Origin of the sequence: Selenomonas dianae (assembly GCF_030644225.1) — a bacterium.
GTDB classification, from domain to species: Bacteria; Bacillota; Negativicutes; order Selenomonadales; family Selenomonadaceae; genus Centipeda; species Centipeda dianae.
In genome coordinates this window covers 1,654,886-1,770,228 of sequence record NZ_CP128650.1, presented here as the reverse complement: position 1 = coordinate 1,770,228, position 115,343 = coordinate 1,654,886, and the positions used below count along the sequence as shown (strand labels likewise).

The 115,343-nt window shown below is 57.1% G+C and carries 100 protein-coding genes, 1 tRNA gene and 2 pseudogenes (2 of these 103 running past the window's edge); 89 read left to right on the top strand and 14 right to left on the bottom strand.

Annotated elements, in window-relative coordinates; all coding sequences use genetic code 11:
• The 68 genes and pseudogenes from QU667_RS08635 to QU667_RS08300 all read left to right on the top strand — a co-directional run.
• Nucleotides 1–190 carry the 3' portion of a FliO/MopB family protein gene (locus QU667_RS08635; RefSeq protein ID WP_304986791.1) on the top strand. It extends 323 nt beyond the left edge of the window, so 190 of the gene's 513 nt are visible here — the last part of the coding sequence; the start codon falls outside the window, past its left edge; the stop codon is at nucleotides 188–190.
• Between the two features lie 29 nt (nucleotides 191–219).
• Complete coding sequence (gene fliP, locus QU667_RS08630; protein ID WP_304986790.1) at nucleotides 220–972, top strand: flagellar type III secretion system pore protein FliP; 753 nt, start codon at nucleotides 220–222, stop codon at nucleotides 970–972.
• Nucleotides 973–987: 15 nt separating this feature from the next.
• Nucleotides 988–1,257: a flagellar biosynthesis protein FliQ gene (gene fliQ, locus QU667_RS08625; protein ID WP_304986789.1), complete on the top strand. Its 270-nt coding sequence runs from the start codon at nucleotides 988–990 to the stop codon at nucleotides 1,255–1,257.
• 14 nt (nucleotides 1,258–1,271) lie between these two features.
• Entirely contained in the window at nucleotides 1,272–2,054 is a 783-nt protein-coding gene (gene fliR / locus QU667_RS08620) for a flagellar biosynthetic protein FliR (RefSeq protein WP_304986788.1), read from the top strand.
• The gene (gene flhB / locus QU667_RS08615) at nucleotides 2,017–3,141 is read left to right on the top strand and encodes a flagellar biosynthesis protein FlhB (RefSeq protein ID WP_304988440.1); all 1,125 of its coding nucleotides are present in this window, start codon (nucleotides 2,017–2,019) and stop codon (nucleotides 3,139–3,141) included. The genes fliR and flhB overlap by 38 nt, the downstream gene beginning before the upstream one ends.
• 149 nt (nucleotides 3,142–3,290) lie before the next feature.
• The gene (flhA, locus tag QU667_RS08610) at nucleotides 3,291–5,375 is read left to right on the top strand and encodes a flagellar biosynthesis protein FlhA (protein WP_304986787.1); all 2,085 of its coding nucleotides are present in this window, start codon (nucleotides 3,291–3,293) and stop codon (nucleotides 5,373–5,375) included.
• Nucleotides 5,376–6,782, top strand: coding sequence for a flagellar biosynthesis GTPase FlhF (gene flhF, locus QU667_RS08605; protein WP_304986786.1), 1,407 nt, complete (start codon nucleotides 5,376–5,378; stop codon nucleotides 6,780–6,782).
• Nucleotide 6,783: 1 nt separating this feature from the next.
• Entirely contained in the window at nucleotides 6,784–7,668 is an 885-nt protein-coding gene (locus QU667_RS08600) for a MinD/ParA family protein (RefSeq protein WP_304986785.1), read from the top strand.
• 24 nt (nucleotides 7,669–7,692) lie between these two features.
• Nucleotides 7,693–8,385 (top strand): flagellar brake protein, encoded by a 693-nt coding sequence (locus QU667_RS08595; RefSeq protein WP_304986784.1) that lies wholly within the window; start codon nucleotides 7,693–7,695, stop codon nucleotides 8,383–8,385.
• Complete coding sequence (locus tag QU667_RS08590) at nucleotides 8,378–8,998, top strand: CheB methylesterase domain-containing protein (protein ID WP_304986783.1); 621 nt, start codon at nucleotides 8,378–8,380, stop codon at nucleotides 8,996–8,998. The genes QU667_RS08595 and QU667_RS08590 overlap by 8 nt, the downstream gene beginning before the upstream one ends.
• Nucleotides 8,999–9,016: 18 nt before the next feature.
• On the top strand, nucleotides 9,017–11,062 hold the full coding sequence (locus QU667_RS08585; protein WP_304986782.1) for a chemotaxis protein CheA: 2,046 nt from the start codon (nucleotides 9,017–9,019) through the stop codon (nucleotides 11,060–11,062).
• Between the two features lie 18 nt (nucleotides 11,063–11,080).
• Nucleotides 11,081–11,548: a chemotaxis protein CheW gene (locus QU667_RS08580; protein WP_304986781.1), complete on the top strand. Its 468-nt coding sequence runs from the start codon at nucleotides 11,081–11,083 to the stop codon at nucleotides 11,546–11,548.
• A 48-nt stretch (nucleotides 11,549–11,596) separates the two neighbouring features.
• The gene (locus QU667_RS08575) at nucleotides 11,597–12,220 is read left to right on the top strand and encodes a chemotaxis protein CheC (RefSeq protein ID WP_304986780.1); all 624 of its coding nucleotides are present in this window, start codon (nucleotides 11,597–11,599) and stop codon (nucleotides 12,218–12,220) included.
• A 1-nt stretch (nucleotide 12,221) separates the two neighbouring features.
• Nucleotides 12,222–12,706 (top strand): annotated as a pseudogene (locus tag QU667_RS08570) (chemotaxis protein CheD).
• 14 nt (nucleotides 12,707–12,720) lie between these two features.
• Nucleotides 12,721–13,104: a hypothetical protein gene (locus QU667_RS08565; protein ID WP_304986779.1), complete on the top strand. Its 384-nt coding sequence runs from the start codon at nucleotides 12,721–12,723 to the stop codon at nucleotides 13,102–13,104.
• A gap of 20 nt (nucleotides 13,105–13,124) precedes the next feature.
• Entirely contained in the window at nucleotides 13,125–13,877 is a 753-nt protein-coding gene (locus tag QU667_RS08560) for a FliA/WhiG family RNA polymerase sigma factor (protein WP_425541885.1), read from the top strand.
• An 82-nt stretch (nucleotides 13,878–13,959) separates the two neighbouring features.
• Nucleotides 13,960–15,558 (top strand): flagellar assembly protein A, encoded by a 1,599-nt coding sequence (locus QU667_RS08555; RefSeq protein ID WP_304986777.1) that lies wholly within the window; start codon nucleotides 13,960–13,962, stop codon nucleotides 15,556–15,558.
• 17 nt (nucleotides 15,559–15,575) lie between these two features.
• Complete coding sequence (locus tag QU667_RS08550; protein WP_314807062.1) at nucleotides 15,576–15,911, top strand: hypothetical protein; 336 nt, start codon at nucleotides 15,576–15,578, stop codon at nucleotides 15,909–15,911.
• A gap of 85 nt (nucleotides 15,912–15,996) precedes the next feature.
• The gene (locus tag QU667_RS08545) at nucleotides 15,997–16,749 is read left to right on the top strand and encodes a hypothetical protein (protein WP_425541890.1); all 753 of its coding nucleotides are present in this window, start codon (nucleotides 15,997–15,999) and stop codon (nucleotides 16,747–16,749) included.
• A gap of 35 nt (nucleotides 16,750–16,784) precedes the next feature.
• A tRNA-Pro gene (locus QU667_RS08540) sits at nucleotides 16,785–16,861 on the top strand.
• A gap of 613 nt (nucleotides 16,862–17,474) precedes the next feature.
• Nucleotides 17,475–17,726 carry a type II toxin-antitoxin system RelB/DinJ family antitoxin gene (locus QU667_RS08535; RefSeq protein WP_304986774.1) on the top strand — a complete coding sequence of 84 codons (252 nt, stop codon included), beginning with the start codon at nucleotides 17,475–17,477 and terminating at the stop codon, nucleotides 17,724–17,726.
• 1 nt (nucleotide 17,727) lies between these two features.
• Complete coding sequence (locus QU667_RS08530; RefSeq protein ID WP_304986773.1) at nucleotides 17,728–17,991, top strand: Txe/YoeB family addiction module toxin; 264 nt, start codon at nucleotides 17,728–17,730, stop codon at nucleotides 17,989–17,991.
• Between the two features lie 250 nt (nucleotides 17,992–18,241).
• Nucleotides 18,242–18,874 carry an NfeD family protein gene (locus tag QU667_RS08525; protein WP_304986772.1) on the top strand — a complete coding sequence of 211 codons (633 nt, stop codon included), beginning with the start codon at nucleotides 18,242–18,244 and terminating at the stop codon, nucleotides 18,872–18,874.
• Nucleotides 18,875–18,902: 28 nt separating this feature from the next.
• Nucleotides 18,903–19,901 carry a flotillin-like protein FloA gene (gene floA, locus QU667_RS08520; RefSeq protein WP_304986771.1) on the top strand — a complete coding sequence of 333 codons (999 nt, stop codon included), beginning with the start codon at nucleotides 18,903–18,905 and terminating at the stop codon, nucleotides 19,899–19,901.
• Between the two features lie 10 nt (nucleotides 19,902–19,911).
• Nucleotides 19,912–20,364 carry a hypothetical protein gene (locus tag QU667_RS08515; RefSeq protein ID WP_304986770.1) on the top strand — a complete coding sequence of 151 codons (453 nt, stop codon included), beginning with the start codon at nucleotides 19,912–19,914 and terminating at the stop codon, nucleotides 20,362–20,364.
• 182 nt (nucleotides 20,365–20,546) lie between these two features.
• On the top strand, nucleotides 20,547–22,064 hold the full coding sequence (gene rny, locus QU667_RS08510) for a ribonuclease Y (RefSeq protein ID WP_425541884.1): 1,518 nt from the start codon (nucleotides 20,547–20,549) through the stop codon (nucleotides 22,062–22,064).
• 167 nt (nucleotides 22,065–22,231) lie between these two features.
• Nucleotides 22,232–24,007 (top strand): sensor domain-containing diguanylate cyclase, encoded by a 1,776-nt coding sequence (locus QU667_RS08505; RefSeq protein ID WP_304986768.1) that lies wholly within the window; start codon nucleotides 22,232–22,234, stop codon nucleotides 24,005–24,007.
• Nucleotides 24,008–24,027: 20 nt separating this feature from the next.
• On the top strand, nucleotides 24,028–24,582 hold the full coding sequence (locus tag QU667_RS08500; RefSeq protein ID WP_304986767.1) for a hypothetical protein: 555 nt from the start codon (nucleotides 24,028–24,030) through the stop codon (nucleotides 24,580–24,582).
• A gap of 20 nt (nucleotides 24,583–24,602) precedes the next feature.
• Nucleotides 24,603–25,385, top strand: coding sequence for a TIGR00282 family metallophosphoesterase (locus QU667_RS08495; protein WP_304986766.1), 783 nt, complete (start codon nucleotides 24,603–24,605; stop codon nucleotides 25,383–25,385).
• A gap of 14 nt (nucleotides 25,386–25,399) precedes the next feature.
• Nucleotides 25,400–26,230: a PHP domain-containing protein gene (locus QU667_RS08490; RefSeq protein ID WP_304986765.1), complete on the top strand. Its 831-nt coding sequence runs from the start codon at nucleotides 25,400–25,402 to the stop codon at nucleotides 26,228–26,230.
• A gap of 19 nt (nucleotides 26,231–26,249) precedes the next feature.
• The gene (locus QU667_RS08485; protein ID WP_304986764.1) at nucleotides 26,250–27,125 is read left to right on the top strand and encodes an Asp23/Gls24 family envelope stress response protein; all 876 of its coding nucleotides are present in this window, start codon (nucleotides 26,250–26,252) and stop codon (nucleotides 27,123–27,125) included.
• 175 nt (nucleotides 27,126–27,300) lie between these two features.
• Nucleotides 27,301–27,723 carry a flagellar basal body rod protein FlgB gene (gene flgB, locus QU667_RS08480; RefSeq protein WP_304986763.1) on the top strand — a complete coding sequence of 141 codons (423 nt, stop codon included), beginning with the start codon at nucleotides 27,301–27,303 and terminating at the stop codon, nucleotides 27,721–27,723.
• A gap of 17 nt (nucleotides 27,724–27,740) precedes the next feature.
• Nucleotides 27,741–28,196, top strand: coding sequence for a flagellar basal body rod protein FlgC (flgC, locus tag QU667_RS08475; RefSeq protein WP_304986762.1), 456 nt, complete (start codon nucleotides 27,741–27,743; stop codon nucleotides 28,194–28,196).
• 33 nt (nucleotides 28,197–28,229) lie between these two features.
• Nucleotides 28,230–28,532 carry a flagellar hook-basal body complex protein FliE gene (fliE, locus tag QU667_RS08470; protein WP_304986761.1) on the top strand — a complete coding sequence of 101 codons (303 nt, stop codon included), beginning with the start codon at nucleotides 28,230–28,232 and terminating at the stop codon, nucleotides 28,530–28,532.
• Between the two features lie 70 nt (nucleotides 28,533–28,602).
• Nucleotides 28,603–30,183 carry a flagellar basal-body MS-ring/collar protein FliF gene (fliF, locus tag QU667_RS08465; protein ID WP_304986760.1) on the top strand — a complete coding sequence of 527 codons (1,581 nt, stop codon included), beginning with the start codon at nucleotides 28,603–28,605 and terminating at the stop codon, nucleotides 30,181–30,183.
• A gap of 2 nt (nucleotides 30,184–30,185) precedes the next feature.
• Nucleotides 30,186–31,205: a flagellar motor switch protein FliG gene (fliG, locus tag QU667_RS08460; protein ID WP_304986759.1), complete on the top strand. Its 1,020-nt coding sequence runs from the start codon at nucleotides 30,186–30,188 to the stop codon at nucleotides 31,203–31,205.
• Entirely contained in the window at nucleotides 31,198–31,989 is a 792-nt protein-coding gene (locus tag QU667_RS08455; protein WP_304986758.1) for a FliH/SctL family protein, read from the top strand. Before fliG ends, QU667_RS08455 begins: the two co-directional genes overlap by 8 nt.
• Nucleotides 31,986–33,383, top strand: coding sequence for a flagellar protein export ATPase FliI (fliI, locus tag QU667_RS08450; RefSeq protein ID WP_304986757.1), 1,398 nt, complete (start codon nucleotides 31,986–31,988; stop codon nucleotides 33,381–33,383). Before QU667_RS08455 ends, fliI begins: the two co-directional genes overlap by 4 nt.
• The gene (gene fliJ, locus QU667_RS08445) at nucleotides 33,380–33,847 is read left to right on the top strand and encodes a flagellar export protein FliJ (RefSeq protein WP_304986756.1); all 468 of its coding nucleotides are present in this window, start codon (nucleotides 33,380–33,382) and stop codon (nucleotides 33,845–33,847) included. Before fliI ends, fliJ begins: the two co-directional genes overlap by 4 nt.
• Entirely contained in the window at nucleotides 33,844–34,440 is a 597-nt protein-coding gene (locus QU667_RS08440; RefSeq protein WP_304986755.1) for a lytic transglycosylase domain-containing protein, read from the top strand. Before fliJ ends, QU667_RS08440 begins: the two co-directional genes overlap by 4 nt.
• 50 nt (nucleotides 34,441–34,490) lie before the next feature.
• Nucleotides 34,491–35,105 (top strand): MotE family protein, encoded by a 615-nt coding sequence (locus tag QU667_RS08435; protein ID WP_304986754.1) that lies wholly within the window; start codon nucleotides 34,491–34,493, stop codon nucleotides 35,103–35,105.
• A 92-nt stretch (nucleotides 35,106–35,197) separates the two neighbouring features.
• Nucleotides 35,198–36,340, top strand: a complete 1,143-nt coding sequence (locus QU667_RS08430; protein ID WP_304986753.1) for an N-acetylmuramoyl-L-alanine amidase — start codon at nucleotides 35,198–35,200, stop codon at nucleotides 36,338–36,340.
• A gap of 21 nt (nucleotides 36,341–36,361) precedes the next feature.
• Nucleotides 36,362–37,732 carry an MATE family efflux transporter gene (locus QU667_RS08425; RefSeq protein ID WP_304986752.1) on the top strand — a complete coding sequence of 457 codons (1,371 nt, stop codon included), beginning with the start codon at nucleotides 36,362–36,364 and terminating at the stop codon, nucleotides 37,730–37,732.
• Between the two features lie 187 nt (nucleotides 37,733–37,919).
• Nucleotides 37,920–39,206: an NAD(P)/FAD-dependent oxidoreductase gene (locus QU667_RS08420; protein WP_304986751.1), complete on the top strand. Its 1,287-nt coding sequence runs from the start codon at nucleotides 37,920–37,922 to the stop codon at nucleotides 39,204–39,206.
• Nucleotides 39,207–39,356: 150 nt separating this feature from the next.
• Nucleotides 39,357–39,557 (top strand): 50S ribosomal protein L31, encoded by a 201-nt coding sequence (rpmE, locus tag QU667_RS08415; protein ID WP_304986750.1) that lies wholly within the window; start codon nucleotides 39,357–39,359, stop codon nucleotides 39,555–39,557.
• 112 nt (nucleotides 39,558–39,669) lie between these two features.
• Nucleotides 39,670–40,584, top strand: coding sequence for a DUF1385 domain-containing protein (locus tag QU667_RS08410; RefSeq protein WP_304986749.1), 915 nt, complete (start codon nucleotides 39,670–39,672; stop codon nucleotides 40,582–40,584).
• Nucleotides 40,578–41,642 carry a peptide chain release factor 1 gene (prfA, locus tag QU667_RS08405; RefSeq protein WP_304986748.1) on the top strand — a complete coding sequence of 355 codons (1,065 nt, stop codon included), beginning with the start codon at nucleotides 40,578–40,580 and terminating at the stop codon, nucleotides 41,640–41,642. The genes QU667_RS08410 and prfA overlap by 7 nt, the downstream gene beginning before the upstream one ends.
• Nucleotides 41,642–42,520 carry a peptide chain release factor N(5)-glutamine methyltransferase gene (prmC, locus tag QU667_RS08400; protein ID WP_304986747.1) on the top strand — a complete coding sequence of 293 codons (879 nt, stop codon included), beginning with the start codon at nucleotides 41,642–41,644 and terminating at the stop codon, nucleotides 42,518–42,520. Before prfA ends, prmC begins: the two co-directional genes overlap by 1 nt.
• 10 nt (nucleotides 42,521–42,530) lie before the next feature.
• A complete protein-coding gene (locus tag QU667_RS08395; protein WP_304986746.1) occupies nucleotides 42,531–43,583 on the top strand; it encodes an L-threonylcarbamoyladenylate synthase in 1,053 nt (350 codons plus the stop codon).
• A 539-nt stretch (nucleotides 43,584–44,122) separates the two neighbouring features.
• On the top strand, nucleotides 44,123–44,773 hold the full coding sequence (locus tag QU667_RS08390) for a ComF family protein (protein ID WP_304986745.1): 651 nt from the start codon (nucleotides 44,123–44,125) through the stop codon (nucleotides 44,771–44,773).
• A gap of 101 nt (nucleotides 44,774–44,874) precedes the next feature.
• Nucleotides 44,875–46,557: a biosynthetic-type acetolactate synthase large subunit gene (gene ilvB, locus QU667_RS08385; RefSeq protein WP_304988439.1), complete on the top strand. Its 1,683-nt coding sequence runs from the start codon at nucleotides 44,875–44,877 to the stop codon at nucleotides 46,555–46,557.
• On the top strand, nucleotides 46,558–47,058 hold the full coding sequence (ilvN, locus tag QU667_RS08380) for an acetolactate synthase small subunit (protein WP_304986744.1): 501 nt from the start codon (nucleotides 46,558–46,560) through the stop codon (nucleotides 47,056–47,058). It begins immediately after the preceding gene.
• A gap of 21 nt (nucleotides 47,059–47,079) precedes the next feature.
• The gene (locus QU667_RS08375; RefSeq protein ID WP_304986743.1) at nucleotides 47,080–48,000 is read left to right on the top strand and encodes a sugar ABC transporter substrate-binding protein; all 921 of its coding nucleotides are present in this window, start codon (nucleotides 47,080–47,082) and stop codon (nucleotides 47,998–48,000) included.
• A 10-nt stretch (nucleotides 48,001–48,010) separates the two neighbouring features.
• Nucleotides 48,011–49,735 (top strand): methyl-accepting chemotaxis protein, encoded by a 1,725-nt coding sequence (locus tag QU667_RS08370; protein ID WP_304986742.1) that lies wholly within the window; start codon nucleotides 48,011–48,013, stop codon nucleotides 49,733–49,735.
• A 381-nt stretch (nucleotides 49,736–50,116) separates the two neighbouring features.
• Nucleotides 50,117–50,398 carry a co-chaperone GroES gene (gene groES / locus QU667_RS08365; RefSeq protein ID WP_304986741.1) on the top strand — a complete coding sequence of 94 codons (282 nt, stop codon included), beginning with the start codon at nucleotides 50,117–50,119 and terminating at the stop codon, nucleotides 50,396–50,398.
• Nucleotides 50,399–50,424: 26 nt separating this feature from the next.
• The gene (groL, locus tag QU667_RS08360) at nucleotides 50,425–52,053 is read left to right on the top strand and encodes a chaperonin GroEL (protein ID WP_304986740.1); all 1,629 of its coding nucleotides are present in this window, start codon (nucleotides 50,425–50,427) and stop codon (nucleotides 52,051–52,053) included.
• Between the two features lie 182 nt (nucleotides 52,054–52,235).
• Nucleotides 52,236–53,558, top strand: coding sequence for an NAD(P)H-dependent oxidoreductase (locus tag QU667_RS08355; RefSeq protein WP_304986739.1), 1,323 nt, complete (start codon nucleotides 52,236–52,238; stop codon nucleotides 53,556–53,558).
• Between the two features lie 186 nt (nucleotides 53,559–53,744).
• A complete protein-coding gene (locus tag QU667_RS08350; protein ID WP_304986738.1) occupies nucleotides 53,745–54,116 on the top strand; it encodes a PTS glucitol/sorbitol transporter subunit IIA in 372 nt (123 codons plus the stop codon).
• Nucleotides 54,117–54,201: 85 nt separating this feature from the next.
• Entirely contained in the window at nucleotides 54,202–55,788 is a 1,587-nt protein-coding gene (locus QU667_RS08345; protein WP_304986737.1) for an ArnT family glycosyltransferase, read from the top strand.
• Complete coding sequence (locus QU667_RS08340; RefSeq protein WP_304986736.1) at nucleotides 55,785–56,753, top strand: glycosyltransferase family 2 protein; 969 nt, start codon at nucleotides 55,785–55,787, stop codon at nucleotides 56,751–56,753. The genes QU667_RS08345 and QU667_RS08340 overlap by 4 nt, the downstream gene beginning before the upstream one ends.
• A 197-nt stretch (nucleotides 56,754–56,950) precedes the next feature.
• Nucleotides 56,951–57,331, top strand: coding sequence for a desulfoferrodoxin family protein (locus QU667_RS08335; protein WP_304986735.1), 381 nt, complete (start codon nucleotides 56,951–56,953; stop codon nucleotides 57,329–57,331).
• 176 nt (nucleotides 57,332–57,507) lie between these two features.
• Complete coding sequence (gene prmA / locus QU667_RS08330) at nucleotides 57,508–58,458, top strand: 50S ribosomal protein L11 methyltransferase (protein WP_304986734.1); 951 nt, start codon at nucleotides 57,508–57,510, stop codon at nucleotides 58,456–58,458.
• Entirely contained in the window at nucleotides 58,458–59,198 is a 741-nt protein-coding gene (locus QU667_RS08325; RefSeq protein WP_304986733.1) for a 16S rRNA (uracil(1498)-N(3))-methyltransferase, read from the top strand. The genes prmA and QU667_RS08325 overlap by 1 nt, the downstream gene beginning before the upstream one ends.
• An 11-nt stretch (nucleotides 59,199–59,209) precedes the next feature.
• Nucleotides 59,210–59,752: a TlpA disulfide reductase family protein gene (locus QU667_RS08320; protein ID WP_304986732.1), complete on the top strand. Its 543-nt coding sequence runs from the start codon at nucleotides 59,210–59,212 to the stop codon at nucleotides 59,750–59,752.
• 27 nt (nucleotides 59,753–59,779) lie between these two features.
• The gene (locus QU667_RS08315) at nucleotides 59,780–60,463 is read left to right on the top strand and encodes a cytochrome c biogenesis CcdA family protein (RefSeq protein ID WP_304986731.1); all 684 of its coding nucleotides are present in this window, start codon (nucleotides 59,780–59,782) and stop codon (nucleotides 60,461–60,463) included.
• Between the two features lie 118 nt (nucleotides 60,464–60,581).
• Complete coding sequence (locus QU667_RS08310) at nucleotides 60,582–61,097, top strand: ECF transporter S component (protein ID WP_304986730.1); 516 nt, start codon at nucleotides 60,582–60,584, stop codon at nucleotides 61,095–61,097.
• A 175-nt stretch (nucleotides 61,098–61,272) separates the two neighbouring features.
• Nucleotides 61,273–62,934, top strand: a complete 1,662-nt coding sequence (hcp, locus tag QU667_RS08305; RefSeq protein ID WP_304986729.1) for a hydroxylamine reductase — start codon at nucleotides 61,273–61,275, stop codon at nucleotides 62,932–62,934.
• A gap of 127 nt (nucleotides 62,935–63,061) precedes the next feature.
• A complete protein-coding gene (locus tag QU667_RS08300; RefSeq protein WP_304988438.1) occupies nucleotides 63,062–63,190 on the top strand; it encodes a secretion protein HlyD in 129 nt (42 codons plus the stop codon).
• Here the strand turns inward: QU667_RS08300 and QU667_RS08295 are convergent.
• The 5 genes from QU667_RS08295 to QU667_RS08275 all read right to left on the bottom strand — a co-directional run bounded on the left by QU667_RS08295 (nucleotide 63,185) and on the right by QU667_RS08275 (nucleotide 68,531).
• Nucleotides 63,185–64,801, bottom strand: coding sequence for a dipeptide ABC transporter ATP-binding protein (locus QU667_RS08295; RefSeq protein ID WP_304986728.1), 1,617 nt, complete (start codon nucleotides 64,799–64,801; stop codon nucleotides 63,185–63,187). The genes QU667_RS08300 and QU667_RS08295 overlap by 6 nt on opposite strands.
• 34 nt (nucleotides 64,802–64,835) lie before the next feature.
• A complete protein-coding gene (locus QU667_RS08290; protein WP_304986727.1) occupies nucleotides 64,836–66,359 on the bottom strand; it encodes an ABC transporter substrate-binding protein in 1,524 nt (507 codons plus the stop codon).
• A 185-nt stretch (nucleotides 66,360–66,544) separates the two neighbouring features.
• The gene (locus QU667_RS08285) at nucleotides 66,545–66,670 is read right to left on the bottom strand and encodes a secretion protein HlyD (RefSeq protein WP_304988437.1); all 126 of its coding nucleotides are present in this window, start codon (nucleotides 66,668–66,670) and stop codon (nucleotides 66,545–66,547) included.
• A gap of 94 nt (nucleotides 66,671–66,764) precedes the next feature.
• Complete coding sequence (locus QU667_RS08280; RefSeq protein ID WP_304986726.1) at nucleotides 66,765–67,598, bottom strand: ABC transporter permease; 834 nt, start codon at nucleotides 67,596–67,598, stop codon at nucleotides 66,765–66,767.
• Nucleotides 67,599–68,531, bottom strand: coding sequence for an ABC transporter permease (locus QU667_RS08275; protein ID WP_304986725.1), 933 nt, complete (start codon nucleotides 68,529–68,531; stop codon nucleotides 67,599–67,601). It abuts the gene before it with no gap.
• 244 nt (nucleotides 68,532–68,775) lie between these two features.
• Between QU667_RS08275 and serA the strand changes: the two genes are divergently transcribed.
• From serA to QU667_RS08210, 13 genes are all read left to right on the top strand, one after another.
• Nucleotides 68,776–70,371 carry a phosphoglycerate dehydrogenase gene (gene serA, locus QU667_RS08270; RefSeq protein WP_304986724.1) on the top strand — a complete coding sequence of 532 codons (1,596 nt, stop codon included), beginning with the start codon at nucleotides 68,776–68,778 and terminating at the stop codon, nucleotides 70,369–70,371.
• 83 nt (nucleotides 70,372–70,454) lie between these two features.
• Complete coding sequence (gene htpX, locus QU667_RS08265; protein ID WP_304986723.1) at nucleotides 70,455–71,324, top strand: zinc metalloprotease HtpX; 870 nt, start codon at nucleotides 70,455–70,457, stop codon at nucleotides 71,322–71,324.
• Nucleotides 71,325–71,355: 31 nt separating this feature from the next.
• Nucleotides 71,356–72,063 (top strand): purine-nucleoside phosphorylase, encoded by a 708-nt coding sequence (gene deoD, locus QU667_RS08260; RefSeq protein WP_304986722.1) that lies wholly within the window; start codon nucleotides 71,356–71,358, stop codon nucleotides 72,061–72,063.
• Nucleotides 72,064–72,358: 295 nt separating this feature from the next.
• Entirely contained in the window at nucleotides 72,359–73,804 is a 1,446-nt protein-coding gene (locus QU667_RS08255) for a ShlB/FhaC/HecB family hemolysin secretion/activation protein (RefSeq protein ID WP_304986721.1), read from the top strand.
• Nucleotides 73,805–73,825: 21 nt separating this feature from the next.
• A complete protein-coding gene (locus QU667_RS08250) occupies nucleotides 73,826–76,375 on the top strand; it encodes a two-partner secretion domain-containing protein (protein ID WP_304986720.1) in 2,550 nt (849 codons plus the stop codon).
• A 226-nt stretch (nucleotides 76,376–76,601) separates the two neighbouring features.
• Nucleotides 76,602–77,207 carry a cytidylate kinase-like family protein gene (locus QU667_RS08245; protein ID WP_185980429.1) on the top strand — a complete coding sequence of 202 codons (606 nt, stop codon included), beginning with the start codon at nucleotides 76,602–76,604 and terminating at the stop codon, nucleotides 77,205–77,207.
• A 12-nt stretch (nucleotides 77,208–77,219) separates the two neighbouring features.
• Nucleotides 77,220–78,641, top strand: a complete 1,422-nt coding sequence (locus tag QU667_RS08240) for a glycoside-pentoside-hexuronide (GPH):cation symporter (RefSeq protein ID WP_006305824.1) — start codon at nucleotides 77,220–77,222, stop codon at nucleotides 78,639–78,641.
• A gap of 67 nt (nucleotides 78,642–78,708) precedes the next feature.
• Nucleotides 78,709–81,822: a beta-galactosidase, LacZ type gene (gene lacZ / locus QU667_RS08235; protein WP_304986719.1), complete on the top strand. Its 3,114-nt coding sequence runs from the start codon at nucleotides 78,709–78,711 to the stop codon at nucleotides 81,820–81,822.
• A 362-nt stretch (nucleotides 81,823–82,184) separates the two neighbouring features.
• A complete protein-coding gene (locus QU667_RS08230) occupies nucleotides 82,185–83,351 on the top strand; it encodes a galactokinase (protein ID WP_304986718.1) in 1,167 nt (388 codons plus the stop codon).
• Nucleotides 83,352–83,369: 18 nt separating this feature from the next.
• Nucleotides 83,370–84,359: a UDP-glucose 4-epimerase GalE gene (gene galE / locus QU667_RS08225; RefSeq protein ID WP_304986717.1), complete on the top strand. Its 990-nt coding sequence runs from the start codon at nucleotides 83,370–83,372 to the stop codon at nucleotides 84,357–84,359.
• A 12-nt stretch (nucleotides 84,360–84,371) separates the two neighbouring features.
• Nucleotides 84,372–85,877, top strand: coding sequence for a UDP-glucose--hexose-1-phosphate uridylyltransferase (locus QU667_RS08220; protein WP_304986716.1), 1,506 nt, complete (start codon nucleotides 84,372–84,374; stop codon nucleotides 85,875–85,877).
• Nucleotides 85,878–86,073: 196 nt separating this feature from the next.
• Nucleotides 86,074–87,093 carry a LacI family DNA-binding transcriptional regulator gene (locus tag QU667_RS08215; protein ID WP_304986715.1) on the top strand — a complete coding sequence of 340 codons (1,020 nt, stop codon included), beginning with the start codon at nucleotides 86,074–86,076 and terminating at the stop codon, nucleotides 87,091–87,093.
• Nucleotides 87,094–87,145: 52 nt separating this feature from the next.
• Entirely contained in the window at nucleotides 87,146–89,371 is a 2,226-nt protein-coding gene (locus QU667_RS08210; RefSeq protein WP_304986714.1) for an alpha-galactosidase, read from the top strand.
• A gap of 43 nt (nucleotides 89,372–89,414) precedes the next feature.
• On the opposite strand, the gene QU667_RS08205 is transcribed toward QU667_RS08210, so the two are convergent.
• Nucleotides 89,415–89,564, bottom strand: coding sequence for a secretion protein HlyD (locus QU667_RS08205; protein WP_304986713.1), 150 nt, complete (start codon nucleotides 89,562–89,564; stop codon nucleotides 89,415–89,417).
• Between the two features lie 99 nt (nucleotides 89,565–89,663).
• On the opposite strand from QU667_RS08205, the gene QU667_RS08200 reads away from it, so the two are divergent.
• The 3 genes from QU667_RS08200 (at nucleotide 89,664) to QU667_RS08190 (ending at nucleotide 98,193) form a co-directional block, all read left to right on the top strand.
• Nucleotides 89,664–93,452 carry a phosphoribosylformylglycinamidine synthase gene (locus QU667_RS08200; RefSeq protein WP_304986712.1) on the top strand — a complete coding sequence of 1,263 codons (3,789 nt, stop codon included), beginning with the start codon at nucleotides 89,664–89,666 and terminating at the stop codon, nucleotides 93,450–93,452.
• A 277-nt stretch (nucleotides 93,453–93,729) separates the two neighbouring features.
• Nucleotides 93,730–95,175 carry a ShlB/FhaC/HecB family hemolysin secretion/activation protein gene (locus QU667_RS08195; protein ID WP_304986711.1) on the top strand — a complete coding sequence of 482 codons (1,446 nt, stop codon included), beginning with the start codon at nucleotides 93,730–93,732 and terminating at the stop codon, nucleotides 95,173–95,175.
• A 21-nt stretch (nucleotides 95,176–95,196) separates the two neighbouring features.
• Complete coding sequence (locus QU667_RS08190; protein ID WP_304986710.1) at nucleotides 95,197–98,193, top strand: two-partner secretion domain-containing protein; 2,997 nt, start codon at nucleotides 95,197–95,199, stop codon at nucleotides 98,191–98,193.
• A gap of 100 nt (nucleotides 98,194–98,293) precedes the next feature.
• Here QU667_RS08190 and QU667_RS08185 read toward each other — a convergent pair whose 3' ends face one another.
• The 5 genes from QU667_RS08185 to nadE all read right to left on the bottom strand — a co-directional run bounded on the left by QU667_RS08185 (nucleotide 98,294) and on the right by nadE (nucleotide 104,016).
• Nucleotides 98,294–99,418, bottom strand: a complete 1,125-nt coding sequence (locus tag QU667_RS08185; RefSeq protein WP_304986709.1) for a metal ABC transporter permease — start codon at nucleotides 99,416–99,418, stop codon at nucleotides 98,294–98,296.
• A complete protein-coding gene (locus QU667_RS08180) occupies nucleotides 99,411–100,286 on the bottom strand; it encodes a metal ABC transporter permease (RefSeq protein ID WP_304986708.1) in 876 nt (291 codons plus the stop codon). The genes QU667_RS08185 and QU667_RS08180 overlap by 8 nt, the downstream gene beginning before the upstream one ends.
• A 5-nt stretch (nucleotides 100,287–100,291) precedes the next feature.
• A complete protein-coding gene (locus QU667_RS08175) occupies nucleotides 100,292–101,014 on the bottom strand; it encodes a metal ABC transporter ATP-binding protein (RefSeq protein ID WP_304986707.1) in 723 nt (240 codons plus the stop codon).
• Nucleotides 101,015–101,258: 244 nt separating this feature from the next.
• Nucleotides 101,259–102,209, bottom strand: a complete 951-nt coding sequence (locus QU667_RS08170; protein WP_304986706.1) for a metal ABC transporter solute-binding protein, Zn/Mn family — start codon at nucleotides 102,207–102,209, stop codon at nucleotides 101,259–101,261.
• 142 nt (nucleotides 102,210–102,351) lie between these two features.
• Nucleotides 102,352–104,016: an NAD(+) synthase gene (gene nadE, locus QU667_RS08165; protein ID WP_304986705.1), complete on the bottom strand. Its 1,665-nt coding sequence runs from the start codon at nucleotides 104,014–104,016 to the stop codon at nucleotides 102,352–102,354.
• 96 nt (nucleotides 104,017–104,112) lie between these two features.
• Here nadE and thrC point away from each other — a divergent pair, with 96 nt between their 5' ends.
• From thrC to QU667_RS08140, 5 genes are all read left to right on the top strand, one after another.
• Nucleotides 104,113–105,603, top strand: coding sequence for a threonine synthase (thrC, locus tag QU667_RS08160; RefSeq protein ID WP_304986704.1), 1,491 nt, complete (start codon nucleotides 104,113–104,115; stop codon nucleotides 105,601–105,603).
• Nucleotides 105,604–105,756: 153 nt separating this feature from the next.
• Nucleotides 105,757–107,376, top strand: a complete 1,620-nt coding sequence (gene pckA, locus QU667_RS08155) for a phosphoenolpyruvate carboxykinase (ATP) (RefSeq protein ID WP_304986703.1) — start codon at nucleotides 105,757–105,759, stop codon at nucleotides 107,374–107,376.
• 66 nt (nucleotides 107,377–107,442) lie between these two features.
• Entirely contained in the window at nucleotides 107,443–109,509 is a 2,067-nt protein-coding gene (gene recG, locus QU667_RS08150; RefSeq protein ID WP_304988436.1) for an ATP-dependent DNA helicase RecG, read from the top strand.
• An 82-nt stretch (nucleotides 109,510–109,591) separates the two neighbouring features.
• Nucleotides 109,592–110,380: a 4-hydroxy-tetrahydrodipicolinate reductase gene (gene dapB, locus QU667_RS08145; protein ID WP_304986702.1), complete on the top strand. Its 789-nt coding sequence runs from the start codon at nucleotides 109,592–109,594 to the stop codon at nucleotides 110,378–110,380.
• A gap of 21 nt (nucleotides 110,381–110,401) precedes the next feature.
• Entirely contained in the window at nucleotides 110,402–111,433 is a 1,032-nt protein-coding gene (locus QU667_RS08140) for an aspartate-semialdehyde dehydrogenase (protein WP_304986701.1), read from the top strand.
• 77 nt (nucleotides 111,434–111,510) lie between these two features.
• On the opposite strand, the gene alr is transcribed toward QU667_RS08140, so the two are convergent.
• From alr to ald, 3 genes and pseudogenes are all read right to left on the bottom strand, one after another.
• Nucleotides 111,511–112,617, bottom strand: coding sequence for an alanine racemase (gene alr / locus QU667_RS08135; protein ID WP_304986700.1), 1,107 nt, complete (start codon nucleotides 112,615–112,617; stop codon nucleotides 111,511–111,513).
• Nucleotides 112,618–112,777: 160 nt separating this feature from the next.
• The gene (locus QU667_RS08130) at nucleotides 112,778–114,157 is read right to left on the bottom strand and encodes an amino acid permease (protein WP_304986699.1); all 1,380 of its coding nucleotides are present in this window, start codon (nucleotides 114,155–114,157) and stop codon (nucleotides 112,778–112,780) included.
• A gap of 112 nt (nucleotides 114,158–114,269) precedes the next feature.
• Nucleotides 114,270–115,343, bottom strand: a pseudogene (gene ald / locus QU667_RS08125) (alanine dehydrogenase) (it continues 50 nt past the right edge of the window).

The following is a 115,343-nucleotide window of genomic DNA, read 5'->3' as shown; positions in this document are numbered from 1 at the left end:
GGAGCTTTTTGGTCGTGTGCTTGTGCTCGGGGTGACGGATGCGAATGTCCGACTGATTACGGAGATTGATGATCCGGAGACACTGGAGGAGATTCGCAGTGCCGCTCCGATGGAGGCCGGCGTGTTCCGGGAACAGTTCGGCTCTCTGTCAGATTTTGTTCAGAAAATACCGCCGCTGTTCCGAAAGTGATGGCGGCGGAGAGAAATGGGGGGACGGGAGTGGAGCGCAAAATGCTTGTTTTGGGGAGTGCGGCGCTCCTCCTGCTCTTGGGGATGGGTCATGCGGGGGCAGCTCCGCTCATTCCGACGGTCAGTCTTGACGTAGGGACATCGGAGAATCCGCAGCAGGTCGCAACGAGTATGCAGCTCCTGGCGGTGCTGACGATTGTTTCTCTGGCTCCTGCGATTCTTGTCATGACGACATCCTTTGTGCGGATTGTCGTCGTCATCGGTTTTTTGCGGAATGCACTTTCGACACAGAATGTGCCGCCGAATCAGGTCGTCATTGCACTTTCTCTTTTCTTGTCGTTCTACATTATGGCACCCTACTGGGGGCAGGCGAATGAGAACGGCATACAGCCCTACCTTGCGGGACAGATCTCTCAGGAGCAGGCGTTGGAGCGTGTTGTTGACCCTATGCGTGAGTTCATGTTCCGCCAGACGCGGGAGGCGGATCTCGCGCTCTTTGTCAATCTCTCGGAAGCACCGCGTCCCGACGGCCCGGAGGATGTGTCAACGTTTACCCTCATCCCGGCGTTTATCATCAGTGAACTAAAGACGGCGTTTCAGATCGGCTTCATGATCTATATCCCGTTCATTGTCATTGATATGATCGTCGCGAGCACCCTCATGTCCATGGGTATGATGATGCTGCCGCCGGTCATGATCTCGCTGCCGTTTAAGATTCTCCTGTTCGTCATGGTCGATGGGTGGCATCTCCTGATCCAGTCGCTCATCATGAGTTTCCGGTAGCAGGGAGGCGGAGCGATGTCCGGAGATGTGGTCATCCAGCTTGCCCAGGAAGCACTTATGATTGTGCTTCTGGTGTCTGCTCCCATGCTGGGACTTGGACTGATTGTAGGACTTCTGGTGGCTGTTTTTCAGGCTACCACGTCGATTCAGGAGCAGACCCTTGCGTTCATTCCGAAGATTATTGCAGTCTTTGTTGCCATTCTGATCTTTGGTCCGTGGATGCTGCGCATTATGGTCGAATATGTGACCAATGTGTTTGTCAATCTTCCGCTGTATCTGCGCTGAAAGGGGTTCGGCGCATGGATTTGTATGAACTCCTGCAAGGGCATATCGCCGTGTTTCTGCTCGCGCTCACGCGCATCAGCGGAATCTTTCTTGTGTCCCCGTTTTTCGGCAGTATGAACATTCCCTCGTATTTTCGCGTGGGTCTGGCTCTTGCGATGACCGTTGTGCTCTTTCCTGCGATTGATGTGACCGGGACACCCGCAGCACCTGAGACGATTATCATGTTCGCCGCCGCTGCGGTCGGTGAACTCTTTATCGGCTGGCTGATCGGCTTCGTGGCGTACATCTCCTTTGCTGCCATTACGATGGCGGGAAAGGTTATGGATATGCAGGTGGGATTTGCCATCGTCAATGTTGTCGATCCGACTTCCGGTCAGCAGATACCGCTCATCGGAAGTTTTCTTTATAATTTGGCGATCATTGTCCTGCTCGTCACCAATGGGCACCATATGATCATTGCCGCTCTTGTGGAGAGCTTTCGTGCCGTTCCGCCGGCAGGGCTTGAGCCGAATATCTCGATGGCGCTTCTCATTGCGAATTTCACAAACGGCATTTTTTTGACGGGGATGAAGATCGCCATGCCGATCACCTTTGCTCTGCTGCTGACAAATGTGGGGCTGGGGATTCTTGCACGGACGATGCCGCAGATGAACATCTTTGTCGTCGGCATCCCCATGCAGCTGATGATCGGCATCACGGTGCTGTCGATGGTGATTCCGTTCTATGTCCTGTTTTTGGATGTGCTCTTTCATGAAATGTATGGAAATATATCGCTTGCGATCCGCGCCCTCCAATAGAGCGCCGTTCGTCTTTGACCTCCAGCGTTTCGCGGGCGGGGAAAAGACGGAAGAACCGACGGCGAAAAAACGTGCCGACGCACGCAAGAAGGGGCAGGTCGGACGCAGTCAGGAGATCAACAGTGCGTTCGTTCTGCTGGTTGGATTCTTTGGGCTGAAACTGCTGTGGGACTCGATCTACTTTTCCATCGCGTCCTATGCGACGTATGTCTTCAGCAATCTGAATCAGACGATTGATACGGAGAACATTCTCCGCATCTTTATCGGTATTGTCATTGTGCTTGCAAAGACCGCGTTTCCCATCATGATCTTCATTATGCTGATCGGACTTGCGGTCAACTTCTTCCAAGTGGGGCTGAACTTCAATACGGAGTCCATTGAGTTCAAACTGGACAAGCTGAATCCGATCAACGGATTCGGGCGCATTTTTTCAAAACGTGCGCTTGTGGAGCTGGTGAAGTCCTTCTTCAAAATACTTGTCATTGGGTTCTTTCTCTATCGGTTTATTCACGAACAGATTCTTGCGATGCCGCAGTTCATGTTCTTTGACCTCACAACAAGCCTGACGCTCGTAGCGGAGATCATCTTTCAGATGGCGTTTATCGTCATCGGTGTCATTATGATTATGGCATTTATGGATTACGGATACCAGAAATGGCAGACGACGCAGGATCTCAAGATGACCAAGCAGGAAGTCAAGGATGAAATGAAGCAGACGGAGGGCGACCCGCAGATCAAGGGCAAGATTCGCCAGAAACAGCGGCAGATGGCAATGGCGCGCATGATGAAGGAAGTCCCCAAGGCGGATGTCATCATCACGAACCCGACCCACTACGCTATCGCGCTTGCCTATGAGCAGGGAATGATTGCGCCGACGGTCATCGCCAAGGGGCAGGATCTTGTCGCACAGCGCATCAAGGAGATCGGGCGTGAGGCGCGTGTGCCGATCGTTGAGAACAAGCCGCTTGCGCGGACGCTGTATGCCGCCGTTGAGATCGGCGGCAGCGTGCCGCAGGAACTCTATCAGGCGGTCGCCGAGGTGCTCGCCTATGTCTATCGCTTGAAGCATGGGCGGCGCGGTGCGTGATGTCCGCACGCCATTTTATCCGGATGCTTCAAAAAATTTCAGTCCATGACGAAAGTCTTATTTAATATTTGACGTACCTGCATTATTTGATATAATATTTAGGAGAGCGAAAAATGTTCGTGCTCCGAGGGGAACGAGGGAGTGAGCGTATGGCAGCACCGCAGACAAGCAGTGTAAATCCTCTTGCATCCGGCAATCTCATACAACGGTACAGTGACGTGTTGATCGCCGTTGCCATCGTGACAATCGTCATTATGATGATTATCCCGTTGCCGACGATCGTGCTTGATATATTGATCTGCCTGAATATTACGATTGCACTGCTCGTTGTGATGTCGGCGATCTACAATGTGGAGGCTCTGGATCTGTCGGTCTTTCCTTCACTGCTGCTCATAACGACGCTGTTCCGGCTTGCGCTGAACATTTCATCGACGCGCCTTATCCTCCTCAACGGCTACGCCGGTGAGGTTATTACTGCGTTCGGCAACTTTGTTGTCGGTGGTAATGCGGTGGTCGGATTCATCGTGTTCGTGATCCTTGTTATTGTCAACTTCATTGTTATCACGAAGGGCTCGGAGCGTGTGGCGGAGGTTTCGGCTCGATTTACCCTCGACGCGATGCCCGGCAAGCAGATGGCGATTGATGCGGATCTCAATCAGGGGGCGATCACGGATGCGGAGGCAAAGCGCCGCCGCGAGAAGGTGCAGCGAGAGTCGGACTTCTTTGGCGCAATGGACGGTGCTTCGAAGTTTGTCAAGGGCGATGCGATTGCCGCGATTGTCATTATGATCATCAACATTGGCGGCGGCTTTGTCATCGGTATGTTACAGCGCGATATGGATGCGTCGCAGGCACTTCAGACCTATACCCTTCTGACGGTCGGCGAGGGACTTGTGGCGCAGATCCCTGCGCTCCTCATCTCGACGGCGACGGGCATTATCGTCACGCGTTCGGCGGCGGAGGGGAATCTCGGCGGCGATCTCGTGAAGCAGCTCTTCCGCAACGCCCGCATCTTTATGATCCTCACGGGAGTTCTGCTCTTCCTCGCCGTCATGCCGGGACTGCCGGGCGTTCCGTTCACGGTGCTCGCCGTGATCTGCGGGCTCATCGCATGGAATCTTCGGCGTGGTCAGGTGGTGGAGCAGGAGGTGCAGCAGGTCGAACAGAAGGCGAAGGCGAAAAAGGAAGCGACGACACCCGAGAATATCGTGTCACTCCTGCAGGTTGACCCGATGGAACTCGAAATCGGATACAGTCTGATCCCCCTTGTCGATACGGGGCAGGGCGGCGATCTGCTCGACCGCATCGTGATGATCCGTCGGCAATGCGCCTTGGAACTCGGTCTGGTCGTGCCGACCATTCGTATCCGCGATAACATCCAGATCAAGCCGAATGCGTATATCATCAAGCTCAAGGGCATTGAGATCGCACGCGGTGAGCTGATGCTCGATCACTACCTTGCAATGAATTCGGGGACGGTGTTTGAGGAAGTTCCGGGGATCGAGACGACAGAGCCGGCATTTGGGCTGCCCGCGCTCTGGATTTCGGAGAACGAGCGCGAGCAGGCGGAGCTGAACGGCTATACGGTTGTCGATGCCGTGTCCGTCCTTGCAACCCATCTTACGGAGATCATCAAACAGCACGCCGATGAGATTCTCGGCCGTCAGGAAACGCAGAACCTGCTCGACAATCTGCGCAAGACCAACGGCGCTCTGGTGGACGAAGTGGTTCCGAATCTCCTCAGTGTGGGCGAGGTACAGAAGGTACTTGCGAATCTCCTGCACGAACGCATTTCCATCCGCGATATGAGTACGATCCTTGAGGTGCTTGCCGACTACGCCACGGCGACGAAGGATACGGACATCCTGACGGAGTATGTGCGTCATGCAATGGCACGCCACATTACGCAGCAGAATGTCCAAAATGGTGTTCTGCCGTGCATTACGCTCGATCCCGCAATTGAGAACAAGATTGCGGGCGGTGTGCAGCGGACGGAGCACGGCTCCTACGTCAGCCTCGATCCGGATTCGATGCAGAAACTGCTGCTGGCATTGCAGGAGGAACTGAAGAAGCTGACCGATCAGGGCTATCAGCCCATTGTGCTCACGAGCCCGACGGTACGTCCCTATTTCCGCAATTTGGTCGAACGGTCCATTGCAGGGATTATCGTCCTTTCACACGCGGAAATCGAACAAAATGTTGAAATTCAAATCCTCGGGGTGGTGAGAATCTAAGTGCAGGTGCGAACGGTGCGTGCGTCCTCGGTGAAGGAAGCCATGGAACAGATCAAGGATGAGCTCGGCAGTGATGCCGTGCTGCTTCATACAAAGAAATATCGGGAGGGCGGAGTCCTCGGCGGTGCTGAGATGATCGAGGTGACGGCTGCCGTGGATGAAACACAGGCGCGTGTGCCTCATGCACCGTCGGCATATGTACCACCGGCTGCGCCGATCCTCCCGTCCAATGTACTCAATCAATATCGCATGAACGAACAGGTACCGTATGATACGGCGATGCCGGCACGGAGTGCTATGCCCGCGTATGACAGCTATGCCGGCGAGCCTCCTGCCTATTCGGCGCATGAGATGCCGGCGTATGCGGCGGATGGGTATGTGCCGACCGCTCCGTCCGTTCCCCCGCAGACGGCAGCGATTCCACCCGTCCCCCCGTCTGCGCCGCAGGTGCAGGAAACGCCCGCCGCATCCCTGTATGCATCTGAGCCTGTGTCTCCTGTGGTGCAGGGATTGGACGAGCCGGTGGAAGATGTGCCGACGGATGGTTCGGCAGAGCGTATACGCCTCCTTGAGGATGAGCTGGCGCAGATGAAGACGATGCTTGCCTCCATGATGGCAGCCAATCAGCCGAAGGAGATCGTTTCCATACAGGACACGCTGCGGCGGCAGGATGTTCGTGCGGAACTCTGCGAGGATCTTGCGAGCAAAGTTCCGGTCGCGGATGTGAATCTCGACAGTCTTGACCCGCGTGCAGCGAGCGTCCTCTCCGGCTACCTCGCACAGGTGATGAAATTCACCGACGGACTGCACGTCGGCGCACATGGCTCGCGTGTGGTTGCCTTTATCGGAACGACAGGGGTTGGCAAGACCACAACACTTGCCAAGGTGGCGGCGCATTTCGTTCTCGAACAGAACCTCAAGGGGGCTCTCATCACTGCAGATACCTATCGTATTTCGGCGGTGGAACAGCTGAAAAAATATGCGGAGATCCTCGGGCTTCCCGTTGAGGTCGTTTACTCTGCCGCCGATCTCAGAAAGGCGATTGCGCGCCACAGGAGCAAGGATTTCATTCTTGTGGATACGGCGGGGCGCAGTCAGTACAACGAGTTCCAGATGGACGAGCTCAAGGAACTGCTTGCCGCACATCCGCGCATGGAGAAACACCTTGTCGTCAGTGCCACCACAAAGGAAGAGGATGTGGGGGAGATTATGGCGCGGTTCTCTGCGTGCAAGCCCGACCGCATCATCTTTACCAAGACGGATGAAACACGAACGGTCGGCATGGTGGTCAACCTTCTCGCGGGCGGGTCGCTGCCGCTTTCCTTCCTCTCCAACGGACAGAGCGTACCGGATGACATCATCCCTGCGACGGCGGAGCGGTTGGCAGAGCTGCTATTGAGGAAATGATATGACAGATCAGGCAACGCGGCTGCGTCAGATGGTCGGGTCTGAGAGCGCGGCACCACCGATCACACCCGCACAGGCGGAGGCTTGGACGAATGTCCGCGTCATCGCAATCACGAGCGGCAAAGGAGGCGTTGGAAAGACGAACCTCGCCGTCAATCTCGCGCTTGCACTGCAAAAACGAGGGCGGCGGGTGCTTATCATTGATGCCGATCTCGGCATGGCGAACGTCGATATTCTGCTCGGTGCAGCCTCCCGCAAGCATCTGCTTGACCTTCTGCGTCCGGAGGTCAAGCTGGACGATGTCATCGCCCAAACCCCGCACGGGATACAGTATATCTCTGGCGGATCCGGTATTGAGAAGGCACTCGAATACGATCATGCGGAAAAACTGCTCCTGCAGCAGAAGCTCGCCGATTGTGCGGCGCGTGCCGATTTGATCCTCGTGGATACAGGTGCGGGACTTGGACGCAATGTCATGGACTTTATTCTCGCAGCAGATGAGGTGCTCCTCGTGACGACACCGGAGCCGACCTCGCTCACCGATGCCTATGCCGTGATGAAGGCATACAGCATCTATGCCGCACAGAAGAATCTGCGCCTCATCATCAATCGGGTCTATGAGGTGAAGGAAAGTCATGAGGTGGCACAGAAACTCCGGCGCGCTGCCGACAAGTTCCTGCATATGCCGGTGGACTGCCTTGGCTATGTGTTCGAGGATACAGCAGTGACCAAGGCGGTGCGCAGACAGATGCCGCTTCTTCGGGCAGAGCCGGGGGCGGCTGCGGCACGGTGCATTGATGCGTTGGCGGAATCTCTGCTCACGGGCGGGGAAATGAACGTCAAACGTGGCTGGAAAGGTTTTTTACAGCAAATTTTCAAGTTTTGAGCATTACCAAGGAGGATATTTCAGATGGCGGGCGAATTGGTACAGGCAAGGAGTGTTTTAGCGATCGGGCAGAGGCTGGAAATATTCTTTGAAAACAACGAGGAGGGAACCTCCGGCTATACGAGCCGTGTGGAGGATATTATCAAGGACGAACTCGTTGTCGCTATGCCGCTTGATGAACGACGCGTTCCGGTCATCCCGCGCGTCGGAGAGAACCTCTATGTACTTGCCGGCGGAGAAGGCTGTCATTTTCGCTTTTTCAGCGTACATCGCAGTCACGGTATGCACGAAGGTCGGATTCCCGTGCTGCACATCTCCATTCCGGAGGTTGCGGAGCGTTTCCAAAAGCGCGGGCTCTTTCGCATCAAGGTGAATCTCACCGCGACGGTACGCCTCGTTGACAACGAAGGGAAGATCGATGCCCCCAAGCGGACTCCTGTCGTGGATCTGAGCGGAAGCGGTCTCGCCTTTGCGTGGCCGAAGAAGGTGGCGCTGGATTCGGACGCAGCACTTGAGATCAATGACATTCCGGGGATTGGAACAATCGAGCTGATGACACGTGTCATGCGCTGCACGCGTGTCGAGCGTGAGGGCAGTCCGACGATCTATCACATCGGCGTTCAGTTTCAGGCAATTTCGCGCAGCATGAGGGATAAGATCATCCGCTATCTGTTCCAGGTGCAGCGTGCCCAGGTGGAGCGCGTGAAACATGACTGAGCCAAGGAAAACTGCATTAGCCTCAGGCGGCAGGGGATCGCCCCGCTCGCGGCTTGTCGTTATCGGTTCCTCAACCGGGGGGCCGCAGGCACTGCAAACCGTTATTACGGGGCTCTCCGAGCACTTTCCTTGCCCGGTCGTCATTGTCCAGCATATGCCGGCAGGCTTTACCAACGCCCTCGCCACGCGTCTGCACAACATCGCCAAGGTGGATGTGCGTGAGGCAAAGGATGGTGAACTGCTTGCGCCCGGCTGCGTCTACATAGCACCGGGAAATTATCATTTGCGGATTCTGAATGAAGCAGGTGTACGCCGCATTGCCCTCAGCAATGAACCGCCCGTTGGCAATCACCGTCCTGCCGTCAATGTGATGTACGATTCCGTCGCGCATCTGGGAAAGGATGTCGTCGCCGTGATTCTCACGGGGATGGGCAGTGACGGACGTGAAGGAATGCGCAAAATCAAGGAAAATGGCGGCTACTGCATTGCGCAGGATGAAGCGACCTGTGTCGTCTACGGAATGCCAAAGTCCGTGATCGACGCAGGGCTGGCCGATGAGATATGCCCATTGTCGCAGATCGCAGATGCGATTGAGGCGGCTGTGAGAAGATAGGAAATAGGGGGAATATCAATGGATAACCAGTATATGGACATGTTCCTGGATGAGTCGCATGAGCATTTGCAGTCACTCAACGAGGGGCTTCTGCGCCTTGAGGAGAACATGGAGGAGATCAGCGCCGTCAACGACATCTTCCGCAATGCACACACCCTCAAGGGCATGTCGGCAACCATGGGATTTGCCAAGATCGCCGAACTCACACATGAGATGGAGGACGTTCTGGATCTCGTCCGCAAAGAGCAGATCAAGCTCAATGAGGACATCATGGATACACTGTTCAAATGTCTGGATTCATTGGAACAGATGGTGGACAGTGTCGGCAACGGCGAGGCGGAAGATGTTGTCGATGTTTCGGATCTTGTCGCAAAGCTCAGTTCCATCTCCAAGGGAACTCCTGCACCTGCGGCAGCGGGAGCTACTCCTGCTCCTGCAGCAGCTCCCGCCGCTGCCCCTGCCGCTGAAGGATCGAGCCTTGATCTTGATGACATTGATCTCGATGTCATGAAAAAGGCAAAAGAAGCCGGCATGAATCTGTTCCATATCAAGGTTACCTTGATGGAGACCTGTGTCCTCAAGGCGGCGCGTTCGGTCATGGTCATGAATGCGCTCGATGAGATTGGCGATGTCATCAAGAGTATCCCTCCCGCTGAAGATCTTGAGCAGGAGAAGTTTGAGCGCAGCTTTGATGTACTTATCGCCACGTCCGGCGATGCCGAGGCGGTACAGAATGCCGTGGATACGGTCTCCGAGATCGAAGATATCGCCGTACAGGCGGTTGATCCCGACAAGGTCGGCAAGGAGGCTGCTCCCGCTGCTGCGGCAGCTCCCGCAGCAGCTGCACCTGCGGCAAAGGCGGAACCCGCACACAAGAAAGAGGCGGCAAAGTCGGCTCCTGCGAAAAAGCAGCACCAGAGCCAGAGCGTCCGCGTGGACATCGAAAAACTCGATACGCTCATGAACCTCATGGGCGAGCTTGTCATCAACAAGGTGCGTCTGGAGCAGATCGGTCAGACGCATCGCATGAGCGACCTCATGGAGACACTGGAGCAGATGGATCGTGTGACGGGCGATCTGCAGAACATCGTTATGAAGGTGCGCATGGTTCCGGTCAGTGCCGTGTTCAACCGCTTCCCACGCATGGTACGCGATGTGTCGAAGGAACTCGGCAAGGACATCAACCTCACGATCGAGGGCGAGGAGACCGAGCTCGACCGTACCGTTATCGACGAGATCGGCGATCCGATCATGCACCTGCTGCGCAACTCGCTCGATCACGGTGTTGAAAGCCCCGACAAGCGCGAAGCAAAGGGCAAGCCACGCGTGGGCGAGGTCGGACTCATCGCACGTCACGAGGGCAACAATGTCGTCATTATGATCACAGATGACGGCGCGGGGATCGACGCAGATAAGATTCGCCGCAAGGCGGTTGAAAAGGGCATGATTTCGCAGGACGAGGCAGATCGTCTTGACGATGCGGATGCCGTGCGCCTGATCTTCCTTCCCGGTTTCTCGACGGCGGAGAAGATCACGGACATCTCCGGCCGCGGCGTCGGTATGGACGTTGTGCGCAGCAAGATCGAGGCGCTTTCGGGACACGTCGATGTCGAGACACATATCGACGAGGGCTCTATTTTCAAGATCAAGCTGCCGCTTACGCTTGCCATCATTCAGGCGATGCTCGTGCAGGTGCAGGACGAGATGTACGCTATTCCACTCGGCTCCATTGACAGCACGATCAACATTGAACCAACCGATATTCAGACTGTCCAGAACAAGGAAGTCATCGTCCTGCGCGGAGAGATCATCCCGATCATCCGCATGGAGGAGGCGCTTCAGGTTCCTCACACGAAGGACTCCGACGAGCTCTTCGTCGTCGTTGTTCATGCGGGCGAAGCGAAGGCGGGCATTGTCGTCGACAATCTGATCGGACAGCAGGAAATCGTTATCAAGACACTCGGCAATCTCTTCGCCGGGCTCAAACTCTTTGGCGGGGCAACTGTGCTTGGCGACGGCAAGGTTGCACTGATTCTTGACGTAGCGACGATGTTGCAGCAGTAAAAGGGGAGGGCAAAGAAGATGGCAGATGATATGAATCAGGGAAATGTGCCGCAGAACTCGCAGTATGTGGCATTCAATCTTCGCGATGAGGAATACGGTGTCAGCATTTTGAACGTGCAGGAAATCCGCAATCTCACGGACATCACACGCGTCCCGTTTGCGGCAGACTTTATCAAGGGCGTCATCAATCTGCGGGGCTCGGTGCTTCCCGTCATTGATCTCAAGAAACGTCTTGGGCTTGCAGAGACGCCGTATACGGATCGCACGCGTATTGTCACGGTTTCCGTTGAAGACGTTCACGTTGGAATGCTGGTCGATGCCGTGACCGAGGTGCTGAGCCTTGAAAATGCGCCCGTCGATACGAAGAAGGCGACGAATGCCCGCGAGAGCAGCAAGTTCCTCAGCGGCATCGGCAACATCAACGGCAGACTCATTGTCCTTCTCAATCTGGAGGAGATCGTCGGACTGCCGAAAGAGGCAAAATAAGGTGCAGATGGTTTTTGCTTCGTCGCACTGGGATATGAGGTAGGGTCTATGACCGAAGATGAGAATCTGACTGAGCTGTCAGAACTGCAGATGGACGTGCTCAAGGAGATCGGAAATGTCGGCGCAGGAAACTCCGCAACGGCACTTTCCCGTCTCATTCAGCGCCGCATCGAGATGAATGTGCCGCATGTGGCACTTGTTCCAATCGAGGATGTACCTGAATTTGTCGGTGGACCGGAGCTGGTGGTCGTCGGTATTTTTCTGCGCGTCTATGGCAAGGCTCCGAGCAACATCCTCTTTCTCATTCCGCGTGAAAGCGCTTTTGCACTCGTAGACACACTCCTTGGACGCGAACGCGGAGCAACGGATGAACTGGATGCCATGGATGAATCTGCTCTGATGGAAATCGGCAATATTCTTGCCGGTTCCTATTTGAATGCGTTTTACACATTCACGGGCATGAGTATGCTTCCCTCCATTCCGGCACTTGCCGTGGATATGGCGGGTGCCATCCTCAACGTCGTTTTGGTTCAGCTTGGTGAGATGGGGGATCATGCGCTCCTCATCGAAACGAATTTTGTCGCGGAGGATCGGAGCATCAACGGACATTTCTTCCTCGTCCCGGATCCCGGTTCTCTCAGCAGCATCATGAATGCGGTAGGAGTTGGATGATATGCCGGATTTGATAAAAGTCGGTATGGCCGACTACAAAGTCGGCACAGCTCCGTCCACACTCATCAGCTATGGACTGGGTTCGTGTATCGGACTTTCACTCTATGACCCCAAAGCTCAGGTGGGGGGGCTTCTTCACTATATGCTGCCGGACAGCAAACAGGCACGCCCCTCGGATACACCGGCGAAGTTTATTGACACGGGATTTCCGCTGATGCTTGCAGATGTTCTGCGGCTTGGTGCGCTCAAATCCAGACTTGTGGCAAAGATCGCGGGCGGAGCGCAGATGTTTGCGTTCTCCAACACGACAAGTGTCATGCGCGTGGGGGAACGCAATGCACAGGCGGCAAAGAACTGCTCGCCCAGCACGGCATCCGCCTCATCGCAGAGGACACGGGTCTCAACTACGGGCGCACGGTTTCGATTGATCTCAATAACGGCGTTTATACCGTAAAAACGGTCAGCAAGGGAGATAAAACAATATAGAGAGGGGGAGGAAAATGTTCAAACTCGGTATGTCCCTTGTGTTTTCCGTGGTTGCCGCACTCGTCGTATTTCTTACGGGGATGCTTAGTGACGCACGTGTGGGAACGGCATTTCTACGCAGCTGTATCGCATTTTTGTGTGCGGGAGCATTCACATATCTCGTTGTCTTTATCCTGGATGCAAAGGGGTGGACTGCCTTTGATACCGGACTCGATGAGCGGATGCGGGATATGCAGGCACAGCTTTATGCCCCCGACGATATTGATTTTGACGCAGTGGAGACGGGAGACCATGCGGCGGAGGAATTTGCTGCACCGACGAATTTTCAGCCCCTATCGGAGGACTCCTTTATCCATATGAGATCGCCGGAGGGAGAACAGACCCCCGCTGCGGTCTGAGCGCGAGGAAATGAGAGGAGATGGGTGCGATGGCGACACAGCCGGCGGAGGACATTGATGCTCTGTGGCGTGCATACGAGATGGAAAAAACCGTAGACGTACGCAACCGTATCGCCGAGCACTATCTTCCGCTCGTCCGCCTCATTGCAGGACGCATTGCGATCAGCCTGCCGCAGCATGTTGACCGCGAGGATCTCCTGAGCAGCGGTTTTTTTGGACTGCTCGATGCGATTGAGCGCTATGAACTGACACGCGGCAATAAATTCGAAACCTATGCAGGAGTGCGTGTACGCGGTGCGATGCTAGATCATCTGCGTGCGAAGGACTGGATTCCTGTCAGCGTACGTCAGAATATTAAAAAATACGAGAAAGTGGTTGCGCGCCTTGAGGGGGAACTTGGGCGTACTGCGACGGATGAAGAACTCGCCGCAGCATTGGATCTGTCGATCGAGGGGCTCCACCATCTGGAAGGACAGGTCAGTGCGGCGACCATCATTCCATTGGAAGAATATCTGCGTACGGATGCCCCCGTATCCATGGAGGACGGTCCGGTTGAGCACGCAGAATGGACGGAGGTCAAGGAGACCCTTGCGGCTGCAATTGAAAAACTGCCCGAAAAGGAGCGCACAGTTGTCGCGCTCTACTACTATGACGAAATGACACTCAAGGAGATCGCTGCGATTCTGCATCTTTCGGAGGCGCGCATTTCTCAGCTCCACACGAAGGCAATTTTCCGTATGCGCGGCTCCCTTTCGCGCATGAATGAGGAATAAAGGAATCGCTGAATTTATCAGTGCTTCCTAAGAAAAGGGACAGACCCAATGGTGGGAATTGTGACGGATCGGGAGTGATATTGTGGATCGAACCGTTGGGGGGATGCGCGATGGATTTCTGCTGGAAATCAAAGAAGACGGCAACTATCTCACCGTCTATTCGGAGGAGGAAGGGCGGACTCTCGTCGATTTGACATCGCTGCGGGAACACCTCGCAAAGGAGAATGTCACGGACTATGATCTCCTTCAGGTGGCACGCATGGTGCGTGCTGCGGATGGCGTGCGGGAGAAGCTCGAATCGGCACCGGAGGACGGTGAGGAGAACAAGATTGTTCCCTTTCGCATTGAGATCGCACGCGACAAGATGTCCGCAGCCGTGCGTTTCGATGATGCGAAGGGGAATCTGCCTCCTACCGCTGCGGACATTCTGGCGGCACTGGCGGAGAAGGAGGTTGTCTATGGCATCGACCACGCCGCCATCGAGCGCGGTGCTGCACGTCTGACCCCATTTCTTGCTGCGCGCGGTACGCCGGCGATTCCGGGAGAGAACGCACGCATTGAAAGATCCTACGATCCGTCGATCAAGGGACGTCCTGCTGTGCGTGCATATGACCGCGTCGACTATAAAGATCTGAACATCTTTCTCAAGACACATGCGGGGGATGTACTTGCCGTGCGCACCCCCGAAACCCCGGGGACGCCGGGGACGAACGTTTTGGGGGCGGCGGTACCGCCCCGCCCGGGGAAACCTGCACAACTGCCGCAGGGAAAAAACACAAAGATCGTCAACTCCAATGAACTCGTTGCACTTATCGACGGTCAAATTGTCGATGAAGGGAAAAAAATCAGCGTAGATCCGCATCTCGTCATTGATTCCGGGGTCGATGTCGGAACGGGCAACATTGACTTTGCCGGCAGTATCGAGATCAAGGGCGACGTGGAGAGCGGATTTATCGTCAAAGCGACGGGGGATATAGAGATCCAAGGGATGATCGGCGGCGCACAGGTCGAGGGGCGAAATGTTATCGTTCACGGTGGCATTCGCGGCATGAACATCGGAAAGATCCGTGCCGCCGAGGATGTCAGCATCTCCTTTGTTGAACACGCCAATATCGAGGCGGGGCGCGATATATTTGTCAACGATGTCATTTTGCATTCGGAGATCCGTGCGGGGCATCACGTTCTCGTCGAGGGACGGCGTGGTATCATCACCGGCGGCAACGTTGGCGCGGGGGAATCCATTCGGGCCAAGATTTTTGGCAATACCTTTTATGTGCAGACCAATCTGGATGTCGGTGTCGATCCGAACTTGAAACACCGCTATGATACCCTGTTCAAGGAGTGTCAGACGGCAATCAAACGACTGACCGAGGTGCGTTTCTCCCTTGCGACACTTAAGAAAAAACCGCTCATGAGCCTGTCTGAGCGGCGCAGGGAGCAGCTTGTGGAGATGACACATGAACAGTTCCCTCTTGCCTGTAAGATTAAGGAAATGCAGGAAGACCTCAATCGGATGCAGGAGGAACTGGAACAGATGCAGAAGGGGAGTGTCGCTGCATCTGATGTGATTTACCCCGGGGTCAATGCAACGATCAACGGCGTGAAAAAATCGGTGGAGGAGGTACTGCATCATGCAAGCCTCCGCGTTTTGGATGGGAAAATTGCCGTAGGAGTTCTTTGAAGAGAGGCAGGTTCGTCATGAATGTCACGCCAATCAGTATGCAGATGATGTTCCCGCAGTCCAACGAGGCGGGAAACGTTCAGAGCAATATGCAGAATCAGGTCAACATCCAGCAGAGCTTTGAATCCGTTCGACAGAAACAGGATGCGGAGCTTGCACGACAGCAGGTACGCGCCAAGGAACAGGCGAGCGAGGATTCACGCGTGAAGGACGATCCCGAGCGTGAACGCAGACAGGGGCGCGGCAATGGCGGAGAGAGCCGCAGAGGCGACACGCAGGATCGCGGCCTCGAACTTCTGCAGCGACTTGCCAGAGATCCGAATCGCGGCGTTCATCTCGACATCAGCCTATGATGCCTAAAGGAGGCTTCCTGTCATTATTTCTGTGACCGAAATTTTGGGCGCACTTATCATCCTCGGCGCTGTTCTGCTGCTCATCGTGCGGTACATCATCCACCGACGTCAGCGCAGCGAGGAAGAGGATGAAGATCTGGCGACATCCATAGAGAAGTTAAAAAAAGAACTCCAGCAGTCCGCCGATACCATCATCAAACGGCTCGGCTCTCATGTGACGAAATTGGAGGGACTTCTGCGCGAGGCGGATGATCGCCGTGTGCGCCTTGAAACGCGCGTTGCGGATGCACAGCGTCTGGAGTGGGCGCTGCGTCAGCGCATTGAGGAACTGGAGCGTCGTCTCCGCGATATGGGGCAGCCGCTGTCTTCTGCTCCTGTTGCTGTGCGGGAAGGTCAGCCCGCCCCGCTGCCGGTGACGGAGGCACGCCGTACCGACGGCGATGAATTTGCCGCCGTGCTGCATCAGTCGATTTTGCGTGAACATGAACGTACAAGTGCGGCACCTGTGCAGCAAGTCTATGTGCAGACCCCGCAGCTCGGATCAATGGTACAGGAGATGCAGTCGCCGCTTGTTCGGAGGCGGGCAGGGATGCCACAGGAACGTGTGCAGCCCCACTATCCGCAGGCGCATGGAACAACCACAGCAATGCCTGTCCCGCCCCCTGCGCATCCGATGGAACGCTCCGCAGCGGAAGAACAGCCGGTACGAGAAGATGAAACCATCATCAAGGCACGCGCCCTTCTCCGTGCAGGCCGCACGATTGAGCAAGTCGCACGTGAAACAGGTGTCGAAATCGGTGCACTTCGCCTCATGAAGCAAATGACACAAAGGGATTGACAAAAGGGGAAAATATCGGTATAATACCTTTTGTTCGGGACGTAGCTCAGCTTGGTAGAGCGCTTCCTTGGGGTGGAAGAGGTCGTGAGTTCAAATCTCGTCGTTCCGACCATTACTTAGAGTTAAAAGGCTTTCGGGGTTTTCAGTGTCGCATACTGAAAGCTCCATTTTTTTGTTTGTCTGCCTTGAAAAAATATGCTGTTTCTGCTATGATGGGAACACAAAAGGGAAAGCCCCTATAGGGCGGCTACTCCTTCACAAGAAGACGGAATAACCGCTTACCGTGTCAAAGTAGGGCGGTTATTTCTTTTTTATGGCAACGATGAAGCCTGTGACGAGCACCAGAATTAGGATGAACTCGTAATAACTCATGTTGCATCACCTCCCCTTTATAGAGTTGGAGAGATGAAGAAGTAGCCGCCTGTGCCTATAGGGGTTCTTTTGCATTATACAGGTGTAGAATGAAAAGCGCAAGTGGGCGGCGTTGTCTTGCTATGTGTCTGCTCTCTGTGAAATGAATGGTAGGGATGTGTCCCCCTACACCTGCTCACAGCGCCTACGCGGATGGTGGCACGGGGAAATGACACACACGGGGAAAATATATACCTGCTCACAAATATTTTGCAAAATTCAGTGTTGATAAAGTCTTGAAAAATACGCTGCGTTTGCTATACAAGTAATGCCTTGTGTGCTACAATGAAACCGTTTAGAAGGGAGTTGATACCATGGCACAGCTTAGTGTACGAATTTCGGACGATGTGAAAAGAAATGCGGAGCAGGTTTGTGAGGATATTGGGATGTCCGTATCTACCGCGATTAATATTTATCTCAAACGATTGGGGCGTGAAGGGCGTATCCCGTTTGATGTGTCTGCGGATCCATTTTACTCGCGGGAAAATATTGCCGTTCTTGACAGGCGTATCGCAGATATAAGGGCGGGTAGAAATGTGGCAGCGCATGAGTTGATTGAGGTGTGATGTGCAAAAGATATGGCATGATGAGGCATGGGAGGAATATATAGAGTGGCAGACGAAGGACAAGAAAACGCTAAAGAAAATAAACGCTCTTTTGCGGGATATTGACCGTAACGGGTATAACTGTACGGGAAAGCCGGAGGCTTTGCGTGGGAATTGGACAGGCTTTTATAGTGTGCGTATTGATTCTAAAAATAGGCTTATCTTTCAGATTACGGATGATGTCATAGAAATCGCTCAGTGTGGGGCGCATTATGGGGATACATAAGTTCTTGCAGGGCGGGTTAAGGCCACGATATGAGCAACGCTTTATAAGCCCCTCAAAATGTACTCTTGAGAGGTATAGAAAGAGTTGTTAATGTGTGCGTCCTATTGATTGCAGTTGCTTCATTTAGGTTTTCGGCGCGTTTTGAGGTGGAAGAGGTCGTGCGTTCGAATCCCGTTATTCCGATCATTTTCGGCATAGGGATTTCCGTGCGGGAGTACGGAGGATTTTCGCGTGAGTGAGGAGGGATTTTGTGAACCTGATCGTAGATAATTCTGTCCTGCAAGTTCTCTTACTTGCCGTTATGTTTCTCTCCATCATGGTGGAGATCAAGACGGGCGGTCTCGGTGTGGGGGTGCTGCTTGGCATTGTCGCGGCAGCGGTGTTCTGGGGCAGTCAGTATACGCAGGGGCTCGTGGAGCTCTATCATATCGCGGTCTTTCTTGCGGGCGTTCTGATGATTATTGTGGAGATCCTGCTGCCGACGGTGGGGCTGCTTGCCGGGCTTGGCGTTGCAGCGATGCTCTACAGCATTGTGCTGGCTCTCGGCGGGGATATTGGTGCGCTTGCGGCGCTTGGGATTGCACTTGTCATTTCTGTTGCCCTCTTTTTGCTCATTGTTTCGCGTCTGCCGTCGAGCAGGCTCTGGAATAAGATTGTTCTGCAAAAGAGCTCGCGCACGGAGGAGGGCTATGTGAGCGCGGCGGAGCAGTCGGATCTTGTAGGGAAATCGGGCGAGGTGCTCACAGAACTGCGCCCGTCGGGGACGGCACGGATCGACGGCCGCCCCGTGGATGTGATCTCGGAAGGGGCGTTTATCTCCAAAGGGAAAAGCGTTGTTGTTCTGTCCGTGAACGGCAGCCGTGTTGTTGTTCGTGAGATGTAGATTTTTGAATTTATGATAGGAGGTTTTTATGGGTACTCTGTTCGGGGGAGCATTCCTCGTTATTGTCGTCATTCTTGCAGTGTCGATTTTTTTGCATTTTGTGCCGATTGGGCTGTGGGTATCTGCGATTTCGGCAAATGTTTCGGTGAGTATTATCTCGCTCATCGGTATGCGGCTGCGCCGCGTTCCACCCAGTCGGATTGTGCTGCCGCTGATTAAGGCGAACAAGGCGGGATTGGATGTGGGTGTCAATCAGCTTGAGGCGCATTATCTTGCGGGCGGCAACGTGGACAAGGTGGTCGATGCGCTGATCGCTTCGCATCGCGCACAGATTGCCTTGCCGTTTGAGCGTGCGGCGGCGATTGATCTCGCGGGACGTGATGTGCTCGATGCGGTGCAGATGAGTGTCAATCCAAAGGTGATTGAGACGCCGATTGTGTCTGCCGTCGCGGCGAACGGTATTGAGCTTAAAATCAAGGCGCGTGTTACGGTGCGTGCGAACATTGACCGTCTTGTCGGCGGTGCGGGCGAGCCGACGATCATTGCTCGTGTCGGTGAGGGTATTGTCACGACGGTCGGATCCTCGCAGAGCCATACGGATGTGCTTGCAAATCCGGACGACATTTCAAAGACAGTACTTGGCAAGGGGCTTGATGCAGGGACGGCGTTTGAGATTCTTTCCATTGATATTGCGGACGTGGATGTCGGGCGCAACATCGGCGCGGAGCTCCAGACCGATCAGGCGGAGGCGGACAAGCGCATTGCACAGGCAAAGGCGGAGGAACGCCGCGCCATGGCGGTTGCACGCGAGCAGGAGATGAAGGCGTACACGCAGGAGATGGAGGCAAAGGTGGTCGAGGCGCAGGCGGAGGTGCCGCACGCGATGGCACAGGCGCTGCGTGAGGGAAAACTCGGCGTGATGGACTACTACCAGCTGAACAATATTCAGTCCGATACAGATATGCGCCACGCCATCAGTGCATCGGGCAAGACGGATGAAAAGCACCCGACACCGCCGGTCAAGTGAGGGATACGGTATGGAATACCTTATCCTCATCATCCTTGCTATAGGGATTTCCATCCTCGACGACCGTTTCGGCGGTAAGAAGAAAGTCCCGCCGCCAACGGTTCCGCAGGAGGTTCCGCGTCCGCGCAGGCGTACAAAGAAAACGCAGACGCAGGAGCGTTTTGAGATTCCGCCGATGCGCGGTGTTCCGGGACAAGCGGAGATCACCGTGGAGGCAGAGGTGCTGCGCGCACAGGAACTGCGGGCGAAATGGGAGGAAGCGCGGCGCGCTGCACAGCAAGAAAAGCGTGCGCGGGAGCGCAGGGAACGTCTTGCTGCAGAACAGGCGGCTGCAGATCTTCCGCGTGCGTCCGCGCCGTCGGCACTTCTGCCGCATCTGACGGCGGATACGATGAAACAGGCGGTCGTGCTGTCCGAAATCCTCGGGAAGCCGCGCGCCCTTCAAAAATTTCCGAGAAGATAATGGGAAGGCTTGCCATGTGCGGCAGGCCTTTTTCTTATGGGGAAATTTGAGATCTGAAAAGCGGAAGGTGTGCATAGAATTCTTGACACTATAGAGAAAAAACATTAAAATGGATAGGAGAATTTTATGGGTTGTTTGAACCATGAAACGAGGAGGTGGCCGTTATCATTACTGAATTACTAATGGTGGTTATTGCTGCTGCCGTCGGTGCTGCTGCGGGCTATGTCGCACGCAAACGCACGGCGGAAGCTCAGATAGGATCAGCCGAGGATGAGGCGAAGCGCATTGTCGAGGAGGCCGGCAAGAGGGCGGAAACCAAGCAGAAGGAAGCCCTGCTTGAGGCGAAGGAGGAGATCCAGCGTCAGCGGCAGGAGTTCGAGCGGGATTCCAAGGAACGCCGCAATGAGATTCAGCGGCTCGAACGCCGCACGATTCAAAAGGAGGAGAATCTCGACCGTAAGCTCGAATCCATCGAAAAGAAAGAGGAGGGGCTGCAGCGCAAGGAAGCACGCATCGACAAGACGCAGGCGGAGGTAACAGCGCTCTATGAGAGCCAGAAGCAGGAGCTTGCGCGTATCTCCGGACTTTCGAATGAGGAGGCGCGTACGATCCTCATGGCAGAAGCCGAGGAGGAGCTGAAGCACGAAAAGGCGCGCAAGATCAAGGAGTACATACAGCAGACGAAGGATGAGGCGGACAAGGCGGCACGCGAGATTTTGAGCGTTGCGATTCAGCGCTGCGCTGCCGATCATGTGGCGGAGACGACGGTTTCGGTCGTTGCTCTGCCGAACGATGAGATGAAGGGTCGCATCATCGGGCGTGAGGGGCGCAACATCCGTACGCTTGAGACATTGACGGGCATTGATCTCATCATCGACGATACGCCGGAGGCGGTCATCCTCTCAGGGTTTGACCCCGTGCGGCGTGAGATCGCACGCATTGCGCTTGAAAAGCTGATTCAGGACGGACGCATCCATCCCGCACGCATTGAGGAGATGATCGAAAAGGCACGGCGCGAGGTCGAGCAGCGGATCAAGGAGGCGGGCGAGCAGGCGACATTCGAGACGGGGGTGCACGGCATTCATCCGGAACTCGTGCGTCTCCTCGGGCGTATGCGTTATCGTACGAGTTATGGGCAGAACGTCCTTGCACACTCCATCGAGGTCGCACATCTGGCGGGGCTCATGGCAGCGGAGCTTGACTGTGATGTCATGCTCGCCAAGCGCGGCGGTCTCCTGCATGACATCGGAAAGGCGGTCAGCCATGAGATTGAGGGTCCCCATGTGACGGTCGGCGCCGATCTCGCGCGCAAGTACCGTGAGTCGAAGGAGGTCATCAATATCATCGCTTCGCATCACGGCGATGAGGAGGCGACGACGATTGAGGCGGTGCTTGTTGCCGCCGCAGATGCAGTGTCGGCGGCTCGCCCGGGAGCGCGTCGGGAGAGTCTGGAGTCCTACATTAAACGACTTAAGGCTCTGGAGGAGATTGCGGAATCTTTTGAAGGGGTGGAGCGCTGTTTTGCCATTCAGGCGGGGCGTGAGATCCGTGTCATGGTGAAGCCGGATAAGGTGGATGATGCGGGAGCCGCCGTGCTTGTCCATGATATTGTAAAGAAGATCGAGGGCGATCTTGAGTATCCGGGACAGATCAAGGCGACGGTCATCCGCGAAACCCGCGTTGTTGATTACGCCAAGTAGAAAAAGCCGCACTGACCGGATGGTCGTCGATTTATCAGTGATTCCCTAAGCAATGAAATTCCAAATAAACATAAAATAGGGGGCGTCGGCCCCCTATTTCTGGAAAATGTGGAGCCTACGTCATGCCGTAGGGGGGCAGGTGTGTTTCCGCATATCGAGGAGAGCCTATGCAACAGCTGACTTACATTGTTTCCGGCACCGCAGACGCGCAGCGCCAGGCGGAACAGGCAAAGGAAAAACTGGATCGCATCCCGTACATTGCTTCGCTGCTCATTACGGTTGCAGCGCCCTGTGAGATGGCGCTTGAAAAGGCACTACAAATGCGTGATGCCCTTCGGGAGCTCTTTCCGCACGCACGTATTCTGGTACATACATGTGCACTCAAGATGGCGGATCTGCGTCTTGATACGGCGGGGGTCATGTTGACTATTACGGCGTTTGAGGAATCGCAGGCGGACTTTGTCATCGTGAACGGGAATACGGCAGATGCGGCATCGACGCAGAAGGTTGTTGATTTTGTTGCGGAGCGTCCGACGACGAAGCTCATCGAGTTCTTTGTCGTCGGGCTCATGGATCAGATTGATGATCTGTTCGATGGGATTTCCGTTATGGATGCGTCCATCGAGGTGTTTGGCGCGTTTGTGGATGCAGAACCGGTGAATGAGCACGGTTATCTTGTTGCCGATGATGTGGTGACGGAACTCGGCATGGTCGCCATTGTGTTTTATGGAGAGACACTGGATGTGCACGTCGTCCGCAATTTTGGTTGGAATGTACTGGGGCGCGAGATCGTCGCCACTCGTGTCGATGGCTGTAAGATCATGGAACTCGACGGAGATACGCCGCTCAAGATCTATGAACGCTATTTCGGTATCAAGGGAGATGGGGACTTCAGTTCGGATGCCGCGCTCTTTCCTCTGTGCTTTATAGAGGCGGACGGGTCAATTTCGGCACGTGTTCCAATCAAGATTGAGGAGGGGACGGGTGCTCTGATTTTCGGCATTCCCATCCAGAAGGGAACCAAGTTTCGCCTTTCCTATGGCGATCCCTATGGGATTCTGTCGAAGGCTGCGGAGAATACGCGTGGAATGACGGCGTTCTCCCCTCAGGCGATTCTGGGGACGGCGTGCGTCGGACACTATCTCCTGCTCGGCGATGATGTCGTGACGGAGATGACACCGTGTGCGGGATGTCCTTCCTCCACGGTGTTTATCTTCGGTGAGGTGCGCCGCATAGGGAAGCGCGTGTCTACGGCACACCTGAACGTCCTGCTCGTTGGGATGAAGGAGGATCCCGGTTACGTCAGGAACATTTCGCTCCAGACGAAGCGTGTGGCGCATCTCTCCTATAACCGGAAGATGCTCGCCTTCATGTCGCACTTCATACGTGTTTCAGAGGAGGAACTCTATACGGCAAATCAGCGCCTCAGTCAGCTTGCGAGCCGTGATGCGCTGACGAATCTTCTGAACCGCCGCGAGATGGAGCGCGTTTTGAAGGAAGCGGTTGCGTATGCGCAGGAGAATAAGACACCACTTTCGGTCATCCTCATGGATATTGACCATTTCAAAGGCGTCAATGACACCTATGGACACGATATGGGGGACAAGGTGATCCTCACGGTGGCAGATGCCATTTCCCATACGATTCGCGGATCGGATTCCGGCTGCCGCTGGGGCGGCGATGAGTTCTTTATCATTCTCGCAGGAGCGTCGCTTGCGGTTGCGGGACGGGTCGGGGAACGCATCCGCCGGACGGTGGAGAGTTCGAAGATGCCGTTTGATCGGAGTGTTACCGTCAGCGTCGGTGTCGCTGCATTCGATGTGGAACGGGACAATGAGCTCCAGCTGTTCAAGAATGCGGATGAAGCACTCTATCAGGCAAAGAAGGCCGGGCGCAATGCGGTCTATGCACTTGGCCTTGGACGTGTAAGCGGTGTTGACTAGGCTGCGGGGGAGGCGGTGCTATGTTTGACTTTTTGCGCAGATTTACGGGAGGGGGGTCCGGTCGCACCAAAAGCGAACAGGCGCGTCCCGGTGTGCAGCTGCTCGCCTCTGTGCTGGTGTGTTTCCCGGAGATCGAGGCGGTTTCCTACGAGCCGCGCAAGGCTCTTTTGACGATGGATTTCATCGTGCGCAAACAGGTTGAACCCGCGGAGATTGCGGCGTTTGCGGCGTTTCTTACCGAGAGCATTGAGACCTATCATGTGATCGAGGACAGTGCGGCGAGCGTCATGGACTTCTCCTATGAGCAGCATGGCGAACTCACGATGCTGCATCTTGCACGGCGTATGGATGAACTGTCGGAACGTGAGCTGAGTCTTATTGTTCTGCTTTTGAAGGAACGCTTTGGTGACAGCCTTCTCGTTGACCCACATGGGGCGGAGATGCTTGACGCAGAGTTTCGGATGATTCAGCATGAGACGTTGGAACGGATGCTGATGGCAGTGCGTGAGATCCCCCTGCGCGAGCGTTTGGTGGGGATTCGTGAACGCGATCAGGTTGTGGTCTACAACCGATGAGAAGGATGGGAGGACGCGCTGTGCGCATTATGTTGGTCGGTGACGTTGTCGGTCGTGCGGGACGACGTGCGTTTCGTACGATCACCCCGCGTCTGCGCACGGAGCGCGGCATTGATGTCGTCATTGTCAACGGTGAAAACTCCGCCGGCGGCAAGGGCTATACACGCAAAGCACTGGATGAACTCTATGCGGGCGGTGCGGATGTTGTGACTTCCGGCAATCACGTCTGGGACAAGAAGGAGGTCTTTGATTTCGTCGATGACGAGCCGTTTCTCGTGCGCCCCGCGAACTATCCGGAGGGGACGCCGGGGCATGGCTACTGCATCTTCCCGTTTCGTACCGCGCATATTGCTGTGATGAATTTGTCGGGACGTTCCTTCATGCCGGCACTGGACTGCCCCTTTCAAAAGGCGGATGAGATCTTGGCGGAGATTATGGGTAAGGTGGATCTGGTCGTGCTGGACTTCCACGCGGAGACCACGTCGGAAAAACTTGCCATGGGATACTATCTGGATGGGCGTGCCTCCATCGTTGTCGGTACGCATACGCACGTGCAGACAGCGGATGAGCGTATCCTGCCCGGTGGAACGGCGTATATTACGGATCTCGGCATGGTCGGCCCCTATGATTCGATTCTGGGGGTGCGCAAGGATGCTGTGATTCAAAAGTTTCGGACGGGGATGCCCGCGCGTTTCGATATGGCGGAGGGAGCGGCGGAGTATGCTGCCGTAATTGTAGATATTGATCCCTCCGGTGGCAGGACACCGCAGATCGAGCGTGTACTCCTGCGTGAACAGGACTGAGCAAGGAGCATACTATGCCAAGCGATTTGCATATCCATTCGATCTTTTCCGACGGACGGAACACTCCCGTGGAGATCGTGGAAGCGGCAAAGGCTGCGGGGCTGCGCTATATCTCCATCACCGATCACGACAGTGTCGAGGCGGTCACGGAGCTGTATGAGAGCGGACATTACCCCGCAGGGAGCCTGCGCATCATCCCGGGCGTGGGGTTCAGTACAGGGGATGGGCAGCACGAGGCTCATATACTGGGCTATAACATTGATATTTACAACGCCGGACTTCAGGAGAAACTTGAGGAGATCAGTGAGGCGCGCTGGATTCGTTTTACGGAGATTGTCGAGCGTCTGAAAAATCTCGGCTATGAGATCGGTGAGACGGAAGTGCTGACGGACGAGGGGATGTGCAAGGCGGTCGGACGCTCCCATGTGGCACGTGTGCTTGTCAAGAAGGGGTATTTTGACTCCATACGCATATGCTTCGATCAGCTGCTGCGGCGTGGGCAGCCTGCCTATGTGCCGCACTTTCGCATTTCGCCGGAGGAGATCATCCATGTCATCAAGGGCGCAGGTGGGATTCCCGTGCTCGGAAATCCGAAAGTGTTGGACGATGAGGCCTATGTGGAGCAGCTCATTGCGCTCGGCATTGAGGGGCTTGAGGTGTTTTATCCGACTTACGACCACGCCGATACGCAGCATTATATGGACGTGGCACAAAAACATGGGTTGCTCGTTTCCGGCGGTTCGGACTATCGCGGTTTTGCGGGACGGGAGCCGGATATGATCGGGAAATTTACGATTGAGGACATCTACGCCGAGAACTTCTATCGGCCGCCGCATATCAGCTGACAGGAAAAGGAGGAAGACGATGGATGTGATCGCCCTTGTCGGACCGAGCGGAACCGGCAAAAGCCACCGCGCCCTGTGGGTTGCTCAGCAGAACGGTGCAGATGCCATCATTGACGACGGTATTCTGATCAAGGATGGAAAGGTGATCGGCGGCAGTTCCGCAAAAAAGGAGAAGAACCGCATTATGGCTGTACGCCGTGCGATTTTCGTCCTACCGGGACACGCCTCCGATGTGCGTCGTGCCATTGCGGAGTCCCTTCCTCGGCGTATCCTTCTGCTCGGCACGTCGGAGAATATGGTGCAGAAGATCGCAAAGGCGCTCAGGATCGGACCTGTGAGCAAGATCATCCGCATTGAGGACATCGCTTCGAAAAAGGACATGGAACTGGCACAGTACCATCGTTTGAAGCGCGGCGAGCACATCATTCCCGTGCCGACGATTGAGCTGAAACCGCATTTCTCCGGGTATCTTATCGATCCGATCAAGAGCTTCTTTAAGACCTCCTCGGCAAAACGGCGCCGCCTCGGAGAGCGTTCCATTGTACATCCCGTGTTCAGTTACTACGGAAAACTTGTCATTGACGATTCGGTCATAAAGAACATCGTACACATTGTCGCTGAGGCGCTTGAGGAAGTGTACCGCGTCGGACATACGCATGTGAAGCATCTTGTCAACGGGGATGATGATCTTGGCATTATGGTTTCCTTTGAGGTGGTCTTTTCCTACGGTCATGCGATCACCGAGGCCATGGCGACCCTGCGCCGCCGCCTTCGGACAGAGATCGAGCGTATGACGGGCATGGTTGTACACGAAATTGACATTCTGGTCAAGAGTATTCACGTTGAGCGGGGAGCACGCACACACGCTCGGACGGCTGTATCCCCCTCCGGCTGAGAGAAAAACGGATTCTTCACTTTTTGGGGAAAAAGTGCTAGAATGAAAAGGATTTTTTTTAGAAACGTAGAACTAAATATATATCTGTTTTGTGTGCAGTTTTCTCTGTACACATTAAAGGGGACGTTATGAAAATAAATGTTTCCTAAAATGCGGGAAAGGGATGTGACATTTCATGCTTGAGCAGTTGGTAAATACCTCGATGCTGGATATTGGCAGCCGCGCAATGGCGGCGGCTTCTCTGCGCCACGAGGTGCTCAGCAATAACATCGCCAACGTGAACACACCGAACTTCAAGCGGAGTCATGTACGCTTTGAGGATTTGCTGAAGCAGGAGTTGGGGCTTGCACGTGAGCCGCTGATGAAGGTTGTGCGGACGCACGACCGGCATCTCCCGATTGCTCCGCGCGGCAAGGCACATGGTGTCATCGAGCAGGATGAACATACGAATATGCGCCTGGACGGGAACAATGTCGATATTGATATTGAGATGGCAGAGGTAGCAAAGAATCAGCTTTATTACAGTGCACTGGCAACGGCGCTCGGAGGACACATCGGCAGACTGAAAAGTGTCATTACGAGCGGTCAGGGCGGCTGATCGCAGGAGGGCACGATATGGGAATGTTTTTGGGAATTGATGCGGCGGCTTCCGGACTTACGGCTGAGCGGCTGCGCATGGACGTGATCTCCAATAATATCGCAAACGCGAACACGACGCGTGCACAGGGCGGAGGTGCCTATCACCGCCGCTATGTTGTGTTTCAGCCGCGCGAGAAGGGGGCGGGCATCGGCTTTGAGTCCTTCCTTGCGCGTGCTTCGGATCGTATGCGTCCGGGAGATGGTGTGCGTGCGGTGTCGATTGAGACGGATCGTACGCAGGGAACTCTCGTCTATGAGCCGGGACATCCGGATGCCAACGCACAGGGGTATGTAGAGCGACCGAACGTCAACATCGTCTCCGAGATGGTGGACATGATCTCGGCATCCCGTGCCTATGAAGCGAACACAACGACGATCAATGCGGCGAAGTCCATGGTGACCGCAGCACTTCGCATTGGCGGCGGCAACTGATTTTTGCGCACATTTTAAGGGAGATCAATGTATATGGAAGTACAAGCACTGCAAATGACCCCTGTGACGATGCGTGCGACCAGCCATCTGGGTGAGACCGTCGCGAAAGAGCCGTCCAAGAGCTTTGGCACATATTTGCAGGATGCGCTCTCCGAGGTAAACAAGCTGCAGCTGGCATCGGATGAGCAGAACAAGCTGCTTGCAGCCGGTGAAGTGCAGGATGTCTCTCAGGTCGTTGTGGCAGGGCAGAAGGCGGAGATCGCCCTGCAGCTGACGCTGCAGCTGCGCAACCGCGCCGTCGCTGCCTATCAGGAAATCATGCGGATGCAGGTATAAGAAATCACCTGCCGTTTTCGTGTGCGCCTGTCGGTGTCACATAACCGTGATGACTTGAAGGGAAGAGATTATGGGAGAGTGGAAAGAGCGCGGTCTTGCCATGTGGGAACGCTTTGACAAGCGTCAGCGCTACATCATGCTCGGTTCGGCACTCGCGATTCTCGTCCTCATCTTTGGTGTGAGCTTCTGGTATGGCGGAAAGCCCGATATGGTGCCGCTGTTCACCGACATGGAAACCAAGGATGCCGGCGAGGTTGCGAATCAGCTGCGTGAAGCGAACATCAGCTATGAGGTGCAGGAAAATAAATCGGGGACGACTATCCTTGTCCCAACGACGAATGTCCATGAGGCGCGGCTGAACCTCGCCACACAGGGACTCCCGCGTGGGAATAAGGGGTTTGAGATCTTTGACGACAGCAAGCTTGGCGTAACGGAGTTCCAGAACCGCGTCAACTATCTGCAGGCACTTCAGGGAGAACTGACGCGCACCATTGAGCAGCTTGAGGCGGTTGAGAAGGCGCGTGTTCACATTGTGCTGCCTGAGGACAGCCTCTATAAGAAAGAGGAGAAGCCGGCAACGGCATCCATCATGCTGCGCCTGAAGCCCCATGCAGAGCTGACAAAGAAAGAAGTCAAGGGCATTGTCAACCTTGCGGCGCACAGTGTCAAGGGGCTGACCCCTGAGAATATCACAATTGTTGATGATACCGGGAAGATCATGAACGATCCGGATGATCAGGACGAGAACTCCATCGGTGTCAAGACGCTCACGCAGCTTGACATGACGCGCAAGGTGCAGGACAACATCGAGAAGAAGGTGCAGTCCCTGCTCGACCAGACGCTCGGTGATGGCCGCGCATTTGCACGCGTCAGCGTGGAGTTGGACTTCGATGATCGTCTGACGGATCGCCAGACCTTTACGCCCGTTGTCGATGATGCGGGCATCATCCGCAGTCAGCAGGACATCTCCGAGAGCTATGTCGGCAGCTCGACGAACCCCGGCGGCCCTGCGGGCGTGCAGAGCAATGTTCCCGGATATATTGCGCAGGAATCGAATGCGAATGCCGAATATGAAAAGCAGGAATCGACGAAGAACTACGAGATCAATGAGGAGCGTCAGCACGTCGTCGCCTCTCCGGGATCCATCCGTCGTCTGACCGTCGCCGTTCTTGTCAATGAGGATGTGACGCAGCCCCAGCAGGAGAGTATCCTGCGCACGGTGAGCAGTGCGGCGGGCATCAACCCGCAGCGCGGCGATACGATCTCCGTCGAGCCGCTGCCGTTCAGCACCGAGGCGGCAGAGCGCCGCGCTGCGGAGGAACAGGCGGAGAAGGATCGCGAGGATCGTATCTTCTATACGCAGGTTGGTCTTGCACTTCTCGTGATCGCACTCATCGTCGGCGGCGTTCTCATGTACCGCCGTAAGAAGCGGCTCGAACGCGAGGCTGCCGAGGAGGCGCAGCGTGCGGAAGAAGAACGTCTTGCGGAAGAGCGTGCCGCAGCGATTGCAGCAGGCGAGGTCGAGGAAGAGGAACTCTCCGAGGAGGAGCAGCAGCAGCTGAACCAGAAGGCGGCACTGCTCGGCCTCATCGAAACGAAGCCCGAAGAGGTCGCTCTCCTCGTTAAGACGTGGCTTTCGGAGGAGGAGTAAGTATGCCGGATATGTATGGCGGCGGTGATCTCAGCAATCAGCAGAAGGCAGCCATCCTCTTCATCGCCATTGGTCCTGAGTACTCGGCGAAGCTGTTTCAGCATATGGATGACGATGAAATCGAGCAGCTGACGCTTGAAATTGCGAACCAAAAACAAGTTTCCTCCGCACTCAAGGCAGAGGTCATTGCCGAGTTCTACTCCATGTGCATGGCACAGGATTACATTTCCTCGGGCGGTCTGCAATACGCGCAGAATGTCCTTGAGAAGGCGCTTGGACCCGATAAGGCGCTTGAGATCATCAATCGTCTTACGACGAGCCTACAAGTACGCCCCTTCGATTTTCTGCGGAAAACCGATCCCGCGCAGTTGCTCAACTTCATTCAGAACGAGCATCCGCAGACCATTGCGCTCATTATGGCGTATCTCGAACCGGATCAGGCGGCGATTGTCCTCGGTTCACTGCCGCCGGAGTCACAGGTTGAGGTGACGAAGCGTGTGGCGATGATGGATCGCACCTCGCCGGACTTCATCCGCGAGGTCGAGCGCGTGCTGGAGAGGAAGCTGTCGTCCATGGTGACGCAGGACTTCACGACGGCGGGCGGCATCAAGGCGATTGTCGAGGTGCTCAATCGCGTCGATCGTACAACAGAAAAGGCGATTGTGGAAACCCTTGAGGTCGACAATCCGGAGCTTGCCGAGGAAATCAAGAAGCTCATGTTCGTGTTCGAGGACATCGTTCAGATCGACGACCGTTCCCTGCAGCTCGTCCTGCGTCAGGTGGAGACCAAGGATCTCTCCCTCGCGCTCAAGGCAACGCCGCAGGAGGTCGCCGAGAAGGTGTTCAAGAATATGTCCACGCGTGCGGCCGATATGCTGCGTGAGGAAATCGAGTTCATGGGTCCTGTGAAGATTCGCGATGTGGAGGAGGCGCAGCAGAAAGTTGTTGGCGTTATCCGCTCACTTGAGGACAAGGGCGAGATCGTGATTTCGCGTGGCAAGGGAGACGAGATGATTGTCTAGGGTTATCAAGGCAGCCGTCTGGGAAGAAAATCCGCATCTCATCGACGCACCGCCGCCTCCCCCGCCGCCCCGTGCGGAAGGCGAGGAGGAAGGGCTCACCGAGGAGGCTGTTCAGAATCTGCTGGCGCGCATTGCAGAGCGTGAGCAGGCGATGGACGAGCGCGTCAAGGAGACGGAGATCCGCATCGCCGTCCTTCGCGGGGAAGCAGAGGAGGAGCGGGAGCGGCTTCTCGCCGAGGCGCATACAAAAATCGAAGAGGAATGCGAGGCTGCACGCGCCCGTGGCCATGCGGAGGGCTTTGCTGCAGGTCATGCGGAGGGCGAGGCCGCTGTGCGTGAGGAGATGGCGGAGCAGATCCGCCAAACGAACGCACAGGCGGAGAAAACCCTGCGTGATGCGCATGATGCCATACGCGACTATGTGGTGAATGCCGAGCAGGATATTGTTTCGATTGCCATGACGGCAGTCGAGCGCGTGCTGCCGCAGCACTTCATCGATGTGCCGCAGATGGTTCTGCCCGTCGTACGCGATGCCATTCTGCGCGTCAAGGATCAGAAGGAAATTCTCGTCCATGTTCCGCCCGCAAGCTATGACTTTGTGCTCATGGCGCGGGATGAGTTGCGCTCCGTTTTGACGGCAGGGGATACGAACCTCACGATTACCTCCGATGAGGGGCTGAAGCCGGGCGATTGCCTCGTGGAAACTCCCAATGGCAGCGTGGATGCGCGCCTTCAGACACAGATCGAACAGCTCAAGAAGGCTGTGCGGGAAGTAATGTTATGAATATGAGTGAAACGGGGGGGAATCCCCCATTTTCCATAGATATCCATAAATTTCAGGATGCCCTGCGCACCGCCTCCCCGATGAAGCTGACGGGAAAGGTGACGCAGATCATCGGACTTGTCATTGAGTCGCAGGGACCGACGGTCACGGTGGGCGAGCTTTGCTATGTGAGCTCGCATTTCGTGGGACAGCCGCCGATCCCCGCCGAGGTGGTGGGCTTTCGTGAGGGTCGTGTCCTGCTCATGCCGGTCGGGGAGATGCAGGGCATCGGTCCCGGCTGTGAGGTTATCGCCACGGGGCGGCGTCTGCGCGTCAAGGTAGGTCCTGAACTCCTCGGACGTGTGCTCGACGGGTTGGGCAATCCGATCGACGGCAAGGGTCCGATCCTTGCCAAGGAAGAATATCCCTTGCAGGCACCGCCGCCGCCGCCGCTCACGCGTCCGCGTATTCACGACAATCTCTATGTCGGTGTGCGTGCGATCGATGGGCTGATAACGCTCGGCGACGGGCAGCGCATCGGCATTATGGCGGGCTCGGGGGTTGGAAAGTCCACGCTGCTCTCCATGGTCGCACGCAACACGGAGGCGGACATCAGCGTCATCACGCTCGTCGGGGAGCGCGGCCGTGAGGTGCGTGACTTTATCGAGCGCGATCTCGGCGAGGAGGGACTGAAACGTTCCGTCGTGGTTGTCGCGACCTCCGATCAGCCCGCACTCGTGCGCATCAAGGGAGCAATGACGGGGACGGCGATTGCGGAGTATTTTCGCGATCAGGGGAACAAGGTCGTACTCATGATGGACTCCGTGACCCGTTTTGCAATGGCGCAGCGCGAAGTCGGACTGACGATCGGCGAGCCGCCTGCGACACGCGGCTATACGCCGTCCGTCTTTGCAATGCTCCCGCGCCTTTTGGAGCGTGCGGGCACGAGCGAAAAGGGCTCGATCACGGGGATCTATACCGTTCTGGTGGACGGCGACGATATGAACGAACCGATTGCGGATGCCGTGCGCTCCATTCTTGACGGTCACATCGTCCTCTCGCGGCGGATTGCGGCGCAGAACCACTTCCCTGCGATTGACGTGCTTGGCAGTGTCAGCCGCGTTATGTATGAGGTCGTGGACAAAAGTCATTTGGAGGCGGCGCAGGAGATGCGTCAGCTGATGGCGGTCTATGCAGAGGCGGAGGATCTTATCCACATCGGCGCATATGTCAAGGGCTCAAGTCCGAAGATCGACGCGGCGATTCAGCGGATTGACGGGATCAACACGTTCCTCTGTCAGGATATTTACGAAGTGACCTCCTACGAGGAGACGGAGCAGCGACTGCTCGCGGCTGTGGGCAAGACTGCCGCCCCCGCGGCATCTCCGGAGTCGTCCGCTGAGGAAACGTCATGAAGAAATTCAAATTTCAGCTGGAGACGCTGCTCAAGGTGACGCGTATGAAGAAGGAGGAGGCGGAGGTCGCCTTTGCCAAAGCGGTGCGTCAGCTGGAGGATGCACGTGCCTATCAGCACCGCCTGCTTGAGGAGATGCACCGGGGGCAGATGGACTATGAGAATCTGTCCAAGGAAGGGACGCGCATCAAGATCGGGACGCTCATGAGCTTTAACCGCTTTTTTGGGTGGAAGCGTCAGCAGATCGAGGATCAGCAGCAGGTCATCCTTGCGGCGAGTGCGGAGCGGCAGAAGCGCCTCAAAGTACTCATGGAACAGGTGCGTGCGCTGAAAAGCATCGAGAAATTAAAGGAGAAACGCCTTGCCGAGTACAAGGCTGAGGTCTTGCAGGAGGAGCAGAAGATGCTCGACGAGATCGGACTGCAGCTGACCATGCGTAATCGGGAATTGGAGGAAGCAGTATGATGGATCTTTCGGCAATTCGGCAGATACAGGCGCGTATTGCGGAGATCGAGGGGCAGTTTTCCCTACCTGCGCAGCAGATGCCGGGCATGGAATTCGCCGCGAAATTGCAGCAGGAAATGGACAAGAACGTTGTGTCGGCAGCGGGGAAGGCGCACACGGTTCAGAGCGCACAGGGCGCAACTGCGGTACAGCAGGCAGAAAAATCCCGTTCAGATGTTTCCAATCCGGAGCTTGCGCGCACGATTCGTGCGGCGGCAGCGAAATACGCCGTCGACCCGAAGCTCGTTTCCGCTGTTGCGGAGGTGGAGTCCGGCGGCGATCAAAGCGCTGTATCGTCTGCCGGAGCGGTCGGAGTTATGCAGCTGATGCCGGAGACCGCCGCAGGGCTCGGGGTGAATCCGTACGACATGAAGAGCAATGTTGAGGGCGGCACGAAGTATCTGCGTGAGATGCTGGATACCTTTGACGGCGATGTCAAGAAGGCGGTTGCCGCCTATAACGCAGGGCCGAATGCGGTCAAGGCGTATGGCGGCATTCCTCCCTATGCAGAAACGCAGAACTATGTGAACAATGTCTTGGACATCTATCGTTGAGTGCGTAAAACGAGTATTTTCAGGGGAAGAGAAAGAGGGAAGGGTATCCCATGCGGAAGATATTGAAGATCCTGTTCGGACTGATCCTGCTTCTCGTCTTGGTTATTGGCGGATTCGCTCTCGGTGTCTATCTCCGACTCTTTGACACACAGGCGCTCAATGATGCATACGGGCTTCATCAGCTTCCCGTGGTCGGTGAATACTTTGTACCGCCGACAGCGGGGAAGGAGCATACGGAAACTGCTGCGGCATCGACTGCAGCACAGCCTGCAGGGAGCGGAGCGCCAAGTGCGGCAGCCGGGAAGAAAGCTCCTGAGACGGTGAAGATCTCGAAAGAGGAGATCAAAAAGCAGCAGGCGGAGCGTGAGGCGGCGGACAAAAAGCGTGTGACCAAGCTCGTACATCTCTACAATGACATGAAGGCGGAGAATGCGGCACAAGTCATGGAGACACTGGATACCGATCTCTGTGCTGCCATCCTGCAGGGGATGGACGAGAGCAAGGCGGCAAAGATTCTGGCTTCCTTTGACCCGGCACGTGCAGCTGAGATTACGCAGCTCATCTATAACGGTGTGTCACAGAAGGCGAAAAAAGCGCGGAGTGCAGACCGCAGTGCAGGAGCACCCGGGACGGAGCCGGGGGAAGGTTCTGCAGAGATACAATAGAGAATCGAACCATAACGATCAAGAGCCTGCGAAGCAGCTGAGAAGCATACTTCGCAGGTTTTTATCCGTTCATTGTTTGGGAGGGTGGACTTGTGCGCCGCATCATTTCATTGCTCATCGTGATCCTCGTCGGCATGCTCGCCGTCATCTCTGCCGGAACGGCGGAGGCGGCATTCAGTGACCGCGCAAAAGACATGGCAAAGGTCACCGGTATTCGTATCGGGCGTACGGATGGAAATGTTCGTGTTGTTGTAGATTCGGATCGTCCCGTTTCCTACCGGCAAAGTGTTCTGTCGCATCCGACGCGCGTTGTTTTGGACATTCAGAATGCGTGGATTGCCCCCGAAGCGAAGAAGGATATAGCGGTGGATTCGCCGCTCCTCTCGCGGGTACGTATCGCGCAGTTTGACCCCACGACGGTTCGCGTTGTACTGGAAACGACGGTGCAGAAGGGCGGCTGGAAAATCTTTTCCATCGATGGGGAAAAGCCGCGTGTTGTCATGGACTTTGGCACTCCTGCGGGTGGGGCGGCGGTGAACCCTCCGCAGGAAACGTGGAAGCCCGACCCCCTCCCCTCTGCGTCGGATGAGGATGAGTCGGAGGAAGAGGGAGATACGGCGCAGGATCAGCTGGAGCGCGACCTCTCGGAGATCACGGGAATGAAGGGGCGAAGGATCGCCATTGATCCGGGACATGGCGGCAGTGACTCGGGGGCGATCGGTCCGACGGGCATCATGGAGAAGTCCGTGACGATGCGTGTCAGCCGTGAGCTGAAACGCCTCCTCGAAGCGGAGGGGGCGCAGGTCGTCCTCACACGGACGGGCGATACGGAGGTTTCCGAGAAAGGGGCGGCTGCGACATCGGTGGAGGAGCTTCAAGCGCGCTGCGATGTTGCGAATAAGGCAAATGCGGACATCTTTCTCTCCATTCACGCGGATGCGTTTACAAACCGCGAGGTGAAGGGGACGACGGCATACTATTACGAAAAGGGGACAAAGCAGTCGCGGCTGCTCGCCGACAGCGTGCGTACGGCGCTCATCGACAGTATTGGCACAGTGGATCGCGGGACGCAGACGTGCAATTTCTATGTGGTGAAACATACGAATATGCCCGCCATTCTCGTGGAGATTTCCTTTATTTCCAATCCCGATGAGGAAAAGATGATGAACAGCGAGGCGGGGGTCAAGAAGATTGCTCGGGGCATTGCCGACGGCATCGCAGACTACTTTGGATGAGGTGAGAGAGAGGGAGAGAAGGTGCTCAAGGAAGTTCACGGTTATCCGGCGCGTGCGCGGCAGTTCTTTGTCGTGCTTCTCCCGATTCTCGTCACGCAGGTTTCGCTGATTGCGCCGGGGTTTTTCAATACAGTTATGGCGGGGCATATCAGCAAGGAGGATCTCGCGGGGATTGCCGTTGGGGCGAGCATATTTTTCCCCGTTTTCGGCGCTTTCATGGGGCTTGTTTCGGGGCTGACCCCCGTCATTGCACAACACTATGGTGCGCGTCGCCCACTTGAGATCCGCCGCGTTGTTCAGCAGAGTTTCTACTGGTCGATGCTTCTTTCTGTGCTCCTGCTCATATGCGGTGTCTTGACTGTGCCTGCACTCGTCCGCGCTCTTGCACTTGAACCCGTGGTGGAACGCATTACGATGGAGTATCTGTCCTATATTGCGCTTGGGCTTATCCCTGTTGCACCTGCGATCGTTCTCAGAAATTTTATCGACGCGCACGGGCGGACACGGCTCACCATGTATATCACGATGACGACCATTCCGATCAACATTGTCCTCAACTATATCTTCATGTACGGGGCGTTTGGCGTTCCTGCCTTTGGCGGCCCGGGCGCAGGGTTGGGGGCGGCGTTGAGCTATGCTGTCTTTTTTGTTCTCAACGTCATTGCAGTTCTGTGGATTCCGCAGTTTGCGCGGTATCATGTGCTTGCGCGTCTGCCGAAGCCCGTCCTCCACGATTGGTGGGCGCTGCTCGCGATCTGCGTTCCCATCGGGCTCACGGTGTTCTGCGAGCAGAGCATCTTCGGTGCGGTCGGACTTCTCATGGCAGCGTACGGAACAACTGTGCTTGCCGCGCATCAGGCGGCGATGAATTTCACCACCATTGTCTATATGCTGCCGCTTTCGGTTTCTATGGCAATCACCATTCTTGTCGGATTTGAGGTCGGCGGCGGGCGTGAGAATGGGGCGCGTGCCTACATCCGTCTCAGCCGCGTGCTGACACTCCTCTTTGTTGGCGTCATTGCGCTTGTACTTGCGGCAATGCGTGACAGCGTGGCGGCGCTTTATACGACGAATCCCGAGGTGCAGGAACTCCTGCGCGTCTTTCTGCTCTACGCGCTCGTCATGCAGTTCTGTGACTGCGTGAACGCGCCGCTGCAGGGGGCGCTGCGCGGCTACAAGGATGTCACCGTTACGTTCTGGCTCGCTGTGCTCTCGTTCTGGGGCATCGGCCTGCCCGCCGGCTATGTACTCGCAGTGTGGACAGAGCTCGGCCCCTATGGCTACTGGGCGGGTATGAACGGCGGTATTCTCGTCGGTGCGGTGCTGCTCATGATCCGCCTGAGGATCATTGAGCAGCGGATGCGGAATGCAAAGCTTGCAGAAAAATTGTGATAGTTTTCTCCTATCAATGAAAAAAGACCCGTATTGTATTTTGTGACGCGCTTCTAAAAATCCTATTGAATTTCCCTAGAAACGTGATATTATGTAACTCATGGGGACAAGTTGTCCGAAAAATTTTTTAGAGCAAGAGCAATCCAATATGTGATTTTTTTCACTATTGGGACAAGGAGTGGGAAGTATGGCAGACCGGAAACACGTTGTCATTGTTGGTGCAGGTTTTGGCGGCGTACGCCTCGCGAAGGAACTTGCCAAGGAAAATGTGCGGATTACGCTCGTTGACCGTCATAATTATCATCTGTTTCAGCCGCTCCTCTATCAGGTGACGACAGCGGTGCTTTCTCCTGCCGAGATTGCCTACCCGACGCGCGAGTTTTTTAAGAACTTCAAAAATGTGGAGTTTTTCCTCGCGAAAGCGACGGGGGTGGATCAGGCACGCCGCGTATTGCAGACGGATCACGGTGAGATTTCCTATGACTATCTTGTGCTCTCTGCGGGCGGTACGACGAATTTCTTCGGAAACGCGAGCGTAGAGCGAAATTCCTATGCGATGAAGACGCTGCAGGAGGCAATTACGCTGCGCAGCCACATTGTTCATGAGTTTGAGCGCGCCTCGAAAAAGACTGCACCGGCGCAGACGGACGAGCGCCGGCGTCACCTCAACTTCGTCATTGTCGGCGGCGGTGCGACGGGCATCGAGATGGCGGGGGCGATGGTGGAGCTCTTCTCGATCTTCAAAAAAGAGTTCCACTCGCTGGATTTCAACGAGGTGAATGTAACCCTGCTTGAGGCGATGGGATCCGTTCTGCCGATGGTGCCGCCCGATTTGCAGCAGCACACCATCGATGTGCTGCGCAAGAAGGGGGTGAACGTACGCCTTAACACGGCGGTCACGGGCTATGACGGCAATGATTTGACGCTCAAAGACGGCGAGGTTATTCCGACAAAGACGGTGATCTGGGCGGCGGGTGTGCGTGCGCAGGACTTTATCAAGGACTGCGGCGGGGAGGTGGATCGCGCCGGACGCGTTATTGTCGAGGAGAACCTGCTCGTCAAGGGCAGTGATCGCGTCTTTGCGATTGGTGACTGTGCGAGTTTCATGCATGGCGACATGAAGCGTCCGCTTCCGACGGTCGCACCTGTGGCGACACAGGAAGCGGTGCAGGTCAAGCAGAATATCATGGCACTGATTGCGGGCAAGACGCCCGATCAGCTCGGCAAATTCGTCTATCATGATCTCGGTGCGATGGCGACCATCGGCAAGGGCGAGGCAGTAATGAACGGTCCTATGCCCGTGCTCGGCTTCAACCTCAAGGCGAGCGGCTTCTTCGCGTGGATCGCATGGATGTTCGTTCATCTCATCCGTCTTGCGGGCAAGTATTCGGATTTCACCGTTTCTGTCAAGTGGATCTGGAATTTCTTCTTTGGGACGCGCGTAGCACGCATCATTCTCAGCAAAATGGAGTAATGCTTGCGTATCGTGCCGATTTATGCTATACTGACGCGGTAATAAACGCAGGGCGTTTGTTGACCTAACTCGTTCTCGGCGAGACAGTCGAGTTCAACCAAGCGTACACAAGTGCGCTTGTATCCGGCAAAAGAAACGAGGTGTATTTACATGAAAGAGGGCATTCATCCCGAGTTCTTCGAGGCAACGGTGACGTGCGGCTGTGGCAACACGTTCACAACGGGTTCGACGAAGCAGGATCTGCGTGTTGACGTGTGCTCGAAGTGTCATCCGTTCTTCACGGGGCGTCAGCGCGATGTTCAGGCGGGCGGACGCATCGAGAAGTTCCAGAAGCGTTACGCACGGAAATAGCAGCGTGGGTGAGGTGTACTGCGCCTTGCCTCTTCGCCGCACGAAAACAGGAAGAGGCTGTTGTACGAGAGATCGTGCAACGGTCTCTTTTTTGATACAGTAAGGAAATTTTATGCCAAAGAAAATTACCGACCTTGCGGTCGGCGGACAGGCGGTCATCGAGGGGGTCATGATGCGCGACGCGGCAAAGACCGCGACCGCTGTGCGCCTCCCGAATGGAAACATCGAGGTGGAGACGCACGATGTCACATCGATCCGCGACCGCTATCCGATTCTCAATCTGCCGCTCATCCGCGGCTCTGTCATCATGATCGAGTCCCTCGTTATCGGTATGCGTGCGCTCTCGTTCTCCGCACAGGCGGCGGGTGAGGAGGAGGAGCAGATGACGAAGAAGGAGGTCGCGATGACGATCCTCTTTGCGCTCGTCCTTGCGAGCGTGCTCTTCATTGTCATTCCGACGGGTGCGGCGCATCTCGCGGCGGGGTATACGGACGACCCGATTGTGTTCAATTTGATCGAGGGCGGCATCCGACTTGCCGTATTCCTGCTCTATATCTGGGGGATCTCGTTTATGGGCGGGATTCGTCGCGTCTTTCAGTACCATGGTGCGGAGCATAAGACGATCCACTGCTATGAGGCAGGTGAGGCTCTGACGGTGGAGAACGTGCAGAAATTCCCGCGTCTGCACCCGCGCTGCGGGACGAACTTCCTCCTCATCGTCATGGTCGTTGCCATTGTCTTTCATGTATTTTTCGGATGGCCCGATCTCTGGCTGCGCATCTTGAGCCGCCTTGCCATCCTGCCTGTGGTCGCGGGGGTTTCGTACGAGATCATCCGCTTTGCGGGACGCAGCGAAAATCGGATGGTTCATATTTTGATTACGCCCGGGCTCTGGCTGCAATACTTGACGACGCGCCCGCCCGAGGATGAGATGGTGGAGGTCGCCATTGAAAGTCTCAAGGCGGTGCTGCCGCCCGAGGATATTCCCGCAGGGAGCGGGAACTATCGAAAGGAAGTAACGTGTTAAGCAAACTGAATGCTGTTGCGGATAAGTACCGCGAGCTTGAGGCACTCCTCAGTGATCCGGACGTGATGGCGGATATGGAAAAGTGGCAGCGGTACACACGGGAGCACGCGTCGCTTACGCCGATCATCGAGGCGTATGCCGACTATCAGAAGGCGCTTGCGACCATCGACGAGGACAAGGAAATGCTTGCCGAGGCGGATGCCGAGATGAAGGAAATGCTCACCGAGGAGATCGCTGCGGCGGAGGCACGCCGTGACGCACGCGCGGCGGAGCTGCCAATCCTCCTCCTGCCGCGCGACCCGAACGACGATAAGAATGTGATTGTTGAGATTCGCGGCGGTGTCGGCGGGGAGGAGGCGGCTCTTTTTGCGGCGAGCCTTTTCCGTATGTATGCGCGTTACGCCGAGCGGCAGGGCTGGCGGACGGAGATTCTGAGCAGCAACCCGACGGAGATCGGCGGGTTTAAGGAGATCTCGTTCCTTGTGAACGGTGTGGGCGCATACAGCCGTCTGAAATACGAGAGCGGCACGCACCGCGTGCAGCGCGTCCCCGTCACGGAGTCGGGCGGGCGCATTCACACGTCGGCGGTCACCGTCGCCGTCCTGCCCGAGGCGGAGGAGGTCGAGGTTACGATTGACGCAAATGATCTGCGGATCGACACCTACTGCGCGTCGGGCGCGGGTGGGCAGTACGTCAACCGCACGGAGACGGCGATCCGCATCACACACATCCCGACGGGCATTGTTGTGCAGTGTCAGGATGAGAAGTCGCAGCTCAAGAACCGCGAGAAGGCGATGAAGGTGCTGCGTGCGCGCCTCTATGACCGTGCGCAGCAGGAACAGGCGGATGCCGTCGCCGCCGACCGCCGCAGTCAGGTCGGCTCGGGCGACCGCAGCGAGCGCATCCGCACCTATAATTTCCCGCAGGGGCGCGTGACCGATCACCGCATCGGGCTGACCCTCTATAAGATCGACGCTGTGCTCGACGGTGAACTGGATGAGATCCTTGCGGGGCTCATCACAGCGGATCAAGCGGAACGTCTGAAACAGGTGAACTGATGACGGATGCGGTTTGGACGATTCAGCGGCTTCTCGCGTGGACGACGGATTTCTTTCGGGAGCGCGGGATCGAGAGCCCGCGTCTTGATGCGGAGGTTCTGCTCTCTGCTGTGCTTGGGAAGGATCGGATGTATCTTTATGTGCATTTCGATGAGCCGCTTGAGCCGGAGGAGCTTGCGCGTTTTCGCGGCTATGTGAAGGAGCGGGCAGCGCACACGCCGCTCGCGTATGTGCTCGGGCGGCGCGAGTTCATGGGACTGGACTTTCGTGTGACGCGCGATACGCTCATCCCGCGCCCCGATACAGAGATTCTTGCAGGGTATGCCGTCGATTTTTTGCGTACACGTGCAAAGGAGAGGACAGACGATCTGTGGATCGCCGACATTGGAACGGGTACGGGCGCGATTGCCCTGTCCGTGCTGCATCATACGGAGGGGACGCGTGCCGATGCTGTGGACATCTCGCCTGCGGCGGCAGAGGTGGCACGCGAAAATGCGGCGACACTCGGACTTTCGGAGCGCGTTGCTGTTTCCGTGGGCGATCTCACTGCGCCGCTTGCGGGGCGCAGCTACGATATGATCCTATCAAATCCGCCGTACATCCCCACAGCGGATATTGCGAAACTCATGCCCGAGGTGCGCAGCTATGAGCCGCATCGCGCACTCGACGGAGGTGTGGATGGACTGGATCTCTACCGCCGCCTGATGGCAGACGCTCCTGCAATGCTCAAGGACGGCGGCGCAATTGCCGTTGAGGTGGGAATCCATGAGGCTGCGGCAGTCGCGGCACTCGCCTTGGCGCATCCGCGCATTGTGCGAACCGAGATCTTGAAGGATCTCGGTGGGATTGAGCGCGTTGTGGTGGGATATACGGAGTAGGGAGGATACAATGGATACGGAGATACTTCGTCCGACATCGCCCACAGATTTTGAGTGCGCCGCTGCGATGATCCGCAGCGGTGCGCTCGTCGCGTTTCCAACGGAGACGGTCTATGGGCTTGGCGCGAACGGACTGGATGCGGCGGCGTGCGCACGAATTTATGCGGCGAAGGGGAGACCCGCCGACAATCCGCTCATCCTCCATATCGCTGACCTTGCGATGGCACATACCGTCGCGCATGACGTTCCATTTGTCGCCGCGCACCTTTTCACCGCATTTGCGCCCGGTCCTCTCACCGTTATCCTGCCGAAAGCAGAGAACATCCCCGACATTGTCACGGGCGGGCTGCCGACGGTCGGCGTGCGCTGTCCTGACCACGATATTGCCCGCCGCCTGATCCGTGCGGCAGGTGTGCCGATCGCCGCGCCGTCTGCGAACACCTCGGGGCGTCCGAGCCCAACCTCGGCGGCAATGGTCTTTGCGGACATGGAGGGGCGTATCCCGCTCATCCTCGACGGCGGGAGTTGTCGGTGGGGCGTGGAGTCCACCATCGTGGACTGCACGGAGGAGGGCACTGTCACGATCCTGCGTCCCGGTGCTGTCACGCGTGAGATGATTGCGGCGGAACTGCCGCATATCGAGGTGCGCATGGATGCAGCTCTTACGGCAGAGGATGCAGTGCCGCGTGCGCCGGGGATGAAGTATACGCACTACGCCCCGCGCGTCCCGCTCACCGTCTATGTGGGGGCGGGAACAGATGTTGTGGCGGCACTGCGGGAGGAGATCTTGCGCCGCAGTGCGGCAGGGCAGCGGCCTGCACTCATCGCAAGCAGTGAGACCATCATGGCACTCTCCGACATCATCCATGCAGATGACACATATCACTGCGGGGCGCGTGGCAATCACAGCGCATTTGCATCCTGCCTCTACGATGCGCTCCGTCACTTTGATGATCTGCCCGTGACCTCCCTTCTCGCCGAGGGAACAGGTTCTCTTGGGCTTGGGCTTGCGATTATGAACCGTCTGCGCAAGGCGAGCGGCGGGGATATTCGTTTTGTGTGAACCGCGTGTGCTCCATGCAGATCTCTCCCCTGCGCAGGTGGGGGGACACAAAAAACCGACAGCCGCTCTGTTTCGAGCAAGCTGCCGGTTATACTGCTATTCGCATAAAAATGAAACACGTCCTTATTCAGTTGTTTGGTGTCGCACGAACACCCTCTGTGTCCGCGCGAACGTGTATTGTACGTTCAGCTGAAACCGTTTGGAGATCTCAAATATCATCCAATTTGCGCGCCAGGTTTTCGAAAAACGAATCGTACAGAGAACGTTGTCATACCCCGTCGATCAGGGACGACGGCGCTGCAGCCATTCCTTGCTCATGCAATGCCATATGAGATCAACATAACCCGTTGTCCCGCGCTTCTTCAAAGATGCATTCCCATCAGGAGAAATGGTCACCACGCTGGAAAATTTGTGTCAATAGACATTCTCCTTTCTCTCGTTATACACGTTTATCGGAGATATATCTCTTTCTTGCGTTTATCATATCATAAATCAAAATTTCATGCAATAGTTTTTTGCGATGTGGGGGAGGGCGTGTGTTGTTTTCATTTTTGTTTGATTTCCTCTTTCCGCCGCGCTGTCCGAGCTGCTCTGTCTATGTCGAGCGCAGGGGCAGTTTTTGCGCTGCCTGTGCGCGGCAGCTGATCGGGCTGCATACGCTCACGTGTACGGGAGAGACGCGCACATATCTCGATGGTGTATGGGCGTTTGCGCACTACCGCGCGGGGGTGCGTGATCTCTTGCGGGCACTGAAATATCAAAAGAAGTGTTCGGCACTTCCTGCACTGCATACGATACTGACGATGGGGGCGGAGGTGCTCACACGAATCCCGCATCCCATCGTCGCCGTACCCGTTCCGCTTGCGGCGGAACGTGCACGCTTGCGCGGCTTCAATCAGGCGGAGGAGATCTTTGCACCGTGGCTTTCGGCACATGGTATTGCGCTTCATCCGATGCTCCTTCGTGTGCGTGAGACGGCACCGCTCTATGAGCATACGCGCACAGAGCGGCGGCAGGAACTGAGGGGCGCATTTGCCGTTATGGAGGATATGCCTGCGGCGGGGCGCGATGTCCTGCTCGTGGACGATATTATGACGACGGGGGCGACGCTCACGGAGTGCGCGCGCACGCTGAAACGTGCGGGGGCGCGGCACGTCTATGCGTTTGTGCTCGCAAGCGAACATCTGTGAACGGTGATGTGGGGAATTGCTTGTAAAAACGCGCAGAACATTCTATAATAATGATATGTTATCCGGGGGGAAACTCATGTTTAGGAGGGGTTCTGTTGCAGATGAATGGAGCACGCGCTCTCTTGGAGAGCCTGAGGGCGGAGGGGGTCGAAGTCGTGTTTGGCTACCCGGGCGGTGCCGTCCTCACACTCTATGATGAAGTTTATAAAATGAAATTTCCGCACGTTCTGACGCGTCACGAGCAAGGCGCGGCGCACGCGGCGGACGGGTATGCCAGAGCCTCGGGCAAGGTCGGTGTTGCGTTTGCGACCTCGGGACCTGGGGCGACGAATCTCGTGACGGGCATCGCGACGGCACATATGGACTCCGTGCCGATGGTCTGCATCACGGGGCAGGTCGCGAATCCCTACATCGGCAAGGACTCGTTTCAGGAGGCGGACATCGTCGGCATCACCACGCCGATCACAAAGCACAACTACCTCGTCAAGGACGTAAGCGACATTCCGCGCGTGGTGAAGGAGGCGTTCTATATCGCGCGGACGGGTCGCCCCGGTGTCGTCGTGATCGACGTGGCAAAGGATGTCTTTGATGCGCCCATCGACTACGAATATCCTGCCAAGGCGATGCTCCACGGCTATCGTGATCGCATTCCGTTCGAGATGGCTCAGGTACGTGCCGCTGCGGAGGCGCTTGCCGCTGCGCGTCAGCCCCTCCTCTTTGTGGGCGGCGGCGTCGTACTCTCGGATACGGCTGCGTACGTGCGCGAAATCCTTACGCTCACAGGGATGCCCTGTGTCGCAACGCTCATGGGGCTTGGCAGCATTCCGGCAGAGACCGAGGGCTATACGGGCATGGCGGGGATGCACGGAGCCTATGCCTCGAACATGGCGATCCAGGAGTGTGATCTCCTGCTCGCGCTCGGCACGCGTTTCAGCGACCGCGTGACAGGGAACACGGCGGCATTCGCACCGAAGGCGAAGATCGTGCATTTTGACATTGACCCTGCCGAGCTGAACAAGAATGTACGCGCGGATATTCCCATCATCGGGGATCTCCGCGAGACACTTCCTGCGTTCGTGGAGGCTGTACGCGCCATCGGGGATGATCTGCCGGTTCGATTTCGTGCGTGGCGCGGCGAGGTGCTCTCAATGGAACGCGCCCATCCGCTTGGCTGGAAAACGTCGGAGGACATTCGTCCCGAGGAACTCGTCAGTCGCGTGCGCGAAATCGTTCCGCAGGATGCGATCTGCGTTACGGACGTGGGGCAGCATCAGATGTGGGCGGCGCAGTTCTTTCATTGTCATGCGCCGCGCCACTTCCTCACCTCGGGCGGGCTTGGCACGATGGGGTACGGTCTGCCCGCCGCAATCGGCGCGAAACTCGCACATCCCGACAAGGAGGTCGTGCTCATCACGGGCGACGGCAGCATCATGATGAACTGTCAGGAACTGGCGACCATGGCGGACAATGACATTGACGTGAAGATCGTCATCGTACACAACTCCATCCTCGGCATGGTCGGGCAGTGGCAGCGCCTCTTCTACAGTCACCATTACTCCGCCTCGGAGCTCAAGGGAAAGACCGATTTCGTAAGGCTCGCCGAGGCAATGGGCGTTGCGGGCTGCCGCATTGAGACGCGGGAGGAACTGGCGGAGAGCCTGCCGCATCTGCTCCGCGAAAGGGGCGCACGTCTTATTGATGTGATTGTGCCGGAGGAGGCGGATGTTGTGCCGATGGTGCCGGGCGGCAAGCGGCTGGATCAGATGGTGCTCGGAGGGAGATAAATGGATAAGTATTTGCTTGCCGTGCTCGTCGACAACAAGCCCGGCGTCCTCACGCATATCGCGGGACTCATCAGCCGCCGCGCGTTCAACATCGAAAGCATCTCCGCCGGCTATACGGAGGAGCGGGATGTCACACGCATCAACATCGTCGTTTCCGTCGCCTCGGAGAACGAACTGCGGCAGGTTGTGACGCAGCTCTCAAAACTCATCGATGTGGTGAAGATCGTCAATCTCACACAGATGGAATCCATCACGCGTGAACTCGTGCTCATCAAGGTACACGCGACGAAGGAAAACCGTGCGGAGATCATCGATGTGGTGAACATCTTCCGTGCACGCATTGTCGATGTCGGCGTGGAGAACGTCGTCATCGAGCTGACGGGTGATGCGAAGAAGATCGATGCGCTCTCGGAGCTGCTCTCCGACTACGGCATCATCGAGATCGCGCGGACGGGAGCGATTGCGCTCTCGCGCGGACCTGTACCGGTCAAAGAAATGTGATCTTTATAAGGAGGGGTTGCCATGAATCTGAGAAAGTGGGGAATGCTGTTCCTGCCTGCCGTGTGTTTCGGGCTGACAGGCTGCGGGTTGACGGGCGGAAGTTCCGACCGCGTCATCTATGCGAACTACGACGACAGTGACGGTTTCTGCGGGCAGATCAAGGGTGCCTTTGCAGCAAAGGCACAGGCGGACGGTATCGAGGTCGAGTTTCTCGATGCAAAGAACGACGGCAATATGCAGATTGACCAGCTGAATGAGGCGATCAGCGGCGGCGCGGGGGCGATTATCCTGCTCGCCGCCGACGGGACGAGCATTGTCAAAACCATTGAAAAGGCGAACGATGCGGGTATTCCCATCATTACGGTCAACCGCAGCGTTGCGGGCGGCAAGGTGCTGCGTGCCTATTCTGACGACAAAGAGGCGGGGCGTATGCAGGGCGAGTACATGGCTGCGCACCTGCCGCCGAATGCGAAGGTCGTCTATCTGCAGGGCGATGGAACGCAGGGCAGTGCCGTCGGTCGTTGGGAAGGGTTCAAGGAAGCGTGCCTGGACAAACGCCCCGATGTTCAGCTTCTTTCCCTCGTCGATGCGGGATGGAGCAAGGCAGAGGCATTGAAGACCATGATGCTCTGGATGAATATGTTCCCGGAGATCAACGGTGTTGTTGCGGGCAACGATGAGATGGCGCTCGGCGCTGTTGCGGCGCTCAAGGGTGCGAATCGGCTCAAGGGGTGTCTGGTGTCCGGTGTTGATGCGACACCGGCGGGACTTGCCGCCGTCGAGACGGGCGAGATGGCGCAGACCGTCAAGCAGGATGCAAAGGCACAGGGCGAGGGTGCGTTGACGCTTGCCGAGGGATTCATCAAGGGGAATCCGCCGAGCGGCGATCTTGCCATTCCGTTTACATCCATCACAGCGGACAATATTGCACAGATGAAGTGAGGAGGGCGCTATGAACATTCCGGTCATTTCGGCTGATGCGATGAAGGATTATGCGGTGCGGACGAAGGTGTTCATCCTGTCCGTATTCCTGATGGCGGCGATGATTGTCGTCGCTGCGGTCGGCATCTACTCGAACTATATGGCAAAGCAGTCACTCGACGAGATGTATCACCACAATTTGATGGCGACACAGTATCTGAACGATGCAAACGACCGTCTGAGGAGGATCAGCGTCAATGTCCCCTATCTCCTGCAGGAGGGATTTACGGCGGACAACCGCAAGATCCTCGTGGACGATGTGCTTGGCAATTTGGACGGCATCCAACACGATCTGGAGGAACTCAAGAAGATTGATACGAGTGAGCGGGCGCAGGCGATGATTGCGGAGCTTGAGAAGAATCTGGACACCGCCAAGGATAAGATCGGGGCGATCAACAGCATGGGGACATCCCCCAAAGACCGCATCGCGATCTTTGACAACATCGGTGCGCTCACCGTTATCTCAAGCAATATGGCGGTGCTCACACCGGACAATGTGTTTCAGGGCAAGCAGCTCTTTGAGGCAAACAATGTGCGCTATGTGCGTACGGTTGAGCTCTTTGCCGTTATCATCCTGATCGCCATGGGCTTCGGAATCTTGGTATCCCGCCGAATCGCGGACAACATCTCCGATCCGCTTGCCGCCTCCATTGATCATCTGAGTGCGGTCGCGGCAGGAGATCTCTCACGCGAGATCCCTGCAGAGCTCTCGCAGCGTCAGGATGAGATCGGTACGGTGGTCAAGGCGCTCGGCAAGATGCAGGGCTTTATGAAGCAGGTGCATGAGGAGGCGGAGGCGACCGATGCGATGGTCGCGGAGCTTGAGGAGATGCTGCACGGTCTGAATAACGATACACAGGATATGTCCGCCGTCACCGAGGAGATGTCAGCGGGCATGGAGGAAACGGCGGCATCCACATCGAGCGTTCAGCATCTCAGCGAGGGGTTGAGCGACGGTATCCGAGGCGCATCGACGGCGGCAGCGGACAGCGAAGCATATACGCGCGAGGTCGCGCAGCGTGCCGCCGACCTGCAGACGAGCATGGAACAGTCGAGCGCGAATACGCGGCAGGTCTACGGGTCGACCAAGGCGTCGGTCGCAGAGGCAATCGAGTCCTCGAAGGTCGTCGACCAGATCGGGCAGCTCACTGTGGAGATCTCGGAGATCGCCGAGCAGACGAACCTCCTCGCGCTCAATGCGAGCATCGAGGCGGCGCGTGCGGGCGAGCAGGGGCGCGGATTCGCCGTGGTTGCGGGTGAAGTCGGCAAGCTCGCCGAACAGTCGCGCGGAACGGCGGAGAAGATCAAGGGGCTCACGGGGCAGGTCACGGGAGCGGTGCAGGCACTCTCCGACGGTACATACAAGCTGCTCACCTTCATTGATGAAAATGTCCGCAGTGACTACGACCTCATGGACAAGACTGCGGTGCAGTACAAGGAGGACGCAGAGTATTTCCGCAAAACCGCAGAGGCGACCACCTCGCGTTCACAGCATCTATTGGATGCTGTCAGTGAGATGAACGCGGCGATGGACGGCATACGCAATGCGACCCACGAGGGTGCGGAGGGCAACACGCGCATCGCGGAGAAGGTCGTCGGCATGGCGGCGGAGTACGAGAACATCCTCGCCAAGATCCAGAGTTTCAAGGAAGGGACGGCACGTCTCAAAAATCTTGTGGCGGCGTTCAAAGAGTAAGTATGTCTGTGGGACGTGCCCCACGCGAACACTTAGTTACGCAAGCGGTCGTACACTTATCTGCCTAAATACCTGCGAATTTCTAAACGCGCTTCGCTTGAACGGTAGAAATCCGCAGGGGGCAGAACGTGTCCTTTCCCCGCTTGCTTCACTAGGGTTCGCTTAGGGGCATCGTCCCACCATTCTTCGAGGCAGTCTCATAGATTTGCAGCAAACAACAAAGAGTCCTGTGCGGCTCTTTGTTGTTTTTTTGACTTTTTTACAAAATACCTATTGACTTTTTGACTTAAAACGATTAGTATAGACATCGTAAGTTAGCACTCAGCAAATGAGAGTGCTAACACAATGAAAAGATTTGTATGAAACTAGGAGGCAGATACCATGATTAAGCCACTGGGCGAACGTGTTGTCATTGAAGTCGCGGAGAGCGATGTCACGACGGCGAGCGGCATTGTGCTCCCCGATACGGCGAAGGAAAAGCCGCAGAAGGGCAAGGTCGTTGCCGTTGGCACAGGAAAGCTGCTCGATAACGGCGAGCGTGCCGCACTTGAGGTCAAGGTCGGCGACGGCGTTGTCTTCTCGAAGTATTCGGGCTCTGAGATCAAGGTTGATGACAAGGACTACCTCATCGTTCGTGAGAGCGACATTCTGGCAATCCTGTAATAGATAGAACTTTGGAGGCAATATCAATGGCAAAGCAGATTTTGTTTGACGAAGAAGCACGCCGCGCACTCGGCCGCGGTGTGGATGCACTGGCAAACGCCGTGAAGGTTACGCTCGGACCCAAGGGGCGTAACGTTGTCCTCGACAAGAAGTACGGCGCACCGACGATCACGAACGACGGCGTGACGATTGCACGCGACATTGAGCTTGAGGATCCGTTTGAGAACATGGGCGCACAGCTCGTGAAGGAAGTCGCGACCAAGACGAACGACATCGCGGGCGACGGCACGACGACGGCGACCCTCCTCGCACAGGCGATGATCCAGGAAGGGATGCGCAACGTCGTTGCGGGCGCAAACCCGATGATCGTCAAGAAGGGCATCGAAACGGCGGTCAAGACGCTCGTCGAGGAGATCAAGAGCAAGGCGCAGAAGGTCGAAACAAAGGCGAAGATCGCGCAGGTCGCGGCAATCTCCTCCGGCGATGCTGAGGTCGGCGATCTCATCGCAGAGGCGATGGAGAAGGTCGGCAAGGACGGCGTCATTACGGTTGAGGAGTCCAAGTCCATGGACACGAACCTCTCGGTCGTCGAGGGGATGCAGTTCGACCGTGGCTACATCTCTCCGTACATGGTGACGGACACGGAGAAGATGGAAGCCGTCATGGACGATCCGTATGTGCTCATCACCGATCGTAAGATTTCGTCCGTCGCGGACATTCTGCCCGTGCTTGAGCAGGTTGTAAAGCAGGGCAAGCAGATCGTCATCATCGCCGAGGATCTCGACGGTGAGGCACTTGCGACCATTGTTGTCAACAAGCTGCGCGGCACGTTCAAGGCGCTCGCCGTGAAGGCTCCGGGCTTTGGCGACCGCCGCAAGGCAATGCTTGAGGACATCGCAATCCTCACGGGCGGCACGGTCATCAGCGAGGAGATCGGTCGCAAACTCGACAGCGTGACGCTTGAGGATCTCGGCCGTGCACGTCAGGTGCGTTCCACGAAGGAGGAGACGACCATCGTGGACGGCGCAGGCGACAAGGCACAGATCTCCGCACGCGTCGATCAGATCAAGAAGCAGATCGCGGACACCACGTCCGACTTTGACCGTGAGAAGCTGCAGGAGCGTCTTGCAAAGCTCTCCGGCGGCGTGGCTGTTGTTGAGATCGGTGCGGCGACGGAAGTCGAGATGAAGGACAAGAAGTACCGCGTCGAGGATGCGCTCAACGCAACGCGTGCAGCGGTCGAAGAGGGCATCGTCGCCGGTGGCGGCACGACGTTCATCGACATCCTCCCGGCACTGGACAAGATCAAGGCAGAGGGCGACGTGAAGGTCGGCGTTGAGATCGTCAAACGTGCGGTCGAGGCTCCGGTTCGCCAGATCGCGGAGAACGCAGGTCTTGAAGGCTCTGTCGTCGTGGACAGCGTGAAGAAGGCGGGCGACGGTGTCGGCTTCAACGCGCTTGAGAACACCTATGTCGACATGATCGGCGCGGGCATCGTCGATCCGGCGAAGGTCACGCGCTCGGCACTCCAGAATGCGGCATCGATTGCGGCAATGGTGCTCACCACCGAGACGCTTGTCACCGACAAGCCGGAGCCGGAGGCTCCGATGCCGGCAGGTGCGCCGGGCATGGGCGGTATGGGCGGTATGATGTAAGCCCATTCGCGTCGAATAAAATGTAATTGCAAAGAGGTATGTTTCTTTACAAATGGAAACATACCTCTTTTTGTTATGACATTCACGCAAAGCGATATTGTATGAATGGAAACGCGGTGCTATACTAGTTTTGGAAAAGATGAAGTCGATGTTTCGCCAAAGGGCGGCGGAAGGAGTTTCGTATGCTGAATATGGACAAGAAACTTGCAAAGCGCGAGGAAGAGGGCAAGATCATCCGCACGGGCATTGTGGGCGTGGGGCAGATGGGGCGCGGTCTGGTTGCGCAGATGGTGCTCATGAAGGGCATCATGCCCGCCATTGTCGCAGATCATACCCTTGAAAAGGTGATAAAAGCGTTCCATAATGCGGGCATCAGCGACGAGAATATTGCTGTGGCAAATACGCTTGAGGAAGCGAATCGTTTCATGGAGCAGGGCAAATACGTCGCGACGGAGAACGACACGTTTATCTCGCACGCGAATCTCGTCGAGGTCGCCATCGACGTGACGGGCGTGCCCGAGGTCGGCGTGAAGATCGCAATCGACGCGATGAACAACAAGAAGCACGTCGTTATGATGGATGTCGAGACGGATGTGGTCATCGGCAGCTACCTCAAGAAGCTCGGCGATAAGAACGGCGTGATCTACACTGGTTCTGCGGGGGACGAGCCGGGCGCGGTCATGGAGCTCTACTCCTTCGCGCGGGCAATCGGGCTTGATGTCAGGGTCATTGGCAAGGGGAAGAACAACAAGATCGACTATGACTGCAATCCCGACACCGTGTACGAGGAGGCAACGCGCCGCAAGATGAACCCGCGTATGCTCACCTCCTTCAAGGACGGCACAAAGACCATGGTCGAGATGACGGCGATGTCGAACGCCACGGGCTTTGTCCCCGACGTGATCGGCGGGCATGGTATCAGCGGATCGCCGGCGCATAGCTGTGCCGACCTCAACGCCGCATTCCGCCTCAAGAAGGACGGCGGTATTCTGAATCGTCATGGCGTTGTCGAGTACGTCAACGGCATTGCGCCCGGTGTCTTTATCACCGTCGCAAGCCCGAATGAGGATGCCGCGTATGTGATGGACTATCTTCAGATGGGACACGGCCCACTCTGGACGCTCTACCGCCCCTATCACCTTTGCAACCTTGAAACGCCGCTCAGCGTGGCGAAGATCGTCATTGACGGCGAACCGACCATCATTCCGCTCGACGGTCCTGTGAGTGAGTGCATCACCGTCGCCAAGCGTGACCTCAGGGCGGGGGAGAGCCTCGACGGCATCGGCGGTTATACCACCTACGCCTCGATTGCAACCGCAGAGGAGACGTATCGAAACGGCTACGTCGTCTACCCCCTCGTCAACAAGAACGCACGCATGAAATGCGACGTCAAGAAGGGCACCCTCCTCACCCTCGACATGGTCGAGCTCGACACCACGACGCAGCTCTATCAGGTACGCAAAGAGCAGGACAAGATGTATAACAATGGCTATGCGCTGAAGTAAGTGTGGAAATTGATAAGGGTGCTCTGCGAAGGTTTTGCTTCACAGAGCACTCTTTTTCTTTATGATAACACACGCCCCTTTCCTCTTTACTAAACAGTGGGGATATAGTATGATACGCATAGAGATGGGAAGTACAGATAAATGCAACGGTTCCCATCAAATTTGCACGAGAGCGGAGGGTGTGGCATGAAATTCTACTGTGAGATCACGCATTGGGGCGATGAGTCCCTTCTTTTCCTCGATGATCCGAACGCCAATTTTATTATCCTTTTCGACAACAGTGCGCCGCCGGAGCTGGCGGAGTTTTCTGTCCTGCATACGCCTGCGAACTACAACGAGGATCCCGTCGTCGGTGATCTGATGATTCTCTGTGACAAGGCGTTCACGATCACGGCAATCGGACATGAGGCTCTGCATACGCTGAAGACGCTCGGACACTGCACGCTCTCGTTCAAAGGCGGCGACGCTGCGGAACGCCCGGGCTGTATCATGCTGCATGGCGATGTGCCGTTTACGAAGGAGGATGTTCGGGCGGGGGCGACGATCGAGATCCATTGATACCTGTTCATTGGAGGGGCTGCCGCAGTGGCGGCAGTCCCTTTTCGCATACCATTTCTTTGGGATTTGTGAGGTGCATATCTGCGTGAACGATGAAAAAAATCTTGCGTGGCCGGTCTATCTCGTGCTGCTCGGTCTGATCTCCTTTCAGATTCTGTTTGGCATCGGCGGGACGGCTCTGCTCGACCCTGATGAGCCGGTCTATGCGGAAACGGCAAAGGAGATGATTCGTTTCGGCGACTATCTTTCGCCGCGCATCTACAACGAGTTTTGGTACGACAAGCCGCCCGTTTTTTATTGGCTTGTCGTGGCATCCCTCAAGATCTTTGGCGGGTTCAGCGAACTTGCGGCACGCATTCCGTCCGCGCTCATGGCAATCGGATCGATCCTCATGACCGCACTCGCAGGGGCTCGTATTTTCGGTGCGCGCGCGGGTTTTTGGTCGGGGATGGTCATGGGGACGAGCATCATCCTCATGTATATGGGCAAAGCGTCCGTGACGGATTCGACACTGCTCTTTTTCATGACGGCGGCACTTTTTTCGTTCATTCATCGACAGTACTGGCTGATGTATCTCGCCTGCGGGTTCGCGGTGATGACGAAAGGTCCGATTGGTGTGGTTTTCCCGGCGGGCATCGTATTCTTCTATCTGCTGGCGACACGTCAGCTGGAGCAGATCTTTCGTATGCACGTCCTGCGTGGTTTCTTGCTCGTCGTTGTCGTCGGTCTGCCGTGGTATCTCTATATGTATGAAATGCACGGCATGGCGTTCATCTATGAGTTCATCGGATTTCACAATGTTAGTCGTTTTACTGCGCCGCTCCATCCTGTGCGTGCACATTGGTGGTTCTATCTGCCCGTGCTCATTCTCGGATTCTTTCCGTGGACGGGGCTGCTCATCCAGTCTGTGAAGAACGCCTTTCGGAGGAGCTTTGGGGAGGAGGCGGAGACCCTTGTTTTCTTTCAGGTCTGGTGGATTTTCGTCCTCGTATTCTTCTCGATTGCACAGACAAAGCAGGTCTCCTATATGCTCCTCTTGACGCCTGCGCTCTCGACCATCATCGGCTGGAATCTGGCACGTATGGTGGAGGACTGGCGCGAGACGCATTTTGCGTGGGCGGGCGGGAGTGCCCTCATGTTCCTTGTATTTGGACTCGGCTGGCTGATGAGCGGGGACAGCCTTGCGCCGCTCGCCGAGGGCGGGCTCTGGCTCGGTGCGATTACCCTTGTTTTTGGGGCGGCGATTGTCTACTGTATTACGGCATCCCGCAACCTCCTCCTTGCGGCATGGCTGCACGTCGCTGCGGGCGTGGTGACTATGGTCATTGCATTCGGCTTTATGATGCCTGCGGTCGAGGGGCAGTTCAGTGTAAAGCAGGTAGCGCTTTACTATGCGGAAAACCTTCATGCATCGGCAGATGCAGAGGGACGGGCGCTCTATATTGACAAGCAGCTGCGCCCCGGCGTGATGCTCTACACGGACATCCCGGGCATTGAGGCGGACACGAATCACACAGCGTCCCTTGCCGCGCTGCGTGCGGATCCTCGTCCGAAGTATGTCATTATGCGTAACTTTATGTACAATAAAATGAAAAAAGAGCTTGGCGCAGAGCAATGGCAGCTCGTTTTTGAACGTGATGGACTTTGTATCTTTAAGGATGATAAAGAATGACGATTCCTGTCCTCTATCTCGTCGTACCCTGTTACAATGAGCAGGAGGTGCTGAACGATACGGCGGAGAAGCTGCGGAAAAAAATGACTGCGCTGATTGCAGCGGAAAAGGTGAGCGCAAAGAGCCGCATCGCCTTCGTCAACGATGGCAGCCGCGATGCGACGTGGGAGCTGATTGCGGCGTGTGCGGAACAGAGTACGCTCTTTTCCGGTATCAATCTCGCGCACAACGAGGGGCATCAGAATGCCCTGCTCGCGGGTCTCATGACCGTTCTGCCATATGCGGATGTAACGATCAGCATGGACGCGGATTTGCAAGACGACATAGATGCCGTCGATGCCATGCTCGAAAAGTATGCGGCGGGGGCAAACATCGTCTACGGCGTGCGTGAAAATCGTGCCTCGGACACCTTTCTCAAGCGCTTTACGGCAGAGAGTTTCTACCGTGCCATGCGTGCGCTCGGTGCGGACATCGTGTTCAACCATGCGGACTTCCGCCTGATGGATCGGCGTGCGCTCACGGCACTTGCGGCGTATTCCGAGGTGAATCTCTTCCTGCGCGGCATTGTACCCATGATCGGACTGACGCACGATGTCGTCTACTATACGCGCAGACAGCGCCTCGCGGGGGAGTCGAAATATCCGTGGCGGCGTATGGCGTCGTTCGCATGGGAGGGCGTGACCTCACTTTCGGCGCGTCCGATTCGGCTGATCTCGCAGATGGGGATGTTCATTTCCCTCATCAGTGGTCTCATGCTCGTTTGGTCGATCATTCGACATTTTGAGGGGGAGACGATCATCGGCTGGACAAGCCTTGTCGTTTCGCTTTGGTTTCTCGGCGGGCTGATTCTGCTTTCCATCGGGGTGATCGGGGAGTATGTTGCGAAGATCTACCTTGAGGTGAAGCGGCGGCCGCGCTATCTCGTGCAGGACTTTATCGACACCAATGCGGAGGGGGGAAAATAATTTTTTCTCGAAAATTTTTTTGGGAGAAAAGAAGGAGAATTTTATTTTATGGAGAATTATTATTCATGAAAGAGAAAATAGATATGGTCTATGGCATCTTTCGCACTCCACAATGAAAGGAAGGATTTCCTTTCATTTCAACTTTGCTGTGTATTTACGAATCGGAAGCATATGCTTCCGCAATAGGAGGGTTATTCATGTCCGTATTTTATCTTGCAGGAAAGTCTCATCTGGTCGAGGTCTATGGAGACGAGGCACTGGATCTCGCGTGCTGCGGTACGCCGCTGAAGGCGATCGCTCCGAACTCGGTCGATGCGGCGAAGGAGAAGCACGTTCCCGTGGCAACGTACGATGCTGCGAAGCATGAGGTACACGTCAAGGTCGGCTCGGTTACCCATCCGATGACGGAGGAGCATCTTATCGACTGCATCATTCTCGTGACGAAAAAGGGCGTTCAGCGCGTCAATCTCACGGCAGTCGATGCCCCCGAGGTCACGTTCCGTCTTATGGACGGCGATGCACCCGTGAAGGTGATTGAGCACTGCAACCTGCATGGACTCTGGCAGATGGAGTTCTGAGAGAAACGGCAGAGAATAGGGGGATGTTGCACGAAGGCCTTTGCGCCTCATGCAGCATCTTCTTTTTTTCGTGTCGGCAGCACGCAGAGAAAAATTTTATCGCAGTTCCAATCTTCTTCCTGTATAATGAATCTCATATAGAGAAACATTCGGAAGAAATCATAGGGGGCGATGGAATGCGTTGGGCACAGGTGAGTGTCGTTACGACACATGAGGGCGCGGATCTGATCGGGAATATCTTGATGGAACTCGGCGCTGCGGGGACGGAGATCGATGATCCATCGCTCGTGAATGCGTATATTGATGCAGGGCTGTGGGACTATACCGATCTGCCGCGTGCAGAGGATACGGAGACCGTCACCGTGCGCGCCTATCTGCCCGAGGACACGCGTCTGGAGGGCAGCCTTCTGACGCTCGCGGAGCGTGTGGAGAATCTGCGCCGCGCTGATGCTCCCATCGGTGCGGGGACGATCTCGCATACCTTTGTCGCCGATGAGGACTGGGCGGAGACGTGGAAGGCGTACATCCATACGGAGAAGATCGGGCGGCGCATCGTTGTCCGTCCGACGTGGGAGGAGTACACGCCGCAGGGCGATGAGATTGTCATCGATCTCGACCCCGGCGCGGCGTTCGGCACGGGTGCGCACGCGACAACGGCGATGTGTCTGCGCTGGCTGGAACATATCGTCTGTCCGAAGATGCGTGTCTACGATGTGGGCTGCGGCTCCGGTATTCTCGCGATCGCTGCTTCGAAGCTCGGCGCGGGCGAGGTGATCGCGATGGACGATGATCCTGTTGCGGTCACCGTCGCCGAGGAGAATATCCGCGCAAATCATGTCGGCAATGTCGCCGTCATCGAGAGCGACCTGCTCTCTGTGTGTGCGGGTCTTGAACCGGCAGAGCTTATCACGGCGAATATCGTCGCGGACATCATCATCCGCCTCTTCGATCAGCTGGACGCACATCTCGCACCGGGCGGTGTTCTCCTCGCCTCGGGCATCATCGAGGATCGCATTGCCGATGTCGAGCGTGCAGCAGCAGAGCATGGCTATGCAGTCCTTGATATGACCTGTGAAAAGGAGTGGGCGGCGATGATTATTCGGCGCAGGACGGAGGCGGGGCTCTGATGCGGCGGTTGTTTTATGCGGGGGAACTCGCGGAGGAAATCGAGATTACGGGCGGGGATGCACACCATCTCGCGCGTGTGATGCGTGCTCAGGTGGGGGATGCGGTTGTCGTTGCAGACAGTGACGGGCGTATTGCCCGTATGGTGATCTGCAGCATTGTGCACGACAGCGTACATCTTCGCCGCATGGAGTATCTGCCGCAGACGGAGACGGAGCGCACTGAGGTCATCCTCGTACAGGCTCTCCTCAAGGGCGAGAAGATGGACTTCGTCGTACAAAAGGCAGTCGAGCTTGGCGCGGCGGCATTCTGTCCCATCACAACCGACCATGTTGTTGTGCGCTACGATGCGAAAAAGGCGGCGGCAAAGACAGCACGCTGGCAGAAGATCGCCGACGAGGCGGCAAAGCAATGCGGACGGTCTGCGCTGATGCGCGTTGCGCAGCCTGCGTCTCTTTCCGCGCTTTTGCAGGATGCGGCACTGCTTCATGCACCGGACACGGCGATTATTTTCTGTTACGAAGAGGAGCGCACGCAGTCCATTCGCACGGTGCTGCGCTCCGTCGACGCGCGGCGCATCGTTCTCATCGTCGGTACGGAGGGCGGATTTTCTCCTACCGAGGCAGCGGCGATCCGAGCGGCGGGGGCGCAGTCCGTTTCGCTTGGACGCTTGATTCTGCGCGCGGAGACGGCGGCACTTGCTGCGCTTGCCGTGACGCAGTATGAATTGTTTGACATTTAGAAAGGAAACCTATGAAGAAAAGATATACGGCACTGTTTGCGGCGGCGTTTGCAGTCAGCATGATTGCGGGCTGCGGCACGAGCAACAGCGCGGATCAGGGCGCGACGGCAAAGGCACAGTCATCCGCTGAACAGAGCAAGGGCTCGGGGCTGCGCGGTGAAGCTGCACCGACGTTCACACTCAAGAACCTCGCGGGTGAGGATGTCGCCGTCGAGGCGAAGGGAAAGCCCTACATCATCAATTTCTGGGCGACGTGGTGTCCGCCCTGTCAGGCGGAGATCCCCGATCTTGCGGAATTCCATGCGACGCATAAGGATGCGGTGGACTTCTATGCTGTTAATTTGCAGGAGGACGCCGCACCCGTGCAGAAATTTATGCAGGAGCGCAAGGCGGATCTTCCCGTCGTGCTTGATGCAAAGGGCTCGGCGGCGACGCTTTACGGCGTACGCGCGATCCCGACGACGGTCGTCGTGGACAAGGAGGGGAAGGTCGCCTATCGCAAGACAGGCGGTGTGACGAAAGAGGAACTCGAAGATGTTATCGGCAAGCTCTAAAAACGTGACGCAGGGAGGGCGAACCGTATGGAAATGACCCTGCTCGGCGGGGCATTCCTCGCAGGCTTTCTCTCGTTCATCTCGCCGTGCGTCCTGCCGCTCCTGCCCACGTTCTCACTGATTCTGGCGAAGAACAGTCAGCAGGACGGCGGTGAGGCACGACGACTGTATGCGAATACGACCGCATTCCTCGCAGGCTTTACCCTCGTCTTTGTCCTGCTCGGCGCCACTGCGTCGGTCATTGGTGCATGGCTCTTTTCCTATCAGGGGATTTTACGGCAGGGCGCGGCTGTCCTCATCATTGTTATGGGGCTCTTCATGACGGGGTGGATCAAAATCCCGCTGCTCCTGCGTGAGTACCGTCCGTTTCAGAGGCGTGGCTTTGGCGGTATTGGCGGCGCGTTTCTCCTTGGCTGCGGCTTTACGCTTGGGTGGACACCGTGCACGGGGCCGATGCTCGCGACCATCCTGCTCTATGCGGGCGATACGGCAACCGCCTCGACGGGAGCGCTCCTGCTGTTCATCTACAGCCTTGGTTTTTCCATTCCGTTCTTCCTGCTCGCCGTGATCTGGCGGCGGCACATCATGAAGCTGCGCGCGTTTTATCAGTATCTGCCGCGCATCCAACAGGCGGCGGGCATCATGCTCGTCCTGCTCGGCGTTCTGCTCTGGTCGGATTCACTGAGCTATCTCGTGCGGATATTTTCATAGCCTTGAACGAATGCCCTCCTGCGCCGGGATTATGGCGCAGAGAGGGCATTTTTGACTGCATTGAATTTCCTTATAACCTGTGCTAATGTATAGAAGATGTGAAAGGAGTTTGAACCCTATGATAAACCGTGAACGTACCGCCATTCCTGCGCAGGAGCTTGTCTTTACCGCACTTATGACGGCACTCGTCTTTGCCGCGACATATCTGCCGCACATCCCGATCCCGCTTGGCTATGCCCATCTCGGCGATGCTGTGATCTTCCTGCTTGCGCTGCTTGCACCGCGCCGCAGTACCCTCTTTGCTGCGTGTATCGGCTCGGCACTTGCCGACCTTTTGGGCGGGTTTGCACTCTGGATTGTACCGACCCTCGTTATCAAATTCGTTATGGCGGAGATCGTCTGCCGAATCGGGCGCAGGGGGGATGTGATCGCCCCCCGCATCAGTGTCGTTGTGTCTCTCCTCCTCTCAAGTCTCTGGATGGCAGCGGCATATACCCTTGCGGGTGCGGTGCTCTACGCGAGCCTGCCCGCCGCGCTTGCCTCCACGCCGGGACTCCTCATGGAGGGTATCGTGAACGCTCTGCTTGCACTGCTGCTTTTACCGATGCTGCGGGGGCGGTTTCCAACGTTTTGAACGGAACATGACGGCGCTCGCGCTACGGATTCGACCTCAGAGTATACGGAGGCCATCTGATGAGAATTTCTATTGATTATTGAGTGGTAACAAATGTTACGTCTATGGAGAAGCCTCTTTGCTATAATCAGCGCAACAAATGTGTATTGTATATGACGGCAAAGGAGAGTTTCTCATGGATGCTAAAATGTTTTGTTATCAGTGTCAGGAGACGGCGGGCGGCAAGGGCTGCACGGTGCAGGGGGTCTGCGGCAAGAAGCCGGATGTCGCGGAGATGCAGGATCTGCTCGTCTATGTGACGAAGGGGCTCGGCGCGGTGACGACGCAGCTGCGCGCAGAGGGGAAGACTGTTTCGGTGGAAACGAACCATCGCGTGACGATGAACCTCTTCATTACGATTACGAACGCGAACTTCGACCGCGAGGCGATCATGGACGCGATCGAGGAGACGCTTGCGCTGAAGGCGGAGCTGCTCGCACAGGTTGCCGATGCGTCGAAGCTGCCCGCAGCGGCGCACTGGACGGCTCCGCGTGCGGACTATGAGGCAAAGGCAAAGACGGTCGGCGTGCTCGCGACGGAGAACGAGGATGTCCGCAGCCTGCGCGAGCTGACAACGTACGGTCTGAAGGGGCTGTCCGCCTACGTCGAGCACGCGAACGCACTGGGCTACGAGAACGAGGAGATTGATGCATTCTCGCAGCGTGCACTTGCACAGCTTCTTGACGATACGATGGATGGCGACGCACTGACGGCACTTGTGCTTGAGACGGGCAAGTGGGGCGTTGCGGGCATGGCTCTGCTCGACGGTGCGAATACGGGTACGTACGGTCATCCCGAGGTCACGAAGGTAAAGCTCGGTGTCCGCAATCGTCCCGGCATCCTCATCTCGGGGCATGACCTCAAGGATCTTGAGCGGCTTCTGGAACAGACGAAGGGTACGGGCGTCGATGTCTATACGCACGGTGAGATGATCCCCGCGCATTACTACCCCGCATTCAAGAAGTACGACAACCTCGTCGGCAACTACGGCAACGCATGGTGGCAGCAAAAAGAGGAGTTCGAGAAGTTTAACGGCGCGATCCTCATGACGACAAATTGTGTTGTTCCGCCGAAGGACAGCTACAAGGATCGCCTTTTCACCACGGCTGCGGTCGGCGTGCCGGGCTGTACGCACATCCCGCTCGTGAACGGTGAGAAGGACTTTACGCCCGTCATTGAGTGTGCGAAGAAGTGTGCGCCCCCGACGGAGCTGGAGACGGGCGAGATCGTGGGCGGCTTTGCACACGAGCAGGTATTTGCCGTGGCGGACAAGGTCGTCGAGGCGGTGAAGAACGGTGCGATTAAGAAGTTCGTCGTCATGGCGGGCTGCGACGGCCGCATGAAGTCGCGCGGGTACTACAGTGAGTTCGCGGAGGCTCTGCCGCATGACACGGTGATCCTCACAGCGGGCTGCGCGAAGTACAAGTACATCAAGAAGAATCTCGGCGACATCGGCGGCATCCCGCGCGTTCTCGATGCGGGTCAGTGCAACGATTCCTACTCGCTCGCACTCATCGCACTGAAGCTCAAAGAGGTGTTCGGACTGGATGATGTGAACAAGCTCCCCGTTGTGTACAACATCGCATGGTACGAGCAGAAGGCAGTCATCGTTCTCCTCGCGCTGCTCCACCTCGGCGTGAAGAACATCCACCTCGGCCCCACGCTCCCCGCGTTCCTCTCTCCGAACATCGCAAAGGTACTCGCCCGGACCTTCGGCATCGGCGGCATCACGAATGTTGAGGATGATCTGGCAATGTTCGGCATTGAGGCAAACGCCCCCAAAGCCGCTGCTGTGTAAAATAATATCTGTCCATAGATTAGTAAACGGGACTTCCGTACGAAACAAAATGTTCTTTCGTACGGAAGTCCCGTTTTGTGTGAGTTTAGGAATCGCTGATAAAATGAAGTCCGTCAGATTGGCGTAGATTTTTTGTCCGATTGAGAAGGCAAACCGGACGCATAGCCAAAGCTATGTGGAGGATTTGCCGACAAAAAGCGGGCAAAAAAGATGCGCTAAGATGGCGCGGCTGAATTTATCAGTGCTTCCTTCATAATGCCGCCCGCAGGAGATTCCGCGTATAGTCCTCACTTGGTTCTCTGAGGACGTGACCGGTCTCGCCCTGTTCGACGATATGCCCGCTCTGCATGATGAGGACGCGACCTGCGATGGAGCTGACGAGCGGCAGATCGTGCGAGATGAAAAGGAGGCTCATGCCGTGCTCCCGCTGCAAATGCAGGAGAAGGGTGATGATTCGCGCCTGTACGGACACATCGAGCGCGGAGGTCGCCTCGTCGCAGACGAGGATGTCGGGGTGTACTGCCATCGCGCGCGCAATCGCTGCCCGTTGGCACTCGCCGCCGCTCATCTCGTGCGGATAGCGATCCGCATAGGAGGCGGGCAGTCCAACCTCCGTAAGGAGTTCGGCGACGCGCCGTTTCGTGTCGCGTTCATCGGGCGTACACAGGCGGCAGATGGTCTCACCGATCATCGCGCCGACCGTGCGGCGCGGATTGAACGAGCCCGGCGCGTCCTGAAACACCATCTGGATGCGGGTGTAGAGCGCACGCCGCTCCTTTCCGCGTGTGTGTGTGATGTCCTTGCCGTCGAGGAGGATCTTCCCGCTCGTCGGCGTATGCAGTCCCGTGAGGAGTTTTGCAACGGTGGATTTGCCGCTGCCGCTCTCACCGACGATGCCGAGGAGTTCGCGCCGCGCGAGAGAAAAGGAGATGCCGTCGATTGCCTGAACGCGTCCCGCCGCATCGTCAAAGTGCATGGTGACGTTGTCAAAGCGCAGAAGCGTGTCCCCGGCATGGGAGTTCTTTTCTTTTGGATGGGGAGCGGAACAGTCCTCTATGTGATGGCGGCGGTCGCAGTCATCATGTGGGGCTGTATACATTTTTGGTACTGCTGCAATCAGGCTTTGTGTGTACGGATGCTGTGGGTTTCCAAGCACCTCCGTGACACTGCCCTGCTCGACGATCTTCCCCTTGCACATGACGGCGACGCGGTCGGCGATGTGCCGTACGACGCCGATGTTGTGTGTGATGAGGAGGATTGCCGTCCCCGTGCGCTCCTTGAGTGCACGCAGCTCATCGAGCACTTGCAGCTGAATCGTTGCGTCAAGTGCCGAGGTCGGCTCGTCGGCGAGCAGCAGCTGCGGGCGCAGGACGACGGCGAGCGCGATGGCTGCACGCTGTGCCATACCGCCCGACAGCTCGAACGGATAGGCAGAGAGGATACGGTGCACATCGGCAAAGCCCATACCGCCGAATACCTCTGCCGCACGTGCGTCGATTTCCTCACGCGACAGATTGGTGTGTGCACGCATGGCTTCAACGAGCTGCGTACCAATCTGCCGTGTAGGGTTCAGCGATGCACCTGCGTACTGGAACACCATCGCGATCTCCTCGCCGCGCAGTCTGCGCCGCTCTCCCTCGGAGAGTATGGCAAGGTTCTTTGTGTCAAAGGAAACCGTACCCGCTTGGATCTCGGTGGAGAGCCCGCGAATCTGTGCGATTGCCCGAAGCAGGGTGGATTTGCCGCTGCCGCTCTCGCCGACAATGCCAAGCACCTCACCCGTATGAAGGCTGATGCTGATGTCCTCGATCACGGCATCGCCGCCGTACCCTGCGGTCAGGTGGTCGATGCGGAGCAGTTCCTTCATCGACGTGTGCTCCGCTGCAATACTGACAGGAACATCACTTCTTATCCAGATCCTTTGTCACATGATAGTAGTCGCTCGGCGTGGAGAGGAAACCCGTAACCTTTTTCGAGATACCGACCTGCATATTGTTGAACCCGATGAAGTCCATCGCCGCATCGTCGATTACTTGCTGCTGAATGTGGTTGACGAGTGCAATGCGCTTGGTCGGGTCAAACGTGTTCGGCAGGTCGGCAAGCAACTGCTCAACCACGGGATTGTCATAGTGTCCGAAATTTGCAACACCCTTTGCGCTCAGCACGTCGCGCAGGAATGCAAACGGATCGCCTGTAGGCATGGTGATGACGGAGTAAAGACCGATCTCGTATTCGCCCGCCTTGTAGTAATTTGATTTCTCATGCGAAACGATGTTGACATTGATGCCGATTTTCTTGAGCTGTGCCTGCATCTCCGTTGTGATGTTCTCGTTGAAGAGACGCTTGTAGACACCCATCTCGACGGTCAGCGGCTTGCCGTCCTTCTCGACAATGCCATCGCCGTTCGTGTCCGTATATCCTGCCGCCGCAAGTACCTGCTTTGCCTTTTCGGGATCGTAGGAGCGCGCCTTGAGTGCGGGATCGCCATAGGGCGTGGAGGCGAGGAACGCACTGTTCGACGCTGTCATTGCGCCCCTCAGGTACTGGTCGCCGATGGTTTTTTTGTCGACACCGTACATGATCGCCTGACGAACCGCAGGATCGGTGAGCTTATCGAGGTTCATGTAGAGCTGATAGGTGCGCGTCTGCGGCGTCTTGACAACCGTAAACTTGTCATTCGCCGCAATCGTCTCTGCCGTCTCGGGGTTGAGATCCAGTGCTACGTCGATCTCATCGCCCTGCAGTGCCATTGCGAGCGTGTTGAAGTCTGCGATCTTCGTATACTCGACCTCGTCGACCTTCACGTCGCCGCCCCAATACTTCGGGTTCTTCGTCATGACGGCGTGCTTGTCCGCCTCAAAGCTGCTCATGACAAACGGCCCCGTGCAGATGGGCGCGTTCTCAAAGTCCTTCGTGCCTGCAACATCGACGATGACTGCGTACGGGTCGCAGAGGTCATTGACGAGGGTCGCATACGGCTCTTTCGTACGGATCGTGAGGACATTTCCCTCCGCTGTGTACTCTGCATCCTTTAGCCACGCAGCGCGGTCATTCGTCTCCGCCGTGCGCTTGAGCGAGGCGATGACCTTGTCCGCCGTCATCTTCTCGCCGTTCGAGAAGGTGACATTGTCCTTCAGCGTGATGCGCCAGACCGTCGGTTCGACATTCTCCGCTTTTTCGGCAAGCCACGGCTGCGGTTTCATACTGTCGTCGAGACGGAAGAGCGTTTCGCCGACACCGTAGCGCACGGCATACCAGCCCATCCACTCCTTCGCGGGATCCATCGAGCTCGTCACGGCGACTGTGCCGCCGACGCGCACGATTTTCTTGCTGTCTGCCGCCTGATCCGAGCCGCCGCAGCCGCTCATCGTGAGCGGAACGGCGAGCAGGAGCGCGGCGCAGAGACGTTTCAGTGTTTTGTTCATGGGAATCCTCCTGAAAAATATTTATCAGAGATGCTGTATGCGCTGTGTAAGCCTCACGCGAACGCCTCGTTACGCAAGTGATCGTGTGCTTATTCGCCTAAATACCTGCGGACTTCTTAAACGCGCTGCGCTTGAACGAAAGAAATCCGCAGGGGGCGAAACGCACTCTTTACTCACTTGCTTCACTAGGGAAGCACTGATAAATTCAGCACTGCCATCTTGGCGCATCTTTTTCGCCCTGCCATCGTCGACAAATCCTCCACATAGCTTTGGCTATGCGTCCAGTTTGTCTCCTTGACAGGACAAAAAATCTACACCAATCTGACAGACTTCATTTTATCAGCGATTCCCTAGGGTTCGCTTTGAGGCATTACACAGCATCCATACAGATAATCTGTCTGTAAGTTACACTCGTTTTTCCCGCATCTTGGGATCGAGCAGGTCACGCAGCTGATCGCCAAACATATTGAACACCATCATGACAGCGACCATCATCGCGCTCGGTGCGAGTGCCGCCCACGGCGCCTGTTGGAGATACTTCTGTCCCTCGCTGATCATCGCGCCCCACTCGGCGGCGGGGATCTGGACACCGATGCCGAGGTAGGAGAGTCCCGCCAGCCCCATCATCATTGTGCTGACGTGCAGGACAGCCGTGACGACGAGCTGGCCTGCGATGTTCGGCAGGATGTGTCCGAACAGGATGCTCGTGTCGGTGCAGCCCGAGAGCCGCGCCGCCTGTATGTATGTCTCCTCCCGCGCCGCGATGGCCGCGCTGCGTGCAATGCGTGCGTACTGCGTCCACGTCGTTACGATGAGTGCAAGCACGGCATTGACGAGGCCGCCGCCGAGCACACCTGCGACGGCGATTGCGAGGACGATGTCGGGGAATGCCTGAAATACATCGGTGATGCGCATGAGCACCGCGTCCATGCGTCCGCGATAGTAGCCCGAGAGCAGTCCGATGAAACTGCCCAGCGAACCCGCTATGAGGATGATGAAGAGGGCGGCGAAAATCGAGGTTTTCCCGCCCGCGAGAATGCGCGAGAGGATGTCCCTGCCGTAGTTGTCCGTGCCGAGGAGATGCTCTGCAGACGGTGCCTTTAGGATCAGCTGCGGATCGGTCGCGTACGGATCGTAGGGCGCAAGCTGCGCGGAGAAGAGACTCACGATGAGGATAAGTGCCGCAAGGAGCGCGAGCAACCGAAAGAGCGGCGGTGTATGCAGAAAGAAGTTCATCATTTAGAGATCCTTGATCTTCGGATTAAAATAGCGGTACGAGAGATCGGCGAGCAGGTTCACGAGGAAGAATGCGAGTGCCATCCAGACGACAACCGCCTGAATGACGGGATAGTCGCGATTCCCGATTGCTCCCATGATGAGGCTGCCGATGCCCGGCCAGTTAAAGATGGTCTCAATAATCACCGTTCCGCCGAGCAGCGAGCCAATGGAGATGCCCGTGAGTGTGACGACAATGACCATGATATTCTTGAGGACATTGCGGAACAGGATCACGCGCTCCGTGATGCCGCGTGCGCGCAGCCCGATCACATAATCCTTTGCCAGCTCGTCGAGTGCCGCCGCACGAATCTGACGGATGTAGCGTGAGGACATGACAAGCGCGAGCGAGAGCGCAGGCAGTATCATGCCGATCGGCTTCGTGGTTGCGAGTACGGGAATCCAGCCGAGGCGGTGGGAGAATACGAACATGAGTACAATCGCGACAATGAAGCCCGGCGTTGCGTTGCCGATGAAGGTCAGAAAGCGAACTGCATAGTCTATGCGGCTGTTGCGCCATGCGGCGATCGCGATACCGAGCGGCAGGGAGATGAGGAGCGTGAGCCCCATCGCCGTGCCCGCCATGCGCAGCGTGTAGGGCAGTGCTTTCCAAAACGTTGCTGCTACAGGCAGATCGGTGATGTAGGATTTGCCCATATCGCCTTGGAGAAAGTGCGTGAGCCAACGTCCGTACTGGACGAGGAAAGGTGCGTCAAGCCCCATTTCCGCACGCATCCGCTCCACGAGCTGCGGATCGGCGGCGACACCGCCCGCCGAGAGGCGGATGCCGACGGGATCGCCGGGGGCGATGTAGATGAGTCCGAAGGAAAGCAGGGTAATGCCGAAAAAGACGGGGATGAATTGCAGACACCGCCCGAGGATGGTCTTGTATGTCATAGGTACTCCATTATATTGTATGTTTTGAAGCGAAGTCTTATTTTTTCATTTATATGTCAGACATTAATTTTCAGTATATCGCCCATAGAAGAAGATTGTCAACCGAAGTGTAAAGATATGAATATATATAAAATTATCAGCGCTTCCTTAAGCATTTGACACACATCGCCCCTTTTGACTATAATGAAGCGTACTACACTGTGTATATGGACTGCGGCACTGCGCCGCATGGGAGGGCTTACAGATGAAGATTTTAGCTGCGGACGGGATTTCGCCCGAGGGAATCGGACTGCTGGCGGACTATGAGGTCGATGTACGCGATAAGATCGCGCACGAGGAGCTCGTGGAGATCATCGGCGACTATGACGCGCTCATGGTGCGCTCGGCATCGAAGGTGTCGGCAGATGTGCTTGCACGTGCGGACAAACTCAAGATCATCGGGCGTGCGGGTGTCGGTGTGGACAACATCGACGTGAAGGCGGCGACGGAGCGTGGCATCATTGTCATCAACTCGCCGGGCGGTAACACGATCGCGGCGACCGAGCATACAATGGCAATGATGCTCTCACTGGCACGCAACATCCCTGCGGCGGACGCGACCATGCACGCGGGGGAGTGGAACCGCAAGGCGTACGTCGGCGTGGAGCTGCGCGGCAAGACGCTCGGCATCATCGGCATGGGGCGGATCGGCAGCGGGGTTGCCAAGCGTGCGCTCGCCTTTGACATGAACATCATCGCGTACGATCCGTACATCAACGAGGAGCGGGCAAAGGCACTCGGCGTGACCGTCGGGACGCTCGACGACATCTTTGCGGCGGCGGACTTTATCACCGTGCATATGCCGCTCACAAAGGAAACGCGCGGTATGATCTCGATGCCGCAGCTGCGTAAGATGAAGAAAGGCGTGCGTCTTGTCAACTGTGCGCGCGGCGGCATTATCAACGAAAGTGATTTGGCGGCGGCACTCAGGGAGGGGATCGTCGCGGGGGCGGCAATCGACGTATTCGAGAGCGAACCGCTGGCGGCGGACAGCCCGCTGCGCGATGCCCCACATATCGTACTCACGCCGCACCTCGGCGCGTCCACGGTGGAGGCGCAGATCGGCGTGTCTGTGGACGTGTCGGAGGGCATCTGCGCGGCGCTGCGCGGCGAGCCCGTGGCGGCGGCGGTCAACATGGCTCCCGTTTCGAAGGAGGTCATGCGCGTCATTCGTCCCTACATCACCCTCGCGGAGCAGCTCGGCTGCACCGTTTGCTCGCTCGCGGAAGGACCCATCTCCCATGTGGAGGTTGTCTACAACGGCGAGATTACCGAGGTTAACACGAGTTTTCTCACGACGGCGCTCCTCAAGGGGATGCTCAACCCCATCCTTGAGAGCGAGATCAACTATGTCAATGCGCCAAGCGTCGCCAAGTCGCGCGGCATCAAGGTGACAGAGATCAAGGAGAAGGAAACGTCGCACTATTCGACGCTCATCACTGTACGCGTCACGACGGCGGCGGGTACGGCAGAAGCGGGCACGGCAGAGGTGCAGGGCGCACTCTTCGGTACGGAGGGACGCATTGTGCGGATCAACGGCTTCCGCGTGGACATCGATCCGCACGCACGCCTCCTCATCTGTCCGCATATCAACCGTCCCGGTGTCATTGGCACGGTCGGCTCGATCATGGGCGAGGCGGGGATCAACATCTCGTCCATGCAGGTGGGCAAGTCCAAGCGCGAGGGCATGAGTATCATGGCGCTCACGATCGACCACGACATCCCCGACGATACGCTTGCGCGTCTGCTTGCCATCGACGGCATCTTTGACGCGAAACTGGTCAATTTCGAAACGATTTGAGAGGGTTTCAGCCTATTTCCATAATCGTCCGTTATGATATAGTCAAAAGGACAAAGATCTGATTGTAAGGGAGGCAAATGCCTATGAATACACTCAAAACAACAATGCTGATGGCGCTCCTGATGGCACTCATGGTTGCTCTTGGCGGAATTTTTGCAGGACATACGGGCATGACCGTCATGCTCATCATCGCGCTCGGGATGAACTTCTTCTCGTATTGGTTCTCCGACCGCATGGTGCTCAGCATGTACAACGCGCAGGAGGTTGACCGGCAGAGTGCGCCCGAGCTCTACGGGCTCGTGGAGAAACTCGCGGGGCGTGCGGGGCTTCCCATGCCGCGCGTCTACATCATCAACGAGGATGCGCCGAACGCATTCGCGACGGGGCGCAACCCGTCGAACGCAGCGGTCGCCGTCACCACAGGGCTGATGCGCGTGCTCGACTACAACGAGATCTCGGGCGTGCTCGGTCATGAGCTCGCGCACGTCAAGCACCGCGACATCCTCATTTCGACGATTGCGGCGACCATGGCGACCGTTATCTCCTACGCCGCGAGTATCGCCCAGTGGGCGGCGATCTTCGGCGGCGGACGTTCGAGCGACGATGACCGCGGCGGCATCATCGGGCTCATCGTGACGGCAATCATCGCTCCGATTGCGGCGGCGCTCATCCAGATGGCGATCTCGCGCTCGCGCGAGTACAGCGCGGACGAGGGCGGCGCAGAGATCTGCGGTAACCCGAACTACCTCGCGTCGGCACTCGAAAAGATCGAGTATTACGCCGTGCACGGCGCACAGCTGCCCGAGGCGACCCCGTCCACGGCGCATATGTGCATCATCAACCCGCTGACGGGGCGCGACATCTCGTTCAAGAGCTTGTTCTCGACCCATCCCGATACGCAGGAGCGCATCGCACGTCTCCGCGCACAGGCGCAGCGCATGAACATCCGCTGAATTTTGCAAAGCAAATAGGAGGAAACATGATATGAGTACACCGCATATTGCCGCCGAAAAGGGCGAGATCGCCGAGCGTATTCTGCTGCCGGGCGATCCGCTGCGTGCGAAGTTCATCGCGGAGCATTTTCTGGAGGGGGCGAAGGAGTATACGTCGATTCGCAACATCCTCGGATACACGGGCACATACAAGGGAGTTCCCGTCTCCGTGCAGGGGACGGGCATGGGAATGCCGTCCATCTCCATCTATGTGAACGAGCTGATGGACTGCTACGGCGTACAGAAGCTCATCCGCGTCGGGACGTGCGGCGGAATGCACGAGAAGGTAAAGCTGCGCGACGTGTTCATCGCACAGGGCGCAACCACGGACTCCGGCATGATCCGCAGCATCTTTGGCGCGTCCATCAACTATGCGCCGCTCGCGGACTATGAACTTCTTTCGGCGGCTGTGGAGAATGCAAAGAAGCTGAACCTCCCCGTCCGCGTCGGCAATGTGATCTCCGTTGACCGCTTCTACGATGAGGAGATCGACAATGCGAAGCTGCGCCGGTACGGTGTGCTTGCGGTCGAGATGGAGGCGGCGGCGCTCTATACACTCGCGGCGAAGTATGGACGGCAGGCGCTCGCGCTCTTTACCGTCAGCGACCACCTCCTCACGGGCGAGCGATGCACGGCAGAGGAGCGTCAGACAACATTTAATGACATGATTAAGATCGCGCTTGAAACGGCGGTCGCGTGAGTCCTTGCTAAGAGGCTTTCCAACGAACTGCCCTGTGAAGTATTGTACTTCGCAGGGCAGTTCTTTTTTTATAGTTTTTTTCTATAAAATAAAATAATATCTCCCGCAGGACAAAAGTCTGGACGGGGGGGTGATACGTGCTATAATTTTAATACACGTTAGACTGTGGATAAGTTTTGGCGTGTTGTACGAAGTCGCGCCGCAGATTGTGCGGCGAAGCGGAACGAAGTGTGCTGCACTTGTGCGCGTGTGGATATGGCACGGGGCGGTACGCTTCCGAAAGGATGGTAGAGGCATGAAGAAAAAGAAGGCAAGGATGCTCGCGGCGGCGATGCTTGCGGGGGGCGCACTGCTGAACTACGGGACGGCATCGGCTGCGGACAGCGACCGCGACAGTGCGGCGCGCGCCATCGCGCATTCGGAGATGGATGTGCGCAGTGCGGCGGAGAAGAACGCAACGGCGATGGACACGCGGAACATGAACGTGCGCGTGAGCGGGATCACCGTCACGGGCGGGAACGAGAACACCGTGCGTGCACTGCTGCCCGAGCTCTCGGGCGACACCGTGAACATCCGCACCCTCTCGCAGCAGATCCAGAGCGTCAACGACACGGGAGGACTTCTCCTCAGCACGGAGTTCACCCCTGTGGGCGCAGGAGCATACCACGTTACGGTCAAGGTGCAGGAGAAAAAGAGCGACCATGTCCGCCTCTCGGTCAGCAACACGGGGACGGAGTACACAGGCGACTGGCGCACCGCACTCACCTACCTCAACACGAACCTCTCAGGAACGGCGGACACCTTCGGTGCGGCATTCGTCACCTCGCCCGGACACTTCGGCGATGTCAAGGTCGGCGCACTCTCCTATCGGAAACTCATGCCGGAGTGGAAAGGCGCGATCTCCGCGAGCGTCAGCCACGGGCGCACCAACATCGACAACTATGACACGGGCGCGCGCAGCCTCTTTGATGTGAACATCGGCGGCAGGAGCACGAACGTCGATTTGCACTATCAGCGGTTCCTCTCCTATACGGCGCGGAACAAGGACATCCTCGACATGGGATTCGGCTACCGCCGCACGGAGAGCGATTTCGGGTATAAGTTTATCGGCAAAACCTACAACAACAAGACCGACTACAACATCATGCTCGCCTCCCTTACCTACCTGCACAGCCAGCGCAAGGCGAACAGCGTCCTCTCCTGCAACATCGGACTTGCGGTGAACGTGAGCGGAGACGGAGCCTCCTATGAGAAAGTCACGCCGGGCGCGGACAGCCGGTTCACCCTCCTGCGGGCAGGAGCGAACTATCAGGCGCGTACCAAGAGTGACTGGATTGGAGCCGTGCGTCTCACGGGACAGTATACGAAGGATCACGTCGTCCCCGCCGAACAGATCGGTGCGGGCGGTGCGATGAGCGTGCGCGGATTTGACGAGCGTGCGATCGGTGCGGACAAGGGCTTTGTGGGAAGCCTTGAGATCTACAGCCCCGAGATAGCAAAGCATACGCGCCTCCTCGCGTTCACGGACTACGCACATCTCTCGAACAACCGCAACGACAAGAACCGCAATGCGATCTTTGACAGCGACAGCATCGCGAGTGCGGGTCTCGGCGTGCGCTATGCGGATGACCGCTTCTCGCTTTCCCTCGACTATGCGCGGGTTCTGCGCGATGCGGACAAGGTGAACCTCAACAAGCAGAACAGCCGCCATTGGAACTTGATGGCGAGCGTGAGTTTCTAATAGAGGAAAGGAAGGAACGGAATGAATCTCAAAAAGAAAATGCGCCGCAGCAGCCTTGCGGCACTCATTACCCTCGCGCTCACGAGCTCCGCACTCGCCATGCCGACGGGCGGCGTAGTGCAATCGGGCGATGTGAATATCGGCGGTAGTACGGACTTCTCGACCGTCGCAGACGGCGCGACCATTACGGCGGGTACGGACAGTACAATCAACTGGAATACGTTCAATATCGGCAGTGGTGAGACGCTGAATTTCAACATCGCGAGTGACAAGACCCTCGTCAACAATGTGACGGGATCGCAGCTCTCCGACATCCTTGGCACGATGAACCAGAACGGCGGCAATCTTGTACTCGTGAACCCGAACGGAATTCATATCGGTGGGAACGCTGTGCTGAACGTCGCCAATCTGACCCTCTCCACGCTCGGCATGACGGAGAGCGGCAATCAGCTCAGTTTTGCCAAGGGGGCGACCAATGGGACGATAAACATTGACAGGGGCGCGGAGTTCAACGCTGTGGACTGTGTTTCTATCTTCGCCGGCAAGGTAAATGTGGCGGACGGCGTCACATTCAATCTGGGCGACGGCTCGATGAACAAGACGATACTCGACATCAAGGCGATGGATCGCGCGGACTACACGATGGTGGGGGGAGATGGGAAGGTACAGAACGTTACCCACAATGCGGGCAACGATGTCGTCTTCAACGGCACAGTCAACGTCAAGAACAATCAGGAGTGCGAGGTCGAGATCGGCGGTGCGACCGTCACCGCAACGGGCGCAAAATTCCTCGGTGAGGGGACAGAAACGACCATCTACGCCGCGTCGAAGTTCCATGCGGATGAGCGCGATGCTGATGATGCCAAGCATGTGTTCACTGCGGATGTGACGGCAGCAAATAGAGTCTCCTTGAATGGTGTCACCGCAGAGGGCAAGTCCTTACAGCTTGGCGGCGGTGTTATTGACATCAAGAACAGCACTGCGGATGTCTATCGGCTCGGCGTGGAAGCAGTTGCGACCTATCGCGCAACGGGGAACGGCGCAGTGATGGACGATACAAGTGCACCTGACCGCACCATCAACATCGCAGGGAGCAAGCTGAAGGCGAATCAGGGCATGATCTACGGCGGCAAAATCACCGTCGCGGATGATGCGACGATTGAGATGAAGAGCAATGCGCACAATGAGGCAGAGGTACTGATGATTGCGGGCAACCGTTTTAAGCGGCAGCACGGAAATGATCATGGGGATGAACTGCTTACCTATCGCGGTGCGCAAGGCAATGACCTCGCGTTCCATGGAACGGTGTCGCATACGACGGATGGGAAAGCATCGTTCGGTATCGTCGGGCATACCGTCAATGCAGACCGCGCCAAGCTGCACGGGACGAGCACGGAGTTCTCATTGTCCGCACTCACGAAGGTGGACTACGACCAGACCGCGCCGCGTTGGCAGGACTACTGGCAGAAGAACGAATCGAGTGCCGCCAATACCCTACAGGCGAATAGGCTTGACGTTTGTACGCAGCGCGAGTTCTATGCGGACGGTGGCAGCGTCAGCCTGAGGAACAGCACGATCGCAACGGGCATGTTTAATATTTATGCGTACGCCCAGAGCCACGACGATGGCGACACGGATGTCGGCAATCTTGTCCACGAAAACAAGACGGCGGGCGTGAATAATGTCGTCCATCTGAAGAATGTTACCGTAACGCATCCCACGGATGCGGAATACAGCGGGGCAAGCATCTTTGGCGGCAAGGTGACACTTGAAGAGAGCAAACTTCAAGAAAATTGGATGACGGCTCTCTATGCAGGTTCGTCGCACAATAGCACCGACACACGTTCGACGAGTGATGTCAAGGTGACGGTGACGAAGGACAACGAACTTGGTCTTTGGAACGCGGAGGTTTCCGGGACGCACCTCAATCTCGGTGCGGGAAAAATCGGTGTCTGGCAGGGGAGCAATCTCACTGCTGCGAATACGCTGCGGGTCAACCCTGCCGATGCCGTCATACGCACGAACGACTCGACCGCATCCCTCTTGCGAGACCCGTTCTCCCATGTAAAACGTGCAGGGACAGAGTTGGCGGCATTCACGGAGACGAGCGAACCAGTGCCGCCCGTCCCACAGCCGCCCACGCCGCCCGCACCGCCCGTGACTCCCGATGCGCCGCACCTTTCCGCCGATGATACGGCAAACATTGCCGAGGGCGGTGCAAAGGCACAGGCGGCACTCACAGAGACGACGCAGGAAAAGCGTGCCGAGAAATTGATGGAGACGGTGGCGCAGCTGAACGAGAACAAGGCGGTATCCCGCCGTCAGACGGCGGGTGTCGTCATCGGCATCGTGCAGGAGATCGCCAATGCGCCGGCACTCTCCGACGGCGAGAAGGTCGCTCTCGTCGAGAAGGTGCTGAATGCCTACGCCCCCGTGCAGGAGGCAAAGACGGCACAGGAGAACATCGCCACAAATACCCTCGACGAGGCTGCGAATGCGGCAACGACCGTTTCTGCTGCCCCTGTCTACCCTGATACATCTGAGGTGGCGGAGAACGTTACCTTCGCTTGACTTTCCGGATGATTTTTCTGCTTAGAGCATGATATTACCGCATGAAGCTGTTGCGCTTTGTGCGGTAAATTTTTTTCAAAAGAAGAAAGAAAACGTTTGCTTTTTGGAAAACGATGGGTTATAATGAAAATCGTAAGAAAGAAAACGTTTACTTTTCCTTTTCCATCCAGATGAATGTTTTATAGAGGAAGCAATTTTGCTTCCTGCTCTTGAAGGAGGGAGTCACATGGAGGAGAAGAAATTCATCCTCACAATCAGCCGTCGGTACGGCTGCGGCGGACGGGAACTCGCGAACATTCTCGCCGAGAAGTTGGGCGTTCATCTTTACGATCGACAGATCGTCCATCTCGCGGCGGCAAAGCTTGGCATCAACGATCTGCATGAGAAGGAGCTGCTTGAGCTTGAGAATACGGTGAAGCCGCTTGCCTCGCGCTTCATTCCGTTCCACTCGTTCGGCATGGCGATGGGCGAGTCCAGTCAGGGGATGTTCATGGCGGAGTCAAACGTTGTGCGGAAACTTGCCGACGACGGTCCGTGCATCTTCCTCGGGCGCTGTGCGGACTATGCGCTCCGGAAGCGCGACGATGTATTTTCCATCTTCGTCTGTGCGGACGACGACTATCGTGAGGAGCGCGGACGCACGGTCTACGAAGGCAAGACGCTCAAGGAGATGGATCGTGAGGACGAGAAACGCGCGCGCTACTATGACTACTATACAGGGCGCAAGTGGGGCGACGGCGCACACTATGACCTCGTTGTGAATGCGGGACGTGCGCCGCTCGCGCAGATTGCGGATGGCATCATTGCCTACATCCGCACGGTCAAAGGCTGAGGAGGGCTTCCCATGTCGGACAAAAAGAGCAAATTCTGGCCGCGCATCGCTTATTCCTGCGGCACCTTCGGACATGATGTGTTCTATGCTATGCTCGGTACGTACTTTATGATCTTTGTCACGAGCAATCTGTTCCACTCCGACAACCACGAGCACGATGCCTATATGATCGGCATTGTGACGACGATCATCCTTGTCCTGCGCGTGGGCGAGCTGTTCCTCGACCCGTTCATCGGCAATACGATCGACAAGACCAAGACACGCTGGGGCAAGTTCAAGCCGTGGGTCATTGTGGGCGCGTTCGTTGCGGCGATCACGCTGGCGATCCTATTTACGGATATGGGCGGGCTGACGGTGTCGAATCCGATGCTCTACCTCGTCCTCTTTGCAGTCCTCTACCTCATCATGGATGTGTTCTACTCGGCAAAGGACGTTGCCATCTGGTCGATGATCCCTGCGCTCTCGTTCGACTCGCGCGAGCGTGAGGTGACGGCGACCTATGCACGTATTGGTTCGGTGTTCGGCGGTCAGCTGGTCACGGCGATCGTCATGCCCGTCGTGCTTTACTTCTCGCTGAACGAGAACGGCGGTGCGGGTGACTCTGCGGGCTGGTTTGCGTTTGCGGTCATCGGCGGCGGCATCGCAACCCTCGGCGCGATTATCCTCGGCCTTGGGACAAAGGAGGAGGATTCCGCGCTGCGCGAGAACAAGACGGAGACCTCGTTCAAGGACGTGTTCTCGATCCTCATCAAGAATGATCAGCTGCTCTGGGTGGCGATTGCGTATCTTGTTTTTGTTCTTGGGCAGAATGTCATCAATAATTTCAACCTCTATTACTTTATCTATGTGCTCGGCGACGCGAAGCAATTCTCCTTCCTCGGTGTCATCAACGTTATCATCGGCTTGCTCGCCGTGGCTCTCTTCCCGACGCTGACGGAGAAGTTCAGCCGTCGGAGGCTCTTCTTCGGCTCGGTTGCCGTGATGCTCGTTGGCATCGTGCTCTACGCGATGGCGGGCACGAGCGTCCTTATGACCCTCTTTGCCGCAGGTCTCTTTGCTCTGCCGCAGCCGCTGATCTTTCTCGTTGTGCTCATGACGATCACGGATACAGTCGAGTACGGGCAGCTGAAGCTCGGGCATCGTGATGAGGCTCTTGTCCTCTGCGTGCGTCCTCTGGTGGACAAGCTCGCGGGTGCGATTACAAGCGGGCTGATCGGTCTGACTGCGATCTGGGTCGGCATGACGAGCGGCGCGACGGCGGCGACGATCACGCCGGAGAACCTCTTCAACTTCAAGCTCGTCATGTTTGCACTGCCGTTTGTGTTCATCCTGCTTGGGACGATTCTCTATCGTGCGAAGGTGACGCTTACGGAGGCGGAGCATGCACGCATTGTGGAGGAACTCGAGGAGAAATGGGATGAAATGAATAAGTAATCCTGTGGTAACATTTGTGGAAGCGGTCGCTAGCGACCGCTTTCTTTGCAGAAATGGAGGTCTTGATATGAGCGGCTTCGATTTTGGGAAACTGAAAGACCCGCAGTATTTTGCGGAGAACCGCCTGCCCGCGCACAGCGACCATATCTTCTACCGCGATGAGGCGGAACTGGCACGCGGCGTGTCCTCGTTCTACCGCACACTCGGCGGGATATGGCACTTTGCCTATGCGCGGAATACGGCACTCATCCCGCAGGGATTTGAGGCGGCGGATTATGATTGTCACGATTGGGAGACGATCCGTGTGCCGGCGCACATCCAGATGGAGGGACACGGTGTACCGCATTATACGAATACGACGTATCCGTGGGACGGACACGAGAGCATCGCGCCGGGGGAGATTCCGACGCGCAGCAACCCCGTCGGCTGTTATGTGAAATATTTTTCTGTGCCCGAGGACTGGGAAAATGTTTTCATCTCCTTTGCCGGTGTGGACGCGGCACTCGCACTCTTCCTCAACGGGCATTTCGTCGGCTACAGTGAGGACAGCTGCACACCTGCGGACTTCGATCTGACGCCGTATCTTGTGGCGGGCGAGAACAAGCTGGCGGCGATGGTGTTCCGCTATGCGAGCGCGAGCTGGCTTGAGGATCAGGATTTCTGGCGATTCTCGGGGATCTATCGCGATGTCCTTCTCTATACCAAGCCCGCCGTGCACATCGAGGACATCGAAGTCCGTGCAATTCCTGTTCATAACTATGCGGACGGTCAGCTCTCCATTCGTCTCTCGTTCGGCGATGCGGGGGAAAAGGGCGTTATGCTCGATCTCTACGATGCGGACAGCATCGAGGTGCTGCAGACCAATGAGCATTTTGTGGGGACGTCGTACGAGCTTTCGGCGGACATTGCGGGGGTTCATCTGTGGAGTGCGGAGGAGCCGTATCTCTACCATGCCGTTCTCTGTGTCTATGATGCGGATGGTCTTTTGCAGGAAACACTGTGCGTGCGTGTCGGCTTTCGTGAGTTTTGCCTCAGGGACGGGCTGATGCAGCTGAGCGGCAAGCGCATCGTGTTCAAGGGGGTGAACCGCCATGAGTTCGACTGCGACCACGGGCGCGCGATGGATCCCGTACTCTTTGAGCAGGATCTCATCGCACTCAAACGCGCGAATGTCAACGCGATCCGTACATCGCACTATCCGAACAGCAGCCGCCTGTATGAGCTGTGCGATATTTACGGGTTCTACGTCATCGACGAAACGAATCTTGAGACGCACGGCTCGTGGATGAAGAACGGCGCGTGTGCGAAAGACGAGCATACCGTGCCCGGCGATCGTGCGGAGTGGCTGCCGGCCGTGCTCGACCGCGCACAGTCGATGTACGAGCGCGACAAGAACCATCCGAGCATCCTCATCTGGTCGTGCGGAAACGAGTCCTGCGGCGGGCGTGACATCTACGAGATGAGCGAATACTTCCGCCGCGTCGATCCGACGCGCCTCGTGCACTACGAGGGAATTTTCTGGGATCGCAGCTATCCCGCAACGAGCGATATGGAAAGTCAGATGTATACGAAGGCGGCGGACATCGAGGCGTTCCTTCAGGAGCACAGGGACAAGCCCTTTATCTGCTGTGAGTATACGCACGCGATGGGCAACAGCTGCGGCGGTATGCACAAGTACACGGAGCTGACGGAGCGCGAGCCGCTCTATCAGGGCGGCTTTATCTGGGATTTCGGCGATCAGGCAATTCGTCGGCGCGGGCGGTACGGTGAGGATGTATTTCTCTATGGCGGTGACTTCGGTGATCGCCCGTCGGACTACAACTTCAGCGGCAACGGCATTTTCTTTGCCGACCGTCGCGGGACGGCGAAGCTGCAGGATGTGAAGTTCAACTATCAGAATTTCACGCTGCGCCCTTCGTGGAATGGGGTGGAGATCGAAAACAAGAGCCTCTTTACAAATGCGGGCGACTATGATCTGTACATCTCGCTCCTCCTTGACGGGCGTGAGATCTGGCAGGCGTACGCAGGGGAGCATACGGTACCGCCGGGAGAAACGAGATTCATCAGCAATGCGCTGCCCTATGCAGGGGATGGGGAATATGTGCTGACGGCATCACTTGTTCTCAGAGATGAAGAGCGTTGGGCACCTGTGGGGTACGAGATTGCCTTTGGACAGGCGATTGTTGTGCCGTCTGAGGATGCAGGAACGAGCCTCTTCGATTTCCTCGGCTGTGGTGTCGCTGCTCCCGTCTACGCACCACTTGAAGCGTCGGGCAGTCTGCGCGTGGTGCAGGGGGACATCAATCTCGGCGTACAAGGGGCGGGTTTCTCCCTTATGTTCTCAAGTGCGCAGGGGAATCTCGTCTCCTATCGCTATGGTGGGCGGGAGATGATCGGGGAACTGCCGCAGCTGTCGTTTTGGCGTGCGCCTGTTGACAACGACTACGGCGGCGGACGCATGGCGGACTGTGCGCAGTGGAAGCTCGCGAGCCTCTATCGCCGCTGCACGCGGATTGAGTACAGCGTGGATGATGCTGCGTTTACGGTGGTGGATGGATTCTTTGGCAGACAGGAGGAACGCCGTGCCAAGAGCGTCACGGTGCGCTTTACTTATACGCTCACAGCGTCGCCCGCAGCAACCTGCACCGTCACCTATACGGTGGATGGGGCGGGGGAGCTCCGCGTTGTACTCGACTATGAAGCGACAGAGTGGCTGCCCGAGATGCCGGACTTTGCGATGCTCTTTACGCTCTCTGCGGAGTATGACCGCATCCGTTTCTACGGGTACGGGCCGAAGGAGAATTATATTGACCGCTGCGAGGGTGCGCGGCTCGGCATCTACGAAACGACGGCGGCGGACGAGGTCGAGCCGTATCTGCGTCCGCAGGAGACGGGCAATCATCGCGGTGTGCGTTGGATCGAGGTCACGGATCGCAGCGGGCATGGGATTCGCCTTGCGGGCGATGTGCCGTTCGAGGCGTCGGCACTGCCGTACAGCCCACATGAACTTGAGAATGCGCGCCATGCGTACGATCTGCCGCGTCCGCAGCACACGTATCTGCGTGCATCGGCAGGGATGTGCGGCGTGGGCGGAGACGACAGCTGGGGCGCACCCGTGCTTGCGGAGTATGTGCAGAAAAACGAAACGCGGCATCTGGCGTTTACGCTGAAGGGGATTTGATTTAGTTATTCGCCATGCACACTCCACGCGAACCTGTAGTTGCGCAAGTGATCGTGCGCTTGTACGCTTAAATACCGTCGGACTTCTTAAACGCGCTTCGCTTGAACGAAAGAAATCCGACGGGGCGTACCGCACCCTTTACTCACTTGCTCCACTAGGGTTCGCTTAGGAGTAGCGCATGGCTACGACGCACGTCCCGTTGCTCGGAACATTTATCATAACGCAAAAAAACGCAGGAGTTTTCAAAAAGCTCTTGCGTTTTTTTGCAAAAAGAGATAGAATGGAAAACGGAAAAGAAAACGTTTACTTTCGCTTAACTACAATTTTGATATTTACTCAAAGATGAACGGAGGATGCAGACGATGGCGATATTGGACGAGATGAACGAAGTGTTTCGCGAGAAGTTCGGCGCGGCGGACACACACGCATATTTCTCACCGGGGCGCGTGAATCTCATCGGCGAGCATACGGACTACAACGGCGGCCATGTCTTCCCGTGCGCGATCTCGCTCGGGACGTATGCGCTCGTTGCACCGCGCACGGACGGCGTGTCGCGGCTCTACTCGATGAATCTGCCGGAGCAGGGCGTGGTGGAGTTCCCCATGCACGGCGCGGTGAAGACGGATGCCTACGGCTGGGCGAACTACCCCATCGGTGTTGTGCGCATGATGGAGGATGCGGGACACGCAGCGGCGCACGGCTTTGACATTCTGTTCTACGGCAATCTGCCGAACGGTGCGGGACTCTCCTCCTCGGCATCCATCGAGGTGCTGATGGCGGTTATCCTGAACGACGAACTCGGGCTTGGCATCGACATGGTGGAACTCGTGAAGCTCGCGCAGAAGGCGGAGAATATCTTTGTCGGCATGAACTGCGGCATCATGGATCAGTTCGCTGTCGGTATGGGGAAGAAGGACTGTGCGATTCTCCTCGACTGCAACACGCTTGCGTACCGCTACAGCAAGCTCGACCTCAAGGGCTGCAGCATTGTCATCACGAACACGAACAAGGCGCACAGCCTCGTCACCTCGGCGTACAACGAGCGTCGGATGCAGAGTGAGGCGGCACTCAAGGCGCTGCAGAAGGTGAAGGCAATCCAGTCGCTCGGCGAGCTGACAGACGCGGAGTTCGATGAGAACGCCGCCGTCATTGAGGATGAGGTCGAGCGCAGACGCGCACGCCATGCGGTCTATGAGAACCGCCGCACGCTCGAAGCGGTGGATGCGCTTGAGAAAAACGATGTGAAGCGCTTCGGCGCACTGATGAACGATTCCCACGTCTCCCTGCGCGACGACTACGAGGTGACGGGGCCGGAGCTGGATACGCTCGCAGAGCTTGCGTGGCAGCAGGAGGGCGTGCTCGGCTCGCGCATGACGGGCGGCGGTTTTGCAGGCTGTACGGTCAGCATTGTGCGCGACGAGGCGATTCCCGCATTCGAGAAGAATGTGGCGGAAGCGTATACGGCGAAGATCGGCTATGCACCGAGCTTCTATGTGGCGAATATTGCGGACGGCGCACGCCGCCTGTAAGGTGAAAGGAGCGTACTCATGGCTATCTTGGTTTGCGGCGGTGCGGGCTACATCGGCTCCCATGCCGTGCACGCGCTCGTCGAAAAGGGCGAGCAGGTCGTCATTGTCGATAATCTGCAGACGGGGCATCGCGGCGCACTGAATCCTGCGGCGGCATTTTACGAGGGTGATATTCGTGACGCTGCGGTACTTGACAGGATCTTCACGGAAAACAAAATAGAGGCGGTTATCCACTTCGCGGCAAATTCGCTTGTCGGCGAGAGCATGGAAAAGCCGCTGCTCTACTTCAACAACAACGTCTATGGGATGCAGGTGCTCCTTGAGGGAATGGTGCGGCACGGCGTGGACAAGATTGTCTTCTCCTCAACGGCGGCGACCTACGGTGAGCCGAAGCGCGTGCCGATCCACGAGGACGACGAAACGTGTCCGACGAATACCTACGGCGAGACGAAGCTCACGATGGAGAAGATGATGAAGTGGGTGAGCCGCGCGAACGGCGTGCGCTATGTTTCTCTGCGCTATTTCAACGCGGCGGGCGCACTGCCCGATGGCTCGATTGGCGAGGATCACAAGACGGAGACACATCTGATTCCGCTTATCCTGCAAGTGCCGACGGGCAGGCGCGACCATATCACGGTGTTCGGCGACGACTACCCGACACCGGACGGGACGTGTCTGCGCGACTACATCCATGTGGTCGATCTCGCGGATGCGCATGTGCTTGCGCTCGAATACCTCAGGAAGGGCGGCGCGAGCGACATCTTCAACCTCGGCAACGGGCAGGGCTTCTCGGTGAAGGAGATGATTGCGGCGGCGGAAAAGGCGACGGGACGCTCCATCAAGGTGGAGATTGGCGCACGCCGCGCGGGCGATCCTGCACAGCTCATCGCGTCAAGCGAGAAAGCGCGTACCGTGCTCGGGTGGAAGCCGCAGTTCACGGATGTGGAGCAGGTGATCGGGACGGCGTGGAAATGGCATGAGAGCCATCCGCACGGGTATGAGGACTAGGGAGGATGCGTCATGTGTGACATTCAGCATGAAATCAGCCGTCTCCTGCACTTTGCGCGTCAGAAAGGACTGATTGCGCCCGAGGACGAGGTCTATGCGGCGAACCGCCTCCTTGATGTGCTGCACGTCGAGGACTATGTGCCGGAAACGGTGGAGGAAACGCTTGAAACGGCAACGCCGATTCTGGAGTGTATGCTCGACTACGCTGCGGAGAAGGGGCTGATCGAGGGGACGACGGACGAGCGCGACCTCTTTGATACGCGCATCATGGACTGTGTGATGCCGCGCCCGTCCGAGGTTGTGAACGAGTTCCACACGCGCTATGAGACATCCCCGCGCGAGGCGACGGACTACTACTATGCGCTGAGCATCGCCTCGAACTACATCCGCAAGGCGCGCATCGACAAGAACATCGCGTGGAAAACGGCGACGGAGTTCGGGGATCTCGATGTGACGATCAACCTCTCGAAGCCGGAGAAGGATCCGCGCGACATCGCCAAGGCGAAACTCGCGAAGGCGGCAGGCTATCCGAAGTGTCTGCTTTGCCGCGAGAACGAGGGCTATGCGGGGCGTGTGAACCACCCCGCACGTGAGACGCATCGTCTCATTCCTCTGGACCTCGCGGGACATCCATGGTTTTTACAGTATTCCCCCTATACCTACTACAACGAGCACTGCATCGTGCTGAACAGCGATCATGTGCCGATGGTGATTTCGCGCGAGACGTTCGAGAATCTGGCGGCGTTTCTTGAGATCTTCCCGCACTATTTCGCGGGGTCAAATGCAGACCTTCCGATTGTCGGCGGCTCGATCCTCTCGCATGACCACTATCAGGGCGGACGCTATACGTTTGCGATGGAGCGCGCGGCGGTGGAGCAGGAATATACCTTTGCGAACTATCCGCAGGTGCGTGCGGGGCGTGTGAAGTGGCCGATGTCGACGCTGCGGCTCACATCCTCCGACAAGGATGCGCTCGTGGAGCTTGCGACGGCGATTCTCGCGGCATGGCGCACGTACAGCGATGCCTCCGTAGACATTCTTGCGGAGACGGATGCGCCGCACAATACGATCACGCCGATTGCGCGGCGGCGCGGTACGGACTATGAGTTCGATCTCGTGTTCCGCAACAACCGAACGACGGCGGAGCATCCGCTCGGACTGTTTCACCCGCACGCGGAGGTGCACCACATCAAGAAGGAGAACATCGGCCTGATCGAAGTGCTGGGGCTGGCGATCCTGCCCGCGCGTCTCAAATCGGAGATGGAGCAGATTCGTGCGGAGCTGCTGCGGGGAACGGCGGACATTGCGGGCATCGCGGACATTGAAAAACATGCGGACTGGTATCGCTCGGTACGTGCGGCGCATCTGTCGGTCACGGAGGGGAATGTCGATGGGATTCTGCGCGACGAGATCGGAAAGGTGTTCCTGGAGGTGCTCACACACGCGGGAGTGTTCAAGCGTGACACGGCAGGAATGGCGGCGTTCGACCGCTGGATCGCGAGCGTAGAGGGCGTGTAGATGTCTGCGTACTCCTCGCAAACACCTCGTTACGCAAACGGTCGTACACTTATCTGCCTAAATACCTGCGGACTTCTTAAACGCGCTTCGCTTGAACGAAAGAAATCCGCAGGGGGCAGAACGTGTACTTCCCCCGTTTGCTTCACTAGGGTTTGCTTAGGAGTATCGCATGACAATGGTACAGGGAGAAGATAGAATGAAGGCAACGATCATCGATGTGGCGAAGGAGTCGGGGGTGTCTGTGGCGACAGTTTCGCGCGTGGTGAATGGCAACTATCCCGTGCGGGAAAAGACGCGGCTCAAGGTGGAGAACGCCATCAAGAAACTGGAGTATCTGCCGAATTTGCAGGCACGCGAGCTGAACACGCAGCGTTCCTCAAGCATCGGTGTCGTTGTGCCGAGCTTTGACAATCTGTTTTTTGCCGAAGTGCTCGACGGGATCGAGGAGCGTCTGCGGCAGAACTCGTACTCTCTGCTCCTCGCGTGTGCGCAGAACGATGCGGCACGCGAGGAGGAGTGTGTGCGGGACTTCATCACACGCAATGTTTCGGGCGTTATCGTTGTCAGTCCGAATACGGAGATGGCAGTTTCGGAGTTTTACGAGAACACGGCGGCGCGTCTGCCGCTGGTCTTTGTCAACAGCGCGCGTGAGCTTGCGGGTATCTCGTATGTGACGAGCGATCAGCGCGGCGGAGCACGCGCGGCACTGGAGCATCTCTTTCACTACGGGCACGAGCGCATCCTCTTTGTGCAGGGCGAGAACAGTGACTCCTACCGCATGAAGGAGGAAATTTACCGCGAAATCATGCAGGAGCACGGGACATTCCATCCGGAGGATATTGTCAACGTCGGCGCGGGCAACCGCATCGAGACGGTGGAAAATACCATGTTCATCCTTATGGACATGATGCCGATGATTCAAGCATCGGCAATTTTCTGCTGCAATGATCTCATGGCGATGGGGGCGGTCAACGCCTGTCAGCGCATGGGACGACGCGTGCCGCAGGACATCTCGGTCATCGGCTACGACAACACGGCACTCAGCCAGTATACCGCACCACAGCTCACAACCATTGACCAGCATATGGGCGATCTCGGGCGGGAGGCGGCACGTCTCATGCTGAAGCAGATCGAGGAGAATGTGACGGAGAATGTCATGGTTGCGAATACCGTGGTTGAGCGTGAGACGACGGGCTTCCGCGTGGAGGAAGGTTAAATGGATGTGATTGCATAGCAATGAAATACAACTCAATCGAAGGGAGATATACATGAACATCGTCTATCATGAGAAAGGCAAGGTTTTTCATCTCTTCAACGACAGGATCAGTTACATCTTTATGGTGCTGCCCCACGGGGGACTCGGCTCGCTCTACTACGGAAAGGCACTCCGTGACCGTGTGGGCTTTGAGCATATCTTTGAGCGTGTGCATCGCGGGATGTCGGCGTGCGTCTTTGCGGACTGCCGCGACTACTCTCTGGATGCGATTCGGCAGGAGCTGCCGACCTACGGTTCGTCGGATTTTCGCCGTCCCGCGCTGAACGTATTGCAGGAAAACGGCAGCCGCATCCTCGATATGCAGTATACGGGCTACCGCATCACGGACGGCAAGCCGAAGCTCGCGGGTCTGCCCGCGACCTACGTGGAGTCGGACGATGAGGCAAAGACCCTCATCGTTGAGGTGAAGGATGCGGTCACGGGGCTGCGTGCGGAACTCCTCTATACAATTTTTGCCGAGGGCGGTGTGATCGCGCGCAGTGTGCGCTATCGCAACGGCGGCAAGGAAGTGCTGCACCTGCAGAAGGTCATGAGTATGTCGATTGACCTGCCCGATACGGAATACGACTGGATGGAGCTGACGGGGGCGTGGACGCGTGAGCGTCACGTCGAGATCCGTCCGCTTGCAACGGGCATCACGGCAATCGGCAGCCGCCGCGGGCACTCCTCGGGGCAGTACAATCCGTTTGCGGCACTCCTGCGGCGCGGAACGACAGAAACGCAGGGCGAGGTGCTCGCCATGAGCCTCGTCTACAGCGGCAATTTCGAGATGCTTGCAGAGGTTGACAACCACGGTGTGACGCGACTGCAGGCAGGCATCCACAGCACGGATTTCGATTGGAAACTTGAACCTGGTGCGGAGTTCCAGACACCCGAGGCTGTGCTCGTCTGGTCGGACGAGGGGCTGAACGGCATGAGTCAGACCTATCACCGCCTCTATCAAAAGCGTCTTGTGCGCGGGCAGTGGCGTGAGAAGGTTCGTCCCATCCTCATCAACAACTGGGAAGCAACGTATTTCGACTTTACGGAGGAGAAGCTGCTCACGATCGCGGACAAAGCGGCGGAGTGCGGCATCGAACTCTTTGTGCTGGACGACGGCTGGTTCGGCGCACGCACGTCCGACTATGCGGGGCTCGGCGATTGGACGGTTAATCGCGACCGCCTGCCGAACGGCATCGACGGGCTCGCGGAGAAGATCGAGGCGCGCGGCATGAAGTTTGGCATCTGGGTTGAGCTCGAAATGGTCAACGAGGACTCCGACCTCTATCGTGCCCATCCGGACTGGGTGCTCTCCGTGCCGGGGCGGCGCAAGTCGCTCGGACGCTCGCAGTGTGTGCTCGACTTTTCGCGTAAGGATGTGGTCGACAACATCTATGAACAGATGGAGGCGATTCTCGCGAGCGGCAAGGTCTCCTACGTGAAATGGGATATGAACCGCAGCATCACCGAGTGCTGGTCGCACGCGCTGCCCGTCGACCAGCAGGGCGAGGTGTTCCATCGCTACATCCTCGGGCTTTACGATCTCTACGAGCGTCTGACGGCGAAATTCCCGCACGTACTCTTTGAGTCCTGCGCCTCGGGCGGCAACCGCTTCGACCCCGGGATGCTCTACTATGCGCCGCAGACGTGGGCGAGCGACAACTCCGATGCGTCCGAGCGGCAGAAGATCCAGTATGGAACATCCATGTGCTACCCCGTGAGCAGCATGGGCAGTCATGTCTCCGTCGTGCCGAACCATCAGATGAACCGCATGACACCGCTCCATACGCGCGCGAATACGGCGTACTTCGGGACGTTTGGCTATGAGCTCGATCTCAACAAACTTACAGAGGAGGAAATCGCCGAGGTCAAGGAGCAGGTCGGCTTTATGAAGGAATACCGTGAGATCCTTCAGTTCGGCACATTTTACCGTCTGCAAAGTCCTTTTGAGGGAAATGTAACGGTGTGGATGAGCGTGAGTGCGGATCAAAAGACGGCGATTGTCGGCTGGTACCGCACGCTGAACCGCGTGAACTACCGTTTTGAGCGCGTGAAACTCGCGGGGCTGCTGCCCGATGCGCTCTACGAGAACAGCCGCAGCGGCGTGTGCTGCTACGGCGATGAGCTGATGAACTACGGACTCATCACGACGGACGGTACAGCGGGTGAGCCGAATGCAGAGAACGGACTGACCACAGACTTTGATTCGCGCATCTATGTGCTGAAGGCAGTTGAATAGTTTTTCATAGCGGGACGGGTATCTTTGCGGATACCCGTTTTTGTTATGAAGAATCAATCTTGGGAAGCACTGATAAATTCAGCCGCGCCATCTTAGCGCATCTTTTTTGCCCGAACTTTGTCAGCAAATCCTCCACATAGCCCTTGCTATGCGTCCGGTTTGCTTCCTCGTTCGGACGAAAAAATCTGCGCAAATCTGACGGACTTCATTTTATCAGTGATTCCCTTGCATATTTGATTAACTTCCGATAAAATAAAATGTGGGGAAACAGCGTTCAAGAAGGAGGATTCCTATGGCTGTCAAACGAATCTTTGTGGAGAAGCGGCAGGGTTTCTTCGATATTCCTGCGCAGCGTCTCTGCGATGATCTGGTGGAGACGTTCCGTCTGACGGATCTGCGTGCCGTGCGCATCATTACGCGCTATGACATAGAGGGGCTTAGTGCGGAGGAGTTCGCGCAGGTGCGCAACATTGTCTTTGCCGATCCGCCGGTGGATACCGTTTATGAGGATGTGCTGCCGTTCTTTTCGGATGCGCGTATCTTTGCGATCGAGCCCCTGCCGGGGCAGTTTGACCCGACGGCGGCGGCAGCGGCGGAGTGTGTACAGCTCGTGACGCAGGGAGAGCGTCCCGACGTGTGTACGGCACGCGTCATTGTTCTGATCGGGAAAATTGACGACCGCGTTTTTGAACAGATCAAGAGGTATCTCATCAATACGGTGGAGAGCCGCGAGGCATCGCTTGCCACGCCCGCGACCCTGGAGCGTCGGATTGTGATGCCGATGGATGTGGAAGTCCTCACGGCGTTCAATGATCTTTCGCAGGGGCAGTTGGCGGATTTCCACAGAGAGCGCGGATTTGCGATGAGCGAGGCGGATCTCGCGTTTGTGCAGCAGTATTTTCGCGACACGGAGCACCGTCCCCCGACGATCACGGAGCTGCGTGTCATTGATACCTACTGGTCGGATCATTGCCGCCATACGACCTTTACCACAGCGATTGACGCGGTGAACATTGAGAGCGGCTTTTTTTCGATGCCGCTCGTCGAGACCTATCAGCAGTATACGGATGATCGCCGAACCCTCTATAAGGGTGAAAAGCGCGATATGACCCTCATGGACATCGCCGTGATCGGGATGAAGGCTCTGCGTGCGGAGGGGAAACTGGGGGATCTCGACGAATCCGAGGAGATCAACGCGTGCAGTATTCATGTGACGGTCGATGTGGATGGCAAGGATGAGGACTGGCTTCTCATGTTCAAGAATGAGACGCACAACCATCCGACGGAGATCGAGCCGTTCGGCGGGGCGGCGACCTGTCTCGGCGGCGCGATCCGCGATCCGCTCTCGGGGCGTTCGTATGTCTATCAGGCAATGCGCGTGACGGGCGCATCCGATCCGCGCGTACCGATCGAGGAGACGCTGCCCGGAAAACTCCCGCAGAAAAAAATCACGCTCGGCGCGGCGGAGGGCTACAGCTCCTATGGCAACCAGATCGGGCTTGCGACGGGACAGGTGCGCGAGATCTACCACAAGGGCTATCTCGCCAAGCGCATGGAGATCGGTGCGGTCATCGGTGCGGCTCCCGCCGCACAGGTCGTGCGCGAGCGTCCGCGTCCGGGGGATGTCGTCGTCCTGCTCGGCGGACGTACGGGACGGGACGGCATCGGCGGCGCGACGGGCTCATCGAAGCAGCACACAGAATCCTCGCTCACCACTTCGGGCGCGGAGGTGCAGAAGGGGAATGCGCCGACGGAGCGTAAGATTCAGCGCCTCTTCCGCAATCCCGAGGTCAGCCGCATGATTAAGCGGTGCAACGACTTCGGCGCGGGCGGTGTCGCCGTCGCCATCGGCGAGCTCGCGGATGGGCTGACGATCAATCTCAATGCTGTGCCGAAGAAGTATGAGGGCCTGGACGGCACGGAGCTCGCGATTTCCGAGTCGCAGGAGCGCATGGCAGTCGTGCTCTCACCTGCGGATGTCCCCGCGTTCCTGCGCCATGCGGATGCGGAGAATCTTGAGGCGACGGAGGTCGCCCTCGTGACGGCAGAGCCGCGTCTCGTTATGAAGTGGAACGATAGGGAGATCGTACGGATCGAGCGCGGCTTCCTTGCGACGAACGGCGTGCGTCAGCACGTCCGCGTCGTCGTTGCGTCCCCGAACGAAAAGACCCCCTACCTGCAGCAGATCCCCCCCGCAGTGAAAAAGGTGGGACGCGCCCTTGAGGATATGTGGATTGCGAATCTCTCCGATCTCAACGTATGCAGTCAGAAGGGGCTGGGGGAGCGGTTCGATGCGACGGTCGGTGCCGCTACGGTGCTTATGCCGTTCGGCGGCAAGAACCAGTTGACACCATCAGAGGCGATGGTGGCAAAGCTGCCTGTCCGACACGGGGAGACGAATACGGCATCCGCGATGGCGTTTGGGTTTGACCCCGATCTATCGACGTGGAGCCCGTTCCACGGTGCACTCTATGCCGTCGTTGAGGCAGTATCAAAGATCGTCGCTGCGGGCGGCGAGGCGGCAAAGGTACGCTTGACCCTACAGGAGTATTTCGAGCGTCTCGGTACCGATCCGAAGAAGTGGGGCAAGCCCTTCGCGGCACTCCTCGGTGCACTGCGTGCGCAGCACGAGCTCGGGATTCCTGCAATCGGCGGCAAGGACTCCATGTCGGGGACGTTCGAGAATCTGAACGTGCCGCCGACCCTCGTTGCCTTTGCGGTCAGCACACTCCACGCCAATGAGGCGATCTCACCCGAGTTCAAATATCCCAACAACAAGGTCGTCATGATACCCATCTCGTACGATGCACAGGATCTGCCGGTGTTCTCGCGGCTCAATACCAACTTTGCGAAGATTCATCAGCTGATGAAGGAACAAAAGGTGTTTTCCGCTATGAGTGTCGGACGAGGCGGCATTGCGGCGGCGATTTCGAAGATGTGCCTCGGCAACAACCTCGGGTTCAAGTTCACCACATTCATCCCGCAGGACGATCTCTTCAAGCCGCTCTACGGAACGATGCTGCTGGAGGTTTCATCCTCGTTCAATACGGCGGCGAATCTTGCCGGAACCGGCGCGGTCGAGATCGGCAAGACGCGTGATGTGCCGAGCATCATCACAGAGATCGACACCATCGTTCTCAGCGATGTACATGAGGCGTTTACGGAGCCTCTGGAAAAAATCTTCCCGACGACCGTCACGCAGACCGTGCGCCAGATCGACCGTCCGACGTACGCCGCCTATACGCAGGGAAAATTGGCGGGCAGCTCTGTCAAGATCGCAAAGCCGCGTGTCTGCATTCCCGTATTCCCCGGAACAAATTGTGAGTATGACTCGGCGCGCGCATGGGAGCGTGTGGGTGCGATTCCCGAGATCTTCGTTGTGCGGAACCTTACGCCGAAGGCGGTCGAGGAAACGGTGTCCGCGCTCGCGGCATCGCTCAAGAGGTCGCAGATCCTCATGCTCCCGGGCGGATTCAGCGGCGGGGATGAGCCGGACGGCACGGGTAAATTTATCGCGGCGATGTTCCGCGCCCCCGCCCTCACCGAGGCGGTACAGCGTCTTCTGCGCGATCAGGATGGGCTGATCCTCGGCATCTGCAACGGATTCCAGGCACTCCTGAAGCTCGGTCTCCTGCCGTATGGGAAAATCACCGATCTCAGTGAGAACTCACCGACGCTCACATACAACAACATCGGTCGCCACGTTTCGCAGACCGTGCGCGTGCGTGTCGCATCGAATTTGTCACCGTGGCTCGCCGGGGTCAGCGTCGGTGACACGCACACGATTGCTGTCTCGCATGGAGAGGGTCGTTTCTATGCGGATGCAAGAACCGTGGCAAATCTCCGCATCCGCGGACAGATCGCAACCCAGTATGTGAACGAAAAGGGCGATCCGACGCTTGAGCAGCCGTACAACCCGAACGGTTCGGTGAATGCGATTGAGGGCATCACCAGCCCCGACGGACGCATCTACGGGCGTATGGCGCACGCCGAGCGCATCGGCGCGGACATCATCAAGAACGTGCCGGGCGATATGAACCAGATGATCTTTGAGTCGGGGGTATCCTACTTTATACGCTGACCTTTCGAACTGCCCTGTGAAGTATTGTACTTCGCAGGGCAGTTCTTTTTTTATAGTTTTTTTCTATAAAATAAAATAATATCTCCCGCAGGACAAAAGTCTGGACGGGGGGGTGATACGTGCTATAATTTTAATACACGTTAGACTGTGGATAAGTTTTGGCGTGTTGTACGAAGTCGCGCCGCAGATTGTGCGGCGAAGCGGAACGAAGTGTGCTGCACTTGTGCGCGTGTGGATATGGCACGGGGCGGTACGCTTCCGAAAGGATGGTAGAGGCATGAAGAAAAAGAAGGCAAGGATGCTCGCGGCGGCAATGCTTGCGGGGGGCGCACTGCTGAACTACGGGACGGCATCGGCTGCGGACAGCGACCGCGACAGTGCGGCGCGCGCCATCGCGCATTCGGAGATGGATGTGCGCAGTGCGGCGGAGAAGAACGCAACGGCGATGGACACGCGGAACATGAACGTGCGCGTGAGCGGGATCACCGTCACGGGCGGGAACGAGAACACCGTGCGTGCGCTGCTGCCCGAGCTCTCGCGCGACACCGTGAACATCCGCACCCTCTCGCAGCAGATCCAGAGCGTCAACGACACGGGCGGACTTCTCCTCAGCACGGAGTTCACCCCTGCGGGCGCAGGAGCATACCGCGTTACGGTCAAGGTGCAGGAGAAAAAGAGCGACCATGTCCGCCTCTCGGTCAGCAACACGGGGACGGAGTACACAGGCGACTGGCGCACCGCACTCACCTACCTCAACACGAACCTCTCAGGAACGGCGGACACCTTCGGTGCGGCATTCGTCACCTCGCCCGGACACTTCGGCGATGTCAAGGTCGGCGCACTCTCCTATCGGAAACTCATGCCGGAGTGGAAAGGCGCGATCTCCGCGAGCGTCAGCCACGGGCGCACCAACATCGACAACTATGACACGGGCGCGCGCAGCCTCTTTGATGTGAACATCGGCGGCAGGAGCACGAACGTCGATTTGCACTATCAGCGGTTCCTCTCCTATACGGCGCGGAACAAGGACATCCTCGACATGGGATTCGGCTACCGCCGCACGGAGAGCGATTTCGGGTATAAGTTTATCGGCAAAACCTACAACAACAAGACCGACTACAACATCATGCTCGCCTCCCTTACCTACCTGCACAGCCGGCGCAAGGCGAACAGCGCCCTCTCCTGCAACATCGGACTTGCGGCGAACGTGAGCGGAGACGGAGCCTCCTATGAGAAAGTCACGCCGGGTGCGGACAGCCGGTTCACCCTCCTGCGTGCGGGAGTGAACTATCAGGTGCGTGCAGCGAGCGACTGGATCGGAGCAATGCGTCTCACGGGACAGTATACGAAGGATCACGTCGTCCCCGCCGAACAGATCGGTGCGGGCGGTGCGATGAGCGTGCGCGGATTCGATGAGCGTGCGATCGGTGCGGACAAGGGCTTTGTGGGAAGCCTTGAGATCTACAGCCCCGAGATAGCAAAGCATACGCGCCTCCTCGCGTTCACGGACTATGCACATCTCTCGAACAACCGCAACGACCGGAACCGCAATGCGATCTTTGACAGCGACAGCATCGCGAGTGCGGGGCTTGGCGTGCGCTATGCGGATGATCGGTTCTCGCTCGCGCTCGACTATGCGCGGGTTTTGCGTGATGCGGACAAGGTGAACCTCAACAAGCAGAACAGCCGCCATTGGAACTTGATGGCGAGCGTGAGCTTCTAATAGAGGAAAGGAAGGAACGGAATGAATCTCAAAAAGAAAATGCGCCGCAGCAGCCTTGCGGCACTCATTACCCTCGCGCTCACGAGCTCTGCACTTGCCATGCCGACGGGCGGTGTTGTGCAGTCGGGCGATGTAAACATCGGCGGCAGTACGGACTTCTCGACCGTCGCAGACGGCGCGACCATTACGGCGGGGACGGACAGCACAATCAACTGGAACACGTTCAATATTGCAAATGGTGAGACGCTGAACTTTAACATCGCCGATGGCAAGCTGCTCCTCAACCAAGTGACGGGCGCACAGGTATCCGACATCCTCGGCACGATGCGCCAGACGGGCTTGGGCAAGGGCTCGCTCGCCCTCGTCAATCCGAACGGCATCCATATCGGCGGCGATGCCGTGCTCGATGTGAACGCGTTGACACTCTCCACGCTCGGTATTGTGACCAAAAACGATACGGAGACGCTCATCCGTGAGGGCGCACTCGGTGCGCGTGCCATCACCGTCGATCAGGGGGCGCAGTTTGACATTGCGCGCAAGCTGAGCCTCTTCGGCGGGAAGGTCTCCGTTGCAGACGGTATTGTGTTCAACCTCAACAATGTGCCTGATCCGAAGGAGAGTATGCTGGAGGTCGTTGCGGCAAAGGAGCTGTATTGGCAAGAGGGTTCGGATCATGACAGCGACCTCTCAAAGTGGACGATGGAGCGTGGCAATACGGTTGATTTCCACGGTAGGGTGAATGCACTCAGTACAGGCAAGGATGCCGAGATCAATATCTTTGGCTATGCGGTCAATGCAGACCGTGCGCACATCGACGGCGACCGCGCAGAGGTTGCGATTGCCGCATGGACGAAGCTCGAATCCGATGATCGGAATAATGCGCCTGTCAAAACAACGAAGATTGAACTCTCCCCCGAGAATGTCGTGCGTGCGGACGGGCTCCGCATTCGCGAGAAGAACAGCACGGAGATTCGCGGCGGGAAAGTCGAGCTGAAGAACAGCACGATTGACTCGGCGCGTCTTGATATTACAGCGCATAAATCCTTCAACACCGAGGGAGACATGGATAGGTCAAGCGAGCGTCAGGCGATGACGGCGACGGCGGACAACTCCGTCACGCTTGACAATGTGACAATCAACGGTATGACACCTCAGCACGGTGGGTATCACTGGTTCGAGATTACGGGCGGCGCTGTGAATATCGCGAACTCGAACATCCACACGGAGAAAACGTTGAATATCGGAGCGATCTCCTCCCTCGACCGAACGATGAAGAATCGTCATTGGGCAACGCCGATTGAGCTCAAAGGGACGCGCACAAGTACGGCGGCAAATACGCTGAATGTCACGAACTCGACGCTGAAGGTGACGCGCCCCACATGGGAGTCGGATCCCTATATCATTCAGGCGGATCTCAACGCAAAGGCTGTCAAGCTCACGGGCGGTACGGTGCATCTGACGGGTGCAACGATTGAGACACCTCTGCTTGCCCCGATCATGGCGGGTACGACCGTCGAGAGAGAGGACAGTCCATACGATCAGACGGCGCATACACCGAGCACGACGGAACTTCATAGTACGCGGACAACGCTCGCACACACCGTCACGATTGACGGTACAAGCACGATTCGTGCGACCGATGTTGCTGTTGGCGGCGGTAAGGTGACGGTTGGAAATGATGTGACGTTTAACCTTGGTGACGGCTCAGGCGGTGCGATGGAGGTGGTCGCTGGATCTCGTGTTCCGTCGGGTGAGACGGAGATTACAACTACTGCGCCGGAGAACGAGGTACAGTTCCACGGCAAGATTCGTGGTGTCGGCATGAAGAATCAGTATGTTGGCATTATGGGCAAGACGGTAAACCTTGACCATGCGGACATCCGCGATGTCGGGAAGGTTTACGCTGCCGCCATCAAACGCCTGAACTATGCGGAGGATGCACACGGCAACGAGGTAAGCACTGTTTCTACGGGTGCGGACAATGCTTTGAATGCAGATGGATTAACGGTGGAGGCAAAGCGTTTCAGTATCCGGAGTGGGCAGATTACGCTGAAGAATACGATGCTGAATGCCATTCGCGGCAAACTGCAGGCGGGAACGATGGAGCGCGGCGATAAGACCAAGCTGACGCAGGGAGGTGCGGTTTATCTCGACAATACGAAGATTACTGTGGATGGCAGTGATCCTGCGAACTTTGCGTTCAGCAGTATCAGTGAAACAGCAGCCCTTGTGAATGGCACGGAAATTAAGGCGCCGAACGGCAAAATTGGCATTTTGACCGGACACAGCTATGACGAATATACGGATAAGGCTGTGGTGACGAAGGATAGCAAGCTGTCCCTGTGGAAATCCAAAGTGGAAGGCAGGAATATGGACATCACGGCGGGCAGTATCGACCTCAATGACATGAGTGCATTGACTGCTGCAGATGATATTGAGATCGAACTGTCAGGCACAGACACCCTCCGCGCGGACGGCTCGACGGGGACACTCTTGCGCGATGCGACCTCTCACGCAACGAAGGCGGGGCAAGAGCTCACATCGTTCACCGTGCAGAGTGCGGACAAACCTATCCCGCCCGTTCCGCAGCCACCCGCGCCGCCCGTGAACCCCGATGTACCGAGCCTCTCTGAGGATGATACATCGAACATTGCCGAGGGCAATGCAAAGGCGCAGGACGCACTCGTTGAGCCGACGCAGGAAAAACGTGCTGAGGCTCTCACGAAGACCGTTGCGCAGCTCAACGAGAAGGTCGGTACGTCGCGCCGTCAGACGGCGGGTGTCGTCGTTGGTATCGTACAGGAAATCGCGAATGCGGCAACGCTCTCCGACGGTGAGAAGGTTGCCCTTGTCGAGCAGGTACTGAACGCCTACGCACCCGTGCAGGAGGCAAGGGCAGAGCAGGATAACGTCGTAACGAACACCCTCGATGAGGCTGTGAACGCGGCGGCAAATGTCTCCATCGCACCGGTCTATCCCGACGAGGCCGAGGCGGAGGAAGTCGTCTCCTTCGCATAATTGATCCGTATAGTAAACAGTAAAAAAATCCCGTTGGATAACGCAGCCATGCGTTATCCAACGGGATTTTTGACGCTTCGTACCTATCACCGGCGCCATTTTACGACTGAAAGGAAGCGGCTTCAGAGATATAGTATCTTTTGCACAGTGCGGTGTACGCCGTTGCTCCTGCATCGGTCAGCAGATAGTAGCTGCCCTCGCGATGGAGGAGGTGCTGATCGATGAGCTCGCGGCTGACGCGGCGCACTTTGCTTTCCTCCCACTTCAGATGGTCGCCGATCTCGTCTGCGTGATTCTCCGCACTCTTAACGCATTCTGCCGTGTGTCTGCCAATGTGGAGGAGAAAGAGGTCGCGCTGCATCTGACGGATGCTCCGGAGGCGGCGAACGTAGGTTGTAACTGCCCCCTTCGGTCCTGTGAGCAGGGCGAGCACGTAGACAAGCATATTTATGACGGCGCAGAGCCCTGCGATCGAGGCGTTCATATGAACAGCAAGCGCATAGCCGACGACGGAGTTCGCGGCACTGATGAGGAGGGCGAACAGCAGCGTGTGCGAGAGATGTTTCGTAAAGAGCAGTGCCGTCGCACCGGGGGCGATGAAAAATGAGATAACGAGGATCGCACCGACCGCGTCGAATGCCGCGACCGTCGTCAGCGAGGTGAGCGACATAAAGGCGTAGAAGAGGATGCCCGTCGGTACGCCGATGAGCCGTGCGTATTCGCCGTCAAACGTGGAGACCTTGAGCTCCTTGTAGAACACGGTGATAAACGCTGCAATCAGGAGGGCGAGCCCGCCCATCTTGAGCGCGGCAGCGGGAATCTCAACGCCGCCGACCGCGACCGTGTTCAGCCCGGCGTAGATGACTTCGCCCATGAGCACCATGTCGGTATCGAGGTGGGCATTCCCCGCATATTTGCTGATGAGGATGACGGCGAGCGCAAAGAGCAGGGGAAAGATGACGCCGATCGCATCGTCGTATTTGACAAGGCGCGTCTTGCCGAGCAGCTCGACGAGGGACACCGTGACCACCCCCATGAGTGCCGCGCCGAAGAGCAGCCACGGCGAGCCGAGGTCACGCGTTACGAAGAAGGCGAGCACGATGCCGAGCAGTACCGTGTGACTGATTGCGTCCGCCATCATGGAGAGGCGGCGCAGGATGAGGAATACGCCGAGCGGCGCACACGCTGTCGCCGTCAGCAGGAGTACGAGCAGTGCGTCATCCATGTGTGCTCCTCCGTTTCAACACTCTGCCGAGGATGCCCTTTGTCCCAAAAACGATGGAAAAAAAGGCGATCAGCGAGGCAATGAGGATGATCGAGGGACCCGTTGACATTCCCTGTTCGAGTGTACTGATATATGTTCCGATGAGCGCGGACACCGCGCCGATGAGGCTGCTCAACAGGAGCACGCGTGCGAAGTTGTTCGACCACTGATTTGCGGCAACGCAGGGGATAATGAGAAAAGAACTGATGAGGATTGCGCCCACCGCCTTGATCCCGATGCCGATCACGGAGATGGTCATGACAAGCAGCAGGATATTCAGCAGACGGCAGGGCAGTCCGACCACCTCCGCATACTCTGCGTCAAAGACGAAGAGTTTCAGCTCCTTGTAAAAGAGCAGCAGGAGCGTGAGCACGAGGACGGAAATAACGGCGATCAGCAGGACATCCGCCTCAAGCATGTACGCCGCCTGTCCGAAGATGTACGTCCCGAGCCCCGCCTGTGACGCGCCCGCATAGTCGGGATTGCCTTGGATAAAACTCTTGAGTGCCATGCCAAGACCGAAGAAGCCTGAGAGGAAGATTGCGAGGTTGGCGTCAAGTCCCAGACGCTTGTCCCTGTGGGCAAGCTGGATGAGCGCGTAGCTTGCTGCACCTGCCGCGATTGCCCCCGCAAGGAGGAGGACGGGGCTGCGCGTTGCAAACGCCATGTAGGCGAGAACAATGCCGGGAAAGGTCGCGTGCCCGATCGCATCACCGATGAGGCTCTGTCCCTTGTAGACACTGAATGCGCCGACGGGAGCGGCGGCGACGGCGAGGACGACGCTGCCGAGCGCAACGATCTGAAAGGTGTAGTTTGTCAGAATGTCCATCGCTGTCACACCTTTCCACGATAGGCGCGTGCGAGTGCCGCCTCCTTGTCGAGGCTCGCGAGATAGTCCGATGCCTTTACCGTGCGGTTCAGCACAACGAGATAGTCGAAGTAGGCATCGAGTGTGCTGAGATCGTGGTGGACGGCGATGACGGTGCGCTTTTCTTTTTGTAAATCCATGAACTTGTCCATGATGATGCGTTCCGTCGTTTCGTCAACGCCCGCAAGCGGCTCGTCCATGATGTAGAGCTGTGCGTCCTGCGCGAGTGCGCGCGCGATGAAGACGCGCTGCTTCTGCCCGCCCGAGAGTTCCGAGATCTGGCGGTCGGCGAAGTCCGCCATCTTCATTTTATCGAGCGCGTCCATCGCCAACGCACGATCCTCCTTGCCGGGGCGGCGCACAAGTCCCAGATGGGCATAGCGTCCCATGAGTACGACATCGAACACCGTCGTCGGAAAGTCCCAGTGTACCGAGCCGCGCTGCGGGACATAGGCAATTTTCTTCTGCACGGCGGAGAGCGCCTTGCCCCAGAGATGCACCGCACCCGATACGGGCTTCAGCAGTCCGAGGATTCCCTTGAGGAGGGTGGACTTGCCCGCGCCGTTCGGCCCTACGATGGCACAGCGCACGCACTCCGGTACATCGAGGTCGATGTCCCAGAGGACGGGGGTCTCGCGGTATGCCATTGTGAGGTCTTCGACGTGGATCACACTGTTTGTTCCTGTCATTCTGAGCCCCTTCTGTATGATTCTTTTATCCGTGCGAACTCCACGCAAACGCCTCGTTACGCAAGCGGTCGTGTGCTCGTCCGCCTAAATACCTGCGGACTTCTTAAACGCGCTGCGCTTGAACGAAAGAAATCCGCAGGGGGCGGGTCGCACACTCGCTTCCGCTTGCTCCACTAGGGTTTGCTTAGGAGTTTCGTACGGTTACAATTCCGTTTGTCCATAACATCTGATAACGAACGTTTTGCTACTTCAAATGCGAAACAATCAGATCGACGTTGCTGCGGTACATCGTGATATAGGTGTCGCCCTTCTGTCCGACGGGCGCGAGTGAGTCAGAGAACAGCTCGCTGCCCTCGCCGCCGACGATCTCCACATCGAAGCCCTTTGTCTTGCAGACCTCCTGCAGCTTCTTCATGCGCTCGGGATTCGTCGTGCTCTCGGCGAACACTGCCTTGACCTTGTGCTCGACAATGTAATTTGCCGTCTTTTCAATATCCGCATTTGCGACCTCGGAGTCCGTGCTGACCCCCTGCGGTGCAATGACGTTCACGTGGTAACGATGGGAGAAGTAGTTGAATGCGTCATGTGGCGTGACGAGGTTGCGCTGCCCCTCGGGAATCTGTGCAATCTTCTGTGTGATCTCCGCATCAAGCGCATCGAGATCGGCGAGATACTTCTTCAGATTCTCCTGAATCTCCTTCTCGTGTGCCGGAACGAGCTTCACGAGCTCGGCTGCCGCTGCCTCGGTCGCCTGCTTGTAGAGCGCGACATCGAACCAGAAATGCGGATCGACGATCTTCTTGCCGTCCTCCTCCATATAGTTGATGTTCGCGTCCGCAAAGTTCTTTGTAACGGCAACGCCCTTCTTCTCAAGGACTTCTGCCATCTTGCCCTCGAAGTGCAGACCGTGATAGAGGAGGAGATCCGCCTTCTTGATTTTCTCAAGGTCGGCGGGCTGTGCGACGTAGAGATGCGGATCCTCACCTGCGGGGATGATCAGCTCGATGTTCACATAGTCGCCCGCAAGCTGTTTTGTCATGTCCTGTAAAAATGAGGTTGTGACCGTTACTGTTTTCTTTGTGTCGGCTGCCTTGTCGCCGCCTGTGCCTCCTCCGCCGCAACCGACGGCAATCAGTGCCATCATGGCGAGTGCGAGGGTGAGCAGAAGTTGTGCATAAGATTTTTTCGTGTGCATTTTGCACCATCCTTTCATTTGTATTGAGAATAACACAAAAATTCTATCTTGTAAATGAGAAAATTTCTCAATATAGAAATTGCTTTATGAAAAATGAAAACGCCCCCGTGAAATCCACAGGGGCGACAAGGTTCATTGATTTTTATTTCTGGAGCAGCTGCTCTTTCAATGCGCGATAGCGGAGCGTTTCATATGCGCCGATCTGCGACTCGGGGTGATCGCTGCCGTAGGCGCATCCGCTGACGGAGAGCAGCGGCGGCGACTGGATGCGCTTGGCGACTGCCATGCCTGTATAGAGCCCCCACCAGTGTTCGAGGTCGGCGATAAAGTCTGCCGCCGTCGGGAAATACGCTGCGACAAGCCCTTCCGCACAGCCGATCTGTGCTTCGAGTGTGTTTTTGGCATAGTATTCCAGAATTTCCTCGGGCGTTTCATTGTTCTCTGCAAACGCACGAAAGAGGTGGTCGTGGTACGGGTAGCGGATGGGATCGCCCTTGCCCTCGTCCACGTTCTGCGCGTCGGACAGCTCCGCGCTCGGTACGATGTCGATGATGCCCTGCGGAATGACCTCGCGTCCGTAGACGGTATCGTTCAGATAGCGTGCGAGATCGTAGACCTGATATTTCCAGAGGTCGGCGAGCGCTGAGAGGAAGCCCGCCTGATCGCCGTAGAGGGTCGCGTAGCCGACGGTGGACTCCGCCTTGTTCGCGTTGCAGGTAAAGCCTGCGCCCCATGCGGCGGCGACGGCGGCGAGCACGCGGCCGCTGCGGTCACGTGCCTGCATATTTTCGCGCACAAAGGAGGAGATGGTGAGATGTTCGCCTTCCGACGCACATTTCCCCATGATGGGAGCGGTCGTGAGCTGCTCTACGGTGTGCGTGACGCTCTCCTCGATCGGGACAATCATATGGCGGCAGCCGAGGTTTTCCGCGAGCTGTGCCGCAAGCCCCTTCGTGGTGGCGGAGTTGAATCGGCTCGGCATATTGACGAGCAGCACGTTCTCCGCGCCGATGGCATCGACGTAGAGTGCGGCGGCGACGGCGGAGTCGATGCCGCCCGAGATGCCGATGACGACGCGCTCCATGTGGATGCGTGCGAGAAATTTCTGTACGCCGCAGCGCAGCATACGATGAATGGGGGCGATGGGCGTTTCTGTTGGAGACGAAGCGGGGGAGGGAAGCGCGTCCGTGTCAACGACGGTCATGCCCTCCGTATAGGCGGCTGTCATAAGGACGCATTCACCGTTGGCATGAAATACGTACGCTCTTCCGGGGAAGGTATAGACGGTCTTGCCCTTGTCCTGAAGTCCGAATGCATTGATGTAGAAAATCTCTGTGCCCTTTCCGCGCGCCATGTCTGCAAGTGTGTCTGCACCCAAGCAGGTGGGGAAGGGGGACGCATCTGCGGCAAGGATGATGTTCTCGTTCGGCAGTTCATAGAGGAGGGGGGTAAAGTTGTTTCCTGTGCTGTCGAGCGGGCTGTGGGCGACCTCGCGCAGCACGCCGTCCCGTGCCTCCATCAGCGTGCGCCGGATGCTTGTGCAACTTTCCGCAGCTGCGGCATTTCCAAAGACGACCGTAATCCCCTCTGCCGCTGCCGCGATCTCCTCGGCGTAGTCCGCGAGGTCACGCAGAAATGGCTCCTGCTTCCAAACGCCGCCGAGGAAGAGCCCCGAGAGACTGAGCGCGGGAAAAAGTGCGAGGTCGGCGTGTGCCGCCCTTGCTTCCGCTATTTTTGCACACATCGCTGCTGCGTTCAGGTCGGGGCGACCGGGGATAACCTCCATTGAAATCAGTGCAATTTTCATGATACTGCTCCTTGCATTTGATTTTTAATCCGTCGGGATGGTATAATTCAATAGCATAAGTATAGCACAGATGACTTCCGACACCCAAATGAAAGGATGTATACAATGGAATATTTCAGCACGCGTGGGGCGGCGGAGCGTGTTTCCTCTGCTGCGGCGATTCTCAAGGGGCTTGCCTCGGACGGCGGGCTTTTCGTCCCTGCTTCGTTCCCGCCGATGTCGCTTGCGGCGATTGAGGCGCTCGTCCCGCTTTCCTACGAGGAGCGTGCGGTGCGCATCCTTCGCCCTTTTCTGACGGACTATACGGAGGCAGAGTTAAAGGGATGTGTCGCACGTGCGTACGGACATACATTTGATGATGTGCGGCGTGCGCCTGTCCGTGCGGTCGGAGAGCTTGCGGTGCTCGAACTGTGGCACGGGCCGACGAGTGCGTTCAAGGATATGGCGCTGCAGCTTCTGCCGCAGCTGATGAGTACGGCGCGCGGAAAGGAGGGGGAGCGGGACACGATTCTCATCCTCGTTGCGACCTCGGGCGATACAGGGAAGGCTGCCCTTGAGGGATTTGCCGATGCCGGGGGCATCCGTATCATGGTGTTCTACCCCGACGGCGGCGTCAGCCCCGTGCAGCGGCTCCAGATGGTGACGCAGGAGGGCGCGAATGTCTCCGTCGTGGCGGTGCGCGGAAACTTTGACGATGCGCAGCGCGGGGTAAAGGAGATCTTCGGCGATGCGGCGATGGCAAAGGAGCTCGCCGCGCTCCATACGAAGCTCTCATCGGCAAACTCGATCAACTGGGGGCGGCTTGTCCCGCAGATCGTTTATTACTTCAGCGCGTACGCAGACCTTCTCGCGGAGCGCAGCATTGCGGCGGGGGATGCGGTGAACTTCACCGTGCCGACGGGGAACTTTGGCAACATCCTCGCGGGCTACTATGCAAAGCGCATGGGGCTGCCCGTCGGCAAACTCGTCTGCGCGTCGAATGCGAACAATGTGCTCACGGACTTCCTGCAAACGGGCATCTATGACCGCAAGCGCGACTTCTATCAGACGATGTCGCCGTCCATGGACATTCTCGTATCGAGCAATCTTGAGCGTCTGCTCTGTCATCTGACGGAGGATACGGCACAGGTCGCTGCGTGGATGCAGGAACTCGCAGAGGTTGGAAAATATGACGCGAGCCGCCTCCTGCCTGTGCTCCGTGAAAACTTCTGGGCAGCGTGTGCGGACGATGCGGAGACGGAGGAAGAGATTCGCGCGGTCTATGAACGGACGGGGTACACGCTCGATACACACACGGCGGTCGCCTATCGTGCGGCGGAGGACTATCGCCGCGAAACGGGGGACGTGCGCCCGATGGTTGTGCTCTCAACGGCAAGCCCGTACAAGTTCGGCGCGAGTGTGCTCCGTGCACTCGGTGAGGATATGGCGGGCGTGGATGAATTCACCCAAATGATATTCCTGAAGGAGAAGAGCGGGATGAAGATCCCTCCGCGCCTTGAAGCACTGGAAAAAGCGCCCGTGCGTCATAAGGGGATTTGTGAAAAGGGCGGGATGCGTGCAGCGGTTCTCGCATTTGCCCGTACATAAGAAAAACAAGCAAACAATAAAAATTTTTCACAATAAAGAAGGATTTTCGGACGATACGAAGAAGCTTCACTAAAGTATGTTAATGATGATACCGAGGCGGGATTTCCGCCTCGCATCAATTGCTCCCATTTTTTTGGAGAAAGAGGTTATATCATGGCAACGATTGATCTGACACAGTACGGCATTACGGGGACGAAGGAGATTGTTCACAATCCAAGCTACGATCAGCTGTTCCGCGAGGAGCTGCGCCCCGATCTTGAGGGATACGAGCGCGGACAGGTGACGGAGATGGGGGATGCCGTCAATGTTATGACCGGCATCTATACGGGACGCTCCCCGAAGGATAAGTACATCGTCGATGATGAGACCTCGCATGATACGGTGTGGTGGACATCGGACGAGTACAAGAACGACAATCACCGTGCAACGCAGAAGGCATGGAATTCGGTGCGTGAGATTGCCATTCGCGAGCTCTGCAACAAGCGCCTCTTTGTCGTGGACGCGTTCTGCGGTGCGAATGCGAATACGCGTATGGCAGTGCGCTTTATTACGGAAGTGCCGTGGCAGGCGCATTTTGTCACAAATATGTTTATCCGTCCGACAGAGCAGGAGCTGAAGGTCTTTAAGCCCGACTTCGTGGTCTACAATGCGGCAAAGGCACGCGTCATGCACTTCGGCGATCTGGGGCTCAACTCAGAGACGGCGGTCATGTTCAACCTCACAAGCCGTGAGCAGGTCATTATCAATACGTGGTATGGCGGCGAGATGAAAAAGGGCATCTTCTCGATGATGAACTACTACCTTCCTCTCAAGGGAATCGCCTCCATGCACTGCTCGGCAAATACGGACAAAGAGGGGCAGAACACGACGCTGTTCTTCGGCCTCTCCGGTACGGGCAAGACTACACTCTCGACCGACAGTGCGCGTCTTTTGATCGGTGACGACGAGCATGGCTGGGACGATGAAGGTGTGTTCAACTATGAGGGCGGCTGCTACGCGAAGGTCATCAACCTCGATGCGGAGGCGGAGCCGGATATCTATCACGCGATCCGCCGCAATGCGCTGCTGGAGAATGTCACGGTTGACCTTGCAGGCCATGTTGACTTTGCCGACAAGAGTGTGACGGAGAATACACGCGTTTCGTACCCGATCAACCACATTGAGAACATCGTGCTCGGTCATGCCGGCGACAAGTCCGCAGGTCCGCACGCAAAGCACGTGATCTTCCTCTCGGCGGATGCGTTCGGCGTTCTGCCGCCGGTCTCCATCCTCACACCGGAGCAGACGAAGTACTACTTCCTCTCTGGATTCACGTCGAAGCTCGCGGGTACGGAGCGCGGCATCACCGAACCGACACCGACGTTCTCGGCGTGCTTCGGACAGGCGTTCCTCGAACTGCACCCGACGAAGTATGCAGAGGAGCTCGTACGCAAGATGGAGGAGCACGGCTCGCGTGCCTATCTCGTGAATACGGGGTGGAACGGTACGGGCAAGCGTATCTCGATCCAGGATACGCGCGGCATCATCCACGCGATTCAGGACGGTTCGATCGACAGCGCACCGACGAAGAAGATCCCGTATTTCGACTTCGAGGTTCCGACGGAGCTGCCGGGCGTCGATCCGAAGATCCTCGATCCGCGTGACACGTACGCGAGCCGTACGGAGTGGGATGAGAAAGCACGCGACCTCGCCGAGCGTTTCATCAAGAACTTCAAGAAGTATGAGGGCAACGAGGAGGGCAAGGCGCTCGTTCCTGCGGGTCCGCAGATCTAAACCGTATCTGTACATGGAGGAAGCTGCCGCATTTGCGGCAGCTTCTTTTTTAGGGAAGGGGCAATGATGCACCTATCGGACGGTATCAGCAAGGTACGCGGCGTCGGTGTGAAAAAGGCGTCGGCATTTGTGCGTCTTGGCGTTCAGACGGTCTACGATTTCCTGACATACTACCCGCGTGCGTACGAGGATCAGAGCCGTATGACCCCGATTGCGCAGCTGCGGGCAGGGGAACGCGCGACGGTTCTTGGCGTGATTCAGACGGTGACCGAGAAGCAGACGCGGCGGCGCGGGTTCACCGTGCTGACGGCACTCGTCGGCGACGGTACGGGATATGTACAGGCGGTCTGGTTCAATCAGCGTTTTTTGAAGGGGAAGCTGCGTGAGGGGCAGCGCATTCTCCTCTCGGGAAAGGCGGACTATGCCTATAATGGCGGCGGGCAGCTTGCCTTTACGAACATTACATCGTTTGAAATGCTCGGTGCGCAGGAAACGGCGGACGAACATCTCGGCATCCTGCCCGTCTATGCGGCGACTGAGGGGCTGACGCAGAAGCAGCTGCGTCAGATGATGGACTACACGCTCACACAGGCGGGGGATGAACTCGCGGAGACTCTGCCGCAGCGCATTCGGGAGGAATACCATCTCATTGGGCGGAAATCTGCCTTTCGGCGGATTCATTTTCCAAAGCACGAGGAGGATCTGCGTGCAGCGCGGCGTCGGCTTGCATTTGAGGAACTGTATCTCATCCAATGCGGGCTGCTCGCGCTCAAGAAGCGCACGTCGGAGGAGCAGGAGGGAATCGCTCATGCGGCGAATGGGGAACTGGTCGCACGGGTGCTTGCGGCGCTCCCCTTTGCACTGACCGACGATCAGGAAAAGGTGTGGGCGGAGATCACACGCGATATGGAGTCGCCGCTGCCGATGCGCCGCCTCGTACAGGGGGATGTTGGTTCGGGCAAGACGGTGATCGCCCTGCTTGCCCTCGTCAAGACGGTGGAAAACGGACAGCAGGGGGCGCTGATGGCCCCGACGGAGATTCTTGCACATCAGCATTATGACACGCTGCGTGAACTCCTTGCGCCGTTCGGTGTGTGCGTGGGCTTCCTCTCGGGGCGGCTCACAAAGAAGGAGCGTACGGCAGCTGCGGCGGCTCTCGCTGCGCATGAGATCGACATCGCGGTCGGGACGCACGCGCTGATACAGGAGGGTGTAACGTTTGCTTCGTTGGGGTTGGTGGTGACGGATGAGCAGCACCGCTTCGGCGTGGCACAGCGTTCGGCACTGGAGAAAAAGAGCACGGTGACGCCCGATGTGCTTGTCATGACGGCGACCCCGATCCCACGCACAATGACGCTCACGGTCTACGGCGATCTCGATGTCTCGCGCATTGAGCATCTGCCGCCGGGACGGCAGCCCATTCGTACCTTTCTGCGCGATGAGCGGGCGCGTGAAAAAATTTATGCATTCGTTCGTAAGGAGATTGAGGCGGGGCGGCAGGCGTATGTCGTCTGTCCGCTGATCGAGGCAAGTGAGGAGAGCAGTCTGCCCTCGGTGGAGAAGGTCTATGAGGAACTGTCCCACGGTATTTTTCACGGGATTCCCTGTGGGCTGCTCCACGGACGCTTGAAATCTGCGGAGAAGGAAGCTGTGATGGAGGGATTTTATGCAAACCACATCAAGCTGCTCGTTTCCACCACGGTCATTGAGGTCGGCGTGAACGTGCCGAATGCGAGCATCCTCGTTGTCGAGCACGCGGAACGGTTCGGGCTCGCCCAGCTGCATCAGCTGCGCGGACGCATCGGGCGCGGTGCATATGCCTCCTATTGCATCCTCATCGCAGGTCGCAGTGCGGCATCGCAGGAACGCTTGAAGATCATCGAGCAGACGAGCGACGGCTTTCGCCTCGCCGAGGAGGATCTGCGCCTCAGAGGTCCCGGGCAGTTCTTCGGCGCGATGCAGCACGGGCTCGGCGATCTCAAGATCGCGGATGTGCTCGCCGACATGGATCTTCTGCTGCTCGCCCGCCGTGCCGCTCTTGCAACGCTTGACGATCCCGCTGCGCTCTCCTTTGTCCTGCCGACACTCATGCGTCAGTACCGCGAGCAGTTTGAACACATGCGGGAGGTCTGAGGGGGGAATACGCTTGTATTCCTTGACATACGAGGATTCTCTGGGCTAGAATAAGTCATACTGTATTTGGGAGGAGATTTCCTTGACAAAGGTTTTGGTAAATGGTGCCGCAGGTCGTATGGGACGCACGGTGTTGAAGGCTGTGATCGACGATGCGGAACTGGAACTCGTCGGTGCAGTTGACATCACAGGCGGCGCGGATGCGGGTGAGCTCGCGGGCATGGCGAAAAATGGCATCCTCGTGGAGACGGATCTCGCGGCGGCTCTCAATCGTCTGCACCCCGATGTGATGATCGACTTTACGCGCCCCGACGTGGTCTATGGAAACGTGCTCACGGCACTCGCGCACAAGGTTTCGCCTGTGGTCGGGACAACGGGGCTGACCGAGGAGCAGAAGGCGGCGATCAAGGCGGCGGCGGACGAGAACGATACGCCCGCATTCATCGCGCCGAACTTTGCCATTGGTGCGGTGCTGATGATGCTGATGAGCCGCATGGCGGCAAAGTATATGCCCGAGGTCGAGATCATCGAGCTGCACCACGACAACAAGTTGGACGCACCGTCGGGAACAGCGGTGCAGACAGCGGCGATGATTGCCGAGGTGCGCGAGGCACACGCACAGGGACATCCCGATGAGGAGGAAAAGATCGCGGGGGCACGCGGCGCAGAGTACGAGGGAATGCGCATCCACAGCGTCCGTCTGCCGGGCTATGTCGCGCATCAGGAAGTCATCTTCGGAGGCCTCGGACAGACGCTCACGATCCGCCACGATTCGCTGAACCGCGCGTCCTTTATGCCGGGGGTCGTGCTCGCGGCGAAGAAGGTGCGCGGGCTCACGTCGCTCACGGTCGGACTGGACAAGCTGTTGTAAGGGATAGTAAGGGAGTACATCATGAAGAAATATCGTGTCGCCATCCTCGGCGCGACGGGTGCCGTCGGTCAGGAGTTTCTGAATCTCATCGAGGAGCGCAAATTCCCGTTTGCGGAGCTGCGTCTGCTCGCGTCCAGCCGTTCGGCGGGCAAGAAGATCGCATTCATGGGCAAGGAGTACACCGTACAGGAGACGACGGCAGATTCCTTTGAGGGCATCGACATTGCGCTCTTTGCAGGCGGTGCGGCAAGCAAGGAGTTCGCGCCCCACGCAGTCAAGGCGGGTGCGATTGTCATCGACAATTCGAGCGCGTTCCGCATGGATCCCGAGGTGCCGCTCGTTGTGCCCGAGGTCAATCCCGAGGCGATCAAGAAACACAAGGGCATCATTGCAAACCCAAACTGCTCCACCATCATCATGGTGATGGGGCTCAAGCCCCTCTACGATCTCGCGCAGATTCGCCGCATCGTCGTATCGACCTATCAAGCGGTTTCCGGTGCGGGGAAGGAGGGCATGGCAGAGTTGGAGCAACAGGTCGCAGCACTCTCGACGGGGAAAGAACCGACTGCGAACATCCTGCCTGTCGGAAAGCTGCCGAAGCACTATCAGATCGCGTTTAACCTCATCCCGCAGATCGACGTTTTCATGGACAACCTCTACACCAAGGAGGAGATGAAGATGATCGACGAAACGAAGAAAATCATGGAGGACGAGAGCCTGCGCATCACGGCGACCACCGTGCGCGTGCCCGTTTACCGCAGCCATGCGGAGTCCGTCAACGTCGAGTTTGAGAGCGCGGTTTCGCTCGATGCGGCACGCAAGGCACTCGCGACGTTCCCGGGCGTCGTCCTGCGCGACAACCCGTCGGAGCAGGAGTACCCGATGCCGCTTTTCACCTCGGGCAAGACCGATGTCGAGGTCGGCCGTCTGCGCCGCGACGAGTCGGCGGACAATGCACTGAACTTCTGGATCTGCGGCGACCAGATTCGCAAAGGTGCGGCACTCAACGCACTCCAAATCGCCGAGTATATGATTGAAAACGGGCTTGTTTGACGACATAAAAAGGGACGTATTTCCTCATTGGAAATACGTCCCTTTTTAACACGGCACAGAGATTTGTTTTGTGGAAATCACTTCACATAGATGCGTGAAACGTGCTTTGATACGAGGCAGAGCACCTCATAGCTGATCGTGTCTGCCCGCCGTGCGAGATCATCCGCCGTGAGTGTTTTCGAGCCAAAGAGCGTCACCACATCGCCGAGCCTTGCCTCGGGGATGTCCGTGATGTCGATCATGCACTGATCCATGCAGATGCGCCCCGCAATCGGCGCACGTTTGCCGCGTACCTCCACACAGCCGCCCGCATACGCGCGGAGGTAGCCGTCCGCATAGCCGACGGAGATCGTTGCGATGCGGCTCGTGCGTTGTGCGATAAAATTCCGTCCGTATCCGATGGACGTGCCGGGCGGGATGGTCTTGATGTAGACAATGCGTGCGCAGAAACGCATCGCAGGGCGCAGATCAAGCGGGCGCGTCACCTCGTCGGAGGGCCACAGTCCGTATTGCAGAATACCCGCACGCACCATGTCGAAATGTACATCGGGCAGATCGAGGATTGCCGCAGACTCTGCGATGTGGCGAATCGGAATGTGAATACCCGCCGCCTCGATGGACGCACACGCTTCCTGAAAACGACGAATCTGTTCCATGGTATAGGACTTGTCCGTGATGTCGGCAAGTGCAAAATGGGAGAAAATACCCTCCAGTTCAATCCCGGGCATGGCACTGACGAGGCGGGCAAAATGTACAGCATCCTCCGGGCGTACTCCAATACGCCCGAGACCTGTGTCAACGGCGAGATGCACCTTGACTTTTTTCCCCTGTGTGACAGCCTCAGCCGAGAGTGTCTGCACGAGATCGAGACGGCAGATCGTCTGCGTGAGATTGGCATCCACGATGTCGAACGAGCTGTCCGGCTTTGTGAGCCCCAAGATGAGCAGCGGCGTGGTAAAGCCTGCCTCACGCAGCTTCATCGCCTCGGAGATGGTCGCGACCGCCAGATACTCCGCCCCCGCTGCAATTGCCTTGCGCGCGACGGCGATCGCACCGTGTCCATAGGCATCCGCCTTTACCACAGCACAGAGCCTTGCATCCTTTCGCATATGTCTGCGAATCTCTTTATAATTGTGGGCAATTGCCCCGAGGTCAATCTCGACCCACGCCGCACGACTGGGCATCGGGCACTTCCTTTCGCATCGTTCTAATTTCTTCAGCGTTCCCATTTTAGCGTATGTAAACCATTTATGCAACAATCTTCTTTGCCAAGAAAATCTATGATTTGCAATAGAAAACAGCCCGTCCGTCGGACGGGCTGCATGGAGCCAATTAGATCATGTGCTATTTTCTTTCCCAACATCTGTGCGAAGGCGCATAGCTGTTGTAGAAAAGAAGTCCCACGATCATCAGTACAATGAACGTGATGTTCGTTACGAGCGAGAGCGCCCAGATGAGGTAGAGGCAGACTGCCATGCCAATCGGCGCGAGCACGTAGAGCATCGGGAAGTGGAACGTACGCGGCAGATCGGGGGCATTGCGGCGAAGCGAAATCAGACCGACAAAGACGATGAAGAACGCTGCAAGAACACCCGTATTCGCGAGCTCGACGATGTAGAGCATCGGGACGCAGCCGGCAATGAAGGCGATGATTGCCGAACCAACCAATGTGATAAAGTACGGCGTACCATATTTCGGATGGATGTTCGCCATCGTTTTCGGGAGGAAGCCGTCACGCGACATTGCGAAGAAGACACGCGCCTGACCGAAGATGTAGACGATCAGCGTCGTAATCATGCCGAAGAGGATACCGACCGTGACAAGGTTTGCGAGCCCCGTGTAGCCGATCGTACGGAGACAGTAGGCAACCGGATCTGCACGGTCGAGATCTGCATAGTTGATCGTGCCTGTGAGGACGAACGCCACAACCGCATAGATGCAGAGGCAGACAAAGACCGATGCGATAATGCCGATCGGGAGGCTCTTCTCCGGCGTCTTGCACTCCTCGGCGGAGGTCGCGACCGTATCGAATCCCATGAAGGAGAAGAACACCACCGCTGCGCCCGTCATGATGCCGGCAGTGCCGAAGGGCAGGAACGGCTCCATGTTCTTCGAGAGATCCATGTGCGGGGTGGTGACGACGAGGAAGGCGATAATCGCACAGATCGTGAGTGAGATGAGGATCGTGTTGAGACGCGAACTCTCCTTCGTGCCATGTGCGAGGAGCAGACCGATCAGAAGTGCAATGACGACAGCGGGGAGGTTGATGATGCCGCCCTCCGGCGCCGTTGTGAGGAGTGCCTTCGGGATCTCCATTCCGAGGGATGCCATCATCCCTGAGAAGTAGGCGGAGAAGCCGACGGCGACCGCGCTCGCGGTAACGATGTAGCCGATGATCAGCGACCAGCCGCACAGGAACGCCATGCCCTCGCCGAGGGAGGCGAATGTATAGGCGTACGCACTGCCCGCAGCAGGGATGAGCGATGCCAGCTCGGCATAGGCGAGACCAACGAGCATACAGAGAAGACCTGCGGCAACGAAGGATAATACAATACCGGGGCCTGCGTAGCGTGCGGCGCCGATTCCGGTCAGAACAAACACGCCCGAGCCGATGATGCCGCCGATGCCAAGGAAGGTAAGGTCAACGGTGCTCAGCGTGCGTTTCATTCCGCTGTTCTCGCGCTGCGCACTGAAGTCCTCCAGTGTTTTTTTCTTAAAGAACATACAAAAACCTCCAAGCAAATCCTTTCAGTTTTCATCTAAGAAAGGGGCTGTTTCACAACGCATATGGAAGCATATGGGAGTGAAACAGCCCCTCAGCAGTCAGAAAAAAGAATTACGCAAGGAACTCGTCGATGGGCTTGAACGGAATGTTCAGTGCCTTCGAAACAGGCTCGTTCGTGAGGTGTCCGTCAATGGTGTTGAGACCATACTTGAAGCCGGGCACATCGCGGAGTGCAGCCTTGTAGCCCTTGTTCGCCAGAGCGAGTGCATACTCGATGGTCGCATTCGTGATGCCGAGCGTGGAGGTGCGGGAAACAGCGCCCGGGATGTTCGCGACGGAGTAGTGGACAACGCCGTGCTTCTCGAACGTCGGATTCTCGTGCGTCGTGCAGTGGTCGCAGGTCTGGATCGAGCCGCCCTGGTCGATTGCAACGTCGACGACAACGGAGCCCTTCTTCATCGTCTTGATCATATCCTCGGTGACGAGGGTCGGCGTACGACCGCCCGGAACGAGAACCGAGCCGATGAGCAGGTCTGCTTCTTTGACCCATTTTGCGATGTTGTAGCTTGAGGAGTACTCCGTGACGACACGACCGGCGAAGATCTCATCGAGGTAACGCAGACGCTCGATCGAGAGGTCGATGATCGTGACGCGTGCGCCGAGACCAACCGCGATCTTTGCTGCGTTCGTGCCGACGTTGCCGCCGCCGATGATGACGACCTGACCTGCTGCGACACCTGCGATGCCGCCGAGCAGAACGCCGCTGCCGCCATAGCGGCTCTCAAGGAACTGTGCGCCGATCTGGACGGACATACGACCTGCGATTTCGCTCATCGGAGCGAGCAGGTCGTATGTCCGCGGCCGCCCTTTGCGATAACCGTCTCGTAGGCAATGCCGACAACCTTCTTCTTGAGGAGAGCCTCGGTCAGTTCGGGCTCGGCTGCGAGATGGAGGTAGGTGAAGAGGATCTGACCCTCATGGAAGAGATCATACTCTTCGGCAAGCGGCTCTTTTACCTTAACAATCATTTCAGAGCGATCAAAGAGAGCCTTTTTGTCCGAGACGATCTCAGCGCCAACAGCTTCGTAATCGGCATCCGTGAAACCGCTGCCAACGCCGGCACTTTTCTCGATGAGCACCGTGTGACCGGCACGGCGCATCGCCTCGACACCCGACGGGGTCATA

Excerpts from the sequence above, each read along its gene's own strand:
- QU667_RS08515 (WP_304986770.1), top strand. The coding sequence starts at position 19,912 with ATGGAATACCTTATCCTCATCATCCTTGCTATAGGGATTTCCATCCTC.
- ilvB (WP_304988439.1), top strand. The coding sequence starts at position 44,875 with ATGAATGGAGCACGCGCTCTCTTGGAGAGCCTGAGGGCGGAGGGGGTC.
- QU667_RS08275 (WP_304986725.1), bottom strand. The coding sequence starts at position 68,531 with ATGACATACAAGACCATCCTCGGGCGGTGTCTGCAATTCATCCCCGTC.
- QU667_RS08250 (WP_304986720.1), top strand. The coding sequence starts at position 73,826 with ATGAATCTCAAAAAGAAAATGCGCCGCAGCAGCCTTGCGGCACTCATT.
- nadE (WP_304986705.1), bottom strand. The coding sequence starts at position 104,016 with ATGAAAATTGCACTGATTTCAATGGAGGTTATCCCCGGTCGCCCCGAC.
- QU667_RS08210 (WP_304986714.1), top strand. The coding sequence starts at position 87,146 with ATGAACATCGTCTATCATGAGAAAGGCAAGGTTTTTCATCTCTTCAAC.
- QU667_RS08245 (WP_185980429.1), top strand. The coding sequence starts at position 76,602 with ATGGAGGAGAAGAAATTCATCCTCACAATCAGCCGTCGGTACGGCTGC.
- QU667_RS08140 (WP_304986701.1), top strand. The coding sequence starts at position 110,402 with ATGAAGAAATATCGTGTCGCCATCCTCGGCGCGACGGGTGCCGTCGGT.
- QU667_RS08420 (WP_304986751.1), top strand. The coding sequence starts at position 37,920 with ATGGCAGACCGGAAACACGTTGTCATTGTTGGTGCAGGTTTTGGCGGC.
- flgB (WP_304986763.1), top strand. The coding sequence starts at position 27,301 with ATGCTTGAGCAGTTGGTAAATACCTCGATGCTGGATATTGGCAGCCGC.
- QU667_RS08180 (WP_304986708.1), bottom strand. The coding sequence starts at position 100,286 with ATGGACATTCTGACAAACTACACCTTTCAGATCGTTGCGCTCGGCAGC.
- QU667_RS08340 (WP_304986736.1), top strand. The coding sequence starts at position 55,785 with ATGACGATTCCTGTCCTCTATCTCGTCGTACCCTGTTACAATGAGCAG.
- fliF (WP_304986760.1), top strand. The coding sequence starts at position 28,603 with ATGGGAGAGTGGAAAGAGCGCGGTCTTGCCATGTGGGAACGCTTTGAC.
- QU667_RS08410 (WP_304986749.1), top strand. The coding sequence starts at position 39,670 with ATGCCAAAGAAAATTACCGACCTTGCGGTCGGCGGACAGGCGGTCATC.
- prmC (WP_304986747.1), top strand. The coding sequence starts at position 41,642 with ATGACGGATGCGGTTTGGACGATTCAGCGGCTTCTCGCGTGGACGACG.
- pckA (WP_304986703.1), top strand. The coding sequence starts at position 105,757 with ATGGCAACGATTGATCTGACACAGTACGGCATTACGGGGACGAAGGAG.
- groES (WP_304986741.1), top strand. The coding sequence starts at position 50,117 with ATGATTAAGCCACTGGGCGAACGTGTTGTCATTGAAGTCGCGGAGAGC.
- serA (WP_304986724.1), top strand. The coding sequence starts at position 68,776 with ATGAAGATTTTAGCTGCGGACGGGATTTCGCCCGAGGGAATCGGACTG.
- QU667_RS08500 (WP_304986767.1), top strand. The coding sequence starts at position 24,028 with ATGTTTGACTTTTTGCGCAGATTTACGGGAGGGGGGTCCGGTCGCACC.
- QU667_RS08560 (WP_425541885.1), top strand. The coding sequence starts at position 13,125 with ATGGGTGCGATGGCGACACAGCCGGCGGAGGACATTGATGCTCTGTGG.
- QU667_RS08595 (WP_304986784.1), top strand. The coding sequence starts at position 7,693 with ATGGCGGGCGAATTGGTACAGGCAAGGAGTGTTTTAGCGATCGGGCAG.
- htpX (WP_304986723.1), top strand. The coding sequence starts at position 70,455 with ATGAATACACTCAAAACAACAATGCTGATGGCGCTCCTGATGGCACTC.
- rpmE (WP_304986750.1), top strand. The coding sequence starts at position 39,357 with ATGAAAGAGGGCATTCATCCCGAGTTCTTCGAGGCAACGGTGACGTGC.
- QU667_RS08395 (WP_304986746.1), top strand. The coding sequence starts at position 42,531 with ATGGATACGGAGATACTTCGTCCGACATCGCCCACAGATTTTGAGTGC.
- QU667_RS08335 (WP_304986735.1), top strand. The coding sequence starts at position 56,951 with ATGTCCGTATTTTATCTTGCAGGAAAGTCTCATCTGGTCGAGGTCTAT.
- flhA (WP_304986787.1), top strand. The coding sequence starts at position 3,291 with ATGGCAGCACCGCAGACAAGCAGTGTAAATCCTCTTGCATCCGGCAAT.
- deoD (WP_304986722.1), top strand. The coding sequence starts at position 71,356 with ATGAGTACACCGCATATTGCCGCCGAAAAGGGCGAGATCGCCGAGCGT.
- QU667_RS08130 (WP_304986699.1), bottom strand. The coding sequence starts at position 114,157 with ATGTTCTTTAAGAAAAAAACACTGGAGGACTTCAGTGCGCAGCGCGAG.
- QU667_RS08325 (WP_304986733.1), top strand. The coding sequence starts at position 58,458 with ATGCGGCGGTTGTTTTATGCGGGGGAACTCGCGGAGGAAATCGAGATT.
- fliR (WP_304986788.1), top strand. The coding sequence starts at position 1,272 with ATGGATTTGTATGAACTCCTGCAAGGGCATATCGCCGTGTTTCTGCTC.
- QU667_RS08435 (WP_304986754.1), top strand. The coding sequence starts at position 34,491 with ATGCGGAAGATATTGAAGATCCTGTTCGGACTGATCCTGCTTCTCGTC.
- QU667_RS08585 (WP_304986782.1), top strand. The coding sequence starts at position 9,017 with ATGGATAACCAGTATATGGACATGTTCCTGGATGAGTCGCATGAGCAT.
- fliQ (WP_304986789.1), top strand. The coding sequence starts at position 988 with ATGTCCGGAGATGTGGTCATCCAGCTTGCCCAGGAAGCACTTATGATT.
- QU667_RS08315 (WP_304986731.1), top strand. The coding sequence starts at position 59,780 with ATGGAAATGACCCTGCTCGGCGGGGCATTCCTCGCAGGCTTTCTCTCG.
- QU667_RS08320 (WP_304986732.1), top strand. The coding sequence starts at position 59,210 with ATGAAGAAAAGATATACGGCACTGTTTGCGGCGGCGTTTGCAGTCAGC.
- fliE (WP_304986761.1), top strand. The coding sequence starts at position 28,230 with ATGGAAGTACAAGCACTGCAAATGACCCCTGTGACGATGCGTGCGACC.
- rny (WP_425541884.1), top strand. The coding sequence starts at position 20,547 with ATGGTGGTTATTGCTGCTGCCGTCGGTGCTGCTGCGGGCTATGTCGCA.
- QU667_RS08195 (WP_304986711.1), top strand. The coding sequence starts at position 93,730 with ATGAAGAAAAAGAAGGCAAGGATGCTCGCGGCGGCAATGCTTGCGGGG.
- QU667_RS08485 (WP_304986764.1), top strand. The coding sequence starts at position 26,250 with ATGGATGTGATCGCCCTTGTCGGACCGAGCGGAACCGGCAAAAGCCAC.
- QU667_RS08600 (WP_304986785.1), top strand. The coding sequence starts at position 6,784 with ATGACAGATCAGGCAACGCGGCTGCGTCAGATGGTCGGGTCTGAGAGC.
- flhB (WP_304988440.1), top strand. The coding sequence starts at position 2,017 with ATGGAAATATATCGCTTGCGATCCGCGCCCTCCAATAGAGCGCCGTTC.
- QU667_RS08310 (WP_304986730.1), top strand. The coding sequence starts at position 60,582 with ATGATAAACCGTGAACGTACCGCCATTCCTGCGCAGGAGCTTGTCTTT.
- QU667_RS08580 (WP_304986781.1), top strand. The coding sequence starts at position 11,081 with ATGGCAGATGATATGAATCAGGGAAATGTGCCGCAGAACTCGCAGTAT.
- groL (WP_304986740.1), top strand. The coding sequence starts at position 50,425 with ATGGCAAAGCAGATTTTGTTTGACGAAGAAGCACGCCGCGCACTCGGC.
- QU667_RS08255 (WP_304986721.1), top strand. The coding sequence starts at position 72,359 with ATGAAGAAAAAGAAGGCAAGGATGCTCGCGGCGGCGATGCTTGCGGGG.
- QU667_RS08185 (WP_304986709.1), bottom strand. The coding sequence starts at position 99,418 with ATGGATGACGCACTGCTCGTACTCCTGCTGACGGCGACAGCGTGTGCG.
- QU667_RS08490 (WP_304986765.1), top strand. The coding sequence starts at position 25,400 with ATGCCAAGCGATTTGCATATCCATTCGATCTTTTCCGACGGACGGAAC.
- flgC (WP_304986762.1), top strand. The coding sequence starts at position 27,741 with ATGGGAATGTTTTTGGGAATTGATGCGGCGGCTTCCGGACTTACGGCT.
- QU667_RS08505 (WP_304986768.1), top strand. The coding sequence starts at position 22,232 with ATGCAACAGCTGACTTACATTGTTTCCGGCACCGCAGACGCGCAGCGC.
- ilvN (WP_304986744.1), top strand. The coding sequence starts at position 46,558 with ATGGATAAGTATTTGCTTGCCGTGCTCGTCGACAACAAGCCCGGCGTC.
- QU667_RS08375 (WP_304986743.1), top strand. The coding sequence starts at position 47,080 with ATGAATCTGAGAAAGTGGGGAATGCTGTTCCTGCCTGCCGTGTGTTTC.
- QU667_RS08370 (WP_304986742.1), top strand. The coding sequence starts at position 48,011 with ATGAACATTCCGGTCATTTCGGCTGATGCGATGAAGGATTATGCGGTG.
- QU667_RS08240 (WP_006305824.1), top strand. The coding sequence starts at position 77,220 with ATGTCGGACAAAAAGAGCAAATTCTGGCCGCGCATCGCTTATTCCTGC.
- QU667_RS08190 (WP_304986710.1), top strand. The coding sequence starts at position 95,197 with ATGAATCTCAAAAAGAAAATGCGCCGCAGCAGCCTTGCGGCACTCATT.
- QU667_RS08565 (WP_304986779.1), top strand. The coding sequence starts at position 12,721 with ATGTTCAAACTCGGTATGTCCCTTGTGTTTTCCGTGGTTGCCGCACTC.
- QU667_RS08175 (WP_304986707.1), bottom strand. The coding sequence starts at position 101,014 with ATGACAGGAACAAACAGTGTGATCCACGTCGAAGACCTCACAATGGCA.
- QU667_RS08280 (WP_304986726.1), bottom strand. The coding sequence starts at position 67,598 with ATGATGAACTTCTTTCTGCATACACCGCCGCTCTTTCGGTTGCTCGCG.
- QU667_RS08590 (WP_304986783.1), top strand. The coding sequence starts at position 8,378 with ATGACTGAGCCAAGGAAAACTGCATTAGCCTCAGGCGGCAGGGGATCG.
- fliJ (WP_304986756.1), top strand. The coding sequence starts at position 33,380 with ATGAAGAAATTCAAATTTCAGCTGGAGACGCTGCTCAAGGTGACGCGT.
- QU667_RS08440 (WP_304986755.1), top strand. The coding sequence starts at position 33,844 with ATGATGGATCTTTCGGCAATTCGGCAGATACAGGCGCGTATTGCGGAG.
- QU667_RS08170 (WP_304986706.1), bottom strand. The coding sequence starts at position 102,209 with ATGCACACGAAAAAATCTTATGCACAACTTCTGCTCACCCTCGCACTC.
- QU667_RS08355 (WP_304986739.1), top strand. The coding sequence starts at position 52,236 with ATGCTGAATATGGACAAGAAACTTGCAAAGCGCGAGGAAGAGGGCAAG.
- hcp (WP_304986729.1), top strand. The coding sequence starts at position 61,273 with ATGGATGCTAAAATGTTTTGTTATCAGTGTCAGGAGACGGCGGGCGGC.
- lacZ (WP_304986719.1), top strand. The coding sequence starts at position 78,709 with ATGAGCGGCTTCGATTTTGGGAAACTGAAAGACCCGCAGTATTTTGCG.
- QU667_RS08230 (WP_304986718.1), top strand. The coding sequence starts at position 82,185 with ATGGCGATATTGGACGAGATGAACGAAGTGTTTCGCGAGAAGTTCGGC.
- QU667_RS08290 (WP_304986727.1), bottom strand. The coding sequence starts at position 66,359 with ATGAACAAAACACTGAAACGTCTCTGCGCCGCGCTCCTGCTCGCCGTT.
- fliI (WP_304986757.1), top strand. The coding sequence starts at position 31,986 with ATGAATATGAGTGAAACGGGGGGGAATCCCCCATTTTCCATAGATATC.
- alr (WP_304986700.1), bottom strand. The coding sequence starts at position 112,617 with ATGCCCAGTCGTGCGGCGTGGGTCGAGATTGACCTCGGGGCAATTGCC.
- recG (WP_304988436.1), top strand. The coding sequence starts at position 107,443 with ATGCACCTATCGGACGGTATCAGCAAGGTACGCGGCGTCGGTGTGAAA.
- fliG (WP_304986759.1), top strand. The coding sequence starts at position 30,186 with ATGCCGGATATGTATGGCGGCGGTGATCTCAGCAATCAGCAGAAGGCA.
- prmA (WP_304986734.1), top strand. The coding sequence starts at position 57,508 with ATGCGTTGGGCACAGGTGAGTGTCGTTACGACACATGAGGGCGCGGAT.
- QU667_RS08550 (WP_314807062.1), top strand. The coding sequence starts at position 15,576 with ATGAATGTCACGCCAATCAGTATGCAGATGATGTTCCCGCAGTCCAAC.
- QU667_RS08535 (WP_304986774.1), top strand. The coding sequence starts at position 17,475 with ATGGCACAGCTTAGTGTACGAATTTCGGACGATGTGAAAAGAAATGCG.
- QU667_RS08215 (WP_304986715.1), top strand. The coding sequence starts at position 86,074 with ATGAAGGCAACGATCATCGATGTGGCGAAGGAGTCGGGGGTGTCTGTG.
- thrC (WP_304986704.1), top strand. The coding sequence starts at position 104,113 with ATGTATACAATGGAATATTTCAGCACGCGTGGGGCGGCGGAGCGTGTT.
- QU667_RS08350 (WP_304986738.1), top strand. The coding sequence starts at position 53,745 with ATGAAATTCTACTGTGAGATCACGCATTGGGGCGATGAGTCCCTTCTT.
- QU667_RS08575 (WP_304986780.1), top strand. The coding sequence starts at position 11,597 with ATGACCGAAGATGAGAATCTGACTGAGCTGTCAGAACTGCAGATGGAC.
- QU667_RS08220 (WP_304986716.1), top strand. The coding sequence starts at position 84,372 with ATGTGTGACATTCAGCATGAAATCAGCCGTCTCCTGCACTTTGCGCGT.
- galE (WP_304986717.1), top strand. The coding sequence starts at position 83,370 with ATGGCTATCTTGGTTTGCGGCGGTGCGGGCTACATCGGCTCCCATGCC.
- floA (WP_304986771.1), top strand. The coding sequence starts at position 18,903 with ATGGGTACTCTGTTCGGGGGAGCATTCCTCGTTATTGTCGTCATTCTT.
- QU667_RS08200 (WP_304986712.1), top strand. The coding sequence starts at position 89,664 with ATGGCTGTCAAACGAATCTTTGTGGAGAAGCGGCAGGGTTTCTTCGAT.
- QU667_RS08295 (WP_304986728.1), bottom strand. The coding sequence starts at position 64,801 with ATGAAGGAACTGCTCCGCATCGACCACCTGACCGCAGGGTACGGCGGC.